The organism is Mycobacterium sp. 852002-51152_SCH6134967, from assembly GCF_001667105.1.
GTDB classification, from domain to species: domain Bacteria; phylum Actinomycetota; class Actinomycetes; order Mycobacteriales; family Mycobacteriaceae; genus Mycobacterium; species Mycobacterium neumannii_A.
Genome location: NZ_LZIK01000064.1, coordinates 1 through 115,343 on the forward strand (window position 1 = coordinate 1; position 115,343 = coordinate 115,343).

At 64.4% G+C, this 115,343-nt stretch carries 41 protein-coding genes and 1 pseudogene (1 of these 42 running past the window's edge); 14 read left to right on the top strand and 28 right to left on the bottom strand.

From position 1 onward, the window contains the following. Together A5790_RS20385 and A5790_RS20390 are read right to left on the bottom strand one after the other, a co-directional pair. A pseudogene (locus tag A5790_RS20385) lies at positions 1–346 on the bottom strand (hypothetical protein); the annotation flags it as partial. Then, entirely contained in the window at positions 346–1,080 is a 735-nt protein-coding gene (locus A5790_RS20390) for an enoyl-CoA hydratase (RefSeq protein WP_066848423.1), read from the bottom strand. The gene A5790_RS20390 and the pseudogene A5790_RS20385, both read right to left, overlap by 1 nt. Positions 1,081–1,117: 37 nt before the next feature. On the opposite strand from A5790_RS20390, the gene A5790_RS20395 reads away from it, so the two are divergent. Together A5790_RS20395 and A5790_RS20400 are read left to right on the top strand one after the other, a co-directional pair. Continuing rightward, the gene (locus A5790_RS20395) at positions 1,118–2,587 is read left to right on the top strand and encodes a carboxyl transferase domain-containing protein (protein ID WP_066848426.1); all 1,470 of its coding nucleotides are present in this window, start codon (positions 1,118–1,120) and stop codon (positions 2,585–2,587) included. A 37-nt stretch (positions 2,588–2,624) separates the two neighbouring features. Next, the gene (locus A5790_RS20400; RefSeq protein ID WP_066848567.1) at positions 2,625–3,317 is read left to right on the top strand and encodes a hypothetical protein; all 693 of its coding nucleotides are present in this window, start codon (positions 2,625–2,627) and stop codon (positions 3,315–3,317) included. A 15-nt stretch (positions 3,318–3,332) separates the two neighbouring features. Here the strand turns inward: A5790_RS20400 and A5790_RS20405 are convergent, their stop codons facing one another. The 3 genes from A5790_RS20405 to A5790_RS20415 all read right to left on the bottom strand — a co-directional run bounded on the left by A5790_RS20405 (position 3,333) and on the right by A5790_RS20415 (position 4,700). After that, a complete protein-coding gene (locus A5790_RS20405; protein WP_066848429.1) occupies positions 3,333–3,578 on the bottom strand; it encodes a hypothetical protein in 246 nt (81 codons plus the stop codon). Between the two features lie 120 nt (positions 3,579–3,698). After that, positions 3,699–4,145: a hypothetical protein gene (locus A5790_RS20410; protein ID WP_066848431.1), complete on the bottom strand. Its 447-nt coding sequence runs from the start codon at positions 4,143–4,145 to the stop codon at positions 3,699–3,701. A 12-nt stretch (positions 4,146–4,157) separates the two neighbouring features. Next, a complete protein-coding gene (locus A5790_RS20415; RefSeq protein ID WP_066848439.1) occupies positions 4,158–4,700 on the bottom strand; it encodes a TetR/AcrR family transcriptional regulator in 543 nt (180 codons plus the stop codon). A gap of 101 nt (positions 4,701–4,801) precedes the next feature. On the opposite strand from A5790_RS20415, the gene A5790_RS20420 reads away from it, so the two are divergent. Continuing rightward, complete coding sequence (locus A5790_RS20420) at positions 4,802–5,944, top strand: NAD(P)/FAD-dependent oxidoreductase (protein WP_066848451.1); 1,143 nt, start codon at positions 4,802–4,804, stop codon at positions 5,942–5,944. On the opposite strand, the gene A5790_RS20425 is transcribed toward A5790_RS20420, so the two are convergent. After that, a complete protein-coding gene (locus A5790_RS20425) occupies positions 5,922–6,317 on the bottom strand; it encodes a hypothetical protein (protein WP_066848453.1) in 396 nt (131 codons plus the stop codon). The genes A5790_RS20420 and A5790_RS20425 overlap by 23 nt on opposite strands. Positions 6,318–6,370: 53 nt before the next feature. Here A5790_RS20425 and A5790_RS20430 point away from each other — a divergent pair, with 53 nt between their 5' ends. Together A5790_RS20430 and A5790_RS20435 are read left to right on the top strand one after the other, a co-directional pair. Continuing rightward, complete coding sequence (locus A5790_RS20430; protein ID WP_066848455.1) at positions 6,371–7,474, top strand: epoxide hydrolase family protein; 1,104 nt, start codon at positions 6,371–6,373, stop codon at positions 7,472–7,474. Beyond that, positions 7,475–8,854: an FAD/NAD(P)-binding protein gene (locus A5790_RS20435; protein ID WP_066848457.1), complete on the top strand. Its 1,380-nt coding sequence runs from the start codon at positions 7,475–7,477 to the stop codon at positions 8,852–8,854. A 107-nt stretch (positions 8,855–8,961) separates the two neighbouring features. On the opposite strand, the gene A5790_RS20440 is transcribed toward A5790_RS20435, so the two are convergent. From A5790_RS20440 to htpG, 7 genes are all read right to left on the bottom strand, one after another. Next, on the bottom strand, positions 8,962–10,806 hold the full coding sequence (locus tag A5790_RS20440; RefSeq protein ID WP_066848460.1) for an ABC transporter ATP-binding protein: 1,845 nt from the start codon (positions 10,804–10,806) through the stop codon (positions 8,962–8,964). Continuing rightward, complete coding sequence (locus A5790_RS20445; RefSeq protein WP_066848463.1) at positions 10,803–12,728, bottom strand: ABC transporter ATP-binding protein; 1,926 nt, start codon at positions 12,726–12,728, stop codon at positions 10,803–10,805. The genes A5790_RS20440 and A5790_RS20445 overlap by 4 nt, the downstream gene beginning before the upstream one ends. Before the next feature lie 41 nt (positions 12,729–12,769). Then, positions 12,770–14,650 carry an ABC transporter ATP-binding protein gene (locus tag A5790_RS20450; protein ID WP_066848467.1) on the bottom strand — a complete coding sequence of 627 codons (1,881 nt, stop codon included), beginning with the start codon at positions 14,648–14,650 and terminating at the stop codon, positions 12,770–12,772. Positions 14,651–14,782: 132 nt separating this feature from the next. Then, a complete protein-coding gene (locus A5790_RS20455) occupies positions 14,783–16,516 on the bottom strand; it encodes an AMP-binding protein (RefSeq protein ID WP_066848470.1) in 1,734 nt (577 codons plus the stop codon). Positions 16,517–16,522: 6 nt separating this feature from the next. Further along, positions 16,523–17,389: a cyclopropane-fatty-acyl-phospholipid synthase family protein gene (locus A5790_RS20460; RefSeq protein WP_066848473.1), complete on the bottom strand. Its 867-nt coding sequence runs from the start codon at positions 17,387–17,389 to the stop codon at positions 16,523–16,525. 27 nt (positions 17,390–17,416) lie between these two features. Next, positions 17,417–19,153, bottom strand: a complete 1,737-nt coding sequence (locus A5790_RS20465; RefSeq protein WP_066848476.1) for an AMP-binding protein — start codon at positions 19,151–19,153, stop codon at positions 17,417–17,419. Between the two features lie 203 nt (positions 19,154–19,356). Next, entirely contained in the window at positions 19,357–21,282 is a 1,926-nt protein-coding gene (gene htpG / locus A5790_RS20470) for a molecular chaperone HtpG (RefSeq protein ID WP_066848479.1), read from the bottom strand. Positions 21,283–21,755: 473 nt separating this feature from the next. Between htpG and pks2 the strand changes: the two genes are divergently transcribed. Next, positions 21,756–28,070, top strand: a complete 6,315-nt coding sequence (gene pks2, locus A5790_RS20475; RefSeq protein WP_231987854.1) for a type I polyketide synthase — start codon at positions 21,756–21,758, stop codon at positions 28,068–28,070. A 309-nt stretch (positions 28,071–28,379) separates the two neighbouring features. On the opposite strand, the gene A5790_RS20480 is transcribed toward pks2, so the two are convergent. Beyond that, positions 28,380–28,610 carry an MbtH family protein gene (locus A5790_RS20480; protein ID WP_066848491.1) on the bottom strand — a complete coding sequence of 77 codons (231 nt, stop codon included), beginning with the start codon at positions 28,608–28,610 and terminating at the stop codon, positions 28,380–28,382. Between the two features lie 1,033 nt (positions 28,611–29,643). Between A5790_RS20480 and A5790_RS20485 the strand changes: the two genes are divergently transcribed. After that, entirely contained in the window at positions 29,644–30,294 is a 651-nt protein-coding gene (locus A5790_RS20485; protein WP_066848494.1) for an isoprenylcysteine carboxylmethyltransferase family protein, read from the top strand. Beyond that, positions 30,291–30,461: a hypothetical protein gene (locus A5790_RS25865; RefSeq protein ID WP_156656471.1), complete on the top strand. Its 171-nt coding sequence runs from the start codon at positions 30,291–30,293 to the stop codon at positions 30,459–30,461. Before A5790_RS20485 ends, A5790_RS25865 begins: the two co-directional genes overlap by 4 nt. Here the strand turns inward: A5790_RS25865 and A5790_RS20490 are convergent. The 4 genes from A5790_RS20490 to A5790_RS20510 all read right to left on the bottom strand — a co-directional run bounded on the left by A5790_RS20490 (position 30,441) and on the right by A5790_RS20510 (position 64,691). After that, positions 30,441–50,645, bottom strand: coding sequence for a non-ribosomal peptide synthase/polyketide synthase (locus A5790_RS20490; RefSeq protein WP_156656472.1), 20,205 nt, complete (start codon positions 50,643–50,645; stop codon positions 30,441–30,443). The genes A5790_RS25865 and A5790_RS20490 overlap by 21 nt on opposite strands. After that, positions 50,632–61,542 carry a non-ribosomal peptide synthetase gene (locus A5790_RS26530; protein ID WP_156656473.1) on the bottom strand — a complete coding sequence of 3,637 codons (10,911 nt, stop codon included), beginning with the start codon at positions 61,540–61,542 and terminating at the stop codon, positions 50,632–50,634. The genes A5790_RS20490 and A5790_RS26530 overlap by 14 nt, the downstream gene beginning before the upstream one ends. A gap of 937 nt (positions 61,543–62,479) precedes the next feature. Continuing rightward, the gene (locus tag A5790_RS20505; protein ID WP_066848510.1) at positions 62,480–63,286 is read right to left on the bottom strand and encodes a TylF/MycF/NovP-related O-methyltransferase; all 807 of its coding nucleotides are present in this window, start codon (positions 63,284–63,286) and stop codon (positions 62,480–62,482) included. A gap of 88 nt (positions 63,287–63,374) precedes the next feature. Then, positions 63,375–64,691, bottom strand: a complete 1,317-nt coding sequence (locus A5790_RS20510; protein ID WP_082961830.1) for a glycosyltransferase — start codon at positions 64,689–64,691, stop codon at positions 63,375–63,377. Between the two features lie 287 nt (positions 64,692–64,978). On the opposite strand from A5790_RS20510, the gene A5790_RS20515 reads away from it, so the two are divergent. Together A5790_RS20515 and A5790_RS20520 are read left to right on the top strand one after the other, a co-directional pair. Next, on the top strand, positions 64,979–66,247 hold the full coding sequence (locus tag A5790_RS20515) for a glycosyltransferase (protein ID WP_066848516.1): 1,269 nt from the start codon (positions 64,979–64,981) through the stop codon (positions 66,245–66,247). 183 nt (positions 66,248–66,430) lie between these two features. Beyond that, positions 66,431–67,846, top strand: coding sequence for a hypothetical protein (locus A5790_RS20520; protein ID WP_369829806.1), 1,416 nt, complete (start codon positions 66,431–66,433; stop codon positions 67,844–67,846). A gap of 319 nt (positions 67,847–68,165) precedes the next feature. On the opposite strand, the gene A5790_RS25565 is transcribed toward A5790_RS20520, so the two are convergent. Together A5790_RS25565 and A5790_RS20530 are read right to left on the bottom strand one after the other, a co-directional pair. Then, complete coding sequence (locus A5790_RS25565; protein WP_082961831.1) at positions 68,166–68,885, bottom strand: polysaccharide deacetylase family protein; 720 nt, start codon at positions 68,883–68,885, stop codon at positions 68,166–68,168. A gap of 55 nt (positions 68,886–68,940) precedes the next feature. After that, a complete protein-coding gene (locus A5790_RS20530) occupies positions 68,941–70,239 on the bottom strand; it encodes a glycosyltransferase (protein ID WP_082961821.1) in 1,299 nt (432 codons plus the stop codon). 834 nt (positions 70,240–71,073) lie between these two features. Here A5790_RS20530 and A5790_RS26535 point away from each other — a divergent pair. Further along, on the top strand, positions 71,074–71,628 hold the full coding sequence (locus A5790_RS26535) for a methyltransferase domain-containing protein (RefSeq protein ID WP_197696847.1): 555 nt from the start codon (positions 71,074–71,076) through the stop codon (positions 71,626–71,628). Between the two features lie 185 nt (positions 71,629–71,813). Here A5790_RS26535 and A5790_RS20540 read toward each other — a convergent pair whose 3' ends face one another. Beyond that, positions 71,814–73,376 (bottom strand): MFS transporter, encoded by a 1,563-nt coding sequence (locus A5790_RS20540; protein WP_197696848.1) that lies wholly within the window; start codon positions 73,374–73,376, stop codon positions 71,814–71,816. Positions 73,377–73,721: 345 nt separating this feature from the next. Here A5790_RS20540 and A5790_RS20545 point away from each other — a divergent pair, with 345 nt between their 5' ends. After that, positions 73,722–74,714 (top strand): FkbM family methyltransferase, encoded by a 993-nt coding sequence (locus A5790_RS20545; protein WP_082961823.1) that lies wholly within the window; start codon positions 73,722–73,724, stop codon positions 74,712–74,714. Positions 74,715–75,120: 406 nt separating this feature from the next. On the opposite strand, the gene A5790_RS20550 is transcribed toward A5790_RS20545, so the two are convergent. Together A5790_RS20550 and A5790_RS20555 are read right to left on the bottom strand one after the other, a co-directional pair. Continuing rightward, positions 75,121–76,092, bottom strand: a complete 972-nt coding sequence (locus A5790_RS20550; protein WP_082961824.1) for an FkbM family methyltransferase — start codon at positions 76,090–76,092, stop codon at positions 75,121–75,123. Between the two features lie 89 nt (positions 76,093–76,181). After that, a complete protein-coding gene (locus tag A5790_RS20555; RefSeq protein WP_066848529.1) occupies positions 76,182–77,063 on the bottom strand; it encodes a cupin-like domain-containing protein in 882 nt (293 codons plus the stop codon). Positions 77,064–77,518: 455 nt separating this feature from the next. On the opposite strand from A5790_RS20555, the gene A5790_RS20560 reads away from it, so the two are divergent. Beyond that, entirely contained in the window at positions 77,519–78,493 is a 975-nt protein-coding gene (locus tag A5790_RS20560) for a TauD/TfdA family dioxygenase (protein WP_197696849.1), read from the top strand. A gap of 57 nt (positions 78,494–78,550) precedes the next feature. On the opposite strand, the gene A5790_RS20565 is transcribed toward A5790_RS20560, so the two are convergent. The 3 genes from A5790_RS20565 to A5790_RS20575 form a co-directional block, all read right to left on the bottom strand. Beyond that, on the bottom strand, positions 78,551–80,131 hold the full coding sequence (locus A5790_RS20565) for an MFS transporter (RefSeq protein ID WP_082961827.1): 1,581 nt from the start codon (positions 80,129–80,131) through the stop codon (positions 78,551–78,553). 43 nt (positions 80,132–80,174) lie between these two features. After that, positions 80,175–81,167 carry a sulfotransferase family protein gene (locus A5790_RS20570; protein ID WP_066848583.1) on the bottom strand — a complete coding sequence of 331 codons (993 nt, stop codon included), beginning with the start codon at positions 81,165–81,167 and terminating at the stop codon, positions 80,175–80,177. Positions 81,168–81,330: 163 nt separating this feature from the next. Next, positions 81,331–82,809, bottom strand: a complete 1,479-nt coding sequence (locus tag A5790_RS20575) for a VOC family protein (RefSeq protein WP_126315817.1) — start codon at positions 82,807–82,809, stop codon at positions 81,331–81,333. A gap of 53 nt (positions 82,810–82,862) precedes the next feature. Here A5790_RS20575 and asnB point away from each other — a divergent pair, with 53 nt between their 5' ends. Next, positions 82,863–84,848, top strand: a complete 1,986-nt coding sequence (gene asnB, locus A5790_RS20580) for an asparagine synthase B (protein WP_197696850.1) — start codon at positions 82,863–82,865, stop codon at positions 84,846–84,848. A 297-nt stretch (positions 84,849–85,145) separates the two neighbouring features. On the opposite strand, the gene A5790_RS20585 is transcribed toward asnB, so the two are convergent. Beyond that, on the bottom strand, positions 85,146–95,441 hold the full coding sequence (locus A5790_RS20585) for a non-ribosomal peptide synthetase (RefSeq protein WP_066848542.1): 10,296 nt from the start codon (positions 95,439–95,441) through the stop codon (positions 85,146–85,148). After that, positions 95,438–115,343: the 3' portion of a non-ribosomal peptide synthetase gene (locus A5790_RS20590; protein WP_066848544.1), read on the bottom strand. 7,364 nt of this gene lie beyond the right edge of the window; only the last 19,906 of its 27,270 coding nucleotides appear in the window; its start codon lies beyond the right edge, outside the window; it ends in the stop codon at positions 95,438–95,440. The genes A5790_RS20585 and A5790_RS20590 overlap by 4 nt, the downstream gene beginning before the upstream one ends.

Sequence of the window (115,343 nt, forward strand, 5' to 3'; positions counted from 1 at the left end):
GCGCCGAGGAGTGACCGAACCAGCACGCCGACACCTGCGTCGAGTCGGGCTCGGTGGGTGACGGTGTGACGACCGGAATCGAGCCGTCCGGTCGGGTGACGCCGCGTGACCCGACCAACTCGCGCACCAGCAGCCGCTGCTGTTCGGCGTCGATGCTCATCATCGAGGCCGGTTCGAGGTTGAGGAACACCCCGTCGCGGTAGTTCGGGGAGCGTCGCGCGACGCGTTCGATCTCCGTGGGTGAAGCGCCCAGTGCCGCGGGTGCACCCTGCAATGCGCGTACAAGCCAACCGCCGGCCAGCAGTGAGGCCGTGCTGAAGCCGATGCGCAGCGCCGACCGGATCATCAAGCCCCCTTGAACCTCGGAGGTCGCTTCTCGATGCGGGCCACCTGCGCCTCGATGATGTCCTGGCTCGCCCACGCCCGATCGAACAGATCCTTGTGCGCCGGCCACGGGTCCTCGTAGGCGCCGTCGTCGTTGAGCACCCGCTTGGCGTGCTGCAGGGCCAGCGGCGCGAAGCCCGCGATCTCCTGTGCCCAAGCCTGCGCGTCTTGCAGCGTGCCGATGCGGTTGGCCATCCCGGTCTGCAGTGCGACGTCGGCGGTGAGCCGCTCGGCCGCCATCAGCATGCCGCGCGCCCTGCCCGCCCCGACCAGCGACGTCAACCGCCGGATGCTCCAATTGTCCAGCGCTATCCCGTATTTCGCGACCGGGAACTGGAAGTACGCCTCGGGAGCGACGACCCGCAGGTCGCAGATCATGGACAGGATGACCCCGGCGCCGATCGCGGGTCCGTTGATGGCGCCGATGACCGGCACCGGCGCCGCATCGATGGCCAGGTTGAGCGCCCGCGCCTTATCGGGCAGTTCGTCGGCGACCCCCTGGCCGCCGGAGAGGTCGGCGCCGGAGCTGAAGACGTGGCCCTGGCCGGTCAGCACGATCGCGCGGACGTCCTCGGCGCCGGCCTTCTCGATCGCTTCGCGAAGCCCGTCGACGAGTTCGGCGTTGAGCGCGTTGCGGCGGTCCTCGCGTTGCATCTCCAGGGTCATCACGTGGCCGTCGCGGGTCACACCAATCATGGGAGCGAGCCTATATAAAGCGCTCTAGCCTGTTGCTGTGAGCCGGATCGGTGCCCTCGAGGTGCGCGATGCCGTGCTGGACCCCGGGTCGTTTCGCAGTTGGGACGGCCCTCCGCTGGATGTCGGGGCCGACGGCGACTATCAGCGGGCGCTGTCCGCCGCGGCCGCCAAGACGGGCTTGGACGAGTCGGTGGTAACCGGAGAAGGCACGGTGTTCGGCCGTCGAGTCGCCGTGGTGCTGTGCGAGTTCAACTTCCTTGCCGGCTCGATCGGGGTGGCCGCGGCCGAGCGGATCACCGCCGCGGTGCAACGGGCGACGGCGCAGCGGCTGCCGCTGCTGGCCTCGCCGAGTTCGGGTGGCACCAGGATGCAGGAGGGCACGGTTGCGTTCCTGCAGATGGTCAAGATCGCCGCGGCCGTCGAACTGCACAAACGCGCGCATCTACCGTATCTGGTGTACCTGCGGCATCCCACTACCGGCGGGGTGTTCGCGTCGTGGGGATCGCTGGGCCATGTGACCGGCGCCGAACCCGGCTCGCTGATCGGCTTCCTCGGGCCGAGGGTGTACGAACACCTCTACGGTGAGCCGTTTCCCGAGGGCATTCAGACCGCCGAGAACCTGCACCGCCACGGCGTCGTCGACGGGGTGGTCCCGCTCGACGCACTGCGCGCCACGTTGGACCGGACGCTGACGGTGGTCGCCGATCCGCCGGGCTCGCCGCCATCCGCACCCGAACTCGGGCCGTTGCCCGACGTGCCGGCGTGGGAGTCGGTGGAGGCCTCGCGGCGGCCAGACCGCCCGGGTGTGGGGTATCTGCTGCGGCACGGGACGACCGAGCGGGTGCTGTTGTCGGGCACGGGACAGGGTGAGGCGGCGACGACGCTGTTGGCGCTGGCGCGGTTCGGCGGGCAGCCGGCGGTGGTGCTCGGACAACAACGTGTGGTCGGCGGGATGGTCGGGCCTGTGGCGCTGCTTGAGGCGCGTCGGGGCATGGCGCTGGCCGAAGGTCTGCAACTGCCGCTGGTGCTCGTGATCGACACGGCCGGGCCCGCATTGACCGTCGAGGCCGAGCAAGGCGGGCTGGCCGGCGAGATCGCGCGCTGCCTGGCCGAACTGGTCACCCTGGATACGCCGACGGTGTCGGTGCTGTTGGGTCAGGGCAGCGGCGGACCGGCGCTGGCGATGGTGCCGGCCGACCGGGTGTTGGCGGCGCTGCACGGCTGGCTGGCGCCGCTCCCGCCGGAGGGAGCCAGTGCGATCGTGTTCCGGGATCTCGACCATGCCCCGGAACTGGCTGCGGCCCAAGGTATTCGGTCGGCAGAACTGCTGCGCAACGGTATCGTCGACGTGATCGTCCCCGAAATCCCCGATGCCGCCGACGAACCCATGCAGTTCACGCAGCGGCTGTCGGCCGTCGTCGCCAACGAACTGCACTCGCTGCGGTCGGTTCCCGGAGAGGAACGGCTGCGGACGCGGCTGCAGCGCTACCGGAGCATCGGCCTGTGACACCGAGCGGCCACCATCCGATGGCATGCTGGGTTGGATGGAAGCCCTGCTCCATTTCGCCGGAAACTTCTGGTGGCTGATCTTTCCCTTCGGGGGCGTGATCGCGGGCGGTGTGCGCGCGGTCGCGGCTGCCAACGAACGTCGTGCGCAACGCCGACTCGAGCGCTATCGGATCAAGCAGGAGACCAAGGTGGCGCTGGCCGAGGCGTCGGGCCGGGCACGCAGTCATGAAGCGGCGAACCGGCGCGAGATGGCCAAGGTGATGCAGCGTCACGCCGACACCGACGCCCGCTGGCTCGAGTACGAGATCGACGTCGCGAAGCTGTTGGACTTTCCGCTGATGACCGACATGAGCGCTCCGTTGACGCTCGCATTTCACAAGGCCAGGAGTCGCGCGGATCTGCTGCGCCCCGAATCCGTCGACGACATCATCGCCGACCGCGCCACGCAGATCGACTACCGCGACGCGGTGCACGAGTATGTGGCGGCGTTCGACATCGCCGAGGCCGACGCGATTCGCAGGCGTCGCAGCGATTTCTCGACCGAAGACCAGGCTCGCATCGAACGGGCCCAGCATTTGCTTCGGCTCGCATCCGACGACGCGGCGACCTCCGACGAGCGGAAAGCGGCCTACGCCCGGGCGCAGAAGGAACTCGACGGCCTCATCGTGCTGCCCCCGACGACTCGGGCGAGCATCGAACGCAAGATCGTCGGCGAGATCGAGGCCTGACCCAGCTTTGGGCAATCAGCCGCCCAGCTCGGAGACCGCGGTGTCCAGTTGTGCTGCCTGCTCTTCGATTTCGCGGTCGGACGGCGCCTCACCGATGCGTTGCACCAGGTCGTCGCGGGACGCCACCTCAAGGGCGCCGCGGTAGTCGGCCGAAGCGAGTCGGCCCGCACTGATCACCTCCACCCGGCCTTCGACGACGACCAGGATGGCATTTCTCTCTTCGGACTGCAGCAGCGTGCGTACATCCTCGGTCGAGATCATGATTGGTTCCGTCCTGTCTGTTGTTGCAGCCGGTCGATCACTCGGAGGCCTGCGGATTCTCCTGCGGCCCCCGGCCGGCGTCCTGACTCATGGCCTAGCTATGCCCGTTGATCAACCGGTCTATGCGAGCGCCAGCGCGGCGAGCATCGCGATACAGGTGACGAGGTCAAGCGGCAACCGCAGCCAACTTCGCCGGGTCCAGCGCACCGCCGCGGACTCGTCGACCTCCGCAGGATCGCCCCTCTCGAACGCCACCGCCTTCGGTATGAAGTCGACCAGCGACCACACCCGCATCACTGCATGGCTGGCCAGCGCCACCAGCAACGCGGTACGCACGTCGGCGTGGGACCACGCGGCGATGAGCGCGACGACGAGCAGCACCTCGAATGCGGTGTGCGCCGGGATCCAGAACCGGCGGCGCGAGAGACCGCCGTTGTGCGCCTGGATGATGCCAGGCCGCTTGGGCCACGCGGGGTCGACGACGACGGTCTCGTAAAGGCCGCCTCCGAATACGACACAGGCCAGCAGCGTGGCGGCGGCAATCGAAAGAAGCGTCGGGGTCCACATCACCGCCGATTATTACGGGGCGTCGAGATAACGCTGCACCGTCGGTCCCACCGCCGCGACGATCTCCTCGTGCGACATCGCGACGATCGGCGGAAGCTGCAGCACGTACCGGCACAGCGCCAACCCCAGCGTCTGCGTGGCGATCAACACCGCCCGCCGCTCCGGTGCGACGGGGTTGATCGCGGCGACGACGGGCAGCAGCTGCCGGGTGAAGATGTCGCTCATCCGTTGCGCGGCATCGTTGTTCGTCGCGCTCGACCGCAGCAGCACGATCAGCGCCTCATCGCGCTCCCACCGGTTCATGAAGTGGGACACCAGGCTGGCCCCGACGTCACCGGGATCGACACCGGACAGGTCGGGGATCTGCAGGTCGAAGTCGGCGGCCGCCGCGAACAACTGGTTCTTGTTGCCGAAGTACCGCATCACCATCGACGGGTCGATGCCGGCGTCCGCGGCAATGGCCCGGATGGTGGCTCGTTCGAAACCCGATCGAGCGAACCGGTCGCGTGCTGCCGCCAGGATGACCGCCTTGGTCTGCTCCGAGGATCTCCGCATGCCAACAAGTGTAGGCCAACAAGTGTTGACAAGAGGCTGAACCAGAGTACATAGTGATGTCAACAAGCGTTGGCATAGACGGCCGGCGGAAGGAGAAGACGATGAACACCCACGACACCGATGTCCTGATCGTCGGGGCGGGCCCGACCGGACTGGCCGCAGCGGTGGCGTTGGTCTCGCACGGCGTGGCGACGACGGTGGTCGATCGCCAGGCCGCGGGCGCCAATACGTCGCGCGCAGCGGTGGTCAATGCCCGCACACTCGAGGTGCTCGAAGCGTTCGACGTGGCCAGGCGGCTGGTCAAGGAGGGGGTGCAGGCGTCGCGGTTCACGATCCGCGACCGCGGCCGCACGCTGATCCCGGTCGACTTCAGCGGGCTGCCGACCGAGTATCCGTATTCGTTGATGGTGTCGCAGGCCACCACCGAACGCCTGTTGCTCGAGCGACTGGAGGAAATTGGCGGTCGTGTGCTGCGCCCGAAGACCCTGACCACGCTCGCCGAGGATCGGACCGGAGTCACCGCGACGTTCGACGACGGCGACGCCCTCCGCGCACGCTACGTCGTCGGCGCCGACGGAATCCGCAGCCTCGTGCGGGAGCAGGCTCACATCGGCTTCGAAGGCAGCGTGTACGACGAGTCGTTCGTGCTCGCCGACGCCCGGCTCACCGGCCGCGCGCCCTCCGACGAGGTCATCCTGTACTGGGCCAAGGAGGGGCTGACCGTGGTAGCACCGCTGCCCGACGGCGTTCATCGGATCGTCGCACCGGTCGCCGACGCGCCCGAGGAGCCATCGCAGGCGTTCGTTCAGCAGATCCTCGACGCCCGTATCGGCGCCGCGGCGCCGACGGTGAACGCGGTGATCTGGGGTTCACGCTTCCGCGTTCACCACCGGGTCGCCGACACCTTCCGCGCGGGCCGGCTGCTGCTGGCCGGTGACGCCGCGCATGTGCACAGTCCCGCCGGCGGGCAGGGCATGAACCTCGGCATCCAGGACGCGGTGGCACTCGCCGACGCGCTGACCGCTGTTCTCGCAGGCGAACCCGACGCCCGGCTCGACGACTACAGCAAGTCGCGGCGCCCCATCGCGCAGGAGGTCGTGGAGATGACCGATCGCCTCACCCGGCTGGCCACCCTCCCCCGCGCCGCGCGCCCGATCCGCAACACGGCGATCCGGCTGGCCGGGCTCGTGCCCGCGGTGCGCAGCGGCCTGGCGCGCAGGCTCAGCGGTCTGGTCTACCGCTGAACTCCACCGCCGTGGCCCGGCTGTGCCCGTACAGCACGGCCGCGGCGATGCCCGCCTCGACCATGGCGACCACTGTGGCCACGGCCATCACGGTCGAGGGGCCGTTGGTCGCCGCCGCACCGTGGTGATGGCCGGGCCCGGGCAGATGCAGCGCGATCATCGCCAGGTTCATCAGCGCGACGGCTACCCAGGTGCGCTGTCGCCCGTCGCGCCACAGGTCACGCGCGCAGTACAGGCATGCCCCGACCATCGCGGCCAATACCGCGGCGGTGAACGGACGTTCCGCGTGGCCGAGCATGGCCGCGTGTAACAGGGCCGATCCCGCCGCGAGTACGGCGCACGCCCGTCGCCCGACCGTTCCGATCGTCGTCATGTAGATACCGACTCCGGCGGTCGCAGGAATTCATCCCGTGACAGGATCCGGACATGGCAGCCATCCGCCCGTTCCGCATCGCGATTCCCGACGACGACCTCGCCGACCTGCAGTCGCGGTTGCGCCGAACGCGGTGGGCCGAGGCCGAATGTGTCGACGACTGGAGCCAGGGCATTCCGCTGGCCTACACCCGCGAGCTGGCCGAGTACTGGGCCGAGGGTTACGACTGGCGGGCCCGCGAGGCGGCGTTGAACCGGTTCGACCACTACACCACCGAGATCGACGGGCTCGACATCCACTTCATCCATCAGCGCTCGTCGCAGGCTGATGCGTTCCCGTTGCTGATCACCCACGGCTGGCCGGGGTCGATCGTCGAGTTCCACAAGGTGATCGAACCGCTCACCGAGCGCGGCTTCGACGTCGTCTGCCCGTCGCTGCCGGGTTACGGCTTCTCCGGAAAACCCACCGAAACAGGTTGGGGCATCGAGAAGATCGCCTCGGCCTGGGACACCCTGATGGGCGAGCTGGGCTATGACCGGTTCGGCGCGCAGGGCGGCGACTGGGGTGCCGCGGTCACCACGCAGATCGGCCGCAACGGGGGCCGCTGCAAAGCGATCCACCTGAACATGCCGCTCGGGTTCCCACCCGGCAAGCTCGAGAATCCGACCGAAGAGGAGAAGCGGGCGCTGGAACGTAGCGCGTACTACCAGAAGTGGGATTCGGGTTATTCCAATCAGCAGTCGACCCGTCCGCAGACCCTCGGCTATGGCCTCGTCGACTCCCCGGTCGGGCAGCTGGCGTGGATCGTGGAGAAGTTCTGGTCGTGGATGGACTGCGACGGCCATCCGGAGAATGTGCTGACCAAAGACGAACTCCTTGACAACGTGATGCTGTACTGGCTGACCGCATCGGGCGCGTCGTCGGCCCGGCTCTACTGGGAGAGCTTCAACGCGTTCGGCGGGTTCGACCGCGTCGAACTCCCGACCGGCGTCGCGTCCTTTCCCAAAGAGATCCTGCAGGCCCCGCGCGACTGGTGTGAGAACGGATACAACATCACCCATTGGACGACAATGCCGCGCGGTGGTCACTTCGCGGCGTTCGAGCAGCCCGACCTGTACGTCGACGACGTCGCGAAGTTCTTCGATAGCGTGCGATAGATGGGCAGGACGCTTGAGGCCGACTACTTGGTCGTGGGGGCGGGCGCGATGGGGCTCGCGTTCACCGACACGTTGGTCCACGAGTCGGATGCGACGGTCGTGGTGGTCGACCGCAACGACCAGCCCGGCGGTCACTGGACGACGGCGTACCCGTTCGTGCGGCTGCACCAGCCGTCGGCCTACTACGGAGTGAACTCGCGGGGGCTGGGCAGCGACACCGTTGACCAATTCGGGCTCAACGCAGGCTATTACGAGCTGGCCAGCGGCGCCGAGGTGTGCGCGTACTTCGACGCGGTGATGACCCAGCACCTGCTGCCGACCGGTCGGGTGACGTATCTGCCGATGAGCGAGTACCTCGGCGACGGGCGGGTGCGCACATTCGGCGGCGAGGACATCGAGGTGACGGCGCGGCGGGTGGTCACGACGCGGGTCGAGGTCGTCGTGCCGTCGATGCGGCGCCCGTCCTATGACATCGCAGACGGTGTCCATGTCGTGCCGCCCAACAGCCTGCCGCGGCTGCCGGACCCGCGTGACCGCTATGTCGTTGTGGGAGCGGGCAAGACGGCGATGGACTCGTGCCTTTGGCTGTTGCGGCACGGCATCACGCCGGAGCGGATGATGTGGATCAAGCCCCGCGAGTCGTGGGTGCTGGACCGGGCGGCCATTCAACCCGGCCGGCAGTTCGCGAAGCACACGATCGGGGATTTCGCCAACCAATTGGCCGCGGTGCGGGAGGCGGAGTCGCTTCCCGACCTGTTCGATCGACTCGAGGACAAGGGCTGCCTGCAACGCATCGACCGGTCCGTCGAACCGACGATGTACCGGTGCGCGATCCTGTCGCAGGCCGAGCTGTCCGAGCTGCGCCGCATCGCCGACGTCGTGCGGATGGGCCACGTCCGGGCGATCGAGCCCGGGCGGATCACGCTCGACGACGGGGTGCGTGAGGTCGGCGACTCGGTGCTCTACATCGACTGCACCGCAGACGGTTTGGGCAAGGAGCCGGTGACGACGATCTTCGACGGCGACCACATCGCGCTGCAGACGGTGCGCACGTGTCAGCCGGCGTTCAGTGCGGCCGTCATCGCTCACGTCGAGACGGCGTATGCCGACGACGACGCCCGCAATGCGTTGTGCCGGCCGGTGCCCTACCCGCACGTCCCGGTCGACTGGCTGCGGATGATGTTGATCTTCAACGAGAACCAGCTGCAGTGGTTCTCCGACCCGGACATGATGAAGTGGGTGGACGCGGCGCGGCTCAACGCGTTGCACCATGTGACCGCCAACGTCAGCGAACGGGCACGCGATCGGATCATCTCGATGCTCACCTCGGAGCTTCCCGCGGTCAACGAGAAGTTGGGAGCACTGCTGGCGCAGGCTTAGCACCGCTCCCGCTCCCCGCTCCCGCTCCCGCTCCCCGCGCCGAATCTGAGCTTGTGCACGAGATTTCGCGCGATTCTCGCGTATATCTTCAGTTTCGGCGGCAACGGCTACGCCAGCGACTCCACCCACGCGCGGTGCAGTGCGGCGTAGTGACCGCCCGAGCGGGCGATCAGTTCGGCGGGTGTGCCGTCCTCGACGATCCTGCCGTGCTCGAGCACCAGCACCCTGTCGGCGACCTGGACGGTGGACAACCGGTGCGCGATCACCAACGCGGTGCGATCGGCGAGCACGGTCTCGAGCGCTCGCTGAACCATCCGCTCGCTGGGGATGTCCAACGACGACGTCGCCTCGTCGAGGATCAGCACCGCGGGATCGGCGAGGAACGCCCGCGCGAACGCGACGAGTTGCCGCTGCCCCGCCGAAAGCCGGCCGCCACGTTTGGCGACATCGGTGTCGTATCCGTCGGGCAGCGCCGCGATGAAGCGGTCGGCGCCGACGGCTTCGGCCGCAGCGGCGACCTCGGCGTCGGTGGCGTCGGGCCGGCCGAACCGGATGTTGTCGGCGATGGTGCCGTCGAACATGAAGTTCTCCTGGGTGACCATCACAACGTGGCGGCGCAGCTCGCTCTGCGAAAGGTCGCGTAGGTCAACGCCGTCCAGCGTCACCGAGCCAGAGGTCGGATCGTAGAACCGCGCGATCAGCTTGGCGATCGTGGTCTTGCCCGCACCGGTGGTGCCGACCAGCGCGACGGTCTGGCCGGCAGGCACCTCGAGCGTCAACCCAGGCAGGACCGGGCGGTCGGCGACGTACTGGAATCGCACATCGTGGAAGGCGATCTCGCCGCGCACGCCGGTCAGCGCCACGGGGTGCTTCGGGTCTTTGATTCCCGGGCGCTGGGCGAGCACGCCCGCCAGCTTCTCCAGCGCCGACGCCGCCGACTGGAACGTGTTAAAGAACTGCGAGATCTCCTGCATCGGTTCGAAGAACATGCGCAGGTACAGCAGGAACGCGGTCAGCGTGCCGATGGTCATCTGTCCGTTCAGGACGCGGTAGCCGCCGTACAGCAGCACCACGCCGGTGGTGAGGTTGCCGACGAGTTTGACCCCCGGCATGAAGATCGCGAGCAGTTGGAAGGTGCGCTCGTTGTCGGCCTTGTAGCGGTCGGCGATGTCTTCGAAGATCTGCTGGTTGCGCGGTTCGCGGCGGTAGGCCTGCACGGCCTTGATGCCCGTCATCGTCTCGACGAACTGCACGATCACCAACGCGGCGCTTTCGCGTACTCGCCGATACGTTCTCGCCGACTCGTTGCGGAACCACCACACCAGCCCGATCAAGACCGGGAAGGCGCCCAGGCACATCAACCCGAGCCGCCAGTCGAGCACGACGAGCAGGACCGCCGTGCCGAACAGCGTGAGCACCGCGGTGACCAGGCTGTCGAAGCCGGTCTCGAGCATGTCCTGGATGGCTTCGACGTCGTTGGTGGACCGACTCACCACCCGCCCCGAGGTGTACCGGTCGTGGAAGGCGATGTCCAGGCGCTGGAAGTGCCGAAACACCCTGCGGCGCAACTCCAGAAGCACTTTCTGTCCGATGCGCCCGGAGCGGCGGAGGAAGAACATCCGACTGGTGGCCTGCACCGCCACGACGATGGCGAGGGTGCCGACGATCATCAGCAACGTGTGGGCCGGCCCGCCTTGGACGATCGGCGGGATACCCCGGTCGATGCCGCGCTGCACGAGGATCGGAACCGACAGACGCGCCGCGTTCTCCACGACCACGACGAGGGCGAGCAGCCCGACGGTGAAGCGGTAGGGGCGCAGCAGGTCGCCGAGAAGCGAACGGGCCTCGCGGCGTCGGTCGATGGTCTCGTCGATCGGCAGATCGTCCTGGTGTTCTTCGAACTTGCCGCGCCATTTTGGTGTCGCGGTATCAGTGGTGTCGGTGGCGGTCATCGGCGTTCGGCCTCCGAAGCCGCGAACCGTCGCTGTGCGGGGTCGCGGTGCAGCGCCTCCTGCTCCTCGACGGCGTGGTCGAGGCGGCTGCGGTCCCGATCGTCCTCCCACGCGCACGCGCGCTCGGTGCCGTCGGCCAGCTCGTCATCGGCGGCCAGCAGGTACCGGTACTGCGGCACCTCGGCGAGCAGCTCGGCGTGGGTGCCGACATGGGTGATGGTGCCGCCCTCTAGCAGGGCCACCTTGTCGGCAAGCAGGACCGTCGACGCGCGATGCGCCACAACGATTCCGGTGACGGAGTGCAGCACCCGGCGCAGCGCCTCCTCGACGACTGCTTCGGTGTGGACGTCGAGCGCGGACAGCGTGTCGTCGAGAACGAGGATCTTGGGCGCCGCCAGGATCGCGCGCGCCAGCGACAGCCGCTGCCGTTGCCCACCGGACAGGCTCATGCCCTGTTCGCCGATGCGGGTCTCGAGGCCGAAGGGCAGGTCGTAGACGAAGTGGGCGGCCGCGACGTCGATCGCCTCGGCCAGGTCGTCATCGGAGGCGTCCGGTCGTCCGAGCCTCAGGTTCTCGGCGACCGACATGGAGAACAGCGTCGGGTCTTCGAAGGCCGTGGCCACGGCTTCACGCAGCGCGGGCAGGGTGAATTCGCGAATGTCGCGCCCGTCGATGCGGATGGAACCCTCGGACACGTCGTACAGGCGAGACACGAGGGCGGCCAGCACCGACTTTCCCGACCCTGTCGACCCGACGAGCGCGAGCGTCTCCCCCGGTTCGACGGTGACCGTGACATGGCGCAGCGCGAACTCGTCCGAGTCGGGGAATCGGAATCCGACGTCGATGAGTTCCAGGCGCCCGCCGCTCGGCGGTTGGTCAACGGCGCCGTCGACGATATCGATTGGCGTATCGAAGATCTCGGTGATCCGGTTCGCGGCGGTGAACGCCTCCTGCGTCATCGACAACAAAAAGCCCAGGGAAGCGATCGGCCAGACCAGCGACAGCATCATCGTGATGAACGCGACCAGCGTGCCGAGGGTCACGTGACCCTCGCCGGCGGCGTAGGCGCCGAAACCGAGGACCACGATCAACGTCAGGTTCGGGATGACTTCGAGCAACGTCCAGAACTTCGCCGAGACCGAGACGCGATTGATCTGCGTGTCATAGAGATCGGTGAGTTGGTCGTCGAAGCGGTCGTAGACGTAGTCCTCGCGCCCGAAGGATTTGACCACCCGCAGCCCGAGCGCCGATTCCTCGACGTGGGTGGCGACGTGGCCCGCCTGATCCTGGGCCAACCGCGACAGGCGGGTGTACTCCTGTTGAAAATGCAGGACGGTCAGTGTGATCGGCACGATCGACACCACCACGACCACGCCCAGCGGCCAGTACATCGCGAGCAGGATGGCGGTCACGACGGTGATCTGCAGTCCGTTGAGTAGCAGGAAGAGCAAGCCGAAGGACATGAACCGGCGAATCGTGCTGAGGTCGTTCATGATTCGCGACAGCAGCTGGCCGGACTGCCAGCGTCCGTGGAAGCTCATCGGCAGCACCTGCAGCCGCGCGTAGAGGTCCGTGCGGATATCGGCCTCGACACCCAAGGTGGCGCGGGCAGCCAGCCATCGGCGGACGAACCACAGCACCGCTTCGGTGACGCCGATGCCCATCGCGGCGGTGCCGAGCAGCCACAGCCCCTGTTGATCCTGGTGGCGCACCGGACCGTCGATGACGGCTTTGGTCATCAGTGGGATGGACACGGTGGCGGCGAGGCTGGCGATGGCGACCGTGACCATTGCGATCCAGCGCGCCCGATACGGCATCAGGTACGGCAGCATCCGCCACAGGTCCGAGCTCGCGCGTCGGCGTTGCGGTGGCGGGGCGATGGCTGGCGCGGAGCGCAGGGCCTGGGCTTCGGGGGCGACCACTTAGTCCATCTTCCCATGCCAGGCAATCGGATATCGCGTGGTCATGCCGCTGCCGATTCCTGGGATCCGAACTGTGTCTCGTACAACTCGGCATACCGGCCTCGGTTGGCGAGCAATTCGAAATGGGTGCCCCGCTCGACGATGCGACCGTCCTCCACGACCAGGATCAGATCGGCCGCGCGCACGGTCGACAGGCGATGCGCGATCACGATCGATGTCCGACCGGCGAGCGCTTCGCCGAGGGCTTGCTGAACGGCGGCCTCCGATTCGGAGTCCAGCGATGCGGTGGCCTCGTCGAGCACGACGACCCGGGATCGACCCAGCAGCAGCCGCGCGATCGTCAACCGCTGGCGCTGTCCGCCGGACAGGCGGTAGCCCCGCTCACCGACCACGGTGTCGAGGCCGTCGGGCATCTCGGCGACCACATCGGCGAGCCGCGCCCGCTCGAGCGCATCCCACAGCTGGTCATCGGTGGCATCGGGCGCCGCAAGCTTCAGGTTGGCCCGGATCGACTCGTGGAACAGGTGACCGTCCTGAGTCACCACGCCGACGGTGTCCTTGAGCGACACGAACAACACGTCGCGGACATCCACGCCGTTGAGTGTGACCGCGCCGGAGTCGACGTCGTAGAGGCGGGCGAGCAGTGACGCGATCGTCGACTTGCCCGCCCCCGACGAGCCCACCAGAGCCACCATCTGCCCGGGTCGCGCGGTGAACGAGATGCCGTGCAGCACTTCGTCACCGCCGCGGATGTCGAGTTCGGCGACCTCCTCCAGCGAGGCCAGCGACACCTTGTCCGCCGACGGGTACGAGAACCGCACATCGTCGAACTGCACCGCCACCGGACCGGCGGGAACCGGCACGGCGGCCGGCCTTTCCGCAATGAGCGGCTCGAGGTCGAGCACCTCGAAGACCCGCTCGAAGGACACCAGCGCGCTGGCGATCTCGACGTGGGCGTTGGCCAGTGCGGTCAGGGGCGCGTACAGGCGGGTCAACAGCAGTGCCAGGGACACGATCGCGCCTGCCTGCAAGTGGCCGCCGATGGCCAGCGCACCGCCGAGCCCATAGACGAGCGCGAGCGCCAACGCCGACATGAACGTCAGCGAGTTCATGAAGACCGACTGCAGCATCGCGGTTTTCACGCCGATGTCGCGGACGCGGCCGGCCCGCAGCGCGAACTCGCGGGATTCGGTCGCCGGATTGCCGAACAGCTTGACCAGCGTGGCGCCGGGCGCCGAGAACCGTTCGGTCATCTGCGTATTCATGGTCGCGTTGTGGGTGGCGGCCTCGCGGGACAGCCGAGCCATCGTGCGACCGATCCGGCGGGCGGGAACGATGAACAGAGGCACGAGCACCAGCGAGAGCAGGGTGACCTGCCACGAGATCGACAGCATCACCACCAATGTCAGCGTGAGCGTGACGAGGTTGGCTACCACACCGGAGAGGGTGTCGGAGAAGGCGCGTTGCGCCCCCATCACATCGTTGCCGAGCCGGCTCACCAGCGCGCCGGTCCGCGTGCGGGTGAAGAAGGCGACCGGCATCCGCTGCACGTGGTCGAAGACCGCGGTGCGCAAATCGAGAATGAGGCCCTCACCGATCGTCGACGACAACCACCTCGTCACCAGCGAGGCGGCAGTCTCGGCAACGGCCACCGCCGCGATGACAGCAGCCAGCAGCAGAACCGTGCGTGCCGAACCTGCCGTGATGGCGTCGACGACCTTGCCGGCCAGCACGGGGGTAGCGACGCCGAGGAGCGCGGAGACCACGCTGACCGCGACGAACGCGCGCAACCGAGGATGATGGCGGGCAGCGAAACGCCAGATGCGACGCAGCAACGCCGAGTTCAGCAGCGACCGCAGATCGCCGCCGCGGGCATGCGACTGCCGGTACAGCGTCTGCCGCGCGACCGTTTCCATGCTCATGAAATCACCGTAGAACCTCAACAATGGATGAGGTCAACGGCTTCCCGTGCCGCTGACCAGGGCACCTACGGGATACCCGGGATTTCGGCCGCACTCTCCTGTCGGACGCCGGCGTCCGCGGCCTGAGACCGGCTAGGCGTCTATCCGGGCGAACTGACGCTGCTGATACTGGTCGACACAGGTTGCGCGCCGGACCTTGCCGCTCGTGGTGATGGGGATCGATCCCGGTGACACCAGAACAAGATCGGCGACGTTCAGGCCGTGTGCGTTGGATATCGCCGAGGTGACTTCGCGCTTGACCTCAGCCAGGGTCTCGGCAGCCTCCTGATCGGAGCCACGCTTCCTGGCCTCGATGATGACGACCAGCTTCTCGACCGAACGGTCCGGCACCGCGATCGCCGCGCACCGCCCCCGCGTGATCTCCTGCACCGTGGCCTCGATGTCATCAGGCGAATGATTACGCCCGTACACGATCAACAGATCCTTGATACGGCCGATGACAAACAACTCGTCATCGAACAAAAAGCCCTGATCCCCAGTCCGCAACCACGGCCCCTCCGGCGTACCCTCCGACGGAGCGACAAGCCTGCCCCTGAACGTGGCTTCGGTCTCCTCCGGCTTCTGCCAATACCCCAGCGCCACGTTGTCGCCGTGCACCCAGATCTCGCCCGTCACCCCCGCCGGGCACTCGGTCATCGTGTCGGGATCCACGATCCGAACCGTCGGCGAGTGCGGCACCCCGTAACTGACCAACGGTGTGCCGCCCCTGTTTTCGCAGCGCTCCGCCTTGCCGGCAGTCAGCTTGTCGGCGTCGAAACGCACAACCTTGGGCACCTGGTTCGGCCGGCCGGTCGCCACATACACCGTCGCTTCCGCCAACCCGTATCCGGGACGTAACACTGTCTCGGCGAGGTTGTAGGGAGCGAACCGCTTGGTGAAGCGCTCGATGGTGGCGGGATTGATGCGCTCGCTACCGCTACCTATTCCACGCAGCTGACCGAGGTCGAGTCCGGCCATGTCCTCGTCGGACGTCTTCTTCGCGGCGATTTCAAACGCGAAGTTCGGCGCCGACGAGAATGCGTGCTTGTTGCTCGCCAACAATTGCATCCACCTAGCCGGCCGTTGCAAGAACGCCACCGGGCTCATGAGCACAGCGTGGAGGCCGGCCAGGACAGGAACGAAGATTCCGACCATCAAGCCCATGTCGTGATAGAACGGCAGCCACGACACGATAGTGGTGTCGGGTGGAGGCACGTTTCCGTCGTCGGCGAACAGATCCGACATCAGCTGCCGGTAATTCACCAGAAGGTTCCTGTTCGACACCATGACGCCCGCCGGCGTACGGGTCGACCCGGACGTGTACTGCAGAAACGCGATGTCGGGACCGTCCTCGCACCCGGCATCGGATCCCGGCGGTGCATCGAGATCCAGCGAATCAACAGCGATCACCACAGGAGCCCCGCCGCTTTGCGACTGTACGGCCTGCGTGACGCTGTCCACGACTGCAGACGTCGTGAGAACTACTGCCGGCGAGGAATCGTGCAGCACCGAATCGACGCGCTCATCGGTGACGCCACCCATCGGGACGGAGAGCGGAACGGCGATGAGTCCGGCTTGCAGTGCGCCGTAGAAGGCGACGATGTAGTCAAGCCCCTGTGGCGCCGAGATCACCGCCCGATCGCCGGGCGACGCGCAGCGTTCGAGCGCATTGGCGACGTTCGTCGTTCGCCGGTACAGCTGGGACCAGGTCAGGCTTTCGGGGACACCGTTCCAGTCCCGGTCATAGTCGATGAACGTGAACGCTGTGTCGTTGGGTTGGAAACCGGCGCGCTCCCGGATCATCGCGGCGGGGGAAGCATCATTCACGCGGATTCACACCCTCCGGAGCGAAATTCGGTAGAGGTTTGCGTGTTCGAGCCGGAACTGCCTGATCGATGCCTCGAGATATCTCTCGTAGACCGACACCTTTTCCGGACCGACAATTTCTACCGCCTCCGTCCAATTGCTCCGTAGCCTCTCGAGCCATGCTGAGCAGGTCAATGCGTAGTGCTCCCGATGATTCTGCACCGATCTGATCTCGAATAGCTTCTCGGCGGCGTGTGCTATCTCTGCCAGCCTTGGCGGATCCGACTCCGGGAATATGTGCTCGGCTATGAATAGGCAATCTTCCAGCCCTTGTTGGTCCATTGCGACGTTACCCTTGCCAATTGTCTGCAGAGCCAGACCCGCGCCGGGATGAAGGATTTCATGACACTTCTCGAAGAATCGCCGATATGCATCTACTCTGTCTGATCTCTTCCGGCCGAACTTGACGAAGTGCTCCATCGCGCCTATCGAAACGGCGGCGTCATAGCGTTCCTCGGGAACGAAATCCGCCCAGTCTTGGATGAGCACTTGAAATCGGGAATCGCCCAGCCCCTCGACGTGTTTGGCCTGCGCCTCGCTCAACGTCAGTCCGGTGACTTGCTGAACGCCGTGTTCGGCGACCATTCGTTGCATGACCGAACCCCACCCGCATCCGATGTCCAGTACGCGGCTGCACCCCGTCGCCCCGGCCTCGGTCACGAGGTAATCGATCTTCCGTCTCTGCGCCTCCGCGAGATCATCACTCTCGCCATCCCACAATGCGCATGAATAAGTCATCGACTCATCGAGCCACAGCGAGTAGAACCTGTTACTCACGTCGTAGTGGTGCTGAATCGACTCGGGCGATGCACCGCGCTCGCTCAGTGTTTCCATTTCCTCCCCTTCAATCGAAAAAGCTTCCTATGCGTCTATGCGTGCGAACTGACCCTGCCGATAATGTTCGACACAGGTTGCGCGCCGGACCTTGCCGCTCGTGGTGATCGGGATCGAACCCGGCGACACCAGAACAAGATCAGCGACGCTAAGGCCATGCGACTGAGATATCGCCGAGGTGACTTCGCGCTTGACCTCAGCCAGGGTCTCGGCAGCCTCCTGATCGGAGCCACGCTTCCTGGCCTCGATGATGACCACCAGCTTCTCGACCGAACGGTCCGGCACCGCGATCGCAGCGCACCGCCCCCGCGTGATCTCCTGCACCGTGGCCTCGATGTCATCAGGCGAATGATTACGCCCGTACACGATCAACAGATCCTTGATACGGCCGATGACAAACAACTCGTCATCGAACAAAAAGCCCTGATCCCCAGTCCGCAACCACGGCCCCTCCGGCGTACCCTCCGACGGAGCGACAAGCCTGCCCCTGAACGTGGCTTCGGTCTCCTCCGGCTTCTGCCAATACCCCAGCGCCACGTTGTCGCCGTACACCCAGATCTCGCCCGTCACCCCCGCCGGGCACTCGGCCATCGTGTCGGGATCCACGATCCGAACCGTCGGCGAGTGCGGCACACCATAACCGACCAACGGTGTACCACCCCCGTTCTGACACGGCTCCGCCTTGCCGGCAGTCAGCTTGTCGGCGTCGAAACGCACAACCTTCGGTTCTTCACCGGGCCGGTCGGTCGCCACATACACCGTCGCTTCCGCCATGCCGTACGACGGTCGTAGGACCGCGGGGCGGAGATTGCAGCGGGCGAACCGAGTGGTGAAGCGCTCGAGCGTCGCCGGGTGCACCCGTTCGCTACCGGTCGCAATGACGAGCACGTCCGAAAGATCAAGGCCGGCCATGTCCTCGTCGGACGTCTTCTTCGCGGCGATTTCAAATGCAAAGTTGGGCGCGGCCGAGTATGCCTTGCTGTTGCTTGCCAGCAATTGCATCCACCTAGCCGGCCGCTGCAAGAACGCCACCGGGCTGGTGAGTACGGCGTGAAGTCCCGTCAGAACCGGCCCGCAGACGCCGAGGTATAAACCCATGTCGTGATAGAACGGCAGCCACGAGACAAGGGTGGTCTGCGGCGGGGGGACACCACCGGAGGCAGCGAAGTAGTCGGCCGACACCTGACCGAAATTGGCCAGAACGTTCCTGTGCGACATCATGACGCCGGCCGGAGTACGGGTCGACCCGGACGTGTATTGCAGGTACGCGATGTCGGGTCCGTCCTCACACGCGGCATCGGATTCCGGCGGCGCGTCGAGGTCGAGCGAATCAACCGCGACGACTTCGGGCGCACATGCTTCCGAGTGAGAGTTGACGTAATCGGCCACGGGGCCGGCGACACGAGATGACGTGAAAACGACTGTCGGCGACGCGTCCCGCAACACCGAATCAACGCGCTCGTCGCTGACGCCCCCCAGTGGAACGGAAAGCGGGACCGCAATCCGGCCCGCCTGCAAAGCGCCGTAGAACGCGACGATGTACTCGAGGCCCTGCGGTGCCAGTATCACGGCGCGGTCGCCGGTCGACCCGTGACGGACAAGCTCCCGTGCAACATTGGTCGTCCGCCGGTAAAGCTGCGACCACGTCAGCGTTTCGGCCGCGCCGTCCCAGTCCTGCTCGTAGTCGATGAACGTGAGTGCCCGGTCGTTCGGCTGCAGGCTGGCGCGCTCGCGCAGCACCGTCAAGAGGGAGGTCCCCGTCACCAGCCAGAGGTTACCGTCGCCGTCGCCAGTGCAGGCCGAAAGTGAGAGATTCGGTAGCCGACAAACCCATCACGGTAGAAAGTCCTGCGTGGACAGAACTGACGACCTGCCGTTTTGCCCCTGGAGGACGTGTAGGTGCCGCCGGAACTGGTGATGACCGCGTTTGCCGAACACCGTACTGCGGGGATGGTACAGCGACGCACTCACACCGTGCGAGCCAATCGTTCCGCGAGCAGCGCCGCGAACTTCGCCGGATCGTCGGGAATGTCACCTTCCGCGAGAAGTGCTGTGCCGTAGAGCAATTCAGCTGTTTCCGCTAACGCGGACTCGTCAGCGCTGTTCTTCTGTGCCTGCTGCAGGCCGTTGACGAGCGGATGTCGTGGGTTGAGTTCGAGGATCCGTTTGGTGACTGGCATTGTCTGTCCAGATGCCCGGTACATGCGCGCCAGCGCCGGTGTGATGCCGAAGGTGGGGGTTATCAAGCAGGCCGGCGACTCGGTCAGTCGCTTGGACAAGCGTACTTCTGCGACATGGTCACTGAGGACTTCCTTCAACCAGGCCAGTAGATCGGCGAAGTCTTTCTGCTGCTCCTCGCGCTCGGCCTCGCTCCTTTCCTCCTCCGTTTCAAGGTCGACTTCGCCCCTTGCCACCGACTGGAGCGGTTTGCCTTCGAACTCGGGCACCGATCCCACCCAGATTTCATCAACTGGATCGGTGAGCAGCAGCACCTCGTAGCCCTTGGCTCGGAAGGCCTCGAGATGTGGCGACTTCAGAAGCTGCTCGCGTGACTGTCCAGTGGCATAGAAAATCTGCTCCTGACCCTCTTTCATGCGTTCGACATACTCGGCGAGAGTGGTCGGCTCCTCGTCACTGTGAGTCGAGGCGAACGACGAGATGCGCAGGAGGGTGTCCCTGTTGTCGAAGTCGGACATCAGGCCCTCCTTGAGGGCTGAGCCGAATTGGGTCCAGAACGTGCGGTAGTCCTCCGGACGCTCGGACTGCAGATCCTGGATCGTCGACAAAACCTTCTTGGTCAGCCGACGGCGGATCGCGGTGACCTGTCGATCCTGCTGCAGGATTTCGCGAGAGACGTTGAGGGACATGTCCTGTGCATCCACGACGCCCTTGACGAATCTCAGGTAGCGGGGCATCAGTTCATCGCAGTCACCCATGATGAACACACGCCTGACATAGAGCTGTATCCCCACCTTGGCGTCTCGCGAGAACAGATCGAACGGGGCCTGCGACGGGATGAACAGAAGTGCCTGGTACTCGAAGGTGCCCTCGGCCTTCATCGCAATCACCTCGAGCGGGTCGTCCCAGGCGTGAGCGATGTGCTTGTAGAACTCCCTGTACTCCTCAGCGGAGACCTCATCCTTGGACTTGGCCCACACCGCCTTCATCGAGTTGAGCGTCTGAGTCTCGATCGTGACGGTTTCCTCACCCCCTTCCTCGGCTGGGGGAGTTCGCCGCTCGACCTGCATACGGATGGGCCAGGAGATGAAGTCGGAGTACTTCTTGACGAGTTCTTTGATCTTGAACTCGGAGGTGTAGTCGTGCAGCTGGTCCTCGACGTCTTCGGGCTTGAGGTGCAGCGTCACTGACGTGCCCTGCGGGGCGTGTTCGACTGTCTCGATGGAGTAGGTGGACTCACCGGTCGATACCCATCGGGTGGCCTGACTTTCGCCGGCCTTCCTGGTGAGCAGCTCAACCTTATCGGCCACCATGAACGTCGAGTAGAAGCCGATACCGAACTGACCGATCAGTTCCTCAGAGGCGGCGGCGTTCTTGGCCTCTCTCAACTGCTGCCGCAGTTGAGCGGTACCGGACTTCGCCAGCGTGCCAATGAGGTCGACAACCTCGTCGTGCGTCATACCGATGCCGTTGTCACGGACGGTCAGGATGCGAGCGTCGTTGTCCACATCGATCTCAATGTGCAGATCGGATGCGTCGACATCGAGGTCCTTATTGCGCAGCGTCTCCAGGCGCATCTTGTCCAGCGCGTCGGACGCATTCGAGATCAACTCTCGCAGGAAGGAGTCCTTGTTGGAGTACACCGAGTGAATCAGCAACTCAAGAAGTTGGCGCGCCTCCGCTTGGAACTCCAACTGTTCGACGTGTGCAGTCATGTGCTTCCGTTCGACAACAGACGTTTAATACCGGCAAAGATAATAGCGAGCCGGTCGATGGCCGGCAGGAAGGGCTCGACTTTGTCCACCTCCGTTCGGCATGGCGACTTGACGACCGCTAGCAACGTCCACCCGGCCGCTCGAAGGGACCGAAACCGACGTGAGCAGAACCCGGCGCTCGCTATGAAGCACGCCTAATCGTCGTTCCGATGCCAGCTTGTGCCGCTTTACGGATCGATTGTCCCGATTTCGAGACAACAGCCCCTGTGTGAACCTAGCGTTGTCGTTTGTGACCGCCTGCCGAGGCAAACCACTGCCACCGAGGAAGCACGCGACGGCGCCGCCGTCGGTGTCCCGCTGACCTCTCGAGTGCACGGTGTGGGGCCGTGCGGCGGCCGAGGCCACAGCAACCATTTCTACGCGGAGGGGAAATGACGTCATTCAAGTCTGTGGATGATTCACAGTCGGGCTCTATGGCAGCCGCGACGCCATCCACAACGGGCACCACGCCTGTCACCCCAGTTGCCGTTATCGGCATGGCATGCCGGCTTCCGGGGGGCATCGACTCTCCAGAACAGCTGTGGGAGGCCTTACTACGGGGCGAAGACCTGATCATCGAGATCCCGCCTGACCGCTGGGATGCCGAGGAGTATTACGATCCCGAGCCGGGTGTGCCCGGTCGGTCGGTGTCGAAGTGGGGCGCGTTCCTCGACGAGTACGGCGGTTTCGACGCCGACTTCTTCGGCATCAGCGAACGGGAAGCCACCGCGGTCGACCCTCAGCATCGCCTCTTGCTGGAAACTTCCTGGGAGGCAGTGGAACACGCCGGTTACAGCCCTGCGCGGTTGGCGGGTTCGCAGACTGGCGTGTACGTCGGTTTGACGCACGGCGACTACATACTGCTCGCGGCGGATGCGCATGCCCTGGAGGGGCCATACGGATTCTTGGGCAACAACTACAGCATGGCGTCGGGCCGAATCGCGTACGCCATGGACCTGCACGGTCCGGCCATAACGGTGGACACCGCGTGTTCGTCCGGCCTCGTCACTGTGCATATGGCCTGTCGCAGCCTGCACGACGGTGAATGCGACGTCGCACTCGCCGGCGGTGCCACGCTGTTGCTTGATCCACGGAAGTCGTCTGCGGGATCAGCCGGCGGCATGCTGTCCCCCACCGGGCATTGCCATGCGTTCGACGTAGAGGCGGACGGGTTCGCGTCCGGCGAGGGCGCCGTCATGGTGCTTCTGAAGCGTTTGCCCGACGCGCTGCGCGATGGTGACCGAATCTTGGCCGTCGTGCGCGGTACGGCTCTGAACAACGACGGCCGCACGGTGAACATCACCACACCGTCGCAGCCCCTGCAGGTCAAGGCCTACCAAGCCGCATTGGCGGCGGCCGGTGTGGACCCGAGCACCGTCGGCATGGTCGAGGCACACGGAACGGGAACCCCGACCGGCGATCCCATCGAATTCGGCAGCCTGTCAGAGGTTTACGGACTCGAAGGGCCGTGTGCGCTCGCAGCGTCGAAGACGAACTTCGGGCATACCCAATCTGCCTCGGGAACTTTGGGACTGGTGAAGGCGGTCCTCGCCGTTCAGCACGGAGTGGTGCCACAGAACCTGCACTTCACCCAGCTGCCCGACGAGCTCGCCCGTGTCGAGAGCAATCTCTTTGTGCCCAAGGAGAACACGCCCTGGCCGACCAACGGTGCGGCACCCCGGCGGGCTGCAGTTTCAGCCTACGGATTCTCGGGAACCAATGCCCACGCCATCGTGGAGCAGGCTCCCGGCACTTCCGCGGTCGATCCGCAACGCAACGGAAGCGTTGACGCGGCGACGAAGCAACCGCAACTGTTCACGCTGTCATCGACCTCAGCCGACGAACTGCGCCGAACCGCCGCACGGCTGGCCGACTGGGTTCAGACGCATGAGGACGTGACCCTGGCGGACCTGGGCTACACGTTGGCGCGCCGGCGTGCACACCGCCCGGTGCGCACCGGCGTCATCGCGAGCAATCGACCGGAGTTGATCGAGGCTCTGCACGAGGTAGCCGCCGGTGATACACCGTACGAGGCAGCAGTCGGACGCGATGACCGTGGTCCTGTATGGGTGTTCTCGGGCCACGGATCGCAATGGGCGGGAATGGGTGCCGACCTGCTGGCCAACGAGCCAGTGTTCGCTGCCACCATCGCCGCTGCCGAACCGCTGATCGCGCAGGAATCCGGCTTCTCGGTGACCGAGGCGATGACCGCCCCTGAGATGGTGTCCGGCGTCGACCGCGTCCAGCCCACGCTGTTCGCGATGCAGGTCGCATTCGCAGAAACCATGAAGTCCTACGGTGTGCGCCCGGGCGCGGTGATCGGACACTCCCTGGGCGAGACCGCCGCAGCGGTGGTCGCCGGTGCGCTGTCGCTCGAAGACGGCGTCCGCGTCATTTGCCGCCGCTCGCGGCTAATGGCCCGCATCGCCGGTTCCGGGGCGATGGGATCGGTGGTACTGCCGGCGCAGCAAGTGCTTTCCGAACTGACCGCCCGAGGGATCGACGACGTCGTTATCGCGGTGGTCGCCTCACCGGAGTCCACTGTGATCGGCGGGGCTCCCGAGCGCGTACGGGAACTGCTCGCTGAGTGGGAGCAGCGCGACGTGATGGCCCGCGAAGTCAAGATCGACCTGGCATCGCACACTCCCCAAGTCGAACCCATACTTGGCGACTTGTCCGAGGCACTGGGCGAGTTGTCCCCCGGCACACCGGAAGTCCCGTTCTATTCGACGAGTTTGTTCGACCCGCGCGACGTGCCGGTGTGCGATGCCCGCTACTGGGTGAACAATCTGCGGCGCACGGTGCGGTTCGCCGCGGCGGTGCAGGCCGCTATGGAGGACGGCTACCGGGTCTTCGCCGAACTGGCACCCCACCCCCTGCTCACACACCCGCTGGAGCAGAACGCCCGCAGCCTCGACGTGCCGATGGCTGCCTTGGCGAGCATGCGTCGCGAACAAGAGCTGCCGCACGGACTGCGCGGTTTCTTGGCAGACCTGCATGCCGCAGGTGCCGCGGTCGACTTCTCCGTGCTCTATCCGCATGGACGGTTGATCGATGCGCCCCTGCCGACATGGACACATCGCCAACTCCGTCTGAGCAAGGACGGTCAGGCAAGCTCCCCGACGCACGGCGCTCGCACCATTTCGGTTCATCCCTTGCTGGGTTCCCATGTGCGCTTGCAGGAGGAGCCCGAGCGCCACGTCTGGCAGGGCGAGGTTGGCACCACGGTCCATCCCTGGCTGGGCGATCACCAGATTCGCAATGTGGCTGTGCTCCCCGGAGCTGCTTACTGCGAGATGGCGCTGGCGGCCGCGCATGCCGTTCTTGGCGAGGCGTCCGAGATCCGCGACATCCGCTTCGAACAGGCACTGCTTCTCGACGAGCAGACCACCGTCGGCGCCTCGGCATCGCTGTCGTCGCCGGGCAATTTCGAGTTCTCCGTGGAGACCAGTCAAGGAGGCGAGCAGACGCGACAAGCTACCGCGATCCTTCAGGCCGCCGAGCTCGAGCAGCCTCCTGCGCACGACGCGTCTGCGCTGCTCGCGGCGCATCCGCACCGCGAAGATGGAGACGCGGTGCGCGCACGCATGGATCAGCGGGGTGTCCAGTACGGTCCGGCGTTTGCCGGTCTCGGCGCCGTACACACCGGCGAGTCCGCGACCATGCTCGCCGAGGTCGCACTTCCCCGCCAGATCCGATCGCAGCAGGGCGCTTACGGCGTGCACCCAGCGCTGCTCGATGCAAGTTTCCAATCTGTCGAGGCTCACCCCGACGTCCAGGCGTTGGGTGAAGGCATGCTCGGGCTCCCGCTCGGTATCCGTCGCCTCCGCTCGTACACCGCTGCGCGCGACGCGCACTACTGCTTGACGCGCGTGACCAGAGTCGACGTCTCCGGAGTGGAGGCCGACATCGACGTGCTCGATGAGCACGGCACCATCATGATCTCTGTCGAGGGCCTGCAGTTGGGCACCGGAGCAGACGAGAAGGGCAACAAAGCACGGATACTGGCCGACCGGCTGCTGACGATCGAGTGGCAACCGCGAACATTGCCAGAGGTTGAGTACGCCGAGGCCGGGAATTGGCTGCTGGTCAGCACAACCAACACAGACCAAGTTGCTACAAATTTGGCCGATATCCTGAAGACGCATGGTGCGCAATGCACTGCCATGTGTTGGCCGCGGAATGCGGACCACACCTCGAGCGCCGAAGAGCTCAGAAGTCAGCTGCGTGGCGGATCGTTCACGGGCGTAGTGGTTTTCACGGGCTCCGAGAACGGCGGCGCCGAGAATGAGCTTCCGCGTTTGGGTCGCGAGTATGTGGAGCATCTCGTCCGCATCACCCGCGAACTCCCGGACCTGTCTGGCGAGCCGCCGCGTCTGTACGTTGTGACCCGAGACGCCCAGGCTGTGGGGACCGGGGACCGGCCCAACCTCGAACTAGGCGGGCTTCGAGGACTCGTGCGAGTGATCGGCACAGAGCATCCGCACCTGCGAGCCACTCAGATCGACGTGGACGCCAGCATCAAGCCTGACCAGTTGGCGCAGCAATTGCTCTCTGAGATCGAAGAAGACGAAACAGCTTGGCGGAACGGTCAATGGTACGTGGCGCGTTTGTACCCCGCTCCGTTGCGCCCAGAGGACCGGAAGACCTCCGTCGTCAATCATGAGCATGACGGGATGCGGTTGAAAATCCGTACACCAGGGGACCTTGAGTCCGCTGAACTCGTTGCTTGCCAGCGGGTTTCGCCTGGGCACGGAGAAATCGAGGTCGCGGTCACCGCGTCGAGTATCAACTTCGCCGACGTGCTGGTCGCATTTGGCCGCTACCCGTCGTTCGAGGGTCGGCTTCCAGAGCCCGGAACCGACTTCGCCGGGGTGGTGACCGCCGTAGGACCCGACGTCACGACTCACAAGGTCGGCGATCACGTTGCCGGCCTCTCCCCTAACGGTTGTTGGGCGACATTCATCACCTGCGACGCCAACCTCGCGGTCACTCTGCCCACCGGGTTGACCGACGCTGACGCCGCCGCGGTGACCACGGCGACCGCAACCGCCTGGTACGGCCTGCATGATTTGGCCCGCATCAAGAGTGGAGACAAGGTGCTGATCCACTCCGCTACTGGCGGGGTCGGCCAGGCCGCAATCGCGATCGCCCGCGCGGCCGGCGCCGAGATCTTCGCCACGGCAGGCAGTGAGCAACGTCGGCAGCGGTTGCGCGACATGGGTATTGAGCATGTTTACGACTCCCGCAGCACCGAGTTCGCCGATCAGATCCGCAGCGATACCGAGGGCTATGGGGTCGACATCGTGCTCAACTCGGTCATCGGGGCCGCCCAAAGGGCAGGCGTCGAATTGCTGGCATTCGGTGGACGATTCGTGGAGATCGGCAAACGTGACATCTACGGTGACACCAAGCTGGGGTTGTTCCCGTTCCGACGCAACCTGACGTTCCATGCCCTCGACCTGGCGCTCCTGTCGTTCAGCCATCCTGACCGGCTGCGGGACCTGTTGAACACGGTGTACAAGCTCACCGTCGACGGCGTGCTTCCGATCCCGGAGAGCACCCACTATCCGTTGGCCGACGCCGCCACCGCAATTCGGGTGATGAGCGCCGCGCAGCACACCGGCAAGCTCATCCTCGACATTCCGCGGGCGGGAAGCAGCAACGTGGTGTTGCCGCCGGAGCAGGCTCGGGCCTTCCGCGATGACGGCTCCTACATCATCACCGGCGGTCTGGGCGGTCTTGGGTTGTTCCTGGCCGAGAAGATGGCCGCCGGCGGCTGCGGGCGCATCGTGCTCACCTCGCGTTCGCAACCCAACCGGAAGACACTGGAAACCATCGAGCTCATCCGTTCGATCGGTGCCGACGTCGTGGTGGAGTGCGGGGATATCACCCGGCCCGAAACGGCAGAACGCGTAGTCGCAACAGCTATTTCGACCGGGCTGCCGGTGCGCGGGGTGCTGCATGCCGCCGCCGTCATCGAGGACGCCACGCTGACGAACATCACCGAGGAGCTCATCGAACGGGACTGGGCGCCAAAGGTATACGGCGCGTGGAATCTGCACGCGGCGACCGCGGATCAACCGTTGGACTGGTTCTGCTCGTTCTCGTCGGCAGCCGCGCTGGTGGGCTCGCCGGGCCAGGGCGCGTACGCCGCGGCCAACAGCTGGCTCGATGCGTTCACCCATTGGCGACATGTACAAGGTCTTCCGGCCACGGCGATTGCATGGGGCGCCTGGGGAGAAATCGGTGCGGCCACCGCACTGGCGGAGGGCACGGGCGTTGCCATCACACCCGACGAAGGGGCGTACGCGTTCGAGGCGATGCTGCGTCACGACCGCGCCTACACCGGCTACGCGCCCATCATGGGGACCCCGTGGTTGACCGCGTTCGCGCAGCACAGCCCGTTCGCCGAGGCGTTCCGCAACACCGGACAAGGCACCGCGGGCTCAAGCAAGTTCCGTGCAGAACTCGACGAGCTCCCCGTTGAGGAGTGGCCCGCCCTGCTGCGGCGCTTGATCTCCGATCAGGTCAGCTTGATCCTGCGGCGCAACGTCGACCCAGACCGTCCGCTTGCCGAGTACGGCATGGACTCGCTGGGGGCCCTCGAACTGCGCACGCGGATCGAGACCGAAACGGGGCTTCGCATCACGTCGACGAATATGACGACGACCATTCGCGATTTGGCGACCATGCTGTCCGAGAAGCTGACGCCCGCGGAACCCAAAGAGGTCAAAGTGTCGGCCTAGTCCGACTTACCGTTGCGGCCTAGGTGACATCACACCTAGGCGATGTCGGCTCCCGTGTGGGCCAAGGCCGATTGAAGAGTTGCGCTCGGGAAAGACATTCGATTCGGCCGTGGTCGTTCACCTCTGTGGGTGATGGGCGATTCGTTTACTACCCGCGGGATGGTTCAGGGGTCCATGTCCGGCTTACTGGAAGCACGGGTCTGACGCGGGTTCGACATTTGGACAGTCGGTCACCCGCCGCGCGACCGGTCCGTCGATTCTAGAAGCTGGTTCTCACCGTGAACCTTCGTCGGCTTCGCCCCGACCGACTCAGTTATCCGATGATCCGCCCGATGCCAGCCTGTCGCGCAGACTCTTCGGACGGATATCAGGCCAGTTCTGCTCGATATAGTCCAGGCAGGCAGCCCGATCCGCTTCACCGAAACCGACACGCCAACCCGCCGGCACATCGGCGAAAGTCGGCCAAAGACTGTGCTGCTCCTCATCGTTGACCAAGACGAAAAAGCTGCCGTTCTCGTCGTCGAAAGGATTGACGCTCATAAGTTCTTCCTATCTAGTCAATATGATCGGTATGAGTGAAGCCGTTCCAAAGCATACTCACGACTGAGCCGCCTGTTCAGAGCGTGTAGGTGTCATTCGTGCAATCACACATTCGCGACTAATTCAGGTGAACATAGTCACCCTCAAGTTCAGAGACCCGGAAGTGGCCTTTTTGGTCGATTGCCGCCAAGGGAAGACTCAGTCGGCGAATAAGCAGCTGTGACGTGGGTCTGGTCGGAGTACACGAGGGTGTTGCCAACGATCACCGAGCGGCGAGGAGAACAATTCCGTGACGTCGACATAGTGTCCACCGCCGGCTCTCGTGGCGGCAGATTCACCCGCGAGTGCGGATTCGAGATTGCGCCGACCACCAGAACGTCCGCACCCGTACTACAAAGCTGCCGTACGAGGCGAGTCATGCTCTCCATCCACTCCGGAGCATATGAGGTGAACCCGGGTTCCCAACCCGGTCCAGAACCGCCGTAACCCCGCCAGATGCGAGCCTCGAATGCTTGGCGCTCAACTGCTCAATGATCTTGCCGAGCCACTGTGTGCAGTTGGCACATCGCGGCTGACGGACTGGGCCTCGTTTGCCGCGTCGGTAAGCGCCGGATTGAGGTTCGAGGGAACGGTTTTCAGGTCGGCAGTTGCCGCCACTTAAGCCTGAACTCTCGCGAACGTTTCATCTACCGCTGCGTCCACGCTTCACCAGCGCGATCACCATGGCGGCTACAAATCCGCGAACCTGCAAGGTGCCATGCCCGCGTGAACAGCGAAGTCGACCCCGGCTCCGCGAGCCTGAAATCAGGGCCAACCACTTCGGGGTCAGACGAGGTCAGGCCGCCGCAGAAAATGATGCTTCCGTCACGGTATCTTTCGTCACATTCGTGGCGCGGCACCAAGGTAGCTGCGGGAGCACTACCTTTCAGGTGTCGCCGCTGACAGCGACGGCCTCTATCCGCTGCGAAGTTCGCTGTAGCGTACGGTATCGGGCGGACGCAAGGGAGGGCCCGTGAATTCCACTTCCAGAAGGATGATGGGGAAGTTTGCTGAATCCGTCGCGCAGGCGTTGATTCTTTTCGCGGCGGCAGGAACGTTCAATTACTGGCAAGCGTGGGTCTTTCTAGCCGTTTACAACCTTTCCGGATGGATTCCGAGCATCTATTTGTTGCGAATCAATCCGGATGCTTTCGAGCGTCGTATGCGAGGGCCCACCGCGGAGACTCGACTAGCGCAGAAGATCCTCATCTTCGGCTGGCTCTCATCTGTTCCGGCGGCGTTCGTCGTCAGCGGCTTGGATCATCGCTTCGGTTGGTCGCAGGTACCGACTGCGATCTGTTTGGTTGGTGACGTCTTGGTAGCCGTCGGCCTGATCACGGTGACAGTCGTCGCAGTTCAGAACAGCTATGCGGCAGCAAACGTACAAGTCGAGGGAGGCCAGGAGATCGTCTCTAGCGGCCTGTACGGGATGGTGCGGCACCCGATGTACACCGGCAGCATGATCATGATGGTCGGCATCCCCCTGGCGCTCGGTTCTTATTGGGCACTTCTCACCGTCCTACTTGCGGGGATATCACTCGCTTTGCGCATCCGAGACGAGGAGAAGATGCTCCAAGAAGAGCTGGAGGGATACCGCGACTACACGCAGAAGGTCCGCTATCGACTTGTGCCGTGTGTCTGGTGAACTATGGCGAAACCTTCCGTCTGAACGAAGCGCCGATTTCCGGCACCGACGAACGGCCGCAGCTCCGACAGCGCCGTATTCACAGCAGTGCAGAAGAATTGATCGACAGCCCGGCATCCCAGCGCCATTGCGCCTTTCGTGTCCAGTCAGCCGGCGACGTCTGCTAGCTGTTTACTCAGGCTTCTGACCGACGGCGCGTTGAAGATGCTGGTAACTGCGAGTTCGATGTCAAGGGCTGCGTTGATTGCGGCGATCAGCCGCATCGCGGAAAGCGAATCACCGCCGATGTCGAAGAATGACTCGTCGACCCCCACCTGCTCGATATCTAGGGCCTTCGCGAAGATGTCGGACAATATCCGTTCGATTGGGGTGGCCGGCGCACTACAGTCTCCGACTGCGCCGGCATATTCAGATGCCGGCGCCTTTGGCGTCATCACCTGACTCGTCGCATACCGATCAGCAGCCGCATCGAGGTGGTCGTCTTCGATTGCAGGGATCAGACCAGTCGCCGAAAGCCGCCGTTCAGGATCGTCGATCATCGACAACAGGATCCGTTGCAACCGCTCCATCAATGCCTCGATGTGGGCGATGGAGAAGATATCGGTGCGGAATTGAACGTGAAGTCCCAGTTCGCGCCCAGGTTGCGCCTGAACCGCAAGCGGGTAGTGGTAGTAGTCTCGTGCCGCCAAGTCGGTGATGGCCAAGTCATGGCCGCTCGACAACGCTGCACTGTCCACGGGATAGTTCTCGTACACGAACGCCGTGTCGAAAAGCCTGTCGTGGCCCGTGAGGCGGTGAATTTCGGCCAGCCCTAGGTGCTGATGCTCGTAGGTGTCGTTGTGCATTGTCTGCAGCTGCTCAAGCAGTTCGCTGGTGGTCGTCGCGGGCGTGAGGCGCGCGCGCACCGGCACCGTGTTGATCAGCAGTCCCGCCATCGATTCGGCGCCGACCAACTCGGCGGGCCGCCCGGAGACCACCACACCCAGTGCGACATCCTGCCTGCCGGTCAACGAGCTCAACAGCAGGGCCCAGGCAGCCTGCAGCACTGTGCTGACCGTCGTTTGGTGTGAACGGGCCAGCTCGCCGAGCGCGTGTGTGGTTTGTTCCGGCACCCGGAACTCTTCAATCGCGCGCGGGCCCAGTCCCAATCGGTCCGGCGGCGCCACCAGGGTCGGGTTCGTGAAACCAGCCAACACGTTAGCCCAGGCCGTACGGGCGGCTTGCATATCCCGCTCCGCCAACCAGGTGAAGAACGCGCGATACGGCGCAGGCTCAGGCAGTCGCTGCCCGTAGTAGCCGGCGATGATCTCCTGCAGCAGGATCGGCATCGACCAGCCGTCGAGCACGATGTGGTGATTGGTCAGGACCAACCGGTGCTGGTCTGCTTTGATGCGGGCCAACGCCACCCGGAACGGCGGTTGATTCGCAAGATCGCAGACGGCGGCGCGCTCAGCATTGCTCAGATGCTGCATCTGTTCGTCGACATCGACTCCGCCCTCGCTCAGGTCGATATAGCGCCACGGCGCCACCGGGTCAGCCGGGATGAGCGCAATCGGCTCGTCGTACTGGGCGCAGAAGTGCGCCACCACGTTCGGATGTCGGGTGACGACGGCGTTCACCGCATCACGCAGCCGCGTCGGCTCCAGCGGGCCGGTGATTGTGAGATCCAGTTGCACCGCGTACACGTCGTCGCCGTCGCCCTGCGCGGCGCTCGCGTGGAAGAGGAGCCCCTGCTGCAGCGGAGTCAACGGCAATACATCAACGACCGCATGGCGGCGGCATACTTCGTCGAGCTGCAGTTGGCTCAGCCGGGCGGGCGCGATGTCCGACGGGGTCAACCCGCCGCCGCCGGCGCGCACATGCGCGCAGATACCCGCCAGTGCCTCGAACCACAAGCGGCTCAGCCGCTTGACCTCTGTGGCGTCCAGCACTGACGTTGCCCAGGTCCAGTCGGCGTGCAGCTGCGGGCCGGTCTCGGTGTCGGCCGTGGCGGCGTTGAGCTCGACGGTATGCGCCAGCGGCAGAGCCAACGCCGTCACCGCGCCCGTCAACGCCAGACCTTCTGGGCTGATCTGCCACGCATCCTCGGAGGTCCCGCCCGCCGCGCCCAGCCGACCCAGATAGTTGAACCCGAGCGCCGGGCTCGACCCGGCCAAATCCACGTCGGGGTTCAGATACCGCAGCAGACCGTAGGTGACCCCGTCGGGGAGGCCACGCAGTTGCTCTTTGGCGTCCTTGACCACCGCACCGAGCGTCGCGTCGCCGGCGCTGACCTGACCCCAGTCCAGCCCACGCCCGGCCAATGCGACCGGATAGAGGGCCGTGAACCAACCCACGGTGCGCGACAGATCCACCTCGGAGGACAGCTCCTCAGCGCGGCCGTGGCCCTCCACGTCGATGACGATCGGGGAATCACCGCTGCCGGAGAACTCCGCTGCCGCCAGGCCGAACGCGATCAATAAGATTTCGTGGATCCCCGCGTGGAACGCTGTTGGCACCTCCCCCAGTAACATCCGGGTCGTCTCGACGTCGAGTGACACCGACAAGCGTCCAGCCGTTTCGAACGTGTCAAGCGCGGGTTGCACCGCCGGAAGCGCGGGGGCGGTGGCGGCCACCCGGCGCCACATGTCGGCCTGCGCGACGACTTCCGGACGCTGCGCATGCTCGGCCAGCAGCTCCGACCATCGCGCGAACGACGTCCCGCCCGACGGCAACACGATCGGCTGCCCAGTGCGGTGCTGAGCCCAGCCAACGTTGAGGTCTTCCAACAGGATTCGCCAGGACACCCCGTCGACGGCCAGATGGTGGCCGATCAACGCCAACTGCCCGGTCGCACTCGCCCACACCGCGACCAGCATCACTCCCGCTGCCGGGTTTAGTTGCGACCGCGCCTCCACCAGCGCGGCGTCGGACAGTACGTCGACGGTTCGCAGGCAATCGTGCGCGTCCACCGTCCCGGGCTCGGGCACAAAGAGCGCCCACCCTCCGGCGCCGTCGTTCGAGACTTGCAGGCGCAACATCGCATGCCGATCCACCAGAGCCTGCAGCAGCGCCACCACGTCGGATTGGCTGACACCGGCCGGAGCCTGCATAGCCACGGTCTGGTTGAACTCCTCGATCGGGCCCTGCATGCCCTGCAGCCAGTGCATGACCGGGGTGGCCACCACGGGTCCGACACCCGCATCGGCGACGTCATTCGTACCGTCGGTCACCGCGGCCACCCGCGCCAATCGGGCGACGGTCTGCTCGGCGAAAACGTCACGCGGCCGGCACAACACACCCGCCGCCCGCGCCCGTGCCACCACCTGCATCGACAAGATGCTGTCGCCGCCGAGCTCGAAGAACGACTCGTCGACCCCGACCCGATCCACGCCCAACACCTCGGCGTAGACCCCCGCCAGCACTTCCTCGATCACGTTCGATGGAGCGCGATACTGATCCGTGCCGGTGTACTCCGGCGCCGGCAAAGCGCGGGTGTCGAGCTTTCCGTTGACGGTCAACGGAATCGCGGCCAACACCACCACCGCTGTCGGCACCATGTAGCCCGGCAACCGGTCCGCCAAGGCAGCGCGTATGCCGTTCGCGTCCACAGCGGCGCCGGGCGCCTCGGTCACATAACCCACCAGCCGCTTGTCGCCGGGGCGGTCCTCACGGGCGATCACCACCGCCTGATCGACGCCTTCGCAACGAGCCAACGCCGCCTGCACCTCACCTAACTCGATGCGGTAGCCGCGAACTTTGACCTGCTCGTCCGCGCGTCCCCAGTACCGGAGTTGGCCGTCGGAGCCCCACGACACCAGATCACCGGTGCGGTACATACGTCCGGCCTGCGCATCGGCGCCGGTGAACGGACATGCCACAAACCGCGTCGCGCTCAACGCGGCCCGGCCCAGGTAGCCGCACGCCAGACCTTCGCCGGCCACATACAGCTCACCGACCACTCCGGGCGGCACCGGACGCAGCCAGTCGTCCAGCACAAACAACGCCGCGCCCGGGACCGGCGAACCGATCGGCGGCGCACCTGTTCCGGGCACCAGCGGCGCGCTGAGCATCACGACCATGGTCGTCTCGGTCGGCCCAAAGGCGTTGATCATCACCCGTCCGGGCGCCCACCGATCCACCAGCTCCGGCGGGCAGGCCTCACCGGCGACCACCAGCGCCATCCCGTCCAACCCGTGCGGCGACAACACGCCTGCCGCCGACGGTGTCTGGGTGAGCACACTGACCTGCTCAGCGACCAACAAGGCGTGCAAGTCCTCCGACGACCGGGTCACCGAGTCGGGCACCACAACCGTGCGACCGCCGTGCAGCAGCGGACCCCAGGTCTCCCAGACCGAGGTGTCGAAACCGTAGGAGTGACACTGCGTCCACACCCCTGCCACCGGCAGGTAGGCGCCCAGTCGCTCCAAGAGCTGAATGACGTTGTGATGGGTGGTGGCCACGCCCTTGGGCACACCGGTGGTGCCGGAGGTGTAGATCAGGTAGGCGAGGTCGTCCGGGGACGGCGCCGGAAGCGCGGTATCCGGCTGATCAGCGACAGCCGGGTCGGCGATATCGATGACCAATAAGTCGTGGCCGGCGAGCCGGTGGGCCAGAGCCGCGGTGGTCAGTGCGGCGATCGGAGAGGCGTCGGCGAGGACGAACCCGATCCGCGCATCCGGGTGCGCCGGGTCGATCGGCACATAGGCCGCCCCCGTCTTGAGCACCCCGACCATCGCCACAACCGCCTCGGCCGAGCGGTCCAACAGCAACGCCACCCGCTGCCCGGGGCCCACCCCGCGAGTAGTAAGGAAGTGCGCCCACCTGTTGGCGGCCTCGTCCAATTGGCGATATGTCCACGAGCGGCCCTGACACGTCAGCGCCACCGCTTCCGGGGTACGAGCGACCTGCGCGCCGAACCTCGCCGGGATCGAGACTGCGGGCAGCCCGGGCGCGGTCAACGCCTCCCGATTACCCCACCGCTCCAGTCGGCCATGTTCCTGCTCATCGAGTAGATCGATCGTCGACAGCCGCCGCGCCGGGTCGGCCGTCATGACCAGCAGAACCCGCTGCAACCGCTCGACCAACGCTTCGATGCTGGCCGCGTCGAACACGTCCGTGCGGAATTCGACATGCCCGCCGATTCCACCCGGCTCTCCGGCCTCGCTCCACTGCTCTCCAAGCGAGAACGTCAAATCCATGCGGGCGGTGTGGGTGTCGGCCGGCATCGGGGTGACCTCTACATCACCCAGCCTCAGCTCGCCGGCGGCGTTGTTCTGCCAGGCCAGCGATACCTGGACCAGCGGATGGTGGTTCAGGCTTCGAGTGGGGTTGAGCCGCTCCACAAGCACCTCGAACGGCACATCCTGATGTTCGAACGCGGCCAGGCTTCGCTGCCGCACCTGCTCCAACACTTCAGCGACCGTCGGATCCCCAGTGAGGTCCACCCGCAACACCAAGGTGTTGACGAAGAAACCGACGAGCTCGTCCAGTGCTCGGTCGCGCCGCCCAGCGATCGGGAAGCCCACCGCCACATTGGAACTCGCGCTCAGCTTGGCCAACAGCACCGCCATCGCGGCTTGCATCACCATGAAATTCGTCGCGCCGTGCGAACCAGCCAACCGGGCGATCCCCTGCTGCACCTCCACCGGCCACTGCACCGAAAGGTTGGCACCGCGATAATCGGCCACCTGCGGGTAGGGCCGGTCAGTGGGCAGCTGTACCCGCTCCGGCATATCGGCCAAAGCCTGCTGCCAGTAAGCCAGCTGGGCAGCTATGCGGCTGTCCGGATCGGCCAGGTCGCCGAGCTGCGCACGCTGCCACAACGCGTAATCGACATACTGCACCGGCAGCGGCGCCCAGTCCGGGGCGTGTCCAGCGCACCGAGCGGCATACGCCGCGCCCAGATCACCGACCAGCGGAGCGATCGACCAACCGTCAGCGGCGATGTGGTGCACCACCGCCACCAGCACATGCTCATCTTCGTGGAGTTTGAAAAGCGTTGTGCGCAATGGAATCTCGGTGGCCAGATCAAACGGCCGACGCGCAACGGCGCCGACAGCCTCCTCCAGCCGGCTCTCCGGCCAGCCGGTCGCGTCAACAACCTGCCAGCCCACTTCCACATCCCCGACCGGCACCACCCACTGCTCCGGAATCCCGCCTGGCGCCAGGAACAGCGTGCGCAGACTCTCGTGACGTGCCACCACGTCAACCAGGGCCTCAGCCAACGCTTCAGCGTCCAGGCGGCCTTCCAAATGCAGCGCCACCGCCAGGTTGTAAACCGCGGACGGACCCTGCAGCTGATCGAGGAGCCACAATCGGTTCTGGGCAAAGGACAACGGCACCACCGCGGGGCGCTCCAGTGGAACCAACGGCTCCAGGCCGTCCCCTTCGCCGATGCGCGGCGCCAACTCGGCGACCGTGGGCGTCTCGAACAACGCACGCACCGACAGCCCGGCATCCAACGACTTGTTTACCGCTGCGATCACCCGCATCGCCGACAACGAGTCGCCGCCCAGCTCGAAGAATGAGTCGTCGACACCGACCCGTTCCAACCCCAGAACCTGGGCGTAGATGCCGGCCAGAACCTCCTCGGCAAGGCCGGACGGAGCGCGATAACGATCGGTGTCGGTGTAATCGGGTGCCGGCAAGGCGCGTTTGTCGAGCTTGCCGTTGACCGTCAACGGCAAGGCATCAAGGACCACCACAGCGGTCGGCACCATGTAGCCGGGCAGGCGCTCGGCCAAGGCCACCCGGATCTCGGCCGGTTCGGCAGTGCCGGTCACGTAACCTATCAGCCGCTTGTCACCCGGCCGGTCGTCGCGCACAACCACCGCCGCCTGATCGACGCCGACGCAGCCCGCCAACGCAGCCTGGATCTCACCGAGTTCGATGCGGTACCCGCGGATCTTGACCTGCTCGTCGGCGCGCCCCAGGTATAGCAACTGCCCGTCGGCACCCCAGCGCACCAAGTCTCCGGTGCGGTACATGCGTTGTCCGGGCGCCTCCGCGCCGGTGAACGGGCAGGCGACAAATCGTGATGCCGTCAACGGGCTGCGGCCCACATAACCGGACGCCACTCCGCGGCCGGCCACGTACAACTCGCCGGCCACCCCCGGCGGTACCGGTCGCAACCACGCGTCGAGCACGAAGAACGCCGCGCCGGGCACCGGCGTGCCGATCGGAACGACACCCGAGCCCGCCCGCAACGGCGCACTGAACGAGGTGTACCAGGTTTCGGTCGGGCCGTAGCCGTTGATCATCACACGCCCGGGGGCCCACCGATCGACGACCTCGACGGGGCATGCCTCTCCGGCTACGACCAACGCCACTGAGTCCAGACCCTCATGAGAAAGCGCCGCCGCCGCGGACGGGGTCTGATTCAGCACGCTGACCTGTTCACGGATCAGCAAAGCGTGGAAGTCATCTGGCGAGCCCACCACTGAGTCGGGCACAACCACCAAACGCCCACCATGGAGCAGCGCACCGAAGATTTCCCACACCGAGACGTCGAATGCGAACGAATGCCACTGCGACCACACGTGGCCGGTCAGCTTCAGATCGATGTCCAACGACTCCAGGAGCCCAGTGACAGTCTGGTGAGTGACCGCGACGCCCTTGGGCACGCCGGTGGTTCCGGAGGTGTAGATGATGTACGCGAAGTCGTCCCCCACGGGCGCCGGCAAGTCCGTGGCCGGATAGCTGCCGATTCGTGGTTCGTCGACCTCGACCACCGAGACCGCGCCCTCGTCTAGCCGCGACCGCATACCCGCCGTCGTGACGACGGCGACGGGTGCCGCGTCGGCGAGGATGACTGCGATGCGGGTGTCCGGATGCGCAGGGTCGATCGGCACATACGCTGCTCCGGTCTTGAGCACGGCAAGCAGCGTCACGATCGCCTCGGCCGAGCGTGGCAGAAGCAGCGCCACGCACTGTCCGCGGCCTGCACCTTGCTCAAAAAGCAAGTGCGCCAGCCGGTTCGACGCCTCGTCGAGTTCCCGATACGTCATCGAGCGGCCCTCGAAGGTCACCGCCGGCGCCTCCGGGGAGCGCGCAGCCTGTGCGGTGAACAGTGCCGGAACAGACGCCGCAGCCGGTGGCGGCGTGGTCAGCACCGCGCGTTGGCCGACCGCATCGAGAAGGGCGCGCTCTCCCTCATCGAGAACATTCACCGATGACAACCGCCGGCCCGGGTCGCCGGTCATCGCCATCAGCATCCGCTCGAACCGCCGAATCAGAGCTTCGATACTCGCGGCGTCGAAAACATCGGTGCGAAACTCGACCGCCCCACTTATCCCCGCGGGTTCACCGTCGTCACTCCAACGTTCCGAAAGGGCGAACGTCAAATCCATTCGCGCACTGTGTGTTTCGGCATCCAGAGGTGTGGCCTGCACATCACCCAACGGCAGCTCCGCGTTTCGGCCGTGACGTGACCCGGCGAAGTTCTGCCAGGCCAGCAGCACCTGGATCAACGGCTCATGGCTCCGCGAACGGATGGGGTTGAGCCGATCGACCAACACCTCGAACGGCACATCCTGATGCTCGAAGGCGGCCAGGCTGCGCGTCCGCACCTGCGCCAGTAACTCCTCGACGGTCGGGTCGCCAGACAGATCGACACGCAGCACCAAGGTGTTGACAAAGAACCCGATCAGCTGATCGAGCGCCGGGTCGCGCCGCCCGGCGATGGGAAATCCGACAGCCACGTCGGTGCTGGAACTGATCATCGACAGCAAGGCCGAGAGGGCAGCTTCGACCACCATGAAGCTGGTCGCGTTATGCTGACTCGCCAGCTGGATGACCCGTTGATGGAGCTCGGCCGGCCAGTCGACGACCACACTGGCGCCGCGATAAGAAGCCACCTGCGGATAGGGTCGATCGGTGGGCAGCTCCAAACGCTCGGGCATCCCAGCCAAGGTGTCCTGCCAGTACGCCAGCTGCGCCGCGATCAGGCTGTCGCTGTTCTCGAGATCGCCGAACTGCGCACGCTGCCACAACGTGTAGTCGACGTACTGGATCGGCAAGTCCTCCCAGCCCGGGGCCTCCCCCGCGCAGCGTGCGGCGTACGCGGTCCCAAGATCTGCGACCAATGGCGCGATGGATGAGCCGTCGGCCGCGATGTGGTGCACCACGCCCACCAGCACATGGTCGTCATCACCAAGACGGAAAAGCACTGCGCGCAAAGGAATTTCGCTGGCCAGATCAAAAGTGTGGCTAGCCACCTCCTCGACGGCCGCGGTCAATCGGTCCTCGGTCCAGCCGGTGGCGTCTATGACTTCCCAACCGATGGTCGCTTGCTCGGCCGGTACCACCACCTGTCGCGGAATGCCGTCGACCGACGAGAACAACGTACGTAACGACTCGTGACGGCTCACCACGTCGTTCAGCGCCACTTGCAGCGCATCGGCGTCAAGCCTGCCCTGCAGCCGGAACGGGAACACCATGTTGTAGATGGGTGAAGGGCCTTGCAGCTGATCGATGAACCACAGCCGGTTCTGCGCGAACGACAACGGAATCACCGCTGGCCGCTCGACAGCCACCACCGGCTCGAGTGCACCTGAATCTGGGCCGATACGGGACGCCAACTGCTCGACCGTGGGCGCTTCGAACAAGGTGCGAACCGCGACATTGGCGTCCAGCGATTTGTTGAGGGCGGCGATGACCCGCATGGCGGAAAGCGAATCCCCGCCCAGCTCGAAGAACGACTCGTCGATTCCGACCCGCTCGAGCCCCAACACTTGTGCATAGATGCCGGCCAGAAGCTCTTCGGTGAGATTGGTCGGCGCGCGGAAGTGCCCGTCTTTCTGGTACTCAGGCGCCGGAAGAGCTTGCTTATCGAGTTTTCCGTTGGCGGTCAGCGGTAGCGCATCCAGCACGACCACGGCGGACGGCACCATGTAGGACGGCAGTTGCTCGCCCATAGCGCCGCGTACCTCGTCCGGGTTTGCCGAACCAGTGATGTAGCCCACCAGTCGCTTGTCGCCGGGGCGGTCCTCGCGCGCGATCACCGCGGCCTGGCCCGCGCCGCTGCACGACGCCAACGCGGCCTGCACTTCACCGAGCTCGATGCGATAACCGCGAATCTTGACCTGCTCGTCGGCGCGGCCGACGTAGTGCAGCTCACCCTTCGGACTCCAGGACACGAGGTCACCGGTGCGGTACAAGCGCTCCCCCGGTGCGCCGAATGGGCTGGCGACGAATCGCGTTGCCGTCAAGCCTGCTCGGCCGACATACCCGTAAGCCAGCCCGGCACCCGCCACATACAGCTCCCCGACAACCCCGACCGGCACCGGCCGCATCCAGGCATCGAGCACGAAGAAGCCAAGGTCTGCCAACGGGCCCCCGATGGGGCTGGCGGTGCTGTCGAGGTCGGCGGCCATAATCCTGCGGTACGAAGCATGCACCGTGGTCTCGGTGATGCCGTACATGTTGATCAGGAATGGGTTTCCGGGGTGATTGTCCAGCCACGTGTCGAGACGTGGTGGCTGTAGCGCCTCCCCGCCGAACACGACCCGCTGCAGCGCCAGCTCACCACCCGACTCCTGCGATTGGGTCGCGCCGAAGTCGAGCCAGCGGGTCACCTGGTGTTCCCACGCCGTGGCCACGTCTTGCCAGTTGTGTTGCGCGTCGGCGGTCTGTAGCGCATAGAACGCCGACGGGGTCTGGCTCAGGACAGTGACCTGCTCGGCGATCAGCAACGAGTACAACTCTTCCGGCGACCGCACCACCTCGTCGGGCACCACCACGAGACGTCCGCCTCCGAGCAGCGCACCGAACATCTCCCAGACGGAGAAGTCGAATGCCAGCGAGTGACACTGGGACCACACGCCCCCGGGCGGTACTTGGTCGTCCAAGGTTCGCAGCAGCCGAGTCACGTTACGGTGCGCGACCGCGACACCCTTGGGCGTTCCGGTCGTGCCGGAGGTGTAGATGAGGTAGGCGATGTCGTCGGCGGCCGGCGACGGAAGACTGGTGTCGGGCTGGCTGCCCAGAGCGGGGTCGTCCACATCTACGACCAACAGGTCGTGACCGTCAAGACGCGAACGGAGATTCACCGTGGTGATCACCGCTGCGGGCGCGGCATCGCCGATGACGAACCGGATCCGAGCATCGGGATGTGCCGGGTCGAGCGGTACATAGGCCGCCCCGGTCTTGAGCACCGCCAGGATCGCCACGATCGCGTCGACCGACCGCGGCAACATCAAGGCAACCCGTTCACCCGGTGCCGCTCCATGTCCGGCAAGCAGATGCGCCAACCGGTTGGACGCCTGATCAACCTCGAGATAGGTCAGCGAGCGACCGTCACCGCTGATCGCAACTGCCGACGGTGAACGGTCCACCTGCAAGGCAAAGGATCCCGTAATCGATTCCGACTCGGACGCGGGTTCGGTCAGCGCCGCCTTGTTACCCCACTCCTCGAGGTGTGCGTGCTCTGCCTCGTCGAGCACGTCGACGGACGACAACCGCGACGCTGGGTCCTCGGTCATCGCCAGCAACACCCGCCGCAGCCGCTCGATCAACAGCTCGATGCTGACCGCGTCGAACACGTCGGTGCGGAATTCGACGTCTCCGCCGATCCCGGCCGGTTCACCCGTCTCCGTCCAGCGCTCGCCCAGGTGAAATGCGAGGTCAGTGCGGGCGGTGTGGGTGTCGAGGCTCGTCGGTGTGATTTGTACGTCACCCAAGGCCAGCCCGGCGGGGCCGTTCTGCTGCCCGGGCATGGTTTGCCACGCCAACAGCACCTGCACCAGCGGGTGATGAGCGAGGCTTCTGGTGGGCTTGAGCCGCTCGACGAGCATCTCGAAGGGCACGTCCTGGTGCTCGTACGCAGCCAGGCTGCGCGCACGGACTTGCGCCAAGAGTTCGGAGACACTCGGATCACCACCCAAGTCAGCCCTCAGGACCAGGGTGTTGACGAAGAAGCCAACCAGCTCATCGAGCACGGGGTCGCGCCGCCCGGCGATCGAAAAGCCGATGGCCACGTCACGGCTGGTGCTGACCTTCGACAACAAGGCCACCAGTGCGGCCTGGACCACCATGAAACTGGTCGCGTTGTGTTCACGGGCCACCCGAGCCACCCGTAGCTGAAGTTCCGGCGACCAGTCGACCAGCACTCGAGCGCCGCTGTAATCCGCAACCGCTGGATAAGGCCTGTCGGTGGGCAGCACCAGCCGGTCCGGCATCCCGGTCAGGGCTTGCTCCCAATAAGCGAGTTGCGCGGTGATGCGGCTCTGCGGATCGGCGAGATCGCCCAGCTGCGCACGCTGCCACAGCGTGAAGTCGACGTACTGCGCCGCCAACGGCGCCCAGTCGGGAGCCCGGCCTGCACATCGACTGGCGTAAGCCGATTTCAGATCCCTCAGCAGCGGGCCGATCGACACCCCGTCGGCCGCGATGTGGTGGACAGCGGCAACGAGCACGTGTTCTTCTTCGTCTACGCGCAGAAGCCGCGCCCTCACAGGGATCTCGGCGGCAAGGTCGAACGTGTGACGCGCAGTCTCACTGATCGCTTCGTGCAGCTGCTCCGGCGACCAGCCGGTGGCATCCACGATCTGCCACCCGAGATCGGCCTGCTCAATTGGAACCACTAGCTGCTGCGGTACACCTGCGGCCGATGGGAAGATTGTGCGCAGACTTTCGTGGCGCCCCAGTACATCGGCCAGCGCTGCACCCAAGGCAGCGGCATCGAGCTTGCCGAACAGACGCAACGAATGCGCCATGTTGTAGACCGGCGACGGCCCTTGCAGCTGGTCCAGGAACCACAACCGGCTCTGGGCGAACGAAAGCGGCACGACGTCGGGCCGTTCACCCGCCACCAGCGGTTCCAGCCCGCCCTCATCGGCTCCAATCTGCTGCGCCAACTCTGCCACCGTGGGCGCTTCGAACAGAGTGCGCACCGAGAGCTGGGCATCCATGCTGGCGTTGACAGCGGCGACCAAGCGCATTGCCGACAGCGAGTCCCCGCCCAGATCGAAGAACGAGTCGTCGACCCCGACGCGCTCCACTCCGAGCATCTGGGCGTAGATCCCGGCAAGGATCTCCTCTGTGAGGTTCGCCGGGGCACGGTAGCGATTGGTGTCGCTGAACTCGGGCGCCGGCAGGGCGCGGGTGTCGAGTTTGCCGTTGACGGTGAGCGGCAACGCGTCCAGCACTACGACCGCCGTGGGCACCATGTAGGGCGGCAACCGCTCGGCCAGCGTGGCCCGAAGCTCGGCCGAGTCGACCGAGCCGGTGACATAGCCCACGAGCCGCTTGTCGCCGGGGCGGTCGTCACGCGCGATCACCGCCGCCTGCACGACGCCTTCGAGCGCCGCCAGCGATGCCTGCACCTCGCCGAGCTCGATGCGGTAACCGCGGATCTTGACCTGCTCGTCGGCGCGGCCCAGATAGTCCAGCTGCCCGTCCGCGCGCCAGCTCACCAGGTCCCCGGTGCGATACATTCTTCGTCCTGGCGCTCCGGCGCCACCGAATGGGCACGCGACGAAGCGCGACGCCGTCAGCCCCGGCCGACGGACATAACCGGTCGCCACGCCGTCGCCGGCCACGTACAACTCTCCGACCACACCCTCGGGAACGGGACGCAGCCAGGTGTCCAATACGAACAGCGACGCTCCGGCCACGGGCGAGCCGATCGGCACGGCCTGCGCCCCCGGTGTGAGCGGCGCGCTGATCGCCACACACATCGTGGTCTCGGTGGGGCCGTAAGCGTTGACCATCCGGCGCCCGGGTGCCCACCGATCCACCACCTCGGCCGAGCAAGCCTCACCCACGACGACCAACGCCATCGAGTCCAATTTCTCAGGCGAGAGCACACTGACCGCAGACGGAGTCTCGGTCAGCACGCTGACCTGCTCTGCTGCCAACACCTCTTGGAAGTTCTCCGGCGAGCGCGTCACCTCTTCGGGTACCACCACCAGGCGGCCGCCGCGCATCAAAGCTCCGAAGATCTCCCACACCGAGACGTCGAAGGCCAGGGTGTGGCACTGCGCCCACACACCGATGGCCGGCAGGGCGGAATCCGGTGACGCCAACAGCTGGGTCACGTTGCGGTGGGTGACCGCAACGCCCTTGGGGGTGCCGGTGGTGCCGGACGTGTAGATCACGTAGGCGATGTCGTCGGGCGCCGGCGACCGCGGAGCGGTGTCGGGCTGGTCATCGACGGCGGGGTCGTCGACGTCGATGACCGTTACTGGGTGGCCGTCGAGTCGGTCGGCCAAACCGGCGGTGGTGACAACAGCCAGCGGCGCCGCATCAGAAATGATGAAGCCGATGCGGGCCTCGGGCAGCGAGGGGTCGATCGGCAGATACGCCGCACCGGTTTTGAGCACAGCCAGGATCGCGACCACTGCCTCCGCGGACCGGTTGAACAACACCGCGATGCACTGTCCTGGCCCCGCCCCTCGGCCCGCGAGTAGCTGCGCCAGCCGGTTGGCCGCCAGCTCGAGCTCCCGGTAGGTCGACGAACGCTCGCCGCATACCAACGCCACCGCATCGGGCGTCTGCGCCGCCCACCCCGCGAACAGTTCGACGATGGATAACCCCCGAGCGGGACCATGGGTCAGAACCGCCCGGTTACCGAACTCGTCAAGGCGAGCGTGCTCGTCGGAGCCGAGCACGTCCACCGAGGACAGCGGCCGCCGCGGGTCGGCGGTCATCGCCACCAGGAGCCGCTCCAGCCGGTCGATGAGAGCCTGAACAGCTTGCGGGCCAAAGACATCGGTGTCGTATTCGACGCGAAGACCGATCTCGTCGCCCGGAATGGCCTGCACAGTCAGCGGATAGTGGTTGTACTCGCGGCTCGCGAATTCGGGGATCGCCAACTCGTGGTCGGCTTCCAGGGCGGCGGTGTCGACGGGATAGTTCTCGTAGACGAACATGGTGTCGAACAACTGGTCGTGACCGGTGACCCGGTGAATCTCGTTGAGCGCGAGATGCTGGTGTTCAAGCGTGCGGTTGTACGCGTCCTGCAGCTGTTCGAGCAGATCCGCCGTGGTGGTCGTCGACGTGATGTCGGCGCGGACCGGCACCGTGTTGATCAGCAGGCCCACCATCGATTCGGCGCCGACCACGTCATCCGGGCGTCCAGAGACCGCGGTGCCGAACGCGACGTCATGCTGACCGGTCAACGAGCTCAGCAGTTGTGCGAACCCGCCCTGCAGCACAGTGCTGACCGTGGTGTGCAGCGCGCGCGCCAAGTCACCGACGGCGCGCGTCGTGTCGGCTGACACCCGGAACGACGCGACGCTTCGCTCGCCGCGCACCAACTGATCTGGCGGACCCACCATGGTGGGGGTCTCGAAGCCGGCGAACACCTCACCCCAGGCCGCCCGGGCGGCGTTGTAGTCGCGACGGTTGAGCCAGCTGATGAAGTTGCGGTATGGCGCCGCCGCGGGTAACGGCTGGCCGTAATAGCTGGCGAAGATCTCTCGCAGCAGGATGGGCAGCGACCAGCCGTCCACGACGATGTGGTGGAACGTCAGCACGAACCGGTACCGGTCATCGGCGGTGCGGAGCAGCGCCCCCTGGAAGGCCGGCTGGTGGGCGAGATCGCAGACCGCGGCGCGTTCGGCAGCGCAGACCGCCTGGACCTGTTCGGTGATTTCGGCGTCGGCTCCATTCAGCTCGACGTACCGCCACGGCAGCTGGGGATCAGCCGGAATGATCTGGACGGGCTCGTCGAACTGCGCGCAGAACCGCGCCGAGAGGTTCGGATGCCGGTTCGCCACCGTCTGCACCGCATCGTGCAGGCGGTGCCGATCGAGCCGACCGTCGATGGCGATCTCCAACTGCACGGCATAGACGTCGTCGATGGCCTCCGCAGCACGCGCTGAATGGAACAGCAGCCCCTGCTGCAAGGGGCTCAGCGGCAGGATGTCTGCGATCGCATGCTGGCTGTGCAGGTCGTCCAGCTGCTGCTGCGTTAGGCGGGCCGGTGCGATATCGGAGGGTGTCAGTCCGCCGCCGCCTGCACTGACGTGCGCGCAGATGCCGGACAGCGCCTCGAACCACAGTCGGCTCAGTCGGCTGACCTGGCCCTCATCGAGCGCCGAGGTTGCCCACGTCCAGTTGGCGTGCAACTGCGGGCCGGTCTCGGCGTCGACGGTGGCGGCGTTCAGCTCGAGCGTGTGCATCAACGGCATCGGGATGTCTGCGGCCGCGGCGGTCGCTGACAAGCCGTCCTGGCTCATCCGCCATGTTCCGCCGACAGTCTCCGCGCCCGGAGCGCCCATCCGGCCCAGATAGTTGAAGCCGATGGTGGGGTCGGGACCCGCCAGCTCGACGTCGGCGTTCAGATACCGCAATACGCCGTAGGTCAGCCCGTCCGGCACTGCGCGAAGCTGCTCTTTGGCGGCCTTGAGCGCCGCCCCCAGCGATGCCTCACCGGCGGTCACCTGCGCCCAGTCCAGACCGTTGACCGTCAGCGCCACCGGGTATTTGGTGGTGAACCACCCCACCGTTCGCGACAGGTCGACGTCGGCGGCGATCTCCTCCTGCCGACCATGCCCCTCCACGTCGATACCGATCGGGTCGCCGTCAGCGGCGAAGAACTCCGCCAGCGCCAGGCCGAACGCGATCAACAGGATGTCGTTCACGCCCGCGTGGAATGCCGACGGCACCTCCCCCAGCAGCATGCGCGTGGTCGGCTCGTCCAGCGACAACGAAATGCGCCCCGCAGTCGCGAACGTATCGATCGCCGGCTGCACGGCCGGTAGCACCGCAGGGGCGGCCGCCACCTGACGCCATGTCTGCGCCTGCTGCACCACGTCCGGGTCTTGCGCGTACTCCGCCAGCAGGGAGGCCCACCGGGCGAACGGTGTCCCCCCGGCGGGCAACTGCACCGGCTTGCCGCCGCGACGCTGTGACCAAGCGATGTTGAGGTCTTCCAGCAGGACTCGCCAGGACACGCCATCGACGGCCAGGTGGTGTGCGACCAGCACCAGCTGAGAAGTGGACGTTACCCACAAGGCCCTGAGCATGACGCCCGCGGCCGGGTCCAATTGTGAGCGCGCTGCGACCAGAGCTTCTTCAGACAACGAGTCCACGGTGCGCAGGCATGCGGCGGCGTCGACCGACCCCGCCTCCGGCACGTTCAGTGACCAGTTGCCGGCTCCATCGTCGTCGACGCGCAGCCGCAGCATGGAGTGCCGGTCCAATAGCGCCTGCAACAGCGCCACCACGTCGGCCTCGGTCACCTCGGCCGGGGCTTGGGCCACCACCGTCTGGTTGAACTGATCGACCGGACCGTCGACGCCGGCCAGCCAGTGGATGATGGGCGTCGCAGGAATCTGGCCCAAGCCCTCGTCGACGACCTCGACGTCGCCGGTCGTCGCGCGCGCCACCCTGGCCAGTCGGGCCACGGTCTGTTCGACGAAGATGTCACGCGGTCGGCACTTCAACCCCGCTGCGCGTGCTCGGGCTGCGACCTGCATCGACAGGATGCTGTCTCCGCCCAGTTCGAAAAAGGACTCGTCGATCCCGACCCGCTCGACTCCGAGTATTTCGGCATAGATGTCGGCCAAGACTTCCTCGACCGCGTCGGTGGGCGCACGGTAAGTGTCGCTGCCCTGGTATTCCGGTGCGGGCAGGGCGCGTTTGTCGAGTTTGCCGTTGACCGTCAAGGGCAGCGACTCGAGCACCACCACCGCCGTCGGCACCATGTAGGCCGGCAGACGTTGGGCAAGGGCGTTGCGAAGCTCGGCCGAATCGGCCGTCCCGGTGACATAACCGACCAGACGTTTGTCACCGGGCCGGTCCTCGCGCACGATGACCGCTGCCTGCGCCACACCGGCCAACGCGGCCAGGGCCGCCTGGATCTCCCCGAGCTCGATGCGATACCCGCGGATCTTGACCTGCTCGTCGATGCGGCCCAGGTATTCCAGCTGCCCGTCGGCGCCCCAGCGCACGAGATCCCCGGTGCGATACATGCGTTGGCCGGGCGCGCCGGAACCGACGAACGGGCAAGCCACGAACCGCGACGCGGTCAGACCCGCCCGGCGCACGTACCCGCACGCCACGCCGCGACCGGCCACATACAACTCCCCGACCTCGCCGCGCGGCACCGGCCGCAACCAGCCGTCGAGCACGAACAGCGCAGCACCCGGCACCGGCAGGCCGATCGGCACCACGCCCGACCCCGCACGGAGCGGCGCGCTGATCGTGGCGTAAACGGTGGTCTCGGTTGGGCCGTACCCGTTGATCATCACCCGATCGGGCGCCCACTGGTCCACCACCGCCGGGGGACAGGCCTCCCCGGCCGCCATCAGCGCGACAGACTCCAACCCCTGCGGTGACAGCGCCGCCACCGCGGAGGGGGTCTGACTCAGGACACTGACCCGCTCGGTCACCAGCAGCGAGTGAAAATCTTCCGGCGAGCGGGCCACGTCCTCGGGCACCACCACGAGCCGACCGCCGTGGAGCAACGCTCCCCAGATCTCCCACACCGAGAAGTCGAAGACCAGGGACGAAGTCTGTGTCCAGACCTGCTCGGGCGCCATCTGCACCCCTACGTCCATTCCGTCGAAAAGCCGGGTGACGTTGGAGTGGGTGACGGCCACGCCCTTCGGCGTGCCGGTGGTGCCGGACGTGTAGATGATGTGGGCGAGGTCGTCGGCAGCGGGCGCCGGCAGTGCGGTGCCAGGACAGGTTTTGACGCCAGGATCGTCGACGTCGACGACGGGCAACGCGTGTGCGGTCAGGCGGTCGGCGAATTCGGCGGTGGTCACACCGGCGATCGGTGCGGCATCGGAGATCATGAACCCGATCCGGGCCGCAGGCAGTTTCGGGTCGATCGGCAGATAAGCCGCCCCGGCCTTGAGTACCGCCAGAATGGCCACGATCGCATCAAGCGACCGGTTGAAGAGCAACGCCACGCACTGTCCCGGAGCGGCTCCGTGAGCGGCCAGCAGATGCGCCAACCGGTTTGATGCCTCGTCCAACTCCCGGTAGGTCATCGAGCGGCCCTGACAAGTCAGCGCCACCGCGTCCGGCGCCGTGACCACTTGAGCGGCGAACAGCGCCGGGATCGAGGCCGTGGTCGCGGACTGAGTCAACACCGCGGTGTGACCAATCTGTCCCAGCCGGGCGTGCTCTTGGGCATCGAGCAAGTCGATCGTCGACAACCGCCGCGTCGGGTCGGCGGTCATCGCCGCCAGCACGCGGCCGAACCGCTCGATCAGCGTCTGGATTCGTTCGTCGTCGAATACGTCAGCGGCGAATTCGACCCGAAGAGCGAGCTCGTCGCCCGGGACGGCTTGCAGCGTCAGGGAGTAGTGGTTGTACTCCCGGGTGTTGAACTCGGTGATCGCCAACCCGTTGTCGCCGGCCAACGCGGCCGTGTCGACCGGGTAATTCTCGTAGACCAGAAGAGTGTCGAAGAGTTTGTCGTGACCGGCGATTCGGTGCATCTCGTTGAGCGCCAAGTGCTGGTGCTCGAGCGTGCGGTTATTGGTGCTCTGCAGCTGGTCGAGCAGCTCGACTGTGGTGGTGGTCGACGTGACGTTCACCCGAACCGGGACGGTGTTGATCAACAACCCCACCATCGATTCCGCGCCGAGCACGTCAGCCGGCCGACCCGAAACCGCCGTCCCGAAGGCCACGTCATGCTGACCGGTCAGCGAGCCCAGGAGCAACGCCCAAGCGCCCTGGAGCACGACGTTGACCGTGGTGTGCCGCGAGCGTGCCAGCTCGGTCAGGGCCTGTGTCGTCGCCTGCGACAGCCGGTGCTCGTACACACCGCGACTGCGAAGCTCCAACCCATCCGGAGAACCCACCAATGTCGGGGTCTCGAAACCGGTCAACACATCACGCCAGGCTGCGAGGGCTGCCTCGCGGTCCCGCTCGGCCAGCCAGGTGACGAATCTGCGATACGGCGTGGCCGGGGGCAGGCGCCACCCGTAGTAGCTCGCGAAGATCTCGCGCAGCAGGATCGGCATCGACCAGCCATCGAGCACGATGTGATGATTGGTGAGCACGAACCGGTGCTGATCGGGTGCGGTGCGAATCAATGCCACCCGGAATACCGGGTCGTCGGCGAGGTGACGGATCGCAGCGCGTTCGCTCGCACAGATTGCTTCGATCTCCACATCCAGGTCTGTGTCGCTGTCCCGAAGGTCGATGTAGCGCCAAGGCACCTCGGGGTCGGCCGGGATGATCTGCACCGGCTGGCCGAATTGTTCTGAGAAGCGGGCCAACACATTCGGGTGCCGGTCCGCGACCTTATTCACGGCATTACGCAGCCGGTCCTCGTCGAGAGCACCGCGCACGGTGATGTCGAACTGCACGGCATACAAGTCGTCGCCCAGGTCCGGCGCTGCGCCGGCATGGAAGAGTAAACCGTGCTGTAGAGGGGTAAGCGGCAGTATGTCAGCGATTTGCATATTGCCGCTGAAGCTCCTCGATCTGTTGTTGGCTGAGGTTGACGGCGATATCGGAGGGGGTCAACCCGCCTCCGCCGCCCATGACATGTTTGCAGATTCCGTCCAGAGCCTCAAACCACAAGCTACTCAACCGAATAACGTCCGCCTCGCCCAACGCTGAGGGAGCCCACGTCCAGTTGGCGTGCAGCTGAGGGCCGCTGTCGGTGTCTACGGTTGCCGCGTTGAGCTCCACGGTGTGCAGCAGTGGCATCGGGATGTCCGAAGCGATACCGGTCAGCGACATGCCGTCGTGGCTCATCCGCCAGAGGTCGTCGGAGGTTTCGGCGGCCGCCGCGCCGAGGCGACCGAGGTAGTTGAAGCCGATAGCCGGGTCGGAATCGGGCAACTCGGCGTCGGGATTCAAATAACGCAGGAGACCGTAGGACAGACCGTCCGGCAGCTCGCGCAGTTGCTCCTTGGCATCTTTGACCAGCGCCCCCAGCGACGGGCCTCCGGCGCTCACCCGTGACCAGTCCTGTCCACCGACGCTCAACGCCACCGGGTACTTGGTGGTGAACCAGCCCACCGTCCGGGACAGGTCCGCCTCTTCGGTCAGATCCCCGTCGCGCCCGTGGCCTTCGACGTCGATGCTGACCGGCGCGAGACCGGTTCCCAGAAACTCCGCGACCGCAAGCCCGAACCCGATCAACAGAACTTCGTGGACTCCGGCGTGGAACGCCGTCGGAACCTCACCCAGCAGCATCCGGGTCGTCTCGACGTCCAACACCGCCGACAAGCGGCCGGCTGTGGCGAACGTGTCCACCGCCGGCTGCACCGCGGGCAAGCGCGACGGGACTGCGGCCACCTGCCGCCATGCGGCGGTCTTCGCGACCACCTCCGCATCCTTGGCGTGCTCGGCCAGCATCGATGCCCATCGGGCGAACGACGTCCCGCCCACCGGTAGATCGATCGGCTGCCCGGCGCGATGTTGCCGCCAGGCGATGTTGAGGTCCTCCAACAGAATCCGCCATGAGACGCCGTCGACGACGAGGTGGTGGACAACCAGCGCGAGCTGGCCGGTCGAGGCCACCCACAGCGCACCGAACATCGCCCCGCTGACGGGACTCAACCGTGACCGCACCTTGACCAGCGCCTCGTCCGATAGCGCTTCGACGGTGTGCAGGCACTCGCGGGCGTCCACCGACCCGGCTTCCGGCACAAGCAACGACCATCCGTCGGCAGTCTCGGCGACGCGCAGGCGCAACATGGCGTGCCGATCGGACAACGCCTGCAACAACGCCACCACATCGGCTTCACCGACCCCGGCGGGAGCCTGCAGCAGCACAGTCTGATTGAACTGGTCAGTCGGCCCGTTCACGCTCTCGAGCCAGCTGATGATGGGGGTGGCCGTCACCGGTCCGATGCCGTCGTCGATCTCTTGGGTCTCGCCGTCCGAGATCGTGGCCACCTGCGCCAGCCGAGCCACCGTCTGCTCGACGAAGATGTCGCGGGGCCGACACACCACACCGGCCGCTCGAGCGCGTGCCACCACCTGCATGGACAGGATGCTGTCGCCGCCCAACTCGAAAAACGACTCGTCGACGCCGACCTGCTCCAGCCCCAGCACCTGGGCGAAGATGTCCGCAAGAACCTCCTCGGTGGCACTGGCGGGGGCGCGGTAGCGGTCCACATCGGTGTACTCGGGCGCCGGTAGCGCGCGTTTGTCGAGCTTGCCGTTGGACGTGATCGGCAACGTGTCCAGCGCCACCACCGCCGCCGGCACCATGTACGCGGGCAACTGCTCACCGAGCTTCGCCCGAATCCCGCTCACCTCGGCGGAGCCGGTGATGTAGCCGACCAGGCGTTTGTCGCCGGGGCGGTCCTCACGCACGAGCACCGCCGCTTGATCAACCCCTTGGAGGGCGGCCAGCGCGGCCTGCACCTCGCCGAGCTCGATGCGGTATCCGCGGATCTTGACCTGCTCGTCGGCGCGGCCCACGTACCGAAGCTGCCCGTCAGCGCCCCACGACGCCAGGTCCCCGGTGCGATACATACGCGCCCCGGGCGCCCCGAGCGGGCACGCCACAAACCGCGAGCCGGTCAGCCCGGCCCGGCCGACGTAGCCCTCGGCGACACCGGCGCCGGCCACGTACAACTCGCCGACCACCCCGACGGGCGTCGGGCGCAACCACGCGTCCAACACGAAGAAGCCCAAGTGCGCCAACGGAACCCCGATCGGGCTGACCGTGACCTGGGTGTCGGCGGGGACGATCTCGCGCACCGAGGCGTGCACCGTCGTCTCGGTGATGCCGTACATGTTCAGCAGCCGCGGCGACGCCGGATGCCGATCGAACCAGCCACCCAGGCGCGACGGTTCGAGCGCCTCCCCGCCGAAGACCACCGTCTCCAGCGTCAGCTGATCACCCAGCTCTGGCGCCAGCCCGTCAGCGGCCTGCAGGGCATAGAACGCCGACGGGGTCTGGCTGAGGACGCTGACTTGCTCGCTGACCAACAACGCACGTAGCTCCTCGGGGGAACGCACCACCGCATCGGGCACCATCACCAGCCGGCCGCCGCTCAGCAGCGCCCCGAAGATCTCCCACACCGAGAAGTCGAAGGCCAACGAATGGCACTGCGACCACACGCCTGCCGCCGGCACATTGTTGTTGAGCGTCTGCAGGAGCTGGATCACGTTGCGGTGCGCGACCGCAACGCCCTTCGGGGTGCCAGTGGTACCCGAGGTGTAGATCAGGTAAGCGATATCGCCGGGTACCGGTGAGGGCAGCGCGGTGCCCGGATAGCTGTTGACCGCCGGGTCGTTGACGTCGACGACCAAAAGATCGTCGCGCTCGGCCAGCCGCGAGCGACGGTCGGTGGTGGTCAGGACGACCGTCGGCGCCGCGTCCGCCAGGACGAACTCGATGCGCGCATCGGGATGCGCCGGGTCGATCGGCACGTACGCCGCCCCGGTCTTGAGGACCGCGAACATCGCCACGACCGCCGGGGTCGAGCGCTCCATCAGCAGCGCCACCCGTCCGCCAGCACTGACGCCGCGGGCGATCAGCAGGTTTGCCAACCGATTCGACGCTTCGTCGAGCTCGCGATAGGACAGTGACCGCCCGCCGCTGCTGACCGCCACCGCTTCCGGGCTGCGGACGACTTGCGCCGCGAAGGCCTCCGGGATGGACCCCGGCGGCGTAGGGACGGGCCGGGTCAACACGGCCCTGTTGCCCCAGTCCTGCAGCCGGGCATGCTCATGCTCGTCGACGACATCGATCGACGACATCCGGCGGGACGGATCAGCGCACAGCGCGACCACTACCCGCTGCAGCCGCTCGACCAGCGCTTCAACGCTCGCGGCGTCGAACACGTCAGTGCGGAACTCAACATCCCCGGCGATACCGACGGGCTCCCCGGCCTCGTTCCACCGCTCTGCCAACGAGAACGTCAGATCCACGCGGGCGGTGTCGGTGTCGGCGGGCAAGGGCGTGACTCCGACGTCACCCAACCGGAAATCGCCGGCTACGTTGTTCTGCCAGGCCAACAGCACCTGCACCAGTGGATGGTGGTTCAGGCTTCGAGTCGGATTGAGTCGCTCCACCAACGCTTCGAACGGCACGTCCTGATGTTCGAATGCCGCCAGGCTGCGCTGGCGCACTTGCTCGAGCACCTCGGCGACCGTCGGGTCGCCCGCAAGGTCGACCCGCAGTACCAGCGTGTTGACGAAGAAACCGACCAACTCTTCGAGTGCCCGGTCTCTCCGCCCAGCAATCGGGAAGCCCACTGCCACATCGGAACTCGCGCTCAGTTTGGCCAGCAGCACTGCCAGAGCGGCCTGCATCACCATGAAACTGGTTGCGCCATGCTCGCCGGCCAGCCTTGAAACCGCTTGCTGCACAGGCACCGGCCACTGCACCGCCACCTTGGCACCGCGGTAGTCCGCCACTGCCGGATACGGCCGATCAGTCGGCAGCTCCACTCGCTCAGGCAGATCTGCCAACGCGTCCCGCCAGTAGGCCAGCTGCGCAGCGATCCGGCTGTCGGGATCATCGAGATCACCCAACTGCGCGCGCTGCCACAGGGTGTAGTCGATGTACTGCACCGGCAGTTGCGCCCAGCTCGGAGCTCGATCCGCACAGCGGGCGGCGTAAGCCACACCCAGGTCACGCACCAACGGAGTGATCGACCAGCCGTCAGCGGCGATGTGGTGCACCACCGCAACCAGCACATGCTCGTGGTCACTGACACGGAAAGCCGTTGTGCGCAAGGGGATTTCGGTGGCCAAGTCAAAGGGTCGATGCGCTGCCGCCCCGATGGCCTCCTCCAGCCGGCGCTGCGGCCAGCCGGTAGCATCGACAACCTGCCAACCCACGTCCGCCCGCTCCGCAGGCACCACCAACTGCTCGGGAACACCGTCGGGCGCCGGGAACAGCGTGCGCAGGCTCTCGTGTCGGCCTACCACGTCACCCCAGGCAGTGCCTAGCGCTTGAGTGTTCAGCCGCCCATCCAATCGCAACGCCACCGCGAGGTTGTAGACCGCGGACGGGCCCTGCAGCTGCTCGATGAACCACAACCGGTTCTGCGCGAACGACAACGGCACCACCGCAGGGCGCTCCGCTGGCAGCAGCGGCGCCAGCCCTTCGGCTGCTCCGATGCGCGGTGCCAACCGGGCCACCGTGGGCGCCTCGAACAGGGTCCGTACGCCCAGATCGACGCCCAGGGTGGCGTTGACCGCGGTGACCACCCGCATGGCCGACAGCGAGTCACCGCCCAACTCGAAGAACGAGTCGTCGACCCCGACTCGCTCCGCACCCAGCACCTGAGCGTAGATACCGACCAGGATCTCCTCGAGGGCGTCGGCCGGCGCCCGGTAGCGGTCGCCGTCGGCGTATTCCGGTGCCGGCAGTGCGCGCTTGTCGAGCTTGCCGTTTCCGGTGAGCGGCAGGGCCTCCACGATCACCACCGCCGCGGGCACCATGTAAGCCGGCAGACGTTCGGAGAGGGTGTTACGCAAGTCGACGGAGTCTGCTGTGCCGGTGACGTAAGCCACCAGCCGCTTGTCACCCGGGCGGTCCTCGCGGACGATCACCGCCGACTGGTGCACCGCGTCGACGGTGCTCAGCACCGTCTGGATCTCGCCGAGCTCGATGCGGTAGCCGCGGATCTTGACCTGCTCATCGGCACGTCCCAGGTACTGCAGCTGCCCGTCGGCACCCCAGCGCACCAGGTCACCGGTGCGATACATCCGCGCGCCGACGCCAGCGAACGGGCAGGCGACGAACCGCGTCGCGGTCAGCCCGGCCCGGCGCACGTATCCGAAAGCGACACCTTGACCGGCCACGTACAACTCTCCGACCACGCCACGCGGAACCGGTCGCAACCAACTGTCCAACACGAAGAAGGCGAGATGGGCCAGCGGCGATCCGATCGGGCTCACGGCGTTCTCAGCGTCGATGTCGGCGATCTCGCGGAACGAGGCATGGACCGTGGTCTCGGTGATGCCGTACATGTTGATGAGCCGGGGCAGACCGGGGTGGTTGCGAAGCCACGACGTAAGGCGGTGCGGTTCAAGCGCTTCACCACCGAAGATCACCGTCTCCAGCTTGAGCTGTTGGCCGAGCTCGGGCGCCAACGAATCCGCGGTTTCCAAGGCATAGAACGCCGACGGGGTCTGGCTTAGGACATTCACTTCTTCCCTGACGAGCAAGGCGTGCAGGTCCTGCGGCGAAACGGCCACCGAATCGGGCACCACCACCAGCCGCCCGCCGTGCAGCAGCGCACCGAAGATCTCCCACACCGAGAAGTCGAAGGCCAAGGAGTGGCATTGCGTCCACACCTGGCCGGGCGACGTGTGCAGATCCGCGTCCAGCGAGTCCAGCAGCTCGGTCACGTTCACGTGTGGGACGGCCACGCCTTTGGGCACACCGGTCGTGCCCGAGGTGTAGATCAGATAGGCCACGTCGTGCGGGCTGGGTGCCGGCAGTGCGGTGCTGGGCTGGGCATGGACGGCGGGGTCACCGATGTCGACGACCAGCAAATCATGGCCGTCCAGGCGGTCGGCCAGGCGGGCGGAGGTGATCGCGACCACCGGAGCGGCGTCGGAGAGCATGAAGTGCATGCGCGTACCCGGTTGGCTCGGGTCGATCGCCAGGTAAGCCGCCCCGGTCTTCAGCACGGCGAGGATCGACACCACGGCCTCCGCGGACCGCTTCAACAGCAGGGCCACCCGTTCTCCGGGTCCCACCCCGTGACCGCGCAGCAGGTGCGCCATCCGGTTCGCGGCCGCATCGAGTTCGCGATACGTCCACGAACGGGCGCCGTAGGTGATGGCGATGGCCTCCGGAGCACGGGCCACCTGGGCAGCGAACAACGCCGGGATCGACCAGGTCGCGGACACCGGCAGGGTCAATGCTTCTTGGTTGCCCCACGTCTGCACATCAAGGTGTTCACGCTCGTCGAGCAGATCGATCGACGACACCCGGCGGGTCGGGTCAGCACACGACGCGACCACCACCCGCTGTAACCGCTCGACCAACGCTTCAACGCTCGCGGCGTCGAACACGTCAGTGCGGAACTCAACATCCCCGGCGATACCGACGGGCTGCCCGGCCGCGCTCCACCGTTCCGCCAACGAGAACGTCAGATCCACGCGTGCGGTGTGCGTGTCGGCCGGCATCGAGGCGACCTCTACATCGCCGAGTCTCAGTTCCCCGGCGGCGTTGTTCTGCCAGGCCAACAGGACCTGCACCAGCGGATGATGGTTCAGGCTGCGGCTGGGATTGAGCCGCTCGACGAGCACCTCGAACGGCACATCCTGGTGCTCGAATGCGGCCAGGCTTCGGTGCCGCACCTGCTCCAGCACCTCGGCGACCGTCGGGTCCCCGGCGAGATCGACACGCAGCACAAGCGTGTTGACGAAGAAACCGACCAACTCTTCGAGTGCCCGGTCTCTCCGCCCCGCAATCGGGAAGCCCACTGCCACATCGGAACTCGCGCTGAGCTTGGCTAGCAGCACCGCCAGCGCGGCCTGCATCACCATGAAGCTGGTCGCGCCATGCTCGCCGGCCAGCCTTGAAACCGCTTGCTGCACAGGCACCGGCCACTGCACCGCCACCTTGGCACCGCGGTAGTCCGCCACCGGGGGATACGGCCGATCAGTCGGCAGCTCCACTCGCTCAGGCAGATCTGCCAACGCGTCCTGCCAGTAGGCCAGCTGCGCAGCGATCCGGCTGTCGGGATCATTGAGATCACCCAACTGCGCGCGCTGCCACAACGCGTAATCGACATACTGCACCGGCAGCGGCGCCCAGTCCGGGGCTTGGCCCGCGCAGCGGGCGGCGTAGGCCGCACTCAAATCGCCCATCAACGGAGCGACCGACCAACCGTCAGCGGCGATATGGTGCACCACCGCCACCAACACATGCTTATCCTCGCTGAGCCGGAAAAGCGTTGCCCGCAAAGGGATCTCACCGGCCAATTCAAACGGCCTACGCGCCACTGCCCCGACGGCCTCATCCAACCGACCCATGGGCCACCCGGCCGCATCAACCACCTGCCAACCCACATCAGCGCGCTCAACAGGCACCACCGACTGCTGCGGAACCCCACCTGGGGCTGGAAACAACGTCCGCAAACTCTCGTGACGACCCACCACATCAACAACAGCCGCACCCAACGCCTCAGCGTTCAAGCACCCATCCAACCGCCACGCCACCGCCAAGTTGTCAACCGAGGAGGGGCCCTGCAACTGATCCAGGAACCACAACCGGTTCTGCGCAAACGACAACGGCACCACCGCAGGACGCGGACCGGCAACCAACGGCTCTAGCCCGTCTCCCTCGCCTATGCGAGACGCCAACTGGGCCACAGTGGGCGCCTCGAACACCGCACGTAAAGAAAGCCCGGAGTCCAGGCGCGTATTGACCGCGGCGACCGCCCGCATCGCCAGCAGCGAGTCGCCACCAAGCTCGAAGAACGACTCATCCACGCCGATCCGCTCGACACCCAACACCTCGGCGAAAATGCCAGCCAGAATCTCCTCGGCCGGCGTGCCCGGAGCACGATACCGATCGACATCGCTATATTCCGGCGCAGGCAAAGCGCGCTTGTCGAGCTTGCCGTTGACCGTCAACGGCAATGCATCGATCAATACCACCGCCGAAGGCACCATATAGCTGGGTAGTCGCTCGCCTAGGGCGGCACGAATAGTGGTGGGATCCACTGCGCCCTCAACCGACTCCGTGACATAGCCGACGAGGCGCTTGTCACCCGGACGGTCCTCGCGGACGATCACCGCTGTCTGGTCCACCCCCTCCAGCGCGCTGAGTGCGGCTTGTATTTCGCCGATCTCGATGCGATGCCCACGAATTTTGACTTGCTCATCAACGCGACCGACATAACGCAGCTGTCCATCTGCGCCCCACCACACCAGGTCTCCGGTGCGATACATCCGGTTACCGGGTCCGCCGAACGGACACGCGACAAACCGCGCGGCCGTCAGCCCAGCCCTTCGCACGTACCCGACCGCCAACTGCGGCCCGGCCACATACAGCTCTCCGACCACCCCGTGCGGTACCGGGCGTAACCAACTGTCCAACACAAGAAACGCCGCGCCCGCCACCGGTGCGCCGATCGGCACCACCCGTGAGCCCGCCTGCAGCGGCGCACTCAACGCCACCCACATCGTGGCCTCGGTCGGGCCGTACTCATTGATCATCACCCGGCCAGGGGCCCAGCGATCCACCACCTCGGGCGGACAAGCCTCGCCACCGACCAGTAATGTCACCGCATCCAGCCCCTGCGGCGACAACATCCCCACCGCCGACGGGGTCTGACACAACACGCTGACCTGCTCGTCAATCAAGAAGACGCGCAAAGCCTCCGGCGAAGTGGCGACCGACTCGGGCACCACCGCCAGCCGCCCCCCACGCAGCAAGGCGCCGTAGATCTCCCACCCCGAGATGTCGAAGCTATACGAGTGCCACTGCGACCACACCTGCCCCGCCGTGGCCCACTCATCATGCAAAGAGCCGATCAGCTGGGTGACGTTGGCGTGGGTGATCGCCACCCCCTTCGGTACACCGGTCGTGCCCGAGGTGTAAATCGTGTAGGCCACATCATCCGCGGCCGGCGCCGGTAAGGGTGAGACCGAATAGCCCTCGATCGACGGATCGGCGACGTCGATGACCACCAACGCGCTATCGGCCAACCGTTCGGCAAGCCCCGTGGTGGTCAGTGCCACCATGGGCGCCGCGTCCGCAATCATGAATTCGATGCGCGGCCACGGGTGTGCTGGATCGATCGGCAGGTACGCCGCCCCGCTCTTGAGCACTCCTAACATGGCCACGATCGCCTCAGCGCAACGCGAGAACATAAGCGCCACAGACTTGCCCGGGCCTACCCCCAGGTCAGCCAACAGGTTCGCCACTCGGTTCGATGCCGCATCCAGTTGGGCATAGGTCCACGAACGACCGGCATACGTCAGCGCAACCGCGTCTGGAACGGCAGCTACCTGCGCGGTGAACATTGACGGGATCGAGACGGCGTCTGGCGCCGGCGCGGTCAGCACGGCCCGGTTACCCCAACCGTCAACTCGGGCCTGTTCGCGCTCATCGAGCAAGTCAATTGACGGCAACCGCTGCTCTGGATCAGTAGACATCACCAGTAGAAGGCGACTCAACCGGTCCGCCAAGTCGGAGACATCAAGCTCCACGAGCGGATGGCCGGCGCCCAAAGAGCTCAGGTGGAGCTGATCGCCATCTTTGAAGAAGACCAGCGCGGCCTGGTCGCCGAACCCGGCATTGGTCAGTGTGCCTGTCGCCAGGGCGCCATCGAAGTGGCCCATATGCGCAGCGGGAATGATATTCACAACGACCCGATTGGACGCACGCCCAGCGTCGTTGAGGCGCGTTGCACTCTCGATCGTCTGCACCGGAAACCGCTGGTGTTGCAACGCTTCTTGGATTCGGGTGTCGACGTGTCGACAAAACCCCGCAACCGAAGAGTCGGCCGGAGTTTTCAACACAAGTGGCACAACGCCAGAAACCATCCCGGGAACAGCCTGTGATTCTGGACGCACACGCCTGCTGACAGGAAAATCAAGTACAACTTCCGAACGCTCAGCGTCGTACTCACTCACCAATAGCGCGCAGGCGGCAGTGATCACCGACGACCGACGTACGCCCAGGCGGCTCGACAAAGCGTCGATGCGTTCCACAATCTGCGGCTCCAGTGGAAGCGGTGGGGAGAACTCGTCTGCATCACTGGGGGTCACTGTGGCGTGCGCTAAGGGGAGAGTCAGCGGCCTTTCGGCAGGAAGATTGGTAGCCCAATAGGCACGATCATCGAGATAGTCCGTGGAGGTTTCGTATTCCAGCTCGCACTGAACCAGGTCTTGCAGGGAGCCGAAGAAAGCCGGGGGTATCTCGTCGCCAACGGCAAAGGCAGAGTAAACAGCTGCGATTCGATGCAGAATCAGAGTAAGGCCGATTCCGTCTACCGCGATATGGTGGCAGGCTGCGAACAAGTAGTTTTCGTCTATTCGGGTCTGCAACAGTGCGAACTTGAATAGTGGCCCAGAAAGAGGCATCGGCATGCGGCGGATACTCGATGCCAAGCGATGCGTTTCCTCGACGGGATCTTGCGAGCGCATCAAGTCATAGCGGCGTAGCTCAACCAACGGGTGATCAACCGGCTTCTGGAAAACTTGCCCAGCCATTTCGAAGAATTCGGCTCTAAGTGGTTCAGCCTCACCCACCACATGACAGATCGCCGATTCAAGGAGATCGGGATCTATGGAACCCTCGATCCGCAGGAGTCCGCCGAGATGTAGCGTCGCGTCGGCGCGGCCCGTTTCTTCCGCGAGCCACATCTCGAACTGTCTCGGCGTAACCGGATAGACCCGGTCATCGAGTTCCATTGGTTCCCCTCAATCGGCCAAGTACGTCAGGCGCTTTGCTCATCGGAGTCTGGCCCCCCGCCGAGCCTCTCGCGCAGACCTTTTGATTCGCGTGCGAAGTCCTGTCGGAAGCAGTCCAAGGCGCAGGGCGCTCGACTTTGCCGTGAACCGCTCATCAGCAGGTCGTGACACACCCAAAGACAAGGAACAGGCTGCAGCGCTCACCGCTGGTCGAAACGACAAACCACCGTTGGGGCAGTCGAACGGGTCGATGCTCACAGCTCTCCAGATTTACTTTTGCGAGTGGGACTGTTCCGAACCATACTAAGCCGAGCCAGATCTGTGATGCGATTCAGCAAAGTCTCTAGGTGTTATGCGCTTCACAGCTTAGCATCAGGAGCATCCGGGTCGCGAACCGCTATCGCCTGCGGTGATGGGCCAGTTCGGACCGCGTGCCGGCGGCTTGACGGGTCCCGACTTTCCTAGGCTCAGTGAACTCATCGGCTTCCGCGCGGTGACCGAATGAGATCCCCTAGAAGACTGCTCCCGCTATGGTTGCGCGACCGCAGTTCGACTCACGAAGCGAGTCCTGCAATCACCTGGAGGGGCGATGTGCAAACGAAGTCTTGAAACCGCTTGGTCAGAATCGACCCATTGTCAATGGTGCGTTTACGAATAGAGCAGTTAGCCGTTAGCCGCCCTACAGGCGCCATTCACGATGTCATTGCGAGCACCCGAGAATGTTGGGCACCCACTCTTCATGATCGAACCATGCTCTCCCAGGCGGCATTTGCGCACCCTCAGCTGTGGCCGCAGTTTGCTGAACTCCGATGGGCGGACGTGATCGGGAAAGCAGTGCAGAGTTTCCAACTGCGCTTCAACGCCGTATTGTTGACCGACGCCTGGCACTGGGTGTCTCCGATTTACCTTCACGTCGGCAATGTACCGAGCCGTTGACTCAGCGCTCCTGCTGCTTGATGGCGAATCGAACTGACGGGCCGTCGCGATGCAGCAAAATGCGATGTCCCTCGAAATAGTCGTCGACGGCCTTGCGAGCACCCTTCCAGTATCCGTAATCGTCGATGACCAACACTCCGCCGACTGGAATTCGCGGGTAGAGATGCTCGAGTTCGTGGCGCGTCGACTCGTATAGGTCGGTGTCGAGGCGCAATAGCGCTATCGTGTCGGGCGCGTGCGCGGGGATAGTGTCCTCAACAGGGCCAGCTACGAGGTGGATCCGCTCCGGGGGGTATCCGGTTGAGGTCAACAGAGCATAGACGTCATCGCGCGAAGGCTTGAAGTGGGTGAATTTCGGCATTATTCGCTCGTAAATTGTCTTGCCGAGACGGCCCGGGTTCATGGAACTCTGAACCGATGTGCCGTTGAAGAGCACGTCTTCGTCAGTGGGTTGGTACGGGAAACCGGACGGCCCCATGCCGGCCCACACGTCATACCCGTAGATGTCGCGGCCGACGATGCCACGTTGACGGAGGCGCAGCAGCATCGCCAGCAGACTTCCGCCGCGCCAGACTCCGCACTCGACGATCGCTCCCGGAATGTCGTGGTCGACAATGTAATCGACACTCGTGCACAAAGCGGCAACACGATCGCTGGAGGTCAGAGTGTACGGGTCGACTTCGCGGATGATGTTCTGCGTGGATTCATCCAGATCAACGAACTTGTGGCGCGAGTCCCACGCACGGATTCGGCGAACGATCCGCGACGTGACATAGTCCGCGACGACAGGCATCGTTGGCTTGCTCATCGAGTCTTCCTCCTCTGACGCAAAGGTTTCGAGACGCAATCATTGCGCACGGTGCTGGATGGGGTGTGGACGCCTACCCCATCACACCTCAACTTTGTTCACCGGTAGGCTGCCCGACACCATCAACCTTCCGGGTCCCTGCAGCCTCAGGCGCTTCACGCGCGTCAGCGTGGGGTGCCTTCGACAGCCCTTCACGCTCCAGAAGATCGGCTGCATTGGCAACGCTTTCGGCGGGATTGGTCATTCGAGCGGCGACCTCGCGGGCCCGGGTGACGATTCCCGGCGCCAGGATTGTCCGAAGGTCCTCAACCAGTGATTCGCGGCTGATGTCTGAAAAGGGCCGGGTTGTGCCGACTTTCAGGCGTTTCACCTGCGCGCCCCAACTCGCCTGCTCAGGCCAAGTCGAGAGAATCAACGTCGGGACCCCGGCACGCAAGCCCGCGGCCGTGGTCCCCGAGCCGCCATGGTGAACGACGGCACGACAGACCGGAAAAACCGCCGAATGATTCATCACGGAGACAACCTTGACGCTGTCGGACTGCATTTCCCTGAAGCCGCTCCAGCCAGAGCAAATAAGTGCCCGTTCACCCAACTCCGCGCATGCGTCCGTAATCATGGCGAAGACGTCGTCAGCGGACTCGACCAGGTCGACGGGGATGCTGCCGAAGCCGAAGTAAATCGGCGGGCTTCCCGCGGCGATCCACGAAGCAATATCCGCGTCGGCGTCAGTTGGCAACTGCATGGTCAACGTGCCGATAAACGGCCGTCTTGCGCCCCATTCGGCTGCCAATCCGGGAAACCAAACCTCGTCGTACGCCTGAATCTCCAGCGACCCGGTGATCCTGCGTGGGGCAGGCGCCGTCGCCTTGGGCAGACCGAGTTCGCCGCGTTGCTTGTCTTCGGCCTTTTTGTAAAGCACCCTCCACTGGACCCACTCACCGAACTTCGTCACCGCGCGCTCGAACACCCGCCCGTTAGCTCGCATAGGGACGAACTGGATCACCGCCAGCGGGATACCGTAGTACTCAGCGACGTTGGCCGCGACATCTTCCCCGAGAGGGCCGGTTAGCAGCAGGTCGGCGTCCTTGGCCAGCCCCATCAATGTGGAGTTCGCCTCTTCAAGGTATTGGCCCAACAGCGCACGATTCTCACGCCACAGTCTCCGCAGGTCCGCAACCTTCCAGGGACGGGACATTCGCGCCTGGAATTCACGATGGACGTCCTGCCACAAACGCGCGTTCGGCCCATACCCGACCGCCTCGAGGCCGACGGACTCGACAAAATCCACCATGTCAGGTGCCACCGCCAAACGCACCCGGTGTCCGCGGCGTAGCAACTCCTGGCCGACCGCAACGCAGGGCTCCACATCGCCACGACTTCCGTAGCTCGCCAGCACGAATTGCATCGATTGAGCCATCCATCCCGCCTTTGGTCGCGTGGACAGAGATTACCTCCGGGGTCGCCAGTGCGCCCGAGGGCTACATCTGAGCCACGCTCGACTCAGCTGCCTCCGGTACTTCCACCCATCGACACAAGCAGGGTCGATCTGGTCGCCTCATGCCGGCCGGACCATGTCCGGCCATTCCGCTTGGCTTAACGCTGCCCATCAAATTGGGGCCGCAGCGCGTCGGCGCGTTGCGTCTCAGCAACAACAGTGAAAGGCTCCGCACAAAAATGAGAGGGTAGGACGCGATGAAATTCCTGGTGGCCTGCTACGGGACGCGCGGCGATGTGGAGCCCTGCGCCGCAGTTGGCCGCGAGCTGCTGCACCGCGGGCACCAGGTGCACATGGCCGTCCCCCCCAACCTGGTTGGCTTCGTCGAGTCGGCGGGGCTCAGCGCGACCGCCCTCGGTCCGGATCCGCAGGAAATGCTCGACGCGCACTGGACCTTCTATAGAAGGTCTTTTCACGAGCCCTGGCGAATCCGCGAAGTGAGCAGATTGTCGCGCCAAGCATGGGAACCCAAAGCTCGGGCCTGGCCAGAGCTGAGTAGGACGCTGACGTCGCTGGCGAAAGACGCCGACCTGCTCTTCACCGGGCTGGTTTTCGAGGAGGTCGCCGGTAGCGTTGCGGAGTATTACGACATTCCCTTGGCCACCCTGCATTATTTTCCAATACGCCCCAACGGCAAACTGCTCACGTTCCTGCCGGCACGATTCCGCCGCTCGATAATGCTGGCGCACGAACGGATGATCTGGCGCGGGACCAAAGAGGTGGTAAACGCACAGCGCCGCGAACTGGGACTGCCCGAGGCGATGCTGCCCTACACGCAACAGATCACCGAGCGTGGATCGCTTGAGATACAGGCCTATGAGAAGGCATGCTTTCCCGGATTGGCAGAAGAGTGGGCGAATTTCGCCGGACAACGACCGTTCGTCGGAGCACTGACGATGAACCAGCCGACCGATACCGATCCAGAGGTTGCGTCTTGGATTGGTGCAGGCAAGCCGCCGATTTTCTTCGGATTCGGCAGTGTGCCGGTGGAATCCGCCGCTGACATACTCGCCATGATCACCGCGACCTGTACGCAACTGGGCGAGCGGGCGCTGATTTGCGCCGCTGGAATGGACCCTTCCCCCGTGGCGCACCTGGAGGACGTCAAGGTGGTCGGTGCGACCAATTACGCGGCCGCCTTCTCGGCATGCCGCGCGGTCGTCCACCACGGCGGCGCAGGCACGACGGCGTTGGCCCTGCGTGCCGGAATCCCGCAGTTGATTCTTTCCACAGACCTCGATCAGACTCTCTGGGGAGTTCGGGTCAAAGAACTGAAAGTCGGTTCAAAGCGGCGCTTTTCGACTATCACCTCGGATTCACTGCTAGCCGACCTACGCATCATCCTCGATAGACAGTACGTTTCACGCGCCCGCGAGATGGCGGCCCAGATGACCGATCCCGCCGAAGGCGTTGTGGTCGCTGCCGATCTCGTCGAGGACTTCGCTCGCCTGCGCTCGACGTGTTGATTGGCACGGGCCGCCGGAAGCGCGACGCCAGGGTTCGCCACACAACAGCTGGGCTCATCGGTACCCTCACACCATGAATTGGTGCGCATTCATGATGTCTGCATCGTCCCTTGCTGTGCCGTACCCCGTCTCAAGACGTACCCGATCTCAAGTGAACCATTCGGTTGGCACGGTTCAGAGCTGATGATGATGCAGGCCCCCAACTCGCGTGCCAGGACGTCGACTGCTGCTCTCGAACCGACAATCTCTGCGGGGCTGGACAATCGGCTCGCGCTCATAGACCACGGCTTGTTCACACAGCATCGTGGGATCGGCCGGAATCTAGTGATCCAGTGTGTGTGGGTTTACGAGCACGCCATCGACTTCGACCGCGTGAGAAGCTTTCATTCCAACCTGGGTAACGGACTTTTGGGACGGCGCATCGAGCGGTCGCCGCTACCATTCGGCTGGCACCGGTGGGTTTTGGATCGTGGGCCTTGGGCGTTCGATATCGAAGAGCGCCCCCGCCCCCGGGTTGCTCTCGGCGACTGGGTCGATGAACGATCGCAAATGACTATCGATCCCGAGAGCGGGCCGGGTTGGCATCTCGGAGTTCTGCCCCTGGAAGATGGCTCAACCGCGGTCAGCCTCGTGGTTTCTCACTACCTTATCGACGGTCTCGGGCTGGCCGCTGTGGTAGTTGATGCGCTCCTAGGGAACACGCGCGAACTTCCCTACCCATGTCCGCAATCACCTCGTCGACTACGCGCAGTGGCACGTGACGCCCGGCAAACGGTCCGGGACTCATCCGAGGTTGCCCGGGCGGTCCGTTTGGCGGCGAGACTTGCCCGCCAGCGCCGGCGCGAGACTGCCCAATCACCATCACTGCGGCCGGCGCCAACGCCCCTTCGTAGGGCCGCGGACGACGACACTCTCGTCGTGCCGGGCATCACGATGCGCATTGATCTCGCAGACTGGGATGCCCGTGCGGATGCGCTGGGCGGAACGAGTAACACCCTAACGGCGGGATTCGCCGCGAAGCTCGGTGAACACTTGGGGCGCCGCCGTGCCGTTGACGGAGCCGTGACGTTGCAACTCCCCATGAGCGACCGCGTCGAAGGCGATACGCGAGCCAATGCGATGTTGATTGGGCGCGTCAGCGTTGACCCGACCGGAGTGACTACGGATCTACGTGACATCCGCGCAGCGATCAGACAGGAGCTGAAAACTCTGCGGGAGAAGCACGACGAGTCCTTGCAACTAGCTTGGCTTCTCTCGTTCACGCCGAAGCGGGCGTTGAGACGGATGAACGAAGCGACGGTGGCCGACCCGGATCACCCGGTGTTCTGTTCTAATCTCGGCGACGTCGGTTCGGTTGTGAACCGCCTCGACGGTACTGACGCCGAGTACGCCACCGCGCGCGTGACTGCGCAACGCGAAACGCGGCAATGGCTCGAGCGAACCGGTGGCCAGCTGATTTTGCAGTCCTTGCGCATCCCGGGCAGCTTCATCATCAGTGTGGACGCGTACCAACCGGGTTTCGAGAACACGAAACCCGCTCTGCGCGAGTTGGCCGCGGGGACCCTCGCCGAGTTCGGATTGGCCGGCAGGATCGAGTAATGCCGTTCTAGTGTCCCGATGCAAGACCCGGCGCGGTAAATATCGGCTCAGCTACCGCGACTCTGGGGCCTCGATCTCGTCATCGCGATCCGGGTAGATGGTTTCTTGCTCCTACCCACCCCGGTGTTGGCACCGCTGAGCCCACCGCGGGCCCCGTCTTGTTCAATGGCAACTCACTGAAGCGAGGACTCCGCCGCCATCCGCGAGGATGGACTCGGAGAGGCAAGGCAGCGCAGGTGCCCGCTACCGCGGTGCAAGACCGTACTTGAGCGGACAACATTCTCGGGCGAGCGATCGAACGGCAGGTCGCGGTATCTGGTCAAGACCTCACCAGGTGGTCGCGTAACGGACCTATCGTTAACTCATCCTCGCGAAGCCGCCCGACCAGCGGCCTGAGCGCTGAGGCCGTCACTTTCCATGAACCAGGAGCCGCTGTGTAGTCACTGTCGTGCAGCAACACCGTGCTGCCACTACGCGCATCGTGCATCACATCGCGTACTACGTCTTCAGCGGTGGCCTCTGCACGCCAATCGCGTCCGCACGCGTCCCAGAGCACTGGGGTCAAACCAAGATTCCTGCCAGCCCAAAACGTCGCAGCCGTCGGGATCCCATACGGCGGCCGATACCACACGGGCCGCACCCCTGTGGCCGTCACGATTTCATCAATGGCCCTGACCAATCCGGCTCGTAGCTGACGAGGCGGCACCAGCAAGCTGTTGCGGTGATCCCACCCATGAAGAGCGATCTCATGGCCCTCCGCGACCAAGCGCCCTGCGATGTCGGGGCGTTTTGCCACCTGCTCCCCCAGTACGAAGAACGTTGCTTTTACTTCAAGCTGCGCGAGGATGTCCAGGATTTCTGGCGTGCCGTGCGGGTCGGGACCATCGTCGAAGGTCAGCGCGACATGACCCGACCGGCCTCGCCCGGCTAAGCGCGGCAGCCATTTGAGCACCTGCGGGAAGGCTGTCAAAGACGGCAGCGCATACCCCAACGCCGACGTCAGCGCCGCCACACCTGCCCACCGCAACGTCGTTGTCATCACCCTCCCATGGTCTGCTGGTGTCGTACTTCGCACAAGGAGCCCCAGCACGCGATCAACGCCGCAGGTCGCCGGACGGGTTTCCGCCGGTACGCCCGGTGCACGCCCACTTTTCAAGGAGATCGGCGGCGATGGCAACGCTATCGGCGGGCTTTGTCATACGGCTGGCGATTTCTTGAGCCTGGGCAACGTATTGCGGAGCGAGGATCTTTCGGAGGTCCGCGGCCAACGTTTCAGCGTTAGTAGCCGAGAACCGGCGCGCAGTGCCCACCCCCATTCGCTTGAGGTGCGCTCCGAATACCTGCCCATCGGTGTGCGACCAAAGGATCAGCGAGGGTACTCCGGCACGGAGGCTGGCGGCGAAGGTTCCCGCGCCACCGTGGTGTACTACCGCGCGGCAAGCCGGAAAGACGGACGGGTGAGAGACTGCGTTCACCACCTTGACTTCGGCCGAGGATGCAACTTGTTCGAAGTCATTGCAACCTGAGCAGACCAAGAGCCGCTCACCCAACTCCGCGCATGCGGCGGTGATCATGGCGATCGTGTCGTCGGGAGACTTGGTCGGCATGCTCCCAAATCCGAAATAGATCGGTGGCGTTCCTGCGGCAATCCATGATGCAACGTCTTCATCGTCGTCCGTTGACAGACCCATCGTCAGCGCCCCCACGAAGGGACGCTGATCCTGCCACCGCGCCCATTCCGCCGCTAGTCCCGGGTAGCAAATTGCGTCGAACGCCTGTATCTCCAAAGACCCCCGTTCCGCAATCCGCCGCGTTGCAGGAATTGTCGCCCGGGGCAATTCGAGTTCACTGCGCTGCCTAGCCTCGAGCTTCTTTATGCCGAGCCAGTTCATCCAGTCCAACACATGGAGCCCAGATCGGACGACCGGCGGGGGTAAGCAAGGGATCCACTGGCCGTTCGGCCTCAATGGAATGGGATGCAGCGTCGCGAACGGGATTCCGTGATACTCTGCGACGTTCGCAGCGACGTGCTCGTAAATATGGCCGCTCAACAGCAAGTCGGCTTCGTCGGCTAGCGATGCGAGTGTCCTGGTCAACTCCGGCCAATGCTTTTCTACCGTACTTATCGTTTCCCGCCACGACCTTGCTAATTCCCTGGTGAAGAGATTGCGTGGGAAACCCTTCCATAAGTTCTGGAAGAAATCTGATTGCAAGGTGGCTTGCGAATCGGATCCATAGGCGACCGCATTGAGCCCTGCCGATTCGCATAAGCCCACGAGGTTGGGCGGGACTGCCATTCGCAACTCATGGCCGCGCGACGCCAGTTCGCGTCCCAGCGCAGCGCACGGTTCGACGTCCCCGCGGGTGCCATAGCTTGCCAAAACAAAATGCACGATCGCTCCCCCTGTGCGGCCACCTCTCGATGGCTGCCGCGATGGGGGCCACTATACCCACTGCACCGTATTCCACAACCTGATGATCGCGCTGTCACCCGGAAAGCATTGTGGTGGTCGCGACACATTAGTTTCGACGCATTAGTTTCCCTTGCAATTACACCCGAGCGGCCACGCTCCCAACCGCTTAAGTGGGGGATCCCAAGAAATCGCGAATCCGCATGCGGCATCCTGCAGGAAATGCACATGGCGGTCGCCTGTTGCGCAGCCGCGAGCGACACGCGGCATTTGTTCATCATCTGCTGCTACTTCGAAGGCGTCTCGGAGTTCTTGATCCCCTGCCCGCTGGTGTTCGAACGCCGGAGATTTTTCGTGTTTGACCTGGGCCCTCAGCAGCCGCAGGCCTTCGATCGGAGTGTGTCACCTGTAGGCGACGTTGTCGCGAGGGTACTCGTCAAGCCCGGACATCGTGAATGATCGCCCCAGCTGCGACAACAGCGCCCGCGATAGTCCCCGATAACCACGTGAGCACCCGAAACGCGATGCCAGGCAGAATCCGGCTTCAGGCGCTGGCGGGCGTAGCGCGCCACGATAGAGGCCGCAGAAACGAATTGCCACAGTCCCTGCTCGACTGCAAGTGCCAGACTTGCCGAGGTAACGTTCGATTGCGTCATGCGTCGTAACATCCATCAACAAAGGGCCGATATCGATATGCCAGGATCTAGAACGTATAGTCAACAAGACTCGTTGAAGGGCGTCAGCTCGAAGAAGTTTCTATCATTCGTCCTTCGACACCCAATGCTTATTCGAGCAGCCGTGCCACCGTTATCGTATATGGTGGCACCTCCCTCAATTGATGAGGCAGCGTGGGATCGTCAATACTCCGAAGGCGATTGGGATTATCTTGCAACTTTAGCCGAAATGCCCCGTTACGCTATCATTGCCGGCTTCACGAAATTCTTGCAACCGCTTGAAAGTATATTGGATGTGGGTTGCGGAGGCGGTGAGCTCGTCGATTGGGTATACCGTGATGGTGTTCAACGGTACGTGGGTATCGATCTATCAAGAGTCGCAATTGAGAAAGCGCGTCGGGCGAGGCCGCAGGCCCAATTCGAAGTGGCCGACGCGAGTGCGTATGTCCCAAGCCAAAAGTTCGACGTCGTTATCTTCAACGAAGTGCTTTACTACTCTTCCACGCCTGTCGCAGTCTTGAAACACTATGAGCGCTTCCTCAACTCAAATGGCTCGTTCATAATATCGACATTCAGGAATCCCGCAGGCCTGAAAACGTGGCGTCACTCCAGAGCGCATGTGAAACTCGTTGATGAGGTTCGGTGTCGAGGGGCTAACGGATTGGAGTGGGATATTCGTCTATGCCGTCCTAGGTAATCTCTTGATGCCATAGGACTCTCTTCTATGGAATTCACGGCCCAACGGCGATCTGAGTCAAGTAGATCAATGGTCGGCAGCGGCGATAATGCTGTCAAGACGCACCTATTTACCCGCATGCGTCCGACTCACAGCAAAGCCAAGACCTGGTGAGACGAACTGACTCAATGGCCAGCGTCGGGAACCTACACATCGCCGGCGTCGATTGCTTTCTTGACCTCTTGTGCGTGCGCCACCTGCTCGGCGGTGTAACGAATACGCCACGCAATAGCGCCGACGAACAGGCAGAGCCCTGCTAACCAGAGCAGGCCGTAAGTGATACCTTGGTCCAGCGCATGCAATTGAGCGTCGCTCATAAACTCAACCGGACCGTCGATTCCACCCAGCGACAAAGTGCGCAAAGTGATCACAGCCTGGATTCCGGCTAGCACCACAGGTCCTCCGAGCGTCGACAGCATCAGCGCAATTGCGGATGTGGGCCCGATCCGGTCTTCCCCGACACTCGCTATTGCGGAGAGCATCAGGGGGAGGTTCGCCATTCCGATACCAATTGCGCCGACGATGAGTGGCACGACCAAATGCGGAAAATATGGGATGCCGGCGTGAAGTGTCAGGCTGCTCGCCAGTGCCGCACCCCCCACGAGAGAGCCACCGCCGATCGTCACTACCCGAGGGGAGAACCGCATCACCAGCTGCGACGAAGCCCACATTCCGAAGCTGACAGCAAAGACGAACGGGATAAATGCGACGCCCGCGTGCAGGGTGGTGTACCTCAGAATCTGCTGTACGTACAAGGCGACGAGTACCGTCAGGCTGAACAGCACCCCGCCGGCTAAGAAGATGGTCGCGAAGGTCGCCAATCGGTTCCGGTCGAAGAATAGGTCGAAGGGCACGATTGGGTTCTCTGCCCGCCGCTCAACCAGGACGAAGGCGACGGCGGCGCCAAGTGCAAGCGCCCACGAACCGATCGTCATCGCCGACAGCCAACCCGCCTGCGGCGCTACCGATAAGCCGAAGACCACCGCCACACAGATCAAGGTGGTCAGCAACGCACCCATGACGTCGAGCTTCATTCTTTTCGTCTGGGTCTCCCGCAGCGCCGTGCGTGCCAACCAAATCACCGCTACCCCGAGCGGCACGTTGGCTATGAAGATGATCCGCCATGACACATCGGTCAGGGCGCCGCCCACCGTCAGGGCGAACACCGCGCTGACCCCGTTCGTCGCCCCACAAATCGCAGTCGCAGCGTTGCGGCCGGGCCCCTTCGGGAACGTAGTCGCTATCAGCGCCAGACACGTCGGCGCGAGGATGCCTGCGGCGACGCCCTGCAGTAGTCGTCCCGAGAGGAGGCTGGCCGCGTTCCACGCAAGCCCGCACGTCGCTGAGGCGATGGTGAAAAGGGCGGTCGCGACGATAAAGGTGCGCTTTCGCCCGAAGGTGTCGCCGAGGCGGCCGCCGAGCAACATCAACCCCCCGAACGTCAGCACATAAGCGGTAATCACCCACCCTCGCGCGGCGTCGGAGAGGCCGAGCTCGCTCTGGATTTTCGGTAGAGCGAAGATCGCGATGGTGCCGTCCATCGCGGCGAGCAGCCCCATGCCGCTGATAACCACGACCGCTGCGATGAAGCCGCGACGCGACATCGGAGTCTGAAGAAACCCGCTCGTATCGCTCTGCGTCGCCGACGCGGAGAACATGGGGCCGCGGTTTTCTACTGCCCTACCGTCCACGACGTCGCGCTGCCTCATTGCCGGCCGTCATAGCGAACTACGCTACAGCAATCATGGTGGGGATTCCTGGGCCTGCGAGGGGCTATCAGGTTCAGTGAAGCTCTCAGAGTCACTCTTAGCTCGTTGAAGTCGTCGGTTACGACCTCTTAGCCGGGTGCCAGCTGTTCGCTGTCTCCCACCGGAGCAATCCGCCTCCCTAATCGGATGTTGTGTGTTTGATTAAGATGAGTCGAATCGTTCGGCGGCCCGCGTTCGGGCTCGGGGTCACTAGGGGCACGCGTTGGCGTACACGGAGTTCACATCGCTATCAGGGGGCAGCGCCGGATCACTGATCTTGCATCGGAGCGTACGGATCCGAACTGCATGGGAAAAGAATGCTGGGTCACCCGATTGATCGGCCAGCGAATCGTCGCTCTGTGGCGGAGATATATCAGAATTCTTCATACCGATAAAGAAAGCGTTGGCGTCGCCGAGCGCTGGGTTCGCGCGGTTCCACTCGTTGTGCCATTCTTCGCGGTCGTCGTGTGGCTGTATCTGCGTGCCGCATTGAGGGGCCCGCTAATCGTTCACTGCACTACTGAAGATGGCATACGCCATCGTTGCGGCTTGCCCGATATTATCCAGATGTATCTTTATTTGTTCGGCACCTGGGAACCCGATATAGCAGCGTTCATGCGGCGCCGGTTGCAGCCGGGCGACACCTTCATCGACGTCGGCGCCAACATCGGATGCCTAAGCGCATTGGCCGCTAAGCTAGTTGGTCCCGGCGGTACCGTAGTGGCGATCGAGCCCTCCCCTCGAGCCATTGCCGCGCTCCGCGAGACAGTGTCGACGAACGCGTTGGCGAACGTACGCGTGGTGACCGCCGCGGTGTCAGACCACGATGACGAAATCCCGCTGTTCGCAGGGCCAAGCTACAACACTGGCCTTACATCAACTGTCGCTCACAAGGGGTTCCCGGAAGAGGGCCGAGTTCGAGCGGCACCGCTCGACGCACTCGTGGGCCGCGAGGAACTGGCGACTGCAATCCTGATCAAGATCGACGTGGAGGGCGGTGAGGACCGCGTGCTCGCCGGCATTTCGGCGTCCGTTGACGAGCTCGCCTCCGACGCAGAATTGATGGTTGAACTGTCACCAATTTGGTGGAGCGATCAGACGCTGACGCCAGATGATGTCTTGCGACCCTTCGTTGATCGCGGTTTCAACGTCTATCTGATGCCGAACGACTACCGGCCCTGGCGGTACCTGTGGCCGAGGGATGTCGACCGGCCAAAGCGCGTCCACGACCTGACAGTACTGGGCCGCAAATCGCACTTCGACATCGTGCTGTCACGACGCGATACCGATGCACTATGACCCGACTGTAGACGCATGCCAGCCTCCTTTGTGTATGCGGACGGTTGTGCGGGCATCGATCAGCCGATCCGTCCGAGCCGGACACCTTCTACGAGTTCCGGAGTACCCCTTGTGCTTTCGCATATTGCTTATCCGATTTCGATCTCATGCCGGGTGACATATCACGGCCTAGGGTCGAGAATCAGCCGCCAGCGACTCCGCTTGAATGGAAATGGATTGTGTTGCGCGCGAAGAACCTTGGCGTACCGAGGCATACTTCGAATTAAGGTCAACGCGTTGTCTTTCGAGGCAAAGCAGCCGAGTGTCTTGGGGATCGAGTTCAGCGGTGATGCTCGATATGAAAGGTAGCTGTCTGCCTAGACATCTACCCTACGCAAGACGCGTGACAGGCGGACTCCCAGCCGAGTCACAACGTGTCGGCGTCGCGCCGCGATAGCACGATATCGAGCCGAAATACGCGCTGCTCCAGTTCCGAGAGGTCGCGGAGCCTCTGCGGCGCGCGGACGTCCCTAGGCCACAGATAACGCCACGGCAAGTAGTCGTTCGGCAGCAAGTAGACGTGAAAGCCGAGTTCGAGGAAAGGTTGCAGCACGTCAATCGGCCGAAGTCCTGGATCGCTCCACCAGGTTGGTGACAGTTCAACCACCAGTTCAACGTCGTCGGCAAGGGCGTCGATGGACGCCAATATGCCGGCGAGCACGCGATCCTCGCCACCCTCCACGTCGATCTTGATCATGCGCGCGTTCGCCAGCTCTTCGCGGGTCAAGAGTGAACCGAGCGGTGCTGCCCGTACCTGGCCATGTTCGCGGAGCTTGGGGCGTGCGACCGTGGAGGTCTCGCCGAGGTTCCAGTTCGGCCCCAAGAACAGAGGAAGCTCGTGATCGCCATCCGATACCGCGGCGTCGACCATGCGCACGTTCGTGAGTTCGTTCCTCGTCACAGTCTCTTTCAGCCAGGGAATCACCACAGGGCACGGTTCGATTGCCACCACGGTGCCGCGCGGTCCAACCAATCCGGCGGTCAGTGCGGTCAAGCACCCGATATGAGCGCCGACGTCAATGAAAGTGTCACCCGGACGAAGCCGTCGGCGCAGAAATGCGGTGAGATCGGGCTCCCAGGCGGTACCGAACAGGTAAATGTAGATCTGAATACCGTCTTGAAGCCGGCACCGAATACGGATGCCATCTTCGGTGGTGGTGTCCACGGTCAGCGGCCCCCATAAAGCGGCACGAATCCACAATGGAAATGCCACTGCGAAGAACGGCAATATCATCAGCAGCGCTCGAACCCATCGACCAACAGCACCGACGTGTTCGCTGTCGGTATGGAGAAGTCGCATGTAGCGACGCCCCAGCGGCAGGATCAGTGCCTTGATCATTTCTGCAACCTAACCCGAGCGAGGTCGAACGGACGTAGTCGATACCGAGACCCTTGCGTCGCGGTCCCGCGCTTCCCGAAGCTCCGATTTCAGCGGACGGTCTGGAGTCCTGCGCTGCTTGCGACGTTCTGCACCACCTGACTGGCGGCGCCGCGAACGCCAGCAGCAACGCTTCCGAGCCATCGGGCCGTCTGGCGAGGGTGCTTCAGAAAATTGGCATAGCTGGACTGCCACCAGTAGTTGATCGACATGTTCTCGCCGACGCCCCACACGGCGTGCCACCAGAACAACGGTATATAGAGCATGTCGCCCGGCCCGAGCTCGACGACAGCGCGGTCGGCGTCGGCCCAATCGGGGAATTCAGACAAATCCGGGTCGGCCACGTTGACCCGGGAGAGGTTGTTGCCGATGTAACCGAAAGGGTAGGGATAGACGCGGGCAATCTCCTGAGGAGGGCAGAGCATCACTTGCTTCTTACCGCGGACCTGGGTGAGGAAGTTGTCGGCATAGTCGTAATGCAGTGACGTGAAATTGTTGCCCGGGCCGAACCAGAGGTTGACTGCCGCGAACTTGTCCTCGTTGACGAAAGCGGGAAATCGGACATCGGGCCAGAGTTCGGGCAGGGCCGTCTCGATGGGGAGTTGCACGGCGTAAAGCTCGCCGTCCGAGATGGCGCCGCTTGCAAGCAGGTCTATGTATTCCGCGAACTTCATCTCAGACGCACTCGCCATGGTCCCGCTTTTCGCGTCGGGGATGTGAGTGCCCGCAGTAGTGACCTTGGAGGGGCTTAGCGGGCGGGCACCGATCTTCTCCGTGAGGTAGTCGTTTGTCCACCGCTCCAGCGCCGGCCAGCCCTGCGTCGCTCCGGAGATGACAACCGGGCGCTGTGGGCCGATGAAATGCTCCTCCAGTTCATCGCGGCTGGGGCATTCCACCCTGGGCACCTCGAAGGTGTTACTGACGTCGAACAAGCGTTCCCTCCCTATGGAGCGGCGATCCTGCACCGCAATCGTGGCAAACTACCACACGCAATGCAGCCACTACGGTTCTCAGCGATCGTGCAGTGCCGGGTTGTCGGGCGGACCGTGCAAATCTTCTACGCCGGTCCTGTCGGCTCGATTCGTGCGGACGTTCACCCGTGGTGCCCACCAGTAAACCCTCGCTCGACCGAGCACGTCAACGGGGGGTGACCCCGTTGACAGATTGACGCGCGCGTGCTCACGAACTCAACGAAATGGTGACCGCAACGGTTCGGCCCGTCGATATTCGACCTGACCGGCAAAGCGCAGAAATGCAACATTCGCCGTAGTAGCCTGACGCGAACGGCCACTCGAGGTTGCCGGCATCCTGGCCTCGATCACAGTGACCGCTACCGGGGATTCACACACGGGCTTCGAGTGGGCCGTCGAGTGAGGGAGGGATCGACGTGGAATCCGAAGTCTTGACGTTGACGGACGCAAAAATTGTTCCGGGACCGCCGCTTCCGCTCATCATAGAGCCAACTAGAGATGGGCTGGACGTCGTGGCTTGGGCGGAAGCACAGCGTGCGCCGCTTCTTGAACTCCTACTTCGCCACGGGGGCATCGTCTTTCGAGGATTCACCGGAGCATCGGTCGAGGCTTTCCGCAAGTTCATCGCTGCTGTGTCGGGCGAGCCACTCCCCTACGTCGGCAGGACATCGCCTCGGCACGAGGTTGCCGACCGTGTCTACACGTCGACCGACTACCCTCCGCACACGCGGATTCCGCTCCATAACGAATCGTCGTACAGCAAGACCTGGCCGCTGCGCCTCTTCTTCCATTGCGTGATACCACCGGCCAGCGGAGGCGCCACCCCGATAGCCGACAGTCGTAACATCTACCGGCGGATCTCACCCGAACTTCGCCAAAGGCTGGAGGAGCGGGATTACCTGTACGTCCGCCACTTCACGCCGACACTCGGCGTCAGCTGGCAGGAAGCCTTCCAGACATCGGACCGCGCTGACGTCGAACGGTACTGCGCCGACAACGACATCGACCTCACGTGGGGCGCGGCCGACGAACTGACTACTCGGCAGCGCCGACCGGTGTCCGCAACACACCCCGAGACGGGCGAAAAGACGTGGTTCAACCACCTCACCTTTTTCCACGTCTCCACGCTGGATCCAATGGTTGCCGAGGCGTTGCTGTCGATGGGGAAAGAGAACCTGCCGAACAACACCTATTACGGCGACGGCGAGGAAATCGAGCCGGAGGCCTTGGATGAACTGCGCGCCGCCTACGACGCAGAAACGGTTTCGATACCGTGGAAGGAAGGCGACATCATGATGCTCGACAACATGCTCGTCGCCCACAGCCGGGACACGTACAAGCCGCCCCGCAAGATCGTGGTCGGCATGGCAGAACCTTGGTCCCAGAGATAGCGGTGACGTCTTCGGCTCCCGCTGGCAACCGCACCACCAGCTAACCCGGCAGATGCCCTAGGGCTTGGCGGCGTCGTTCGCCTTCTTCGCTTCCTGCGCCCGCGCCACTTGTTCCGCCGTGTAGCCCACGAACATCACCACCGTCGCCAACAGGACCACCACCACGGCTATCCCCAGCAAACCATCAGTGAAGCCGCGATCCAGTGCACTCAACTGGGCGTCATTCATGGACACCACCGGCCCGGTGACCCCACCGTAGTGCAGCGTGCGCAATGTGATGACGGCCTGGATGACAACCAGCACAAGTGGGCCTCCGATCATCCTCACCATCACGGCGACGGCAGAAGCGGGCCCTATCCGGTCCGAGCCCACACTGGCGATCAGCGAGAGCATGAGCGGGATTTCGAGCAGGCCCAAGCCGATCCCCCCGACTACGAGCGGTACCACCAGATTCGGAAAATACGGCACGTCGCGATTGAGCGTGGAGCCATACAGCATCGCACCCAACAGCAAGATGGCGCCCGCTATCACCACTATCCGCGGTGGGAACCACTTCACCACCTGCGACGATGCCCCCATACCGATTGCCTGTGCGAGGGCAAACGGAATGAAACTGATGCCTGCCTGCAGCGGGCTGTAGCCCATGACGTCCTGCACATACAGCGCGATGAGCACGGCCAGCGTAAAGCCCGTCCCGCCGGAGAGAAACATTGATGCGTAGGTCGCCAGCCGATTGCGATCGGAGAACAGGCTGAAAGGTACGACGGGAGTCTCGGCGTTGCGCTCGACCACGACGAACACCAGAAGAGCGGCAAGAGCCACCGCAAGGGAGCCGATGGTCAAGGCCGACAGCCACCCGTTTTCCGGTCCCATCGACAATCCGAAGACTGCCGCGGTGCATATCAGCGTGGCCAGTACCGCTCCTGCGACGTCAAGCTTCATCCGCTCCTTCTGCGTTTCCTGCAGCATCGCGCGGGCCACGAAAATCACAACCAGTCCAATGGGCACGTTGACCCAAAACACCAGTCGCCACGACATGTCGGTGAGCATTCCGCCCAACACCAAGCCCATTACCGAGCCGATTCCGATCATTGCGCCCAGCACCGCCGTCGCAGCATTGCGTACCGGCCCCTTGGGGAAGGTCGTCGCGACCAGGGCCATGCACGTCGGCGCAATGATCGCCGCCGCTGCGCCGTGCACCAGACGGGCGAGCACAAGGGCTCCGCCGTTCCAAGCGATCGCGCACATGGCTGAGGCGAGCGTGAACAGCGCAACCCCGATGATGAAGGTGCGCTTCCGGCCGATGGTGTCCCCGAGCCGACCACCGACCAACATCAGGCCGCCGAATGTGAGTACGTAAGCGGTGATGACCCAACTGCGCATACCGTCTGACAGGCCCAGTTCATTTTGAATCGTGAAGAGGGCGAGGATCACCACCGGGCCGTCCATTGACGCCATCAGTTGGGTGCCGCCGATCGCTAGGATGACGGCGACGAACCGTCGGGACCTCAGCAAAGCAGGGACGAATTTTTTCCCGCCGCTCCGCGTCGTTGGATCGATGGCGGTCGAGCCCAGATGTACTGCGCTCTCGTCATTTGAGTGCGTAGCTACCCGCTCTCCATCGTTGAGAGACGCCATAGTCGATCACCCTACAGCTAATCTGTGTGCCGCGGCAGACCGGTCAAGTGTGAGGGCCCTTGTGCCGGTTGACCATCGCTCGGGGGGCGCGGAGCATTCTCAGAACCGACAAGCGGTACAGCAAGGAATTCGAGTAGGCGCGGTCGGCGCCGATCGCCCATAGATCGCGCGAATTCTCGAATGCCGTCCGGAAGTCATGTTCGCTCGCCCGGAAAGCCTCGAAAACGCGGTCCAGCACAGCGCTGTCCCAGACCTCATCCCGGGCAGCCGCGCACATCGCGTCGTAGGCCGCAGACATCCAGTCTGCGCCGAAGCGCTCGGTCACCGGCCCGGTGTAACGCTGGCGCCGAAGACTTGGTGCGAGGAACTCGTCTATTGCCTCGTCGTCACCGGCCTTCAGTTCACAGCCGATGGCCGCCGATATCCGCGACACCTCCCGGCGCCAGTCTTCGAGGAGGTTGGCATAGTCGACGAACACTCGCGCTACGCCACGCGTGTTCCGCTCAGCCAAGAGGCAATTTTTCAGCCACAGGGCGCTTGCGAGCTCGGGTGTGGTCGGACCCGCTGCCGCTAGCGACGCGATCACCTCTTGCGGGTGGCGCAATGCAATCACCGCCGCAACGTCCAGATTCTGTGCACGGGCTGCTTCGAACCACAGATCACAGAGTGCGGTTATGTGTGTGTCTTTGATGACCACGAGCGGCCCATCCGGCAGTTCAGAGAGAAACGCACCGATCTTGGCCTTCCAGCCAGCCTTCTCGGCTGTGTCGAAGGCACCATCCTCTAGCAGCCGCAGCGACGGATCAAACCCCGCGCTGCCGTGTCGGCGCAAGATCGTCTCGTTGAGAACGAGTGTCGCGCGGGGCTCCCAATAGCCCCGCGGATTGTGATCATCAGCGGGCCTTACGTCGGCTGGGAGCGCACCTCCGCACAGCGACAGCACCCGCGCCAGCGCCGAGGTTCCCGACCGGCCTTGGCCCAACACGAAGAGAACTACCCGACGCGCCTTCATTTCTACAGGTGCCGGGTATTCCATCTTCAGATCTTCTTCCACCTTGGTCCCCCCATTGTCTTCAGCAACTTCCCGACGTCCCCGAATCTCGCCACCAACCGGTAGTTACCGGATGGACTCTTTCGCATATCGGCCTCCTTGGTGATTAGCTGCGTTCCGGTTCTCATACCTCTAGACAGAGTCGGGCCTAGAGCTCGGTGACGTTCGACAGCGACAGATCTTGACCGTCGATCCGGCGGATATCGGTTGGCGCTGCCGGTAAGCGCAGACTCGACAAGTGGTTGTAGCTTCGATCGAAGAAGTGCACATTGCCAGGGACATAGCGTCTGCCTAATCTGGTTGCGTATCCGGACTCTCCGACAACCACAACGTGCTTGTCCACCGAAAGTCCGCGCGTGAGCAGTTCGCCCACGTGGACCACCACACCGTGACGGTTGACGAGATTGCCCCCGCGTGAATCGCAAATCAGCCATTCACCGTCTTCGAGGAAAACAACGTTGTGACAGCCCGCACCGGGAACGGTGAATCTGTTTTTCACCTCGAAGTTTTCGTCCGTTTGCACCAACTCACTGAATTTGCCGTTCGCCAACCCGTTCTGCAACAGGAGATAGATGGACCCTTGTTCAGCGACGATGGAGTTGATATGGACGTACTTCCCCCCCGGGATTATGTAACGATCGGGTCCGGTTTTGTAGCTGGCGAATTCGTCGCCAAGGGGGTAGAACTCCTCCTCCAACTCGAAGTCCTCATTGAAGCGCAGGATTCTTTGGCAGAAAGTATCTATGACATGCAGTTTGTCGCCGATGAAATCCATCTGGTGACAATTGGTGTGCAGACCCTCGATGACAACCGATTCGCGACGAATTCGATTGTTCTCGACCTCCAACTTGATTACGCGGCCAAGCAGTTTGCCTCGTAGTTGTAACGGTTTGCCCCGCAGCTGTATGCGACTCAGAAGGATTCCGGTGTCGTAGATGTCATGCGCTTGGTAGCAGTAGATGGATCCGTTCTTGATGGTCACACCGAAGAACACCCCGCTCATGATCTTCATCCACTCCCGCCCGTTGACCGCGTACAGCCCTTCCCGGGACGCCACGATGTGGGTGTAGTCCGTGAGATCCCTGTTGCGCACCCGTATCGAACCCAGGCGATACACCAGGCGGTCGACGATCTTGAAGTTCAGAACGGTCTTGAAATCGGTGAACGTTGATGCCATTGCGTGCCGAATCATTCCACGGCGGGATTCCGGGAGCTCCTCTTGAAACTGACGAAAAATCACGACGTTTCCCTCGGGATCCTTTATCGAGAGAAGCCATCTTCCCCAGTAGCTGAACCACGGAAGGCGCTCGAATCCCAAATTCCTCGGCGGTTCCTCAAGTTGGATGTCGTGCCGCCTCAGTCGTTCTTTCAAGTCCTCCATGTCCTGGATTTGCAGGAGGAAGCGAGCCGTCCCCGGGTTGGCGGAACCGGGTCGAAAACTATTGACGTCGTGAATCACCAGCCCACGACCGATAGCGCCCGTGCTCAGGTAATAGGGACGCGGGTATCCGTAGACCTCCCGATGAAATCTGATGCCCAAAGTCCGACGATAAAAATCAACGAGCTTCTCCGGATCAGCCGAAACGAGTTCGACCGATACGAGCCCCTCAACAACGCTGTCCGTCACCTCGGTCCTCCTTCAGCGGGCGTCTTCTGCGGAGTTCGATGAATTGAGCCGTCGTGCAAGCCTTCAACCAGCACGGTCGATGCGAGCCGCGACTTCGATGTCTCGGTCAGTGGAGAGGACTCGACCGGATCGACATCGCGTTGGGGGCATGTTGCGACACCGGCGAGCATGCAAGATTGCTGAACGGAAGTCGTCTGAGAAGATCGCGCGTTCGTCTGCACGCAGCATTTGGCGTCCGACGCGGAACCCTGCCGACGATTTTCTTTGCTCCGGAGGGCCGGCATTTCCGAAATCGACAACTCAGGGAGCCAGCTCGCACAGTACGCTTTTGCTGGTCGTGTTTGCGGCCGGCTCAGATTGGGGGGCTCATGTGCGGAATCGCTTCTATTCTCGACGTCCAAGGTGATCCCCGTGTACTGCGTGAACGGGCCGTTACGATGGCTCGCCTGCTGCGCCATCGAGGTCCGGACTGGAGCGGGATCTACGCCGACGAGAATGCGGTCCTCGCCCACGAGCGGTTGTCGATCGTCGACGTGGAGCACGGTGCCCAGCCCTTGACGGATCAGGCCGTCGAGCTCGTGCTTGCAGTGAACGGCGAAATCTACAACCATCGAAGCCTGCGAGCTGAATTCCGCGATTACCCGTTCAAGACCGCGTCGGATTGTGAGTCGATCATCCCGCTCTACAAGCGGTACGGAACCGACTTCCTCAATCGCCTGAGCGGAATCTTCGCGTTCGTCCTCTACGACAAGCGAGCCGGCGATTTCCTCGTCGCCCGGGATCCCATTGGTGTCATCCCGCTCTACACCGGTCGGGACGAACATGGGAACCTGTATGTCGCCTCGGAGATGAAGGCGCTGATCCGATACTGCCGACACATCGAGGACTTTCCGCCCGGCCACTACCTGACACGCGGCCTCGACCAACCCCGGCGTTACTACGACCCCGATTGGCGCGACTTCTCGGCCGTATCCGGGCAGCCCCTCGACATCGCTGGTTTGCGAACGGGACTCGAAGCCGCCGTTCATCAGCAGTTGATGTCCGACGTTCCGTACGGCGTCTTGATCTCGGGGGGGCTCGACTCGTCCGTCATATCGGCGGTAACCGCTGGATTCGCCGAGAACCGAATCGAAGACGGCGACCGGACGCAGGCCTGGTGGCCTCGGTTGCATTCGTTCTGCATCGGCCTCGAAGGCTCTCCCGACCTCGCCGCCGCCCGAAAGGTCGCGACGGCGATCGGCACCGTGCACCATGAGTTCCAGTTCACGGTGCAAGAGGGCATTGATGCGCTCTGGGATGTGATCTACCACATCGAGACATACGACGTCACGAGCATCCGCGCTTCGACTCCGATGTATCTGATGATGCGACGGATCAAGGCGATGGGGATCAAGATGGTCCTGTCGGGCGAAGGCGCCGACGAGGTCTTCGGTGGATACCTCTACTTCCATAAGGCTCCCGGCGCCCGCGAATTCCATGAAGAAACCATCCGCAAACTCGATCTGCTTCACAAGTATGACTGCCTCCGAGCCAACAAAGCCGCCGCTGCGTGGGGGGTCGAGATCCGGGTGCCGTTCCTTGACCGCGAGTTCCTCGACATCGCAATGTCTTTCGATCCCAGCGAGAAGATGGTCGGCCAGGGCAGAATGGAGAAGTGGCCGTTGCGTAAAGCCTTCGAAGGACGTCTGCCCGATGAGATCCTCTGGCGACAGAAGGAACAGTTCTCCGACGGCGTGGGCTATCGGTGGATCGACTCGCTGAAGGCGACCGCAGAGGCTCAAGTGTCCGATAGCCAGATGCAAAGTGCGCGATACCGTTTCCCGGACAATCCCCCGGCAACCAAAGAGGCGTACATGTACCGGGAGATATTTGAATCGCACTTTCCCGGTCGCGCCGCAGCGGCCTGCGTTCCTGGAGGGCCAAGTATCGCGTGCAGCACTCCGGCCGCGATCGCTTGGGATATGAGCTTTGCGAAGAACGCTGACCCGTCGGGCCGTGCGGTGCTCGGCGTCCATCAGGTTGCGATTGCCAATGCGTAGGGACGGAGCGCAAAAACGGACTCTGCGAGCGGCGTCAGAGTACGACTGGATGACCCCGAGCCTTCTGTCCGCATGATCTGCGGTCTCAATCAACACCCCCTGGTCCCCCCCAACCATCAGGTCCGCGTGCTTGTCCTCACCGAGTGAGTCAATCGCCAAGCGAGGCTTGATGTTCGGCATGCCCGCCTATCGCCCACCTGTGGGGCGGTAGACGGCAACAGCCGAGTTTCGACGAGATGGGTCCGCGAAGGTCTTGCCACAAGGAACACGAGCCCTCGAATCTCCCACCGCGACACCTCAAGCTTCTAACGAGAGTTTGAGTTGTTCGACGTACATACGTATCGCTTCGTCGGATGTCATCTCGTCGTGCCCGCAATCGACCGAGTGCACAGTGAGGTCGCCGGAAACGTATGGCCGCCAATCTTGCGGGTTGTTCACAATCTCGCCCCGGGTTGCGGAGAACACGACCATGTCGCCATCGAACACGTCAGGTACATGCTCGCGTAGATACGAGAGATTGGTGTTGTGGTTATAGACCGCGAACTCGAAGATCGGTTTGGGCGGCAGGACGAATTCCACCACTTGCCCCTGCTGGCGAATCAGCTCTTCGGCCCGCCGGTATGTCAGCCGCTCGGACTCCTCGGAGACATCGATACCGCTCGACCGTAAGAAGAGGTTCAGCAGACGATCCTCGGCGGGATTCTCGTCTTCAACAGTTTCTCCAGGTCCATCGGCGCTGAGCACGGGGTCCAGCATGATGAGGTTGTTGACAGTGCCTCCTCGTCGGCGAAGCTCCACGGCGATTTCGTGCGCAACCGGACCTCCGAAAGACCATCCGAGGAGGTTGTAGGGACCTTCGGGATGGATAGCTTGGATCCGGTCGGCGTAGTTCTTCGCCATGTCTCGGATCGATCGAGGTGTTACCTCACCATCCTGTGGGATCTGGTTGATACCGATGATCGGACACTCGAGATACTCGCGCAGACCGCGGTACGCATAACTCTGCCCGTTACCTTCGTGAATGCAACACAGCGGGACGCCCGTTCCCTCCTTGAATATTTCGACGGGAACCAGTTCCACCCCGCTGTCGGCGCTTTCGAGTTGCTCGCTCAGGCTCCTGACGGAAGGGGCATGGAACAACGTGCGAACGGCGAGATGGGTGTCGAGCGCTCTGTTGATGGCGGCGACCACCCGCATGGCCGACAGCGAATCGCCGCCGAGTTCGAAGAAGGAGTCGTCGACGCTGACGCGGTCTAGGCCCAGGACTTGGGCGTAGATGCCGGCCAGGATTTCTTCGATGGCGTTGGCCGGGGCGCGGTAGTGATCGATGTCGGTGTATTCCGGTGCCGGCAGGGCCCGGGTATCGAGTTTGCCGTTGACCGTCAACGGCAACGCCGCCAACACCACCACCGCGGTCGGCACCATGTAGGTCGGCAACCGCTCAGCCAGTCGGGCGCGCGCATCGGCGGGATCAGCGCTGCCGGTGATGTAACCCACCAACCGTTTATCGCCGGGACGATCCTCACGAGCGATCACCACCGCCTGATCAACCCCATCAAGACCCTGCAACGCCGCCTGAACCTCACCAAGCTCAATGCGATACCCGCGGATCTTGACCTGCTCATCAGCACGACCCACATACACCAACTGGCCATCAGCACCCCACCGCACCAAATCCCCAGTGCGATACATCCGCTGCCCACCAGCGTGCGCCCCGCCAAACGGACACGCCACAAACCGCGACGCGCTCAACCCCGCCCGGCCCACATACCCATAGGCCAACCCCGCACCAGCGACATACAACTCACCAACCACCCCCACCGGCACCGGCCGCAACCACCCATCGAGCACCACAAACCCCAAATGAGCCAACGGCACCCCGATCGGACTGCCCGTGCCCTCAACATCGGCGGCCACGATCTCACGCAACGACGCATGCACCGTGGTCTCGGTGATGCCATACATATTCAACAACCGCGGCAACCCCGGATGATGACCCAACCACGGCCGAAGACGATGCGGCTCAAGAGCCTCCCCACCAAACACCACCGTCTCCAACTTGAGCTGATCCCCCAACTCCGGAGCCAACCCATCAGCAGCCTGCAACGCATAAAACGCCGACGGAGTCTGACTAAGCACACTGACCTGCTCAGCAACCAACAACGCATGCAACTCTTCAGGCGAACGCACCACCGCATCGGGCACCACCACCAACCGGCCCCCACCCAACAGCGCCCCAAAGATCTCCCACACCGAAAAATCAAACGCCAACGAATGACACTGCGACCACACCCCCGCACCCGGCACGTCAGCATCCAACGTCTCCAACAACCGAGTCACATTGCGATGGGCAACCGCAACCCCCTTCGGAGTCCCCGTCGTGCCCGAGGTGTAAATCAAATACGCCACATCATCAGGACCCGGACCCGCCAACGCCGAACACGGCTGCCCCGCCAACCCAGCATCCTCAACATCAATGACCACCACCGCATGGCCATCCAACCGCGACCGCAAACCCTGCGTACTGATCACCGCCACCGGAGCCGCATCAGCAAGCACAAAACCAATCCGCGCATCCGGATGCCCCGGATCCAACGGCACATACGCCGCCCCCGCCTTAAGCACCCCCAACATCGCCACCACCGCCTGCGCCGACCGCGGCAACAACAACCCCACCCGCGCACCAACACCCACACCCCGGCCAACCAACAAATGCGCCAACCGATTCGAAGCCTCATCCAGCTCCCGATACGTCAACGACCGCACCCCGTAACTGATCGCCACCGCATCCGCAGCACGAGCCACCTGCTCAGCAAACAACCCCGGAATCGACAACCCCGCCGACACACCCTGACCCAACACCACCCGATTGCCCACCTCAGCCAACCGAGCATGCTCACCACCATCAAGCACATCCACCGACGACAACCGCCCACCCGAATCAGCCGTCATCGCCACCAACACCCGCTCCAACCGACCAATCAACCCACCCACACTGCCCGCATCAAACACATCGGTTCGGTACTCCACCGCTCCCGAAATCCCCGCGGGCTCACCGTCTTTCGTCCACTGTTCGGCCAACGAGAAGGTAAGGTCCATGCGTGCGGTCTGGGTGTCGGCGGGCAGCGGCGACACCTGTACATCACCGAATGGCAGTTCGGCAGATGAATCGGTGACATGCCGTGCGAAGTTCTGCCAGGCGAGCATCACCTGTACCAACGGGTGGTGAGTCAACGATCGTGCCGGGTTGAGTCGCTCGACCAGAACCTCGAACGGCACATCTTGATGTTCATACGCCGCCAGGCTGCGTTGCCTCACCTGCCCCAACAACTCGGCAACCGTCGGGTCACCGGCGACATCGACCCGCAGTATCAGCGTGTTGACGAAGAATCCGACGAGACCATCGAGCGCGGGATCGCGCCGCCCGGCGATCGGAAAGCCGACCACCACATCATTGCTGGCGCTCAGCTTCGACAGCAGTACCGCCAGGGCGGCCTGCACGACCATGAAACTGGTCGCATTGTGCGCCCGGGCCACTTCACGCACCTTCTGCTGCAACTCGACCGGCCAGTGCAAAGTGACCCACGCTCCCCGGTAGTCCGCTACCGGCGGATACGGGCGATCGGTCGGCAGGTGCAATCGCTCGGGCATTCCGGCCAGCGCCTGTTCCCAGTAGGCAACCTGCGCGGCGATACGGCTTTCTGGGTCGTCGACATCGCCCAATTGCTCTCGCTGCCACAGCGTGTAGTCGACATACTGCACCGGCAGCGGCTCCCATTGCGGGGCCTGTCCGACGCATCGCGCAGCGTACGCAACCGCCAGATCACCGACGAGCGGTTCGATCGATACGCCGTCGGCGGCGATATGGTGCACGGCGGCCGCCAGAACGAACTCTTCGTCGGCCAGGCGGAAAAGCTTTGCCCGCAACGGAATCTCGGTCGCCAAGTCGAACGGGCGACGCACCTCGGTGCTGACGGCCTCAGCGAGGCGGGCCTCGGGCCATCCCGCGGCATCGACCACTTCCCAACTGAGGTCGACGTCGTCGACCGGCACGATGAGTTGCTGCGGCGTTCCCTCGGGTGCGACGAACAGTGTGCGCAGGCTCTCGTGGCGGCTAACCACATCGGCCAGGGCCTGACCCAAGGCCCGCAGGTCGAGCCGGCCACGAATGCCGAAGGCCACCGCGATGTTGTAGATCGCGGACGGACCCTGCAACTGGTCGATGAACCACAACCGCTGTTGGGCGAACGACAACGGCACGGCTGCGGGCCGCTCCATCGGCTGCAGCGGCTCCAGCCCGCCACCGTCCACACCGACCCGGGACGCCAATTGGGCGACGGTCGGCTCCTCGAAGAAGGTGGGAACCGCGAGACCCGCCGCCAGAGACTTGTTGGCCATCGCGATGACTCGCATTGCCAAGATACTGTCCCCACCCAGCTCGAAGAACGAGTCGTCGACGCCGACGCGTTCCACGCCGAGCACCTGGGCGAAGATGCCGGCCAAGATCTCTTCGGTCGGAGAGTCGGGCGCGCGATACCGATCGACATCGGCGTACTCCGGCGCCGGCAGGGCGCGCCTGTCGAGTTTGCCGTTGGCCGTCAACGGCAGAGCATCCATCAACACCACCGACGAGGGAACCATGTAGCCCGGCAGGCGTTCCCCCAACGCGTCGCGGAGTTCCGACGGATCCGCGGTTCCGGTCACGTACCCCACCAACCGCTTGTCGCCAGGCTGGTCCTCGCGCGCGATCACCGCCGCCTGTTCGATCCCGGGATAACTGGCCAACGCCGCCTGTACCTCACCGAGTTCGATTCGGTAACCGCGGATCTTGACCTGCTCGTCAGCGCGGCCCAGGTGCTCCAGCTGGCCGTCAGCGCCCCAACGCACCAGATCGCCGGTGCGATACATACGTTCCCCGACCCCGCCGAACGGGCACGCTACGAACCGCGAGGCGGTCAGGCCCGCCCGTCGCACATAACCGCACCCGAGACGGCCGGCGACATACAACTCGCCGACTATGCCCGCCGGCACCGGGCGTAACCACTGATCCAGAACAAAGAACGCGGCGCCGGGGACCGGAGTACCGATCGGCACCACATCCGACCCCTCGACCAGCGGGTCGCTGATCGCTGCGAACATCGACGTCTCCGTCGGGCCGCAGACATTGATCATCACCCGTCCGGGCGCCCACCGATCGGCCAGCTCGGTTGGGCACGGCTCGCCGCCCATGATCAGCAACTGCACCGACTCCAACCCGTGGGGCGGCAAAACTGCCAGAGCAGAAGGAGTTTGGCTGACCACGTTGACGTGTTCAGAGATCAACAGCGCATGGAAATCCTCGGCCGAACGAACCACCTCGTCGGGCACCACGACCAGCCGTGCCCCGTGCAGCAACGCCCCGAAAATCTCCTGGACCGAGACGTCGAAGCCCAGGGAGTGCCACTGCGACCAAACGCCGGTCACCGGCAGATGATCAGGCAATGCCCCCAACATCTGAGTGACCGCGTGATGTGCAACCGCAACTCCCTTGGGCACACCGGTCGTACCCGACGTGTAGATGATGTAGGCCAAATCGTCGTGCGATGGACCGGGCAGGGCCTCGGTCGGCTGATCCGCGATGCGTGGGTCGTCGATGTCGATGACCGGCAATGCCCCGCCCAGCCGCTCGGCCAACCCCGCCGTGCTGACCGCTACCACTGGCGCAGCATCGGAGAGCATGAACCCGATACGCGCATCAGGATGCATCGGATCTATCGCCAGATATGCCGCACCAGCCTTGAGCACGGCCAGGATCACCACGACCGCCCGCGCCGACCGCGGCAACAGCAGGGCCACGCCCTCGCCCGGACCCACACCTTGGGCAGCCAGCAGGTGAGCCAACCGGTTAGCCGCCTCATCCAGCTCGCGATATGTCCAGGCTTGCTGGGCGTCGTTCAGCGCCACCGCCTCCGGAGCGCGGGCGACCTGCGCGGCGAACATCGCCGGAATCGACATCGGCGAATCTGCAGACTCACTCAACACCGTCCGGTGACCGAGCTCATCCAGCCGGGCGTGCTCGGTGGCGTCGAGGCAATCCACCGACGACAGACGCCGCTTCGGGTCGACTGCCATGGCTGCCAATACCCGTTCGAACCGCCCTACCAACGCCTCGACACTGGTCGCGTCGAACACATCGGTGTCATATTCGACGCGAAGACCCAACTCGCGACCGGGGCGCGCCGCGACCGTCAACCGGTAATGGTTGTACTCGTAGGCCCTGATTTCGGGGATCGTCATTTCGTGATCGCCCGACAGCGCCTCGGTGTCAATCGGATAGTTCTCGTAGAGGAAAAGGGTGTCGAACAACTGATCGTGCCCTGCGGCACGGTGAATTTCATTCAACGGTAGGTGCTGATGCTCGACGGTTCGATTGTGCGCGCTCTGCATCTGGTCGAGAATGTCGGCCGTCGTGGTGGCCGCTGTGATTGTCGCGCGCACCGGCACGGTGTTTATCAACATGCCGACCATCAGTTCCGCGCCGGGCACCTCAGCCGGCCGGCCCGACACCGCCATCCCGAATGCGACGTCACTCTGACCGGTCAACTGACACAACACTTGAGCAAATGCGCTCTGCAACACGACGTTCACGGTGGTGTGGTGTGCACGCGCCAGGTCGCCCAGCACCCGCGTGGTCTGTTCCGAAATCAGGTGCGAAGCCACACCTCGCCGCCCCAGGCCCGCACCGCCGGGCGGACCGACGAGTGTCGGCGTCTCGAACCCGGCGAACAACGAGGCCCACGACATCTGCGCGGCAGCCCGATCCTGAGCGGCCAGCCAGCTGACGAAGCTGCGGTAAGAGGCTGGTTCTGGGAGGCGCTGACCGTAGTAAGTGGCAATGATCTCCTGCAGTAGAACAGGACGCGACCAGCCGTCCATCACAATGTGGTGATTGGTCAGCACGAAGCGGTGTCGATCCGGCGCGATCCGGATCAACGCCGCGCGGAACGCCGGCGGATTAGCGAAATCGCAAACGGCGGAACGCTCGTCGGCGCACACCTTCTGAACCTCATCCTCGGCATCTACGGCTTCTACGTTCGGCTCGACGTACCGCCAAGGCGCTGTTGGTTCGGCCGGGATCACCTGCACCGGCTCGTCGAATTGTGCACAGAAGCGGGCCGCCAAATGTGGATGCCGGCCGACAACCGTCTGCACCGCGTCACGTAACCGGTCCGGATCCAGAGGCCCGGCCACGGTCACATCGAGTTGCACCGCGTACACATCTTCGCTACTGCCCGCGGCACTGCTTGTGTAGAACAACAAACCCTGCTGAAGGGGGGTCAACGGCAGCACGTCGGCGACGTTGTCTTTTCGGCACAACTCGTCCAGCTGTTGTTGAGTCAATCGGGTCGGCGCCAGATCCGACGGCGTCAAACCGCCGCCGCCGGCGCGAACATGTGCGCAGATACCTTTCAGAGCCTCGAACCACATCCGGCTGAGCTTGCGTACCTGTGACCGATCGACTGCCGACCGCGCCCACCTCCAGTTGGCATGCAGCTGCGGACCGGTGTCGGTGTCGGCGGTACCGGCGTTGAGCTCGACGGTGTGCGACAGCTGCACAGGGATGGCGGCGGCTGCGCCGGCAAGCGACAAGCCCTCAGGACTGATCCGCCACAAGTCCTCGGAAAGCTCGGCGCCAGCCGCGCCCAGCCGCCCGAGATAGTTGAACCCGATCGCTGGATCCTGTTCCGGCAGTTCGACTTCGGAATTCAGATAGCGCAAAAGTCCGTAGGTCATAGGTTCGGGCAACGCCCGCAGTTGCTCTTTGGCTTCCTTGATCACCGCCCCCAGCGCAGGCTCACCCGTGACCACCTGAGCCCAGTTCAGCCCACCGACGGCCAACGAAACCGGGTATTTGGTGGTGAACCAGCCCACCGTGCGTGTCAGGTCGACGTCGACGGCCAGTTCCTCGTGACGACCATGGCCCTCGACGTCAATGGCGACGGGAGCGTTGCCGGTGCTCAAGAACTCCGCGCACGCCAATCCGAACGCGATCAGCAGAATGTCTTGTACGCCGGCATGGAACGCCGCCGGGACCTCACCCGTCAGCATCCGGGTCGTATGGCTGTCGAGCTCAACCGATAGGAATCCGGCCGTGTTGAACGTGTCCTCAGCCGGCTGCACTTCCGGCAGTGCAGGCCTGGTCGCCGCAATACGTCGCCACGCATCTGCGTGCTGCACGACCTCGCTGGAGTACGCGTATTCGGCCAGCAGCGATGACCACCTGGCGAACGACGTTCCGGGCGCCGGCAACAGCACGGGTTGCCCGCTGTGATGCTGGGCCCAAGCGATGTTCAGATCCTCCAACAGGATTCGCCAGGAGACGCCGTCAACGGCGAGATGGTGGATGATCATCACCAGCTGGCTCGTGGAGGTCACCCACAGCGCGCTGAGCATCACGCCGGACGCCGGGTTCAGCCGCGACCGCGCCGCCACCAGCGCATCATCGGAGAGCATATCCACTGTGAGAAGGCACTCACCGACGTCGATCGTCAACGCCTCGGGCACCTCGAGTGACCAATCGCCGGCGTCGTCATCACGAACGTGCAGGCGCAACATGGCATGCCGATCCAGCAATGCCTGCAACACCGCCACCACGCCGGCCTCGGTCACCTCGCTAGGAGCTTGCAGCACCATCGTCTGGTTGAACTGCTCGACCGGGCCTTCCATGCCATGCAGCCAATGCATGATCGGAGTTGGCACAACGGGCCCGGTGCCTGGATCCTCTGGCCCCTCGTCACCGTCGGACAGCCTCGCAACCCGGGCAAGCTTGGCCACGGTCTGTTCCACGAAGACATCCGGCGGCCGACACAGCACACCAGCTGCCCTGGCACGGGCCACCACTTGCATCGACAGGATGCTGTCGCCGCCGAGCTCGAAGAACGAGTCGTCGACCCCGACTCGCTCCAACCCCAACACTTGTGCGTAGATCGTGGCGAGGATCTCCTCGGTCGGGGTTGCGGGCGCACGGTAACGATCGGCGGCCTGATACTCCGGCGCGGGAAGAGCCCGCTTGTCGAGTTTGCCGTTCGGGGTGAGCGGCAACGCGTCGATCAGCACGATCGCAGAGGGAACCATGTAGGCCGGTAACCGCTCGGACAGCGCCGCGCGGGCCGTGGCCGGGTCCGCGGTTCCGGTGAAGTAGCCGACCAGGCGCTTGTCGCCTGTGCGATCTTCGCGAGCGATCACCACCGCCTGATCCACGCCTTCGCAGGCGGCCAACGCGGCCTGTACCTCGCCCAGTTCGATGCGGAACCCGCGAATTTTGACCTGCTCATCGGCGCGGCCGAGATATTGCAGCTGCCCACCAGGACCCCAGCGCACCAGGTCGCCGGTGCGATACATCCGCCCTCCAGGAGACCCGAACGGACAGGCGATGAATCGTGTTGCCGTCAACCCGGCCCTTAGCCAATACCCAATTGCCACACCGCCACCGGCGATGTACAACTCGCCGACCACACCGGGCGACACCCGGCGTAATCCTGCATCGAGCACGAACAGCGCCGTCCCCACCACCGGAGACCCGATCGGCACGGCATCCTCGCCGGCCTGCAACGGCGCACTCATCGCCGCATACACCGTGGCCTCTGTCGGCCCGTAGGCGTCGATCATCTTCCGTCCAGGTGCCCACCGATCCACCAACTCGATCGGACAAGCCTCACCGGCCACCATCAACACCGTGGACTCGAGGCCTTCCGCCGACAACATCCCGGCCGCGGATGGGGTATGACATAAGACGCTGACCTGCTCAGCAAGCAGCAGAGTGTGGAGGTCGTCGGGCGAGCCCGCCACATCTTCCGGCACCACAACCAACCGTCCACCGGTCAACAGGGCTCCGAATACCTCCCACACAGAAACGTCGAACGACAACGAATGCCACTGCGACCACACCCGCCGGTTCTCCGGCGGCAGCGCGACATCCACCGATGCCATTAGTCGGGTCACGTTGCGATGGGCGACTGCAACGCCTTTCGGCACGCCAGTAGTGCCCGATGTGTAGATGAGGTAGGCGATGTCATCGGCCGCAGGTCCCGGGAGGGCGGTGTTGGGCTGTAATGTCACGGCGGCGTCTTCGACGTGGATGACCAGCAGATCGCCGCTGTCGAGCCGGTCTGCTGCACCAGTACTCGTGACGGCAGCGACCGGCGCGGCATCGGCAATCATGAAGGAGATCCGTGCCTCCGGCAGCACCGGGTCGATCGGCACATATGCCGCCCCGGTCTTGAGTACCGCCAATATTGCGATGATCGCCTCCGCGGAGCGCGAAAACAGCAGCGCTACACGTTGTCCCGGGCATGCCCCGACTTCGGCCAGACGATGCGCCAGCCGGTTGGTGGCCTCATCGAGCTCCCGGTACGACCACTTCCGCTGGCCGTCGCTGAGCGCAACCGCCTCAGGCGTGCGAATCACCTGCTGGGCGAACATCATCGGAATCGAAACGGCTGTGGTCAGCGGCGCCGTCAGCGCAGACCGGTTACCCCACTCATCGAGTTGATCATGCTCGTCGTCGTCGACGAGATCGATGGCCAGTAACCGCCTCGTGGTATCGGCGGTCATGACTGCTGACCCGAATCGGCGGTCATCGCCATCAAAACCCGCTTGAAGCGCTTGACGAGCGCGGCGATGCGGGCGGTATCGAACATGTCGGTGTCGAATTCAATCCGCAGCTCAAGTTCGCGGCCGGGAGCGGCTTGCACCGAAAGTGGGTAGTGGTTGTATTCGCGCGGAGTGATCTCGGTGATGGCCAACTCGTTGACTCCTGACGATTCGACGTTGTCGATCGGGTAGTTCTCGTAGATGAAGAGGGTGTCGAACAATTGGTCATGTCCAGTGACACGGTGGATTTCGCTCAACCCGACGTACTGGTGATCCAATGTGTCGTTATACGTGTCACGAAGCTGATCGAGGAGCTCCGCGACAGTGGTTGCCGGGGTTATGTATGCCCGAACCGGAACCGTGTTGATCAACAGGCCCACAATCGATTCCGCATCAGCCACCTCCGCCGGTCGTCCCGCGACGGCGGTTCCGAAGGCGACGTCGTATTGACCGGTCAACCACACGAGCAGCTGGACCCACACGGCCTGCAGAACGATGTTGACGGTGGTGTGGCGGGAGCGGGCCAGTTCTCCGAGTGCACGCGTCGTCTCCTCAGAAACCCGGAACGATTCGACGCCTCGCCGTCCCATGCCCGCCCGTTCCGGCGGACCCACCAGAGTGGGGTTTTCGAATCCCGCGAATGCCTTGCGCCAAACATCCTGTGCGGCAACGCGGTCCCGAGCGGCCAGCCACTCGACAATGCTCCGGTATGAAGCGGGTGCGGACAACCGCTGCCCGTAGTAACTCGCGATGATCTCCCGCAGCAGTATCGAGGTGGACCAGCCGTCCAGCAGGATGTGGTGATTGGTCAGCAGGAACCGATGCTCATCCTTCGCGGTCCGGATCAGCGCCGCGCGGAATGCCGTCTGGCCTGCGAGGTCACACACGGCCGCGCGCTCGGAGGCGGCCGTTTCCTGAATCTGCGCACCAACGTCCAGGTCACCGACGGTCAGGTCGACGTATCGCCACGGCACCGCGGGGTCTGCTGGGATGATCTGGACCGGCTCGTCGAACCAATCACAGAATTGTGCCGCCAGGTTCGGGTGCCGATGGATAACCGTGCGCACGGCATCGCGCAGTCGGTCGGCATCCAGAGCGCCGGTGATCGTGATATCGAGTTGGACCGCGTACACATCGTCGCCGTGACCCTGTGCGGTGCTGGTATGGAACAGCAGTCCCTGCTGTAGCGGCGTCAGCGGCAGCACGTCAGCGACGCGGTGCTCGTGCTGCAGTTCATCCAGCTGCTTCTGAGTGAGCCGCGCAGGCCTGATATCCGAAGGGGTCAGGCCGCCGCCGCCGGATCGGACGTGCGCGCAGATGCCCACCAAAGCTTCGAACCACAACCGGCTCAACGTGTCCACTTGTTCGTGCGCGAATGCCGACTGCGCCCACCGCCAGTTGGCGTGGAGCTTCGGGCCCGCTTCGGAGTCTGCGGTGACGGCGTTGAGCTCCAGGGTGTGCGCAAGCGGCAAGGGCAGTGCCGCAGCGGCACCGGTCCGTGCCAGCCCTTCCTCGCTGACCCGCCACAGATCACCTGACAGGTCGGCGGCCGCCGCGCCCAGCCGGCCCAGATAGTTGAACCCGATCATCGGGTCCGACCCGCTTACGTCGACATCGGAATTGAGATACCGCAGCAGGCCGTAGGTCAGACCATCCGGCAATCCGCGCAGCTGTTCCTTGGCGTCTTTGATCACCGCTCCCAGCGCGGCCTCGCCGGCCGCGACCTGACCCCAATCGAGCCCGCCGACCGTCAAGGACACCGGATAGAGGGTGGTGAACCAGCCGACCGTGCGCGACAGATCCACATCGCCTGCCAGTTCCTCGTGACGTCCGTGACCCTCGACATCGATACCGATCGGCATACGGCCGGAGTCGAGGAACTCCGCACATGCGATGGCGAAGGCGATCAAGAGAATGTCGTTGACTCCGGTGTGGAATGCCGCCGGCACCTCACTCAGGAGGAGGTGGGTGGTTTCGGCGTCCAGCGACACAGACAAGTGGCCGGCCGTGGCGAAGGTATCCACCGCGGGTTGCACCGGTGGCAACAGCGCCGGCGTCGCGGCCACCTGCTGCCACACCTCGGCTTGCAGCACCACGTCTGGATGGTGGGCGCGTTCGGCCAGCAGCGCCGCCCATCGAGCGAACGACGTCACCGGCGCTGGCGGCGCCACTGGCTGTCCGCTGTGATGCTGAGCCCAGGCGATATTCAAGTCTTCCAACAGAATTCGCCACGACACCCCGTCGACGGCCAGGTGGTGGACGATCAACGCAAGTTCGCCCGTCGTGGTCACCCACAGCGCGCTGACCATCACGCCGGCGGCCGGGTTCAACCGCGACCGTGCCGCCAGCACCGAATCGTCGGACAACACGTCGACCGACCGCAGGCAGTCGCGCGCGTCTATCGCCCCGGCTTCAGGCACTGTGAGCGACCAGCCGTGGTTGTCGTCGTCCTCGACGCGCAGCCGGAGCATCGCGTGCCGATCGAGCAAGGCCTGCAACACGATTACCACGTCAGCCTCAGCAACCCCGGGGGGAGCCTTCACCACCATGGTCTGGTTGAACTGTTCGATCGGGCCTTCCATGTCGTGCAGCCAACGCATGATCGGCGTCTCGATCACGGAACCGATACCCTCGTCGACCGGCTCACCCGCACCGTCGGCCACCCTGGCCACCCTTGCCAACCGAGCGACCGTCTTCTCGACGAAGACGTCCCGTGGGCGGCACACCACACCGGCCGCGCGTGCCCGGGCGACCACTTGCATCGACAAGATGCTGTCGCCGCCGAGTTCGAAGAAGGAGTCGTCGACGCTGACGCGGTCTAGGCCCAGGACTTGGGCGTAGATGCCGGCCAGGATTTCTTCGATGGCGTTGGCCGGGGCGCGGTAGTGATCGATGTCGGTGTATTCCGGTGCCGGCAGGGCCCGGGTATCGAGTTTGCCGTTGACCGTCAACGGCAACGCCGCCAACACCACCACCGCGGTCGGCACCATGTAGGTCGGCAACCGCTCAGCCAGTCGGGCGCGCGCATCGGCGGGATCAGCGCTGCCGGTGATGTAACCCACCAACCGTTTATCGCCGGGACGATCCTCACGAGCGATCACCACCGCCTGATCAACCCCATCAAGACCCTGCAACGCCGCCTGAACCTCACCAAGCTCAATGCGATACCCGCGGATCTTGACCTGCTCATCAGCACGACCCACATACACCAACTGGCCATCAGCACCCCACCGCACCAAATCCCCAGTGCGATACATCCGCTGCCCACCAGCGTGCGCCCCGCCAAACGGACACGCCACAAACCGCGACGCGCTCAACCCCGCCCGGCCCACATACCCATAGGCCAACCCCGCACCAGCGACATACAACTCACCAACCACCCCCACCGGCACCGGCCGCAACCACCCATCGAGCACCACAAACCCCAAATGAGCCAACGGCACCCCGATCGGACTGCCCGTGCCCTCAACATCGGCGGCCACGATCTCACGCAACGACGCATGCACCGTGGTCTCGGTGATGCCATACATATTCAACAACCGCGGCAACCCCGGATGATGACCCAACCACGGCCGAAGACGATGCGGCTCAAGAGCCTCCCCACCAAACACCACCGTCTCCAACTTGAGCTGATCCCCCAACTCCGGAGCCAACCCATCAGCAGCCTGCAACGCATAAAACGCCGACGGAGTCTGACTGAGCACACTGACCTGCTCAGCAACCAACAACGCATGCAACTCTTCAGGCGAACGCACCACCGCATCGGGCACCACCACCAACCGGCCCCCACCCAACAGCGCCCCAAAGATCTCCCACACCGAAAAATCAAACGCCAACGAATGACACTGCGACCACACCCCCGCACCCGGCACGTCAGCATCCAACGTCTCCAACAACCGAGTCACATTGCGATGGGCAACCGCAACCCCCTTCGGAGTCCCCGTCGTGCCCGAGGTGTAAATCAAATACGCCACATCATCAGGACCCGGACCCGCCAACGCCGAACACGGCTGCCCCGCCAACCCAGCATCCTCAACATCAATGACCACCACCGCATGGCCATCCAACCGCGACCGCAAACCCTGCGTACTGATCACCGCCACCGGAGCCGCATCAGCAAGCACAAAACCAATCCGCGCATCCGGATGCCCCGGATCCAACGGCACATACGCCGCCCCCGCCTTAAGCACCCCCAACATCGCCACCACCGCCTGCGCCGACCGCGGCAACAACAACCCCACCCGCGCACCAACACCCACACCCCGGCCAACCAACAAATGCGCCAACCGATTCGAAGCCTCATCCAGCTCCCGATACGTCAACGACCGCACCCCGTAACTGATCGCCACCGCATCCGCAGCACGAGCCACCTGCTCAGCAAACAACCCCGGAATCGACAACCCCGCCGACACACCCTGACCCAACACCACCCGATTGCCCACCTCAGCCAACCGAGCATGCTCACCACCATCAAGCACATCCACCGACGACAACCGCCCACCCGAATCAGCCGTCATCGCCACCAACACCCGCTCCAACCGACCAATCAACCCACCCACACTGCCCGCATCAAACACATCGGTGTCGAACTCTGCGCGCAGACTCAGTTCGTCGCCCGGCAGCGCCGCTACCGTCAGGGGGTAGTGGTTGTATTCCCGTGTGTTGAAGTCGGTGATGGACAGCTCGTGGTCACCGGCCAACGCCGTCGTGTCAATCGGGTAGTTCTCGTACACGAATAGGGTGTCGAACAATTCGTCGTGCCCGGTGATGCGATGGATGTCCGGCAGTGCGACGTGCTGATGCTCGAGAGTCTGATTGTGAGCGCGTTGCAAGCTTTCGAGTAGCTCGGCGGTCGTGGTCGTTGCGGTGAGCTTCGCCCGCACTGGCACCGTGTTGATCAGCAGGCCCACCATCGATTCCGCGCCTGACACCTCGGCCGGCCGTCCCGAGACCGCGGTCCCGAAAGCGACATCGTGCTGACCGGTCAACTGACACAGCAACTGCGCAAAAGCACCCTGCAGCACGATGTTTACCGTGGTGTGTTGAGAGCGCGCCAACTCATTGAGAGCCTGCATGGTCTGGGCAGGAAGTCGATGCGACACAACTCCTCTTTGCCCGAGACCTACGCGTCCAGGCGGACTCACCAACGTCGGAGTCTCGAATCCGGCGAAGACCTCACTCCACGCCGCTTGCGCCGCAGCGCGATCCTGTTCGGCCAGCCAACTGACGAAGCTGCGGTAGGACGCGGGGGCCGGCAGCCGCTGCCCGTAATATCCGGCGATGATCTCCTGCAGCAGGATCGGCAAAGACCACCCATCCATCACGATGTGATGATTGGTAAGCACGAACCGATGACTGTCTTCGGCAGTCCGGATCAACAGCGCGCGGAAGGCCGGCTCCCCATCGAGATCGCAGACGGCAGCACGCTCGGCAGCACTCAGCGTCCCAACCTGTTCCTCGGGGTCCAAATCACCGCCGTCCGTACGGAGATCGACATAGCGCCACGGCACGGCGGAATCGGCGGGGATCACCTGTACCGGTTCATCGAACTGAGTGCAGAAGCGGGCGGCCAGATTCGGATGCCGGGCCACGGCGTTGTACACGCCATCGCGAAGCCGTTGCGGGTCGAGCCGGCCGGTAATGGTTATGTCCAGCTGCACCGCATACAGGTCATCGTTCTCTTCGACCGTACCTGCGTGGAAGAGCAGACCTTGCTGCAGCGGGGTCAGCGGCAGCACATCGGCGACCGGGTAAAGCTGCTGCAACTCATCGAGTTGCGGCTGACTCAGTCGAGCCGGGGAGATGTCTGACGGGGTCAGCCCGCCGCCGCCGGCGCGCACGCGTGCGCAGATACCGGACAGGGCCTCGAACCACAGCCGGCTCAGCCGGTCCACCTGCGAGCGGTCAACCGCCGAGGTCGCCCACGACCAGTTGGCGTGCAATTGTGGACCGCTGTCTGTCTCCACGGTGGCGGCGTTGAGCTCGACGGTGTGCGCCAACGGCATTGGAATAGCGGCGACGGCGCCGGTCAACGACGAGCCTTCCTGACTGATTCGCCACAGATCCTCAGACAGCTCAGCTGCCGCCGCACCCAGCCGGCCCAGATAGTTGAACCCGATCACCGGGTCGGACCCGCTCAGGTCGACATCGCGATTCAGATAACGGATCAGGCCGTATGTCAACCCATCAGGCAGCGCGCGCAGCTGTTCCTTGGCCGCCTTGATCGCCGTATCGAGCGCCGCGTCGCCAGCGACCACCTGCGTCCAGTCCAGCCCACCGACCGTCAACGACACCGGGTACTTCGTCGTGAACCACCCGACCGTGCGCGTCAGGTCCACACCGACAGCCAAGTCCTCATCGCGCCCGTGGCCTTCGACGTCGATGCCCAGCGGTGCGTTGCCGATGCCCAACATCTGCGCACACGCCATCCCGAACGCGATCAACAAGATGTCCTGCACTCCGGCGCGATACGCCGCCGGGGCTTCACCGAGAAGCATCCGCGTGGTTTCGACGTCCAGTTCCGACGATAGCCGCCCCGCCGTGGCAAATGTGTCCACCGCCGGCTGCACAGCCGGCAACGCCGCCGGGGTCGACGAGACGTGCCGCCACACCTCGGCGTGCTTGACTACCTCCGACGTCTGCGCATGTTCGGCCAGCAGCGCGGACCACCGGGCGAACGACGTTCCCGGCGCCGGCAGTGCGATGGGCTGGCCGCTGTGATGCTGTGCCCACGCAATGTTCAGATCTTCCAACAGGATTCGCCACGAGACCCCGTCGACCGTGAGGTGGTGAACGATCAAGGCGAGCTCCCCGCTGGTTTGCGCCCAAACTGCGCTCACCATGGACCCGGCGGCTGGATTCAACCGCGACCGCGCCTCCACCAGAATTTCCTCGGACAACGCGTAGACCGACCGCACGCACTCGCGCGCATCCACCGACCCGACTTCGGGCACCTGCAGCGACCACCGGCCCGCACCGTCGACCTCGACACGGCACCGCAGCATTGCGTGTCGATCCATCAAGGCCTGCAACATGACGATCACGTCGTCCTCGGCCACCCCGGCCGGCGCCTGCACCACCATCGTCTGGTTGAACTGATCCACTCGGCCGTCGACGCTTTCCAGCCAATGCACGATCGGGGTCGCGACAACCGCTCCGGTGCCCTCGTCGACCGGCCCCGCCTCGCCGTCTGACACCCGGGCGACCCGCGCCAGGCGCGCCACCGTCTGCTCGACGAAGAGGTCCCGCGGACGACACATCACGCCGGCCGCTCGAGCGCGGGCCACCACCTGCATCGACAAGATGCTGTCCCCACCGAGTTCGAAGAACGAGTCGTCGATCCCGACCCGGTCCAACCCGAGCACCTGGGCATAGATGCCGGCCAAGATGTCCTCGATGGCGTTGCTCGGCGCCCGATACCGCTCGGCTCTCTGGTATTCCGGCGCCGGTAGGGCGCGCACGTCCAACTTGCCGTTGACCGTCAGGGGCAACGTCTCGAGCATCACCACCGCCGCAGGCACCATGAACGCCGGCAACCGCTCAGCCAGTTCGGCGCGTGCCTCGATGGGGTCCGCGCTTCCGGTCACATACCCGACGAGCCGCTTGTCCCCCGGTTGATCCTCCCGGGCGATCACCACCGCCTGATGTACACCCTCAACTGCGCTCAACGCGGCCTGAACCTCGCCGAGCTCGATGCGATACCCGCGGATCTTGACCTGTTCATCGGCACGGCCGAGATACTGCAGTTGTCCGTCAGCGCCCCATCGCACCAAATCCCCGGTGCGATACATCCGTTCTCCCGCACCGTCGAACGGGCAAGCGACGAAGCGCGATCCGGTCAATCCCGGTCGGCGCAGATAACCGTAGGCCAGCCCGACACCTGCCACATACAGTTCACCGACCACACCGGGAGCTACTGGTCGTAACGCTGCGTCAAGGACGAACAGTGCAGCGGTTGGCACCGGCGATCCGATCGGCACCACCTCCGCGGCAGGGGTCAGCGGCGCGCTGAGCATCACCACCATCGTGGTCTCGGTAGGGCCGTAGGCGTTGATCATCACCCGCCCCGGCGCCCACCGGTTCACCAGCTCAGTTGGGCAGGCCTCACCGGCCACCACCAGCGCCATCGAACCCAGGCCTTGCGGGGACAACATTCCCACCGCCGAGGGCGTCTGAGTGAGCACGCTGACTTGTTCAGCGATCAACAAGCTTTGGAAGTCCTCCGGCGAGCGCACCACCGCATCCGACACGATCACCACGCGACCGCCATGCAGCAGTGGCGACCAGGTTTCCCACACCGAGGTGTCGAAACCGTAAGTGTGGCACTGCGTCCAAACCCCTGTCACAGGCAGATAATTACCAAGCACTCGCAGCAGCTGAGTGACGTTGCGGTGGGTGGTAGTCACCCCTTTAGGGACACCGGTCGTGCCCGAGGTGTAGATCAGGTAAGCGATGTCATCGGGATCCGGGCCCGGCACCGCGGTTGCGGGTTGGGACGCGATGCGCGGGTCATCGATGTCGATGACCGCTATGTCGCCCGTGAGCTGATCGGCCAGGCCGCCAGTGGCGATTACGGCGATCGGCGCTGCATCAGCCACCATGAATTGGATGCGGGCACTCGGCAGCGCGGGATCGATCGGCAAATACGCTGCGCCGCTCTTGAAGACCGCCAAGATCGCCACGACCATCTCCGCTGAGCGTGGCAACAACAACCCCACACATGTGCCGGGACCTATCCCGAGCCCAAGCAGCAAGTGCGCCAGCCGATTCGACGCTTCCTCAAGCTCGCGGTAGCTCCACGAGCGCTCCCCGCAACTGATTGCGCCCGCCTCCGGCGTGCGCGCGACCTGGGCTGCAAACAAAGCTGGGATTGATTCCGATTCTGGCATCGGCTGGGTCAGCGCGGCCCGGTTACCAATCTCATCCAATCGAGCATGCTCGGATTGATCGAGCAGCTCGATCGACGAAACCCGTTGATAGGGCTCATTGGTCATCGCCACCAACACCCGCTGCAACCGCCCGATCAACGCCTCGATGCCGGCTGCGTCAAACACATCGGTACGAAACTCCACCTCCCCGCGAATCCCTGCAGGGGCGCCGTCATTGCTCCAGTGCTCGCCCAACGAGAACGTGAGATCCATTCGCGCAGTGCGCGTGTCAACCGGCAGCGGTGTCACCTCCAGCTCGCCCAGAGCTACACCCGCGGCCGGGTCGCCCGCTGGACCGGCGAAGTTCTGCCATGCCAACAGCACCTGAACCAAGGGAGCATGCGTCAACGACCGAGTCGGGTTGAGGCGATCGACCAGCAATTCGAACGGCACATCCTGATGTTCATAGGCGGCTAAGCTGCGCAAGCGCACGTCGCTCAGAACCTCGGCGACCGTGGGATCCCCGTTCAGATCCACCCGCAGCACCAACGTGTTCACGAAGAAGCCCACCAACGCATCCAATGCGGCATCTTCGCGCCCGGCGATCGCAAACCCAACCGCCACATCGCTGGTCGCACTCAGTTTGCCCAACAGCACCGCGAGGGCAGCCTGAAGCACCATGAAGCTTGTCGCATTGTGCTCACGCGCCACGCGAGCGACCTGCTGTTGCAACTCTGCAGACCACTCAACAGGAACTCGGGCACCGGAGTAATCCGCCACCGTCGGGTACGGACGATCGGTCGGCAACTCCAATCGCTCAGGCATCCCGGCGAGCGCCTGTTCCCAATAGCTGAGCTGCGCGGCGATACGGCTCTGGGGATCCTTGATGTCGCCCAGTTGCGCGCGCTGCCACAGCGTGAAATCGACATACTGCACCGGCAGGTCTGCCCAGTCGGGAGCGTGTCCCGCACAGCGGGCGCCATAAGCCGTCGCGAGATCAGCCACCAGCGGCCTGACCGACCAACCATCAGCGGCGATGTGATGCACCACCGCCACCAACACATGCTCGTCCTCGTTAACGCGGAATAGCAACGCCCGCAACGGAATCTCAGTCGCCAAGTCGAAAGGCCGGCGCACCGCGTTGTCGATGGCCTCTTCCAGCCGACCTTCAGTCCAACCGGTGGTGTCAATAACGTGCCACCCCAACTCGGCACGCTCGACCGGCATCACCAACTGCTGAGGAACCCCATCGGGAGCCACGAACAACGTGCGCAAGCTCTCGTGTCGGGTGAGCACATCGACTAAAGCATGACCCAACGCACCGGAGTCAAGAGGTCCACCGAGTCGCAGTGCCACCGCGATGTTGTAGATCGCCGATGGTCCCTGCAATTGATCGATGAACCACAACCGTTGTTGGGCAAATGACAACGGCACGACGTCGGGCCGCTGCACGGGTACCAACGGCTCCAGCCCACCACCCTCACTCACTCGCGGTGCCAACTGGGCCACCGAAGGTGACTCGAACAATGCCCGCACCGAGAGTCCGGCATCGAAAGACTTGTTGATCGCGGCGATCACTCGCATCGCCGACAGTGAATCGCCACCCAGATCGAAGAACGAATCGTCAACACCGACGCGCTCCAGCCCCAACACCTGGGCGAAGATACCTGCAACAATCTCCTCGCTCAAAGTGCCTGGCGCACGGTAATTTTCGCTGTCGGTGTATTCCGGTGTCGGCAACGAGCGCTTATCGAGCTTGCCATTAGGAGTCAACGGGAACGCGGCCAACACCACCACCGCGGCCGGCACCATATAGGCCGGGAGCCGCTCGGCCAGGTCGCCGCGGATCTCGGCCGCGTCGGCGGTGCCCGTGACGTACCCAACAAGCCGCTTGTCGCCAGGGCGGTCCTCTCGGGCGAGCACCACGGCCTGTTCGACCCCGTCGCATCCCGCCAACGCCGCCTGCACTTCACCGAGCTCGATGCGGTATCCGCGGATCTTGACCTGCTCGTCGGCCCGTCCGAGGTACTGCAGCTGACCGTCGGGATCCCAGCGCACCAAGTCCCCGGTGCGATACATCCGCTCGCCCACGCCACCGAACGGACACGCCACGAACCGCGAACCCGTCAGCGCGGGCCGCCGGACATAACCGGTCCCCAGTCGCCCTGCCACGTAGAGCTCGCCGATCACACCCATCGGGACCGGCCGCAACCACTGGTCCAATACAAAGAACGCCGCGCCCGGCACGGGGGACCCGATCGGCGGCGCACCTGTACCCGGGGTCAGTGGTGCACTCATCGCCGCGAACATCGACGTCTCGGTGGGACCGCAGACGTTGATCATCAGTCGGCCCGGCGCCCACCGCTCCACCAGTTCCACTGGGCAGGCCTCGCCGCCCATGATGAGCAACTCGATCGAATCCAGGCCTTGCGGCGAGAGCACGCCCAAAGCAGAGGGGGTCTGGCTCAGGACATTGACCTGCTCAGCGATCAGCAGAGCGTGGAAGTCCTCCGGCGAGCGCACCACAGAGTCTGGCACCACCACGAGCCGACCGCCGTGAAGAAGTGCGCCCCAGATTTCCTGGACCGAGACATCGAAACCGTAAGAATGCCACTGCGTCCACACGCCGGACAGCGGAAGATGCGCGGGCATCGACCCCAACATCTGCGTCACGGTGTGATGGCTGACAGCCACCCCTTTGGGCACACCGGTGGTGCCGGACGTGTAGATGATGTAGGCGAGGTCATCGGGAGCTGGACCCGGCAGCGCAGTGCTGGGCTCCGCGTCGATATGGGGGTCCTCGACGTCCACGACCGGCAGGTCGTAACCGTCAAAGCGTGCGCGCAAGCCTTCGGTGGTGACCGCCGCGATTGGTACGGCGTCGTCGATCATGAACTTGATCCGCACGTCGGGATGCGCCGGATCCACCGCCAGATAAGCGGCTCCGGTCTTGAGCACTGCGATAATCGCCACGATCGTCTCCGCCGAGCGCGGCAACAGCAGTGCAACACATTCACCGGGGCCCACACCAAGACCGACCAGCAAGTGGGCCAACCGGTTCGAGGCCTCGTCCAATTCCCGGTAAGTCCACGAGCGGTCCCCGCATCGAAGCGCTACCGCTTTGGGGATGCGCGTCACCTGATCATCGAACAACGCGGTTATCGACACCGGCCCCCGCGCCGGGTGTTCCGTCAGTACTGCGCGATGACCGACTTGATCCAGATGCGCGTGCTCGGGCTCGTCGAGCAGATCCACCAACGAAACCCGCTGCGCCGGTTCGGCCGTCATCGCTGCCAGCACTCGCTGCAACCGTTCGATCAGCGCCTCGACGCTGGCAGCATCGAACACGTCCGTGCGGAACTCCACGACCCCAGCGATCCCGGCGGGCTCGCCTGTCTCCGTCCATTCCTCACCCAGCGACACCGTCAGATCCATGCGGGCAGTGTGGGTTTCGATCGGCAGGGGCGTAGCCTGTACCGGGCCCAAACTCAGTTCTGCCGGAGCGTTGCGCTGTCCGGCGAAGTTCTGCCACGCCAACATCACCTGCACCAGCGGATGATGCGTCAACGACCGCGTGGGATTGAGCCGCTCCACCAACACCTCGAACGGCACATCCTGATGCTCATAGGCCTCGAGGCTGCGTGAGCGCACCTGCGCCACCAACTCGCCCACCGTGGGGTCGCCCGTCAGGTCAACACGCAACACCAACGTGTTGACGAAGAAACCCACCAGCTCTTCGAGCGCCGGGTCGCGCCGTCCGGCGATCGCGAATCCCACCGCCACATCACTGCTCGCGCTGACCTTGCCCAGCAACAAGGCCAACGCTGCCTGCACCACCATGAAACTCGACGCATTGTGCGCACGCGCCACCGCAGCCACTTGCTGCTGCAGCTGCGTCGGCCAGCGCAGCTCCACCGTGGCCCCGCGGTGATCGGCAACCGCCGGATACGGACGATCCGTGGGCAACTCCAAGCGCTCCGGCAACCCGGCCAACACCTGCTCCCAATACGCCACCTCGGTGCCGAGGCGGCTACCGCTGTCCGTCAGATCACCCAATTGCGAGCGCTGCCACAATGTGTAATCCGCGTACTGGACCGGCAATGGATCCCACCCCGGCACCTGGTCGACAGAGCGGGCGCCATAGGCCACCGCCAAGTCCCGGATCAACGGGGTGACCGACCAGCCATCGGCGGCGATATGGTGAACCACCGCCACCAACACATGATCATCCTCGCTGACGCGGAAGAGCCGCGCGCGCAACGGGATCTCACCCGCCAGATCGAACGTGTATCCGGCGACCTGATCGATGGCCTCGTGAAGCTGGGGTTCGGACCAGCCGATGGCATCGGCAACGCCCCAACCGAATTCGATCTCCCCGACCGGAAGAACCACCTGCTGAGGCACACCGTCGACGGTCGGGAACACCGTGCGCAGACTCTCGTGACGGCCTACCACATCGGTCAACGCTGCGCCCAGCGCCTCGGCATCGAGACGCCCCACCAACTGCAGCGCCACCGCCATGTTGTAGATCGCCGACGGTCCCTGCAGCTGATCGATGAACCACAACCGGTTCTGGGCAAGGGACAGCGGCACCACCTCAGGTCGCTGCACCGGCACCAACGGTTCCAGTCGCGTCGACTCCTCGCCGAGACGGAGCGCCAACTGTGCCACCGTGGGCGCTTCGAACAACGTACGCACGGAAACGGCGGTATCCAGGCTTGTGTTGATCGCCGCGATTACGCGCATCGCCGACAGCGAATCGCCACCCAGTACGAAGAAGGAGTCATCGACCCCAACCCGCTCCAACCCCAACACCTGAGCGTAAATACCGGCCAAGATCTCTTCGGTAGGCGTGGTCGGTGCCCGATAATCCTTGGCGTCCTGGTACTCCGGCGCCGGCAGTGCCCGCCGGTCCAGCTTGCCATTGGGGGTCAGCGGCAACGAGTCGATCGTGACCACCGCCGCAGGCACCATATATGCCGGCAGACGCTCGGCCACTGCGGCCCGGATTGCGGACACGTCAACGGATCCGGTCACATAGCCGACCAGTCGCTTGTCACCGGGGTGGTCCTCGCGGACGATCACCACGGCCTGCTGCACACCCTCACAGGCGGCCAACGCGGCCTGGATCTCGCCGAGCTCGATGCGGAACCCGCGGATCTTGACCTGCTCATCGGCACGCCCCAGATACTGCAACTGCCCGTCAGCACCCCACCGGACCAAATCCCCGGTGCGATACATCCGTTGGCCCTCACCGGCGAACGGGCACGCCACGAAACGTGAGGCGGTCAACCCGCTGCGTAGCCAATAGCCCACCGCGACGCCCCCGCCGGCGATATACAACTCGCCGACCACACGCGCGGGCACCGGCCGCAACGATCCATCAAGCACGAACAGCGTCGCCCCCGCCACCGGCGCACCGATCGGCGCGACACCCGAACCCGGGATCAGCGGCGCACTCATCGCCGCGTACACCGTGGCCTCGGTCGGGCCGTAGGCGTTGATCATCACCCGATCCCGCGCCCAGCGGTCCATCACCTCGGTGGGGCAGGCCTCGCCGGCCACCATCAACGCGGTCGACCCCAGCCCCTCGGTCGACAACATGCCCACCGCCGACGGCGTCTGACACAACACACTGACCTGTTCGGCTAGCAACAGAGCGTGAAGGTCGTCGGGTGAACCAGCCACCTGCTCGGGGATCACGACCAGCCGGCCGCCCTGCAACAACGCCCCGAATATCTCCCACACCGAGACGTCGAAAGACAATGAATGCCACTGCGACCAAGCTCCCGCCACCGGCACGTCGGCATCTGCACCCGCAACGAACTGGGTCACGTTGCGGTGAGCAACGGCCACCCCTTTCGGCATGCCGGTAGTGCCCGAGGTGTAGATGAGGTAGGCAATGTCATCGGCAGCAGGAGCCGGTAAAGCCGTTGCCGATTGTTCCTGCACGACGCGGTCGTCGACATCGACGACCCGTATGTCAAGCCCCTCCAACCGGCCGGCCAATCCGGCGGTGGTGATAGCTGCGACCGGGGTGGCATCGCCGACCATGAACTCGATCCGGGTCGACGGCAGCGCGGGGTCGATCGGCAGATACGCCGCCCCGGCCTTGAGGACCGCCAGAATCGACATGATCGCCTCAGCCGAGCGCGACAGCAACAGCGCCACACACTCACCCGGACCGGCCCCGTACTCAACCAGCAAGTGCGCCAGACGATTCGAGGCTTCATCCAGTTCGCGATATGTCCACGATCGTCCGCCGTCGGTGAGTGCCACCGCCGCAGGTGTCCGAGCCACCTGCTCGGCGAACGCCACTGGAATCGACCCCGACGCCGGAGGGCTCATCGTCGCTCGATGACCAAGCTGGTCCAGTCGCGCGTGCTCGAGCTCATCGAGCAGATCGATCGATGACAACTTCAGGTTCGGTGCCGCGGTCATCGCCACCAACACCCGTTGCAACCGCTCGATCAATACCTCGATGCTGGTCGCGTCGAAGACATCGGTGCGGAACTCCACTGCCCCCGAGATCCCGGCGGGCTCGCCATCTTCGCTCCACCGTTCAGCCATCGAGAAGGTCAAATCCATACGGGCAGTGCGCGTATCCGCCGGCAGGGGCGTGACCTGCAGATCGCCCAAACTCAACCCGGCTGCGGGGTCGGAGTCCTGCCCCGCGAAGTTCTGCCAGGCCAACAACACCTGGACCAGTGGCGAGTGCGTCAGCGACCGCGTGGTGGTGAGGCGCTCCACCAACACCTCGAACGGCACATCCTGGTGCTCGTAAGCGGCGAGACTCCGTGCGCGGACTTGCGCGAGAAGCTCGGTGACGGTCGGGTCACCGGCCATCTCGACCCGAAGGATCAAGGTGTTGACGAAGAAACCCACCAACTGCTCGAGGGCGGCGTCGCCGCGTCCGGCGATCGCAAATCCAACGGCCACATCGCTGCTGGCGCTCAACTTGGCCAACAGCACCGACAACGCAGCTTGCACAACCATGAAACTCGTCGCGTCGTGCTGTCGAGCCAGGCGGGCGACCTGTTGCTGCAACTCGGGCGGCCACTCCAGGCCCACCGAGGCTCCCCGATAATCGGCCACCGCCGGGTAGGGGCGATCCGTGGGTAGCTGCAACTGTTCGGGCATACCCGCCAGTGCCTGCTCCCAGTAAGCCAACTGCGCGGCCATCCGGCTATCGGGGTCGTTGATGTCCCCCAATTGGGCGCGCTGCCACAGCGTGTAATCAACGTACTGCACCGGTAGCGGATCCCAGCCGGGCTCCTCACCCGAGCACCGGGCCGCATAGGCCACGCCCAGGTCAGCCACCAGGGGCGTGACCGACCAGCCGTCCGCGGCAATATGGTGCACCACCGCCACCAGCACGTACTCATCCTCTGCGAGCCGGAAAAGCGCTGCACGCAACGGGATTTCATTCGCCAAGTCGAACGTGTACAGCCGCGCCGCATCAACTTCCTCGGCCAGCCGGTCTGACGGCCAACCGCTGGCATCGACCACCTGCCATCCGAAGTCAGCCTCCGCGACCGGCAGCACCAGTTGCTGCGGGACTCCCTCGGGAGCCACGAACATCGTGCGCAAACTCTCGTGGCGGGCCACCACATCCGCCAACGCCGCACCCAGCGCGTCGGTGTCCAGACGCCCCGCCAACCGCAGCGCGACCGCCATGTTGTAGATCGCCGAGGGGCCCTGTAACTGGTCGATGAACCACAAGCGGTTCTGCGCAAACGACAACGGCACCACCGCAGGTCGTTGCGCTGGTACCAACGGCGCCAACGCGCCGCCTTCACCCACCCGAGACGCCAATCGGGCCACCGAGGGAGCCTCGAACAACGCGCGGACCGAAAGCCCGGCATCGAACGCCTTGTTGACCGCGGCGATCACCCGCATCGCCGACAGCGAGTCCCCACCGAGATCGAAGAACGAGTCGTCGACTCCGACCCGGTCCGACCCCAGCACCTCGGCATAGATGCCGGCCAGGATCTCCTCGGTCAACGTCGCCGGCGCGCGGTACCGGTCCACATCGGCGTACTCCGGTGCGGGCAGGGCTCGCTTGTCGACCTTGCCGTTGACTGTCAGCGGTATCGCGGCCATCGAAACCACCGCTGCCGGAACCATATACGCCGGGAGCCGCTCGGCCAGCGCGGACCGAATCTCGGTCTCCTCCGCTGTACCCGTCACGTAGCCGACGAGACGCTTGTCGCCCGGGCGATCTTCCCGTGCGACGACCACCGCGTCTTCCACTCCGTCCAGAGCGCTCAGCGCGGCCTGGATCTCACCGAGCTCGATGCGATATCCGCGTATCTTGACCTGCTCATCGGCACGGCCCAGATACTGCAACTCGCCTTCCGAACTCCACCGCACCAAATCGCCGGTGCGATACATCCGTTGGCCTGGCGCACCCGAACCACCGAACGGACAGGCCACGAACCGCGAGGCGGTCAATGGGCCACGGCCCACGTACCCGTACGCCAGTCCGGCGCCGCCCACGTACAACTCGCCGACCACGCCGGCGGGCACCGCACGGAGCCAGCCGTCCAGCACGAAGAAGCCGAGGTGGGCGAGGGGGCCTCCGATCGGACTGACCGCGCTGCCCACGTCGTCGGCAACGATCTCCCTCAACGACGCGTGCACCGTCGTCTCGGTGATGCCGTACATGTTGAGCAACCGCGGTTCGCCCGCATGAGTCTGCAGCCAAGCCCGGAGGCGATGTGGCTCGAGCGCCTCGCCGCCGAACACAACCGTTTCGAGCGTGTTTCGATACCGCGCTCCTGGCGAGACGGCATCAGCGGCTTGGAGCGCATAGAACGCCGAGGGCGTCTGGCTGAGAACACTGACATTCTCACTGATCAACAAGGCATGCAGATCTTCTGGTGAACGGACGACCGTATCGGGCACCACCACCAGCCGCCCCCCGCGCAGCAACGCGCCCCACATCTCCCACACCGAGAAATCGAAGGCGAGGGAATGGCATTGGGACCACACACCAGCGGCGGGCACCTCGGAATTCAACGTCTCCAGCAGCCGGATCACGTTTTCGTGGGGTACCGCCACGCCCTTCGGAGTCCCCGTCGTGCCCGAGGTGTAGATGAGGTAAGCGATATCGTCGGGCATCGGGGCCGGCAGGGCCGTGCTGGGCTGGTCGTCGATCCTGGCATCGCCGACATCAATGGTGACCGACCCGTGACCCGCCACTCGCGATGCCAATTCGGTAACGGTGATCGTGACGATCGGGGCAGCGTCGCCGAGCATGAACTCGATCCGTGCGTCTGGGTGCGCTGGGTCCATCGCCAGATAGGCCGCCCCGGTCTTGAGCACCGCGAGGATCGCCGCGATCGCCTCGGCCGACCGTGGCAACAGCAACGCGACCCGCTTCCCGGGACCCGCTCCATATTCAACCAGTAAGTGCGCCAACCGGTTCGACGCCTCGTCCAATTCCCGGTAGGTCCACGACTGCTGCCCATGACTCAGCGCCACTGCTTCGGGGGTGCGCGCCGTCTGCTCTTCGTACAGCGCCGGAATCGACAGCGACGCAGGTACGCGCCGCGCCAGTGCCGCGCTGTTTCCCCACCCGTAGATACGGGCATGCTCAGTCTCGTCTAGCAGGTCGACCCACGAAAGTCGTCGCATCGGTTCGACGGTCATCGCCACCAACACCCGCTGCAACCGCTCGATCAGCGTCTCGATGCTGGCGGGGTCGAACACATCGGTGCGGAATTCCACCTCGCCGCGTATCCCCGTTGGTTCGCCGGCCTGGCTCCAATACTCGCCCAGCGTGAAGGTCAAGTCCACACGCGCGGTGCGAGTATCCACGGCCAACGGCGTGACTTGTGCGTCACCCAGGCCCAAGCCCGCGATGTCGTTGTCCTGACCGGTAAAGTTCTGCCACGCCAACAACACCTGTACCAGCGGCGAGTGCGTCAGCGACCGGGCGGGGTTGAGCCGATCGACCAGCACCTCGAACGGCACGTCCTGGTGCTCATAGGCCGCCAGACCGCGTCCTCGCACCTGCGTCAACAGGTCGCCAAACGTGGGGTCACCCGCCAAGTCGACGCGCAACACCAACGTGTTGACGAAGAAACCCACGAGGGCGTCGAGCGCCGGGTCACTGCGTCCGGCGATCGCGAAGCCCAGCGCGACATCACTGGTGGCGCTGACCTTGCCCAACAACACCGCCAGCGCCGCCTGCACGAGCATGAAGCTGGTGGCGTCGTACTCACGCGCCACCACGGCGATTCGCTGCTGCAGCTCCGCCGACCACTCCAGCTCGACTGTGGCGCCGCGGTAATCGGCTACCGGCGGATAGGGTCGATCCGTCGGCAACTCCAAGCGTTCCGGCAGCCCGGCCAACACTTGCTCCCAGTAAGCCAACTGCGCAGAGATTCGGCTGTGCGGATCGGTCAGATCACCCAACTGCGCCCGTTGCCAGAGCGTGTAGTCGACATACTGCACCGGCAACGGTTCCCAGCTCGGAGGCCGCTCTGAACACCTGGCGGCGTATGCGACCGCGATATCGGTTACCAGTGGCCTGATGGACCAGCCATCAGCAGCAATATGGTGCACCACCGCCACCAGCACGCGCTCCCGGTCGTTGAGGCGGAAAAGCGTTGCCCGCAGGGGGAGTTCACCAGCCAGGTCGAACGGGTGCTGCACCGCGGCATCGATGGCGTCGGCAAGCTGGTGCTCCGGCCATCCATCGGCATCGACGACGCTCCAGCCGAACTCAGCCTCTTCGATCGGGACGACCAACTGCTGCGGAACCCCGTCGGGCGCCACAAACAACGTGCGCAGACTTTCATGGCGGGCGACCACATCGGAGAACGCTTCACCCAACGCGCCTTCGTCGAGGGGACCATCCAGTCGAAACGCCACGGCCATGTTGTAGATCGGTGACGGCCCCTGCAACTGGTCGATGAACCACAACCGGTTCTGGGCGAACGACAACGGCACCAGCTCAGGCCGCTGCACCGGCACCAAGGGCTCCAAC

What these genes read in the sequence shown, in the direction of transcription:
- A5790_RS20440 (WP_066848460.1), bottom strand. Translation starts at nt 10,806, where the DNA reads ATGACCGCCACCGACACCACTGATACCGCGACACCAAAATGGCGCGGC.
- A5790_RS20450 (WP_066848467.1), bottom strand. Translation starts at nt 14,650, where the DNA reads ATGAGCATGGAAACGGTCGCGCGGCAGACGCTGTACCGGCAGTCGCAT.
- A5790_RS20485 (WP_066848494.1), top strand. Translation starts at nt 29,644, where the DNA reads ATGATGGGGAAGTTTGCTGAATCCGTCGCGCAGGCGTTGATTCTTTTC.
- A5790_RS20520 (WP_369829806.1), top strand. Translation starts at nt 66,431, where the DNA reads ATGATGATGCAGGCCCCCAACTCGCGTGCCAGGACGTCGACTGCTGCT.
- A5790_RS20420 (WP_066848451.1), top strand. Translation starts at nt 4,802, where the DNA reads ATGAACACCCACGACACCGATGTCCTGATCGTCGGGGCGGGCCCGACC.
- A5790_RS26530 (WP_156656473.1), bottom strand. Translation starts at nt 61,542, where the DNA reads ATGGAACTCGATGACCGGGTCTATCCGGTTACGCCGAGACAGTTCGAG.
- pks2 (WP_231987854.1), top strand. Translation starts at nt 21,756, where the DNA reads ATGGCAGCCGCGACGCCATCCACAACGGGCACCACGCCTGTCACCCCA.
- A5790_RS20570 (WP_066848583.1), bottom strand. Translation starts at nt 81,167, where the DNA reads ATGGAATACCCGGCACCTGTAGAAATGAAGGCGCGTCGGGTAGTTCTC.
- A5790_RS20435 (WP_066848457.1), top strand. Translation starts at nt 7,475, where the DNA reads ATGGGCAGGACGCTTGAGGCCGACTACTTGGTCGTGGGGGCGGGCGCG.
- A5790_RS20460 (WP_066848473.1), bottom strand. Translation starts at nt 17,389, where the DNA reads ATGGAAACACTGAGCGAGCGCGGTGCATCGCCCGAGTCGATTCAGCAC.
- A5790_RS20405 (WP_066848429.1), bottom strand. Translation starts at nt 3,578, where the DNA reads ATGATCTCGACCGAGGATGTACGCACGCTGCTGCAGTCCGAAGAGAGA.
- A5790_RS20585 (WP_066848542.1), bottom strand. Translation starts at nt 95,441, where the DNA reads ATGACCGCCGATACCACGAGGCGGTTACTGGCCATCGATCTCGTCGAC.
- A5790_RS20410 (WP_066848431.1), bottom strand. Translation starts at nt 4,145, where the DNA reads ATGTGGACCCCGACGCTTCTTTCGATTGCCGCCGCCACGCTGCTGGCC.
- A5790_RS20545 (WP_082961823.1), top strand. Translation starts at nt 73,722, where the DNA reads ATGGGAAAAGAATGCTGGGTCACCCGATTGATCGGCCAGCGAATCGTC.
- A5790_RS20430 (WP_066848455.1), top strand. Translation starts at nt 6,371, where the DNA reads ATGGCAGCCATCCGCCCGTTCCGCATCGCGATTCCCGACGACGACCTC.
- A5790_RS20565 (WP_082961827.1), bottom strand. Translation starts at nt 80,131, where the DNA reads ATGGCGTCTCTCAACGATGGAGAGCGGGTAGCTACGCACTCAAATGAC.
- A5790_RS20390 (WP_066848423.1), bottom strand. Translation starts at nt 1,080, where the DNA reads ATGATTGGTGTGACCCGCGACGGCCACGTGATGACCCTGGAGATGCAA.
- A5790_RS20515 (WP_066848516.1), top strand. Translation starts at nt 64,979, where the DNA reads ATGAAATTCCTGGTGGCCTGCTACGGGACGCGCGGCGATGTGGAGCCC.
- A5790_RS20510 (WP_082961830.1), bottom strand. Translation starts at nt 64,691, where the DNA reads ATGCAATTCGTGCTGGCGAGCTACGGAAGTCGTGGCGATGTGGAGCCC.
- A5790_RS20400 (WP_066848567.1), top strand. Translation starts at nt 2,625, where the DNA reads ATGGAAGCCCTGCTCCATTTCGCCGGAAACTTCTGGTGGCTGATCTTT.
- A5790_RS26535 (WP_197696847.1), top strand. Translation starts at nt 71,074, where the DNA reads ATGGTGGCACCTCCCTCAATTGATGAGGCAGCGTGGGATCGTCAATAC.
- A5790_RS20480 (WP_066848491.1), bottom strand. Translation starts at nt 28,610, where the DNA reads ATGAGCGTCAATCCTTTCGACGACGAGAACGGCAGCTTTTTCGTCTTG.
- A5790_RS20550 (WP_082961824.1), bottom strand. Translation starts at nt 76,092, where the DNA reads ATGATCAAGGCACTGATCCTGCCGCTGGGGCGTCGCTACATGCGACTT.
- A5790_RS20540 (WP_197696848.1), bottom strand. Translation starts at nt 73,376, where the DNA reads ATGAGGCAGCGCGACGTCGTGGACGGTAGGGCAGTAGAAAACCGCGGC.
- A5790_RS20505 (WP_066848510.1), bottom strand. Translation starts at nt 63,286, where the DNA reads ATGAGCAAGCCAACGATGCCTGTCGTCGCGGACTATGTCACGTCGCGG.
- A5790_RS20425 (WP_066848453.1), bottom strand. Translation starts at nt 6,317, where the DNA reads ATGACGACGATCGGAACGGTCGGGCGACGGGCGTGCGCCGTACTCGCG.
- A5790_RS20415 (WP_066848439.1), bottom strand. Translation starts at nt 4,700, where the DNA reads ATGCGGAGATCCTCGGAGCAGACCAAGGCGGTCATCCTGGCGGCAGCA.
- A5790_RS20490 (WP_156656472.1), bottom strand. Translation starts at nt 50,645, where the DNA reads ATGCAAATCGCTGACATACTGCCGCTTACCCCTCTACAGCACGGTTTA.
- A5790_RS25565 (WP_082961831.1), bottom strand. Translation starts at nt 68,885, where the DNA reads ATGACAACGACGTTGCGGTGGGCAGGTGTGGCGGCGCTGACGTCGGCG.
- htpG (WP_066848479.1), bottom strand. Translation starts at nt 21,282, where the DNA reads ATGACTGCACACGTCGAACAGTTGGAGTTCCAAGCGGAGGCGCGCCAA.